This window comes from Klebsiella sp. 141251, assembly GCF_050600725.1.
Lineage (GTDB): Bacteria > Pseudomonadota > Gammaproteobacteria > Enterobacterales > Enterobacteriaceae > Klebsiella > Klebsiella aerogenes.
Window position 1 is genome coordinate 1 of record NZ_JAQIRG010000014.1, and the last position, 95,819, is coordinate 95,819.

Annotated in this window: 89 protein-coding genes, 6 tRNA genes and 1 pseudogene; 70 read left to right on the forward strand and 26 right to left on the reverse strand. The window is 55.1% G+C overall.

The window, feature by feature from the left end; all coding sequences use genetic code 11:
• Positions 1 to 12 precede the first annotated feature (12 nt).
• Positions 13 to 89, forward strand: a tRNA-Asp gene (locus PGR09_RS22890).
• A gap of 52 nt (positions 90 to 141) precedes the next feature.
• A tRNA-Trp gene (locus PGR09_RS22895) sits at positions 142 to 217 on the forward strand.
• 102 nt (positions 218 to 319) lie between these two features.
• Here PGR09_RS22895 and hdfR read toward each other — a convergent pair.
• Positions 320 to 1,141, reverse strand: a complete 822-nt coding sequence (hdfR, locus tag PGR09_RS22900) for an HTH-type transcriptional regulator HdfR (RefSeq protein ID WP_045395539.1) — start codon at positions 1,139 to 1,141, stop codon at positions 320 to 322.
• 118 nt (positions 1,142 to 1,259) lie between these two features.
• Between hdfR and PGR09_RS22905 the strand changes: the two genes are divergently transcribed.
• Positions 1,260 to 1,598: a DUF413 domain-containing protein gene (locus PGR09_RS22905; RefSeq protein WP_045362345.1), complete on the forward strand. Its 339-nt coding sequence runs from the start codon at positions 1,260 to 1,262 to the stop codon at positions 1,596 to 1,598.
• Positions 1,599 to 1,622: 24 nt separating this feature from the next.
• On the opposite strand, the gene PGR09_RS22910 is transcribed toward PGR09_RS22905, so the two are convergent.
• Complete coding sequence (locus tag PGR09_RS22910) at positions 1,623 to 3,143, reverse strand: YifB family Mg chelatase-like AAA ATPase (protein WP_047045661.1); 1,521 nt, start codon at positions 3,141 to 3,143, stop codon at positions 1,623 to 1,625.
• A gap of 354 nt (positions 3,144 to 3,497) precedes the next feature.
• On the opposite strand from PGR09_RS22910, the gene ilvL reads away from it, so the two are divergent.
• The 6 genes from ilvL to ilvA all read left to right on the forward strand — a co-directional run bounded on the left by ilvL (position 3,498) and on the right by ilvA (position 10,044).
• Complete coding sequence (gene ilvL / locus PGR09_RS22915; protein WP_001311244.1) at positions 3,498 to 3,596, forward strand: ilv operon leader peptide; 99 nt, start codon at positions 3,498 to 3,500, stop codon at positions 3,594 to 3,596.
• 140 nt (positions 3,597 to 3,736) lie between these two features.
• On the forward strand, positions 3,737 to 5,383 hold the full coding sequence (ilvG, locus tag PGR09_RS22920; protein ID WP_049056423.1) for an acetolactate synthase 2 catalytic subunit: 1,647 nt from the start codon (positions 3,737 to 3,739) through the stop codon (positions 5,381 to 5,383).
• Positions 5,380 to 5,637, forward strand: a complete 258-nt coding sequence (gene ilvM / locus PGR09_RS22925) for an acetolactate synthase 2 small subunit (protein WP_015368897.1) — start codon at positions 5,380 to 5,382, stop codon at positions 5,635 to 5,637. The genes ilvG and ilvM overlap by 4 nt, the downstream gene beginning before the upstream one ends.
• A 19-nt stretch (positions 5,638 to 5,656) precedes the next feature.
• Positions 5,657 to 6,586: a branched-chain amino acid transaminase gene (locus PGR09_RS22930; protein WP_008807980.1), complete on the forward strand. Its 930-nt coding sequence runs from the start codon at positions 5,657 to 5,659 to the stop codon at positions 6,584 to 6,586.
• A 60-nt stretch (positions 6,587 to 6,646) separates the two neighbouring features.
• The gene (gene ilvD / locus PGR09_RS22935) at positions 6,647 to 8,497 is read left to right on the forward strand and encodes a dihydroxy-acid dehydratase (RefSeq protein ID WP_015368896.1); all 1,851 of its coding nucleotides are present in this window, start codon (positions 6,647 to 6,649) and stop codon (positions 8,495 to 8,497) included.
• Between the two features lie 2 nt (positions 8,498 to 8,499).
• A complete protein-coding gene (gene ilvA, locus PGR09_RS22940) occupies positions 8,500 to 10,044 on the forward strand; it encodes a threonine ammonia-lyase, biosynthetic (protein ID WP_015368895.1) in 1,545 nt (514 codons plus the stop codon).
• Here ilvA and ilvY read toward each other — a convergent pair.
• Positions 10,041 to 10,931, reverse strand: a complete 891-nt coding sequence (gene ilvY, locus PGR09_RS22945; RefSeq protein ID WP_015703964.1) for an HTH-type transcriptional activator IlvY — start codon at positions 10,929 to 10,931, stop codon at positions 10,041 to 10,043. The two genes, ilvA and ilvY, sit on opposite strands and share 4 nt — an antisense overlap.
• 155 nt (positions 10,932 to 11,086) lie before the next feature.
• Between ilvY and ilvC the strand changes: the two genes are divergently transcribed.
• Positions 11,087 to 12,562, forward strand: coding sequence for a ketol-acid reductoisomerase (gene ilvC / locus PGR09_RS22950; RefSeq protein ID WP_015703965.1), 1,476 nt, complete (start codon positions 11,087 to 11,089; stop codon positions 12,560 to 12,562).
• Between the two features lie 98 nt (positions 12,563 to 12,660).
• On the opposite strand, the gene ppiC (PGR09_RS22955) is transcribed toward ilvC, so the two are convergent.
• Positions 12,661 to 12,942 carry a peptidylprolyl isomerase PpiC gene (ppiC, locus tag PGR09_RS22955; protein WP_002883180.1) on the reverse strand — a complete coding sequence of 94 codons (282 nt, stop codon included), beginning with the start codon at positions 12,940 to 12,942 and terminating at the stop codon, positions 12,661 to 12,663.
• Between the two features lie 51 nt (positions 12,943 to 12,993).
• A complete protein-coding gene (gene ppiC, locus PGR09_RS22960; protein ID WP_032709514.1) occupies positions 12,994 to 13,275 on the reverse strand; it encodes a peptidylprolyl isomerase PpiC in 282 nt (93 codons plus the stop codon).
• Positions 13,276 to 13,387: 112 nt separating this feature from the next.
• Between ppiC (PGR09_RS22960) and rep the strand changes: the two genes are divergently transcribed.
• On the forward strand, positions 13,388 to 15,409 hold the full coding sequence (gene rep / locus PGR09_RS22965) for a DNA helicase Rep (RefSeq protein WP_015368891.1): 2,022 nt from the start codon (positions 13,388 to 13,390) through the stop codon (positions 15,407 to 15,409).
• 4 nt (positions 15,410 to 15,413) lie between these two features.
• On the opposite strand, the gene PGR09_RS22970 is transcribed toward rep, so the two are convergent.
• The 5 genes from PGR09_RS22970 to rhlB form a co-directional block, all read right to left on the reverse strand.
• Positions 15,414 to 16,136: a DUF554 domain-containing protein gene (locus PGR09_RS22970; RefSeq protein ID WP_063414949.1), complete on the reverse strand. Its 723-nt coding sequence runs from the start codon at positions 16,134 to 16,136 to the stop codon at positions 15,414 to 15,416.
• A 61-nt stretch (positions 16,137 to 16,197) separates the two neighbouring features.
• Positions 16,198 to 17,196, reverse strand: coding sequence for an amidohydrolase family protein (locus PGR09_RS22975; protein WP_430916546.1), 999 nt, complete (start codon positions 17,194 to 17,196; stop codon positions 16,198 to 16,200).
• Positions 17,197 to 17,327: 131 nt separating this feature from the next.
• Positions 17,328 to 18,245, reverse strand: a complete 918-nt coding sequence (locus PGR09_RS22980) for a LysR family transcriptional regulator (RefSeq protein ID WP_047066620.1) — start codon at positions 18,243 to 18,245, stop codon at positions 17,328 to 17,330.
• Between the two features lie 19 nt (positions 18,246 to 18,264).
• On the reverse strand, positions 18,265 to 19,770 hold the full coding sequence (gene gppA, locus PGR09_RS22985; RefSeq protein WP_430916547.1) for a guanosine-5'-triphosphate,3'-diphosphate diphosphatase: 1,506 nt from the start codon (positions 19,768 to 19,770) through the stop codon (positions 18,265 to 18,267).
• 115 nt (positions 19,771 to 19,885) lie between these two features.
• Positions 19,886 to 21,151 carry an ATP-dependent RNA helicase RhlB gene (gene rhlB / locus PGR09_RS22990; protein ID WP_015368886.1) on the reverse strand — a complete coding sequence of 422 codons (1,266 nt, stop codon included), beginning with the start codon at positions 21,149 to 21,151 and terminating at the stop codon, positions 19,886 to 19,888.
• A 343-nt stretch (positions 21,152 to 21,494) separates the two neighbouring features.
• Here rhlB and trxA point away from each other — a divergent pair, with 343 nt between their 5' ends.
• From trxA to PGR09_RS23090, 20 genes are all read left to right on the forward strand, one after another.
• Positions 21,495 to 21,824 (forward strand): thioredoxin TrxA, encoded by a 330-nt coding sequence (gene trxA, locus PGR09_RS22995; RefSeq protein WP_002883224.1) that lies wholly within the window; start codon positions 21,495 to 21,497, stop codon positions 21,822 to 21,824.
• Between the two features lie 143 nt (positions 21,825 to 21,967).
• Entirely contained in the window at positions 21,968 to 22,069 is a 102-nt protein-coding gene (locus tag PGR09_RS23000) for a rho operon leader peptide (RefSeq protein ID WP_131631697.1), read from the forward strand.
• Positions 22,070 to 22,155: 86 nt separating this feature from the next.
• Positions 22,156 to 23,415, forward strand: a complete 1,260-nt coding sequence (rho, locus tag PGR09_RS23005) for a transcription termination factor Rho (RefSeq protein WP_002883293.1) — start codon at positions 22,156 to 22,158, stop codon at positions 23,413 to 23,415.
• A 241-nt stretch (positions 23,416 to 23,656) separates the two neighbouring features.
• On the forward strand, positions 23,657 to 24,760 hold the full coding sequence (gene wecA / locus PGR09_RS23010) for a UDP-N-acetylglucosamine--undecaprenyl-phosphate N-acetylglucosaminephosphotransferase (protein WP_015368885.1): 1,104 nt from the start codon (positions 23,657 to 23,659) through the stop codon (positions 24,758 to 24,760).
• Positions 24,761 to 24,773: 13 nt separating this feature from the next.
• Entirely contained in the window at positions 24,774 to 25,820 is a 1,047-nt protein-coding gene (gene wzzE / locus PGR09_RS23015) for an ECA polysaccharide chain length modulation protein (protein ID WP_430916548.1), read from the forward strand.
• 55 nt (positions 25,821 to 25,875) lie between these two features.
• Positions 25,876 to 27,006 carry a non-hydrolyzing UDP-N-acetylglucosamine 2-epimerase gene (gene wecB, locus PGR09_RS23020; protein WP_072048022.1) on the forward strand — a complete coding sequence of 377 codons (1,131 nt, stop codon included), beginning with the start codon at positions 25,876 to 25,878 and terminating at the stop codon, positions 27,004 to 27,006.
• Positions 27,003 to 28,265 carry a UDP-N-acetyl-D-mannosamine dehydrogenase gene (wecC, locus tag PGR09_RS23025; protein WP_045395557.1) on the forward strand — a complete coding sequence of 421 codons (1,263 nt, stop codon included), beginning with the start codon at positions 27,003 to 27,005 and terminating at the stop codon, positions 28,263 to 28,265. The genes wecB and wecC overlap by 4 nt, the downstream gene beginning before the upstream one ends.
• Positions 28,262 to 29,329, forward strand: coding sequence for a dTDP-glucose 4,6-dehydratase (rffG, locus tag PGR09_RS23030; protein ID WP_047045685.1), 1,068 nt, complete (start codon positions 28,262 to 28,264; stop codon positions 29,327 to 29,329). The genes wecC and rffG overlap by 4 nt, the downstream gene beginning before the upstream one ends.
• 18 nt (positions 29,330 to 29,347) lie before the next feature.
• Positions 29,348 to 30,229, forward strand: coding sequence for a glucose-1-phosphate thymidylyltransferase RfbA (gene rfbA, locus PGR09_RS23035; RefSeq protein WP_411326014.1), 882 nt, complete (start codon positions 29,348 to 29,350; stop codon positions 30,227 to 30,229).
• Positions 30,207 to 30,881 (forward strand): dTDP-4-amino-4,6-dideoxy-D-galactose acyltransferase, encoded by a 675-nt coding sequence (rffC, locus tag PGR09_RS23040; protein ID WP_047045688.1) that lies wholly within the window; start codon positions 30,207 to 30,209, stop codon positions 30,879 to 30,881. Before rfbA ends, rffC begins: the two co-directional genes overlap by 23 nt.
• A 4-nt stretch (positions 30,882 to 30,885) precedes the next feature.
• Positions 30,886 to 32,016: a dTDP-4-amino-4,6-dideoxygalactose transaminase gene (gene rffA / locus PGR09_RS23045; RefSeq protein WP_380378897.1), complete on the forward strand. Its 1,131-nt coding sequence runs from the start codon at positions 30,886 to 30,888 to the stop codon at positions 32,014 to 32,016.
• A gap of 1 nt (position 32,017) precedes the next feature.
• On the forward strand, positions 32,018 to 33,268 hold the full coding sequence (gene wzxE, locus PGR09_RS23050; protein WP_045378694.1) for a lipid III flippase WzxE: 1,251 nt from the start codon (positions 32,018 to 32,020) through the stop codon (positions 33,266 to 33,268).
• The gene (locus PGR09_RS23055; protein ID WP_063447513.1) at positions 33,265 to 34,341 is read left to right on the forward strand and encodes a TDP-N-acetylfucosamine:lipid II N-acetylfucosaminyltransferase; all 1,077 of its coding nucleotides are present in this window, start codon (positions 33,265 to 33,267) and stop codon (positions 34,339 to 34,341) included. The genes wzxE and PGR09_RS23055 overlap by 4 nt, the downstream gene beginning before the upstream one ends.
• Positions 34,338 to 35,684, forward strand: coding sequence for an ECA oligosaccharide polymerase (wzyE, locus tag PGR09_RS23060; protein WP_015368875.1), 1,347 nt, complete (start codon positions 34,338 to 34,340; stop codon positions 35,682 to 35,684). The genes PGR09_RS23055 and wzyE overlap by 4 nt, the downstream gene beginning before the upstream one ends.
• Positions 35,685 to 35,695: 11 nt before the next feature.
• Positions 35,696 to 36,436, forward strand: coding sequence for a lipopolysaccharide N-acetylmannosaminouronosyltransferase (wecG, locus tag PGR09_RS23065; protein ID WP_045395568.1), 741 nt, complete (start codon positions 35,696 to 35,698; stop codon positions 36,434 to 36,436).
• A gap of 205 nt (positions 36,437 to 36,641) precedes the next feature.
• Complete coding sequence (gene thrP / locus PGR09_RS23070) at positions 36,642 to 38,027, forward strand: bifunctional threonine/serine APC transporter ThrP (RefSeq protein ID WP_045395570.1); 1,386 nt, start codon at positions 36,642 to 36,644, stop codon at positions 38,025 to 38,027.
• Positions 38,028 to 38,129: 102 nt separating this feature from the next.
• Positions 38,130 to 38,206, forward strand: a tRNA-Arg gene (locus PGR09_RS23075).
• Between the two features lie 55 nt (positions 38,207 to 38,261).
• Positions 38,262 to 38,337 (forward strand) — tRNA-His (locus PGR09_RS23080).
• A 22-nt stretch (positions 38,338 to 38,359) separates the two neighbouring features.
• Positions 38,360 to 38,446: transfer RNA gene (locus PGR09_RS23085), tRNA-Leu, on the forward strand.
• A gap of 42 nt (positions 38,447 to 38,488) precedes the next feature.
• Positions 38,489 to 38,565 (forward strand) — tRNA-Pro (locus tag PGR09_RS23090).
• Positions 38,566 to 39,031: 466 nt separating this feature from the next.
• Here PGR09_RS23090 and hemY read toward each other — a convergent pair.
• From hemY to hemC, 4 genes are read right to left on the reverse strand one after another with little or no spacing between them, the layout of a single operon-like run.
• Positions 39,032 to 40,228 (reverse strand): protoheme IX biogenesis protein HemY, encoded by a 1,197-nt coding sequence (gene hemY / locus PGR09_RS23095; protein WP_042894676.1) that lies wholly within the window; start codon positions 40,226 to 40,228, stop codon positions 39,032 to 39,034.
• 3 nt (positions 40,229 to 40,231) lie between these two features.
• Complete coding sequence (gene hemX / locus PGR09_RS23100; RefSeq protein WP_045395572.1) at positions 40,232 to 41,404, reverse strand: uroporphyrinogen-III C-methyltransferase; 1,173 nt, start codon at positions 41,402 to 41,404, stop codon at positions 40,232 to 40,234.
• Between the two features lie 21 nt (positions 41,405 to 41,425).
• Positions 41,426 to 42,166: a uroporphyrinogen-III synthase gene (gene hemD, locus PGR09_RS23105; RefSeq protein WP_045395574.1), complete on the reverse strand. Its 741-nt coding sequence runs from the start codon at positions 42,164 to 42,166 to the stop codon at positions 41,426 to 41,428.
• Positions 42,163 to 43,104 carry a hydroxymethylbilane synthase gene (hemC, locus tag PGR09_RS23110; RefSeq protein ID WP_045395576.1) on the reverse strand — a complete coding sequence of 314 codons (942 nt, stop codon included), beginning with the start codon at positions 43,102 to 43,104 and terminating at the stop codon, positions 42,163 to 42,165. Before hemC ends, hemD begins: the two co-directional genes overlap by 4 nt.
• Positions 43,105 to 43,454: 350 nt before the next feature.
• On the opposite strand from hemC, the gene cyaA reads away from it, so the two are divergent.
• Positions 43,455 to 46,007, forward strand: coding sequence for a class I adenylate cyclase (cyaA, locus tag PGR09_RS23115; protein ID WP_348877221.1), 2,553 nt, complete (start codon positions 43,455 to 43,457; stop codon positions 46,005 to 46,007).
• 48 nt (positions 46,008 to 46,055) lie between these two features.
• Here cyaA and cyaY read toward each other — a convergent pair whose 3' ends face one another.
• A complete protein-coding gene (gene cyaY / locus PGR09_RS23120; protein WP_015368867.1) occupies positions 46,056 to 46,376 on the reverse strand; it encodes an iron donor protein CyaY in 321 nt (106 codons plus the stop codon).
• 139 nt (positions 46,377 to 46,515) lie between these two features.
• Here cyaY and lptM point away from each other — a divergent pair, with 139 nt between their 5' ends.
• From lptM to corA, 8 genes are all read left to right on the forward strand, one after another.
• Complete coding sequence (lptM, locus tag PGR09_RS23125; RefSeq protein ID WP_020077593.1) at positions 46,516 to 46,719, forward strand: LPS translocon maturation chaperone LptM; 204 nt, start codon at positions 46,516 to 46,518, stop codon at positions 46,717 to 46,719.
• Positions 46,720 to 46,754: 35 nt separating this feature from the next.
• The gene (dapF, locus tag PGR09_RS23130; protein WP_032713809.1) at positions 46,755 to 47,579 is read left to right on the forward strand and encodes a diaminopimelate epimerase; all 825 of its coding nucleotides are present in this window, start codon (positions 46,755 to 46,757) and stop codon (positions 47,577 to 47,579) included.
• Positions 47,576 to 48,283, forward strand: a complete 708-nt coding sequence (locus tag PGR09_RS23135; RefSeq protein ID WP_045395581.1) for a DUF484 domain-containing protein — start codon at positions 47,576 to 47,578, stop codon at positions 48,281 to 48,283. Before dapF ends, PGR09_RS23135 begins: the two co-directional genes overlap by 4 nt.
• Complete coding sequence (gene xerC, locus PGR09_RS23140; protein ID WP_045395583.1) at positions 48,280 to 49,182, forward strand: tyrosine recombinase XerC; 903 nt, start codon at positions 48,280 to 48,282, stop codon at positions 49,180 to 49,182. The genes PGR09_RS23135 and xerC overlap by 4 nt, the downstream gene beginning before the upstream one ends.
• Entirely contained in the window at positions 49,182 to 49,898 is a 717-nt protein-coding gene (yigB, locus tag PGR09_RS23145) for a 5-amino-6-(5-phospho-D-ribitylamino)uracil phosphatase YigB (protein ID WP_320483031.1), read from the forward strand. The genes xerC and yigB overlap by 1 nt, the downstream gene beginning before the upstream one ends.
• Before the next feature lie 63 nt (positions 49,899 to 49,961).
• The gene (gene uvrD, locus PGR09_RS23150; RefSeq protein WP_032709535.1) at positions 49,962 to 52,124 is read left to right on the forward strand and encodes a DNA helicase II; all 2,163 of its coding nucleotides are present in this window, start codon (positions 49,962 to 49,964) and stop codon (positions 52,122 to 52,124) included.
• A gap of 148 nt (positions 52,125 to 52,272) precedes the next feature.
• Positions 52,273 to 52,329, forward strand: a complete 57-nt coding sequence (gene ysgD, locus PGR09_RS23155; RefSeq protein ID WP_349815745.1) for a YsgD/CorL family protein — start codon at positions 52,273 to 52,275, stop codon at positions 52,327 to 52,329.
• A gap of 150 nt (positions 52,330 to 52,479) precedes the next feature.
• Complete coding sequence (corA, locus tag PGR09_RS23160; protein ID WP_045389308.1) at positions 52,480 to 53,430, forward strand: magnesium/cobalt transporter CorA; 951 nt, start codon at positions 52,480 to 52,482, stop codon at positions 53,428 to 53,430.
• Positions 53,431 to 53,518: 88 nt separating this feature from the next.
• On the opposite strand, the gene rarD is transcribed toward corA, so the two are convergent.
• Positions 53,519 to 54,412, reverse strand: a complete 894-nt coding sequence (gene rarD, locus PGR09_RS23165; RefSeq protein ID WP_045389280.1) for an EamA family transporter RarD — start codon at positions 54,410 to 54,412, stop codon at positions 53,519 to 53,521.
• A gap of 48 nt (positions 54,413 to 54,460) precedes the next feature.
• Complete coding sequence (gene yigI, locus PGR09_RS23170; RefSeq protein WP_004097567.1) at positions 54,461 to 54,925, reverse strand: acyl-CoA thioesterase YigI; 465 nt, start codon at positions 54,923 to 54,925, stop codon at positions 54,461 to 54,463.
• Between the two features lie 154 nt (positions 54,926 to 55,079).
• Here yigI and pldA point away from each other — a divergent pair, with 154 nt between their 5' ends.
• The 3 genes from pldA to rhtC all read left to right on the forward strand — a co-directional run bounded on the left by pldA (position 55,080) and on the right by rhtC (position 58,528).
• The gene (gene pldA / locus PGR09_RS23175; protein WP_045389277.1) at positions 55,080 to 55,952 is read left to right on the forward strand and encodes a phospholipase A; all 873 of its coding nucleotides are present in this window, start codon (positions 55,080 to 55,082) and stop codon (positions 55,950 to 55,952) included.
• Positions 55,953 to 56,019: 67 nt separating this feature from the next.
• Positions 56,020 to 57,846: an ATP-dependent DNA helicase RecQ gene (gene recQ, locus PGR09_RS23180; protein WP_015368858.1), complete on the forward strand. Its 1,827-nt coding sequence runs from the start codon at positions 56,020 to 56,022 to the stop codon at positions 57,844 to 57,846.
• A gap of 61 nt (positions 57,847 to 57,907) precedes the next feature.
• Positions 57,908 to 58,528 (forward strand): threonine export protein RhtC, encoded by a 621-nt coding sequence (gene rhtC / locus PGR09_RS23185; protein ID WP_045395590.1) that lies wholly within the window; start codon positions 57,908 to 57,910, stop codon positions 58,526 to 58,528.
• 47 nt (positions 58,529 to 58,575) lie between these two features.
• On the opposite strand, the pseudogene PGR09_RS23190 reads toward rhtC, so the two are convergent.
• Positions 58,576 to 58,815 (reverse strand): annotated as a pseudogene (locus tag PGR09_RS23190) (ISNCY family transposase); the annotation flags it as partial.
• A 1-nt stretch (position 58,816) separates the two neighbouring features.
• Positions 58,817 to 59,437, reverse strand: a complete 621-nt coding sequence (gene rhtB / locus PGR09_RS23195) for a homoserine/homoserine lactone efflux protein (RefSeq protein WP_015368855.1) — start codon at positions 59,435 to 59,437, stop codon at positions 58,817 to 58,819.
• Positions 59,438 to 59,546: 109 nt separating this feature from the next.
• On the opposite strand from rhtB, the gene pldB reads away from it, so the two are divergent.
• The 3 genes from pldB to PGR09_RS23210 all read left to right on the forward strand — a co-directional run bounded on the left by pldB (position 59,547) and on the right by PGR09_RS23210 (position 62,372).
• Positions 59,547 to 60,539 carry a lysophospholipase L2 gene (gene pldB / locus PGR09_RS23200; protein ID WP_045395594.1) on the forward strand — a complete coding sequence of 331 codons (993 nt, stop codon included), beginning with the start codon at positions 59,547 to 59,549 and terminating at the stop codon, positions 60,537 to 60,539.
• Positions 60,540 to 60,583: 44 nt separating this feature from the next.
• On the forward strand, positions 60,584 to 61,384 hold the full coding sequence (gene yigL / locus PGR09_RS23205; RefSeq protein ID WP_015368853.1) for a sugar/pyridoxal phosphate phosphatase YigL: 801 nt from the start codon (positions 60,584 to 60,586) through the stop codon (positions 61,382 to 61,384).
• Positions 61,385 to 61,472: 88 nt separating this feature from the next.
• Complete coding sequence (locus tag PGR09_RS23210) at positions 61,473 to 62,372, forward strand: carboxylate/amino acid/amine transporter (RefSeq protein WP_047045702.1); 900 nt, start codon at positions 61,473 to 61,475, stop codon at positions 62,370 to 62,372.
• Here PGR09_RS23210 and metR read toward each other — a convergent pair.
• Complete coding sequence (gene metR / locus PGR09_RS23215; protein ID WP_015703991.1) at positions 62,260 to 63,213, reverse strand: HTH-type transcriptional regulator MetR; 954 nt, start codon at positions 63,211 to 63,213, stop codon at positions 62,260 to 62,262. The two genes, PGR09_RS23210 and metR, sit on opposite strands and share 113 nt — an antisense overlap.
• Before the next feature lie 220 nt (positions 63,214 to 63,433).
• On the opposite strand from metR, the gene metE reads away from it, so the two are divergent.
• Complete coding sequence (metE, locus tag PGR09_RS23220) at positions 63,434 to 65,695, forward strand: 5-methyltetrahydropteroyltriglutamate--homocysteine S-methyltransferase (RefSeq protein WP_430916549.1); 2,262 nt, start codon at positions 63,434 to 63,436, stop codon at positions 65,693 to 65,695.
• Positions 65,696 to 65,736: 41 nt separating this feature from the next.
• Here metE and PGR09_RS23225 read toward each other — a convergent pair whose 3' ends face one another.
• On the reverse strand, positions 65,737 to 67,653 hold the full coding sequence (locus PGR09_RS23225; RefSeq protein ID WP_430916550.1) for an aryl-sulfate sulfotransferase: 1,917 nt from the start codon (positions 67,651 to 67,653) through the stop codon (positions 65,737 to 65,739).
• Positions 67,654 to 67,815: 162 nt separating this feature from the next.
• The gene (locus PGR09_RS23230) at positions 67,816 to 68,667 is read right to left on the reverse strand and encodes a LysR family transcriptional regulator (RefSeq protein WP_320483026.1); all 852 of its coding nucleotides are present in this window, start codon (positions 68,665 to 68,667) and stop codon (positions 67,816 to 67,818) included.
• A 505-nt stretch (positions 68,668 to 69,172) separates the two neighbouring features.
• On the opposite strand from PGR09_RS23230, the gene PGR09_RS23235 reads away from it, so the two are divergent.
• From PGR09_RS23235 to PGR09_RS23270, 8 genes are all read left to right on the forward strand, one after another.
• On the forward strand, positions 69,173 to 69,511 hold the full coding sequence (locus PGR09_RS23235; RefSeq protein ID WP_213794884.1) for a putative holin: 339 nt from the start codon (positions 69,173 to 69,175) through the stop codon (positions 69,509 to 69,511).
• Entirely contained in the window at positions 69,498 to 69,779 is a 282-nt protein-coding gene (locus PGR09_RS23240; RefSeq protein WP_413927768.1) for a phage holin family protein, read from the forward strand. The genes PGR09_RS23235 and PGR09_RS23240 overlap by 14 nt, the downstream gene beginning before the upstream one ends.
• Positions 69,780 to 69,960: 181 nt before the next feature.
• Entirely contained in the window at positions 69,961 to 71,376 is a 1,416-nt protein-coding gene (locus tag PGR09_RS23245; RefSeq protein ID WP_430916552.1) for a PTS transporter subunit EIIC, read from the forward strand.
• A gap of 13 nt (positions 71,377 to 71,389) precedes the next feature.
• Complete coding sequence (locus PGR09_RS23250) at positions 71,390 to 73,135, forward strand: sulfatase (protein ID WP_430916553.1); 1,746 nt, start codon at positions 71,390 to 71,392, stop codon at positions 73,133 to 73,135.
• A gap of 42 nt (positions 73,136 to 73,177) precedes the next feature.
• On the forward strand, positions 73,178 to 73,903 hold the full coding sequence (locus PGR09_RS23255) for a GntR family transcriptional regulator (protein WP_320483023.1): 726 nt from the start codon (positions 73,178 to 73,180) through the stop codon (positions 73,901 to 73,903).
• Entirely contained in the window at positions 73,900 to 74,244 is a 345-nt protein-coding gene (locus PGR09_RS23260) for a YidH family protein (RefSeq protein WP_063443448.1), read from the forward strand. Before PGR09_RS23255 ends, PGR09_RS23260 begins: the two co-directional genes overlap by 4 nt.
• Positions 74,241 to 74,588, forward strand: coding sequence for a DUF202 domain-containing protein (locus PGR09_RS23265; RefSeq protein ID WP_101705870.1), 348 nt, complete (start codon positions 74,241 to 74,243; stop codon positions 74,586 to 74,588). The genes PGR09_RS23260 and PGR09_RS23265 overlap by 4 nt, the downstream gene beginning before the upstream one ends.
• A complete protein-coding gene (locus PGR09_RS23270) occupies positions 74,589 to 75,881 on the forward strand; it encodes an anaerobic sulfatase maturase (RefSeq protein WP_320483022.1) in 1,293 nt (430 codons plus the stop codon). It abuts the gene before it with no gap.
• A 35-nt stretch (positions 75,882 to 75,916) separates the two neighbouring features.
• Here PGR09_RS23270 and PGR09_RS23275 read toward each other — a convergent pair whose 3' ends face one another.
• Positions 75,917 to 76,729, reverse strand: coding sequence for a dienelactone hydrolase family protein (locus PGR09_RS23275; protein WP_045395602.1), 813 nt, complete (start codon positions 76,727 to 76,729; stop codon positions 75,917 to 75,919).
• Between the two features lie 266 nt (positions 76,730 to 76,995).
• Here PGR09_RS23275 and udp point away from each other — a divergent pair, with 266 nt between their 5' ends.
• The 9 genes from udp to tatD all read left to right on the forward strand — a co-directional run bounded on the left by udp (position 76,996) and on the right by tatD (position 84,952).
• The gene (gene udp, locus PGR09_RS23280; RefSeq protein ID WP_004181652.1) at positions 76,996 to 77,757 is read left to right on the forward strand and encodes a uridine phosphorylase; all 762 of its coding nucleotides are present in this window, start codon (positions 76,996 to 76,998) and stop codon (positions 77,755 to 77,757) included.
• 137 nt (positions 77,758 to 77,894) lie between these two features.
• Positions 77,895 to 79,343: a DNA recombination protein RmuC gene (gene rmuC, locus PGR09_RS23285; RefSeq protein WP_430916554.1), complete on the forward strand. Its 1,449-nt coding sequence runs from the start codon at positions 77,895 to 77,897 to the stop codon at positions 79,341 to 79,343.
• Between the two features lie 70 nt (positions 79,344 to 79,413).
• Complete coding sequence (gene ubiE / locus PGR09_RS23290) at positions 79,414 to 80,169, forward strand: bifunctional demethylmenaquinone methyltransferase/2-methoxy-6-polyprenyl-1,4-benzoquinol methylase UbiE (RefSeq protein WP_045395605.1); 756 nt, start codon at positions 79,414 to 79,416, stop codon at positions 80,167 to 80,169.
• Positions 80,170 to 80,182: 13 nt separating this feature from the next.
• Complete coding sequence (gene ubiJ, locus PGR09_RS23295) at positions 80,183 to 80,788, forward strand: ubiquinone biosynthesis protein UbiJ (RefSeq protein WP_045395607.1); 606 nt, start codon at positions 80,183 to 80,185, stop codon at positions 80,786 to 80,788.
• Positions 80,785 to 82,425 carry a ubiquinone biosynthesis regulatory protein kinase UbiB gene (gene ubiB, locus PGR09_RS23300; RefSeq protein ID WP_200782687.1) on the forward strand — a complete coding sequence of 547 codons (1,641 nt, stop codon included), beginning with the start codon at positions 80,785 to 80,787 and terminating at the stop codon, positions 82,423 to 82,425. Before ubiJ ends, ubiB begins: the two co-directional genes overlap by 4 nt.
• Before the next feature lie 131 nt (positions 82,426 to 82,556).
• Positions 82,557 to 82,808, forward strand: a complete 252-nt coding sequence (gene tatA / locus PGR09_RS23305; protein ID WP_015368844.1) for a Sec-independent protein translocase subunit TatA — start codon at positions 82,557 to 82,559, stop codon at positions 82,806 to 82,808.
• A 3-nt stretch (positions 82,809 to 82,811) separates the two neighbouring features.
• A complete protein-coding gene (gene tatB, locus PGR09_RS23310; RefSeq protein WP_320483021.1) occupies positions 82,812 to 83,348 on the forward strand; it encodes a Sec-independent protein translocase protein TatB in 537 nt (178 codons plus the stop codon).
• Positions 83,349 to 83,351: 3 nt separating this feature from the next.
• Entirely contained in the window at positions 83,352 to 84,125 is a 774-nt protein-coding gene (gene tatC, locus PGR09_RS23315) for a Sec-independent protein translocase subunit TatC (protein ID WP_015368842.1), read from the forward strand.
• A 32-nt stretch (positions 84,126 to 84,157) separates the two neighbouring features.
• Positions 84,158 to 84,952 carry a 3'-5' ssDNA/RNA exonuclease TatD gene (gene tatD / locus PGR09_RS23320; RefSeq protein WP_320483020.1) on the forward strand — a complete coding sequence of 265 codons (795 nt, stop codon included), beginning with the start codon at positions 84,158 to 84,160 and terminating at the stop codon, positions 84,950 to 84,952.
• Positions 84,953 to 84,960: 8 nt separating this feature from the next.
• Here tatD and rfaH read toward each other — a convergent pair whose 3' ends face one another.
• Positions 84,961 to 85,449 carry a transcription/translation regulatory transformer protein RfaH gene (gene rfaH, locus PGR09_RS23325; protein WP_047045723.1) on the reverse strand — a complete coding sequence of 163 codons (489 nt, stop codon included), beginning with the start codon at positions 85,447 to 85,449 and terminating at the stop codon, positions 84,961 to 84,963.
• A 177-nt stretch (positions 85,450 to 85,626) separates the two neighbouring features.
• Here rfaH and ubiD point away from each other — a divergent pair, with 177 nt between their 5' ends.
• Together ubiD and fre are read left to right on the forward strand one after the other, a co-directional pair.
• Positions 85,627 to 87,096 carry a 4-hydroxy-3-polyprenylbenzoate decarboxylase gene (ubiD, locus tag PGR09_RS23330; protein ID WP_047066639.1) on the forward strand — a complete coding sequence of 490 codons (1,470 nt, stop codon included), beginning with the start codon at positions 85,627 to 85,629 and terminating at the stop codon, positions 87,094 to 87,096.
• A gap of 55 nt (positions 87,097 to 87,151) precedes the next feature.
• The gene (gene fre, locus PGR09_RS23335) at positions 87,152 to 87,853 is read left to right on the forward strand and encodes an NAD(P)H-flavin reductase (protein WP_008807928.1); all 702 of its coding nucleotides are present in this window, start codon (positions 87,152 to 87,154) and stop codon (positions 87,851 to 87,853) included.
• A gap of 105 nt (positions 87,854 to 87,958) precedes the next feature.
• Here fre and fadA read toward each other — a convergent pair whose 3' ends face one another.
• Positions 87,959 to 89,122: an acetyl-CoA C-acyltransferase FadA gene (fadA, locus tag PGR09_RS23340; protein WP_047078530.1), complete on the reverse strand. Its 1,164-nt coding sequence runs from the start codon at positions 89,120 to 89,122 to the stop codon at positions 87,959 to 87,961.
• A 9-nt stretch (positions 89,123 to 89,131) separates the two neighbouring features.
• The gene (fadB, locus tag PGR09_RS23345) at positions 89,132 to 91,321 is read right to left on the reverse strand and encodes a fatty acid oxidation complex subunit alpha FadB (protein WP_430916555.1); all 2,190 of its coding nucleotides are present in this window, start codon (positions 91,319 to 91,321) and stop codon (positions 89,132 to 89,134) included.
• 191 nt (positions 91,322 to 91,512) lie between these two features.
• On the opposite strand from fadB, the gene pepQ reads away from it, so the two are divergent.
• From pepQ to hemG, 4 genes are read left to right on the forward strand one after another with little or no spacing between them, the layout of a single operon-like run.
• A complete protein-coding gene (gene pepQ / locus PGR09_RS23350; RefSeq protein ID WP_289578509.1) occupies positions 91,513 to 92,844 on the forward strand; it encodes a Xaa-Pro dipeptidase in 1,332 nt (443 codons plus the stop codon).
• Positions 92,844 to 93,458, forward strand: a complete 615-nt coding sequence (locus PGR09_RS23355) for an IMPACT family protein (RefSeq protein ID WP_047078532.1) — start codon at positions 92,844 to 92,846, stop codon at positions 93,456 to 93,458. The genes pepQ and PGR09_RS23355 overlap by 1 nt, the downstream gene beginning before the upstream one ends.
• Before the next feature lie 41 nt (positions 93,459 to 93,499).
• Positions 93,500 to 94,951 carry a Trk system potassium transporter TrkH gene (gene trkH / locus PGR09_RS23360; RefSeq protein ID WP_015368834.1) on the forward strand — a complete coding sequence of 484 codons (1,452 nt, stop codon included), beginning with the start codon at positions 93,500 to 93,502 and terminating at the stop codon, positions 94,949 to 94,951.
• An 11-nt stretch (positions 94,952 to 94,962) separates the two neighbouring features.
• A complete protein-coding gene (gene hemG / locus PGR09_RS23365; protein ID WP_047066646.1) occupies positions 94,963 to 95,496 on the forward strand; it encodes a menaquinone-dependent protoporphyrinogen IX dehydrogenase in 534 nt (177 codons plus the stop codon).
• The last annotated feature ends 323 nt before the right edge of the window (positions 95,497 to 95,819 follow it).

A 95,819-nucleotide genomic window follows, 5' to 3' on the forward strand; every position in this document is an offset into this window, starting at 1 on the left:
AAAAAATTCGGTGGAGCGGTAGTTCAGTCGGTTAGAATACCTGCCTGTCACGCAGGGGGTCGCGGGTTCGAGTCCCGTCCGTTCCGCCACTTATTCATATTAAGCCTGCTATATTAGCGGGCTTAATAGCGAGAAAGATTTAGGGGCGTAGCTCAGTTGGTAGAGCACCGGTCTCCAAAACCGGGTGTCGCGAGTTCGAGTCTCTCCGCCCCTGCCATATATAATCCTTTGCTTCGGCAAAGGATTTTTTTTGTCTTTAATTTCTTCCCTCACACTGCCTTTCTTGCCTTTTGGTCACTCCATCCATGGAGTCAGATCGCTATTCCAGGATGCTGCTTTTCAGGATCTCGCGAATATGTGCCTGCTTATCGCTATTTTGTAGCCAGATGGCATACAGAGGACGTGAAAGCGTCGCGCTATCGGTCACCGTGTGCAGGCCGGTTTTCTGCTGTGCCCAACTAACGGGTAACCAGGTACAACCGTTCAGCGTACTGAGTTGCTGATAAGCCAGTTCGGCGGAGCTCGTTGTCAACAGCGGCACATCGTCGCTACCGATCAAACCCGCTTCGTTTTGCTGGAAGTCTGGTCCCCATTCCAGGCGCAGATAGTTCAAATCATTCTTATTTTTTCCCGGCGCGGCACAATAGAGCGCCAGGGTGAAATGACCCAATAACTGGCTGCTTAATTCATCCATCTTCGGTGATTCAGTGGTGATCAGGAGATCGAGCTGGCGTTCATGCAACTGCTTTACTAATGACTGGCGCTGGGCTATCCGCGCCTCAAATTGCAGGTTATAGGGATCGTTGTAGAGTGTCCCCAGCCAACCGTTCAACAGGCATTCCCACAGCGATGCGCTGGCGCCGATCGAAAATTCATTATGGCGAGAAGAGTGGGCGACCTCCTTACGCGCGGCCTGCCAGGTATTCATCAACGTTTCGGCATAGGGCAACAGTTTCTCGCCGGCTGACGTCAGGCGAATATTGTTACGATGGCGGGTAAATAGATTCACGCCCAACTGGTTCTCCAGCTGACGAATGCGGAAGCTAACCGCTGATTGTGTTAAATAAAGCGCTTCCGCTGCCCGTCCAAAGTGGCGAGTTCTGCTCACTTCAAGGAAAGTTTTGAGCAATTCCGTGTCCACACTCTTCTCCGCAAAATTATTTGTCGTGATGATTTAAATGTTTTGTTTGACGCTCTGTCAAGCGTAACTAATACTCCGCGCCATAAATAGCTCGGCCAAAGAATCAGGAGCGTGTAGGATGGCGGAAAGCTTTACGACGACTAATCGTTTTTTCGACAATAAAAATTATCCACGCGGGTTCTCCCGTCACGGTGATTTCACCATCAAAGAGGCGCAACTGCTTGAACGTCATGGTTACGCCTTTAATGAGCTGGAATTGGGTAAACGCGAGCCTGTTACCGAAGATGAAAAACAGTTCGTTGCGGTATGTCACGGCGAACGTGAGCCAGTAACCGACGCGGAACGCGTTTGGATTAAGTATATGGCGCGAATCAAACGTCCGAAGCGTTTTCATACCTTATCTGGCGGCAAGCCGCAGGTTGAAGGCGCTGAAGACTACACTGAAAGCGACGATTAAAAAAAAAGGGCGAAAGCCCTTTTTTTATGCCATCAGCGTCTGCAGGTGATTTAACATGCGGTCGATAGCCCGGTAGCTTAGCGCCTCCTGCAAATGATGACGTTCAATATCCCTATCCTCATTAAGATCGGCGATAGTACGCGCAACTTTCAGTAAACGTTGCCATGCGCGGATTGAAAGCCCTAATAGTGACAGCGTCTGTTCCAGCCATATCGCGTCGTCTTCTTTCAGCTTGCACCAGACTTTTATCTCCCCGCTATCCAGTTGCGCGTTCAGTTTATTCTGCCGTGCGAGCTGTCTGTCGCGCGCCGCTAATACCCGTAGTCGGATGGTGGCGCTTCGCTCTTCGCCGCCGCCACCCCGGCTTAATACGCCCGGCGGAGGGAGCGGAATTTCAAGCGAAAGATCGAAGCGGTCGAGAAATGGCCCTGATAATCGGCCCAGGTAGCGTAGGGTCTGTTCCGGCGTGGCCCGATTATGCTGACCCTGATAATGTCCTGTTGGGCTGGGGTTCATGGCGGCAATCAGCTGAAATCTTGCGGGATAATCAATCTTAGCCCGAGTGCGGGAAAGATGAATTTTTCCTGATTCGATGGGCTCTCGTAGTGCATCCAGAACCCGACGTTCGAATTCGGGTAGTTCATCAAGAAACAGAATACCGTTATGTGCAAGGGAGATCTCTCCAGGGGCCGGGATTGAGCCGCCGCCGACCATCGCCGCTAGCGAAGCGCTATGGTGAGGGGCGCGAAAAGGCCGCCGACGCCACTGGCGCGTGACGTAATGAGCATTGACGAGGCTGAGAATAGCCGCGCTTTCCAGCGCTTCCTGGTTGGTTAGCGGCGGTAAAAGCCCCGGTAAACGGCTGGCGAGCATCGTCTTTCCTGTCCCCGGCGGACCCATCAAGAGCAAATTGTGACCGCCAGCTGCGACTATCTCCAGCGCGCGTTTTCCCTGCTGTTGGCCAATGACATCGCCGAGATCGTCATAATCATTGTCGTCTGTCGCGATTTCGCCAGCTGGCGGCTGCAGAGTATGTTTCCCCTCCAGAAACGCGCAAACTTCCTGCAGGTGTCCGGCTATAAGGCACTCATTGCCGCCAATCAAACCGACCTCTTCGGCATTATCTCCGGCAACGATGATCTTCCTCCCGGCTTTTATTGCCTCCATAGCGCTGGATATAGCCCCTGGAACGCCGCGTAACGCGCCTGTAAGGGCTAATTCGCCAATAAACTCATACTGATTAAGTTTCGGTGCGGCAAGCTGCTGCGAAGCGACCAGGAGCGCGAGAGCAATAGGTAAATCATATCTCCCTCCTTCTTTGGGCAGATCGGCGGGTGCGAGATTGATGGTTATCTTCTTCGCTGGAAAGCTGTAGCCGCTGTTAATAATGGCGCTACGTACCCGATCGCGGGCTTCCTTTACCGTGGTTTCCGGTAGACCGACCATCGTCAAGCCGGGGAGTCCGTTGCTGATATGGACTTCGACAGTAATTAGCGGCGCGCTGACCCCGAGCGCCGCGCGGGTATAGACAATTGCGAGTGACATAACGCCTCCTGAGCGGAATGATTATGTCTATTCAAACGGTTTCATAAACCTGTGAATATTTAACTTTACGTTGCCTGTTCCAGACAATTACCTGCAAAGTTTTGCATTTTCATTGTCTTGGGAGTACGCGCGCAAATCCGTCATGAAGCCGTTTTAATGCCGTGAAACACTGCAGCAAACGCGAGAATAAGCTGAATTTTTTTCATTTTATTTTTTTCTTTTTAAAAACAACTGGTTTAATAAAAATCGTTAGCAAGATCAGAAAATGGAACATAAAAAAATCTTGTGCTTAATGTGATGTCTGTGGTAACTCTTTAGGTATTCCTTCGAACAAGAAGCCAGAAAGAACAGAAAATGACAGCCCTTCTACGAGTGATTAGCCTGGTCGTGATTAGCGTGGTGGTGATTATTATCCCACCGTGCGGGGCTGCACTTGGACGAGGAAAGGCTTAGAAATCAAGCCTTAACGAACTAAGACCCCCGCACCGAAAGGTCCGGGGGTTTTTTTATAACTTAAAAAACATAAGCGAGGAGCAGAAGATGGGTTTTAGCATAAAATTCTGTTTCTCCCGATCTATGACGGGGAAGTAACTATGAACGGGGCGCAGTGGGTGGTACATGCTTTGCGAACACAGGGTGTCGATACGGTATTTGGCTATCCGGGTGGCGCGATTATGCCGGTTTACGATGCATTGTATGACGGCGGCGTGGAACACCTGCTGTGTCGACACGAGCAGGGCGCCGCAATGGCCGCTATCGGTTATGCCCGCGCGACCGGCAAAACCGGAGTCTGCATCGCCACTTCCGGCCCTGGCGCCACCAACCTGATCACCGGTTTGGCGGATGCGTTACTTGATTCCGTGCCTGTTGTTGCGATCACCGGCCAGGTGGCGGCGCCGTTTATCGGCACCGATGCTTTTCAGGAAGTGGACGTTCTCGGTTTGTCGCTGGCCTGCACCAAACACAGTTTCCTGGTGCAGTCGTTGGAAGAGCTGCCGCGCGTGATCGCGGAGGCTTTCCAGGTGGCAAACTCAGGCCGTCCTGGCCCGGTACTGGTTGATATCCCTAAGGATATCCAGCTGGCTAAAGGCGAATTAGATCCGCATTTCTCTACCGTTCCTGACGATGTTGAGTTTCCTCACGCAGAAGTCGAGCAGGCGTTAGCGATGCTTGCGCAGTCCCATAAGCCGATGCTGTACGTGGGCGGCGGCGTCGGAATGGCGCAAGCGGTACCGGCCGTGCGCGAATTTCTGGCGGTGACGCAGATGCCTGTCACCTGCACCCTGAAAGGGTTGGGCGCCGTTGCCGCGGATTATCCGTATTACCTTGGCATGCTCGGTATGCATGGCACCAAGGCGGCAAATCTGGCGGTGCAGGAGTGCGATTTACTGATTGCCGTCGGCGCCCGTTTTGATGACCGGGTGACCGGCAAGCTGAATACCTTTGCCCCGCACGCCAAAGTAATCCATATGGATATTGACCCGGCCGAGCTGAACAAACTGCGCCAGGCGCACGTCGCCTTAACTGGAGATTTAAACGCCATGCTGCCAGCGTTGCAGCAGCCGTTGGCCATCGATGCGTGGCGCGAGCACAACGCGCAGCTGCGCGCGGAGCACGCCTGGCGCTACGATCATCCCGGCGAAGCAATCTACGCGCCGCTGTTGCTCAAGCAGCTTTCCGATCGCAAACCGGCGGATTGCGTCGTGACGACCGATGTCGGCCAGCACCAAATGTGGTCGGCCCAGCACATGACCTATACCCGTCCGGAAAATTTCATCACTTCCAGCGGCCTGGGCACCATGGGCTTCGGCCTGCCGGCAGCCGTCGGCGCGCAGGTGGCCCGCCCGGACGATACGGTTATCTGTATCTCCGGCGATGGCTCTTTCATGATGAACGTGCAGGAGCTGGGCACCGTTAAGCGCAAGCAGTTACCGTTGAAAATCGTGCTGCTGGATAACCAACGTTTAGGTATGGTTCGCCAGTGGCAGCAGCTGTTCTTCCAGGAGCGTTACAGCGAAACCACGCTTACCGATAATCCTGATTTTCTTACGCTGGCCAGCGCTTTCGGCATTCCAGGCCAGCACATCACCCGTAAAGACCAGGTTGAAGCGGCACTCGACACCATGCTTTCGAGCCAGGGGCCATACCTGCTTCATGTCTCAATCGATGAACTTGAGAATGTCTGGCCGTTGGTGCCGCCCGGCGCCAGTAATGCAGAAATGCTGGAGAAATTATCATGATGCAACATCAGGTCGCTTTACAGGCTCGCTTCAACCCCGAAACCTTAGAACGCGTGCTGCGCGTGGTGCGCCATCGCGGTTTTCAAATCTGCTCAATGAATATGGAAACCGCGTCGGATGCGCAAAACATAAATATCGAACTGACCGTTGCCAGCCAGCGGCCCGTCGAATTACTGTTTAGTCAGTTACGCAAACTGGTCGACGTCGCCTGCGTCGAGATCCAGCAACCCACATCACAACAAATCCGCGCCTGAGCGCAGAGGAATAAAAAAAATGACGACGAAGAAAGCTGATTACATTTGGTTCAATGGCGAGATGACTCCATGGGGCGAGGCGAAAGTACACGTCATGTCCCACGCGCTGCACTACGGGACTTCGGTATTCGAAGGTATCCGCTGCTACGATTCTCACAAAGGGCCAGTGGTGTTCCGCCATCGTGAACACATGCAGCGTCTGCATGATTCAGCCAAAATCTACCGTTTCCCGGTTTCTCAGAGCGTTGACGAGCTGATGGAAGCCTGCCGCGAAGTTATCCGTACCAATAAACTGACCAGCGCTTATATCCGTCCGCTGGTGTTTGTTGGCGATGTTGGCATGGGCGTTAACCCGCCGGACGGTTACAAAACCGACGTTATCATCGCGGCGTTCCCGTGGGGTGCATACCTTGGCGCAGAAGCGCTGGAGCAGGGGATCGATGCGATGGTTTCTTCCTGGAACCGCGCGGCGCCTAACACCATCCCAACCGCAGCGAAAGCGGGCGGCAACTATCTCTCCTCTCTGCTGGTCGGCAGCGAAGCGCGTCGTCACGGTTATCAGGAAGGTATCGCGCTGGACGTTAACGGCTATATCTCCGAAGGCGCAGGCGAAAACCTGTTTGAGGTGAAAGATGGCGTGCTGTTTACTCCGCCGTTTACCTCTTCCGCGCTGCCGGGTATCACCCGCGACGCCATCATCAAGCTGGCGAAAGATCTCGGTATCGAAGTCCGCGAGCAGGTGCTGTCCCGCGAATCTCTGTACCTGGCGGATGAAGTGTTCATGTCCGGTACCGCTGCGGAAATCACGCCGGTACGCAGCGTTGACGGTATCCAGGTCGGCGCAGGCCGCCGCGGTCCGGTGACCAAACGCATTCAGGAAGCCTTCTTTGGCCTCTTCACCGGTGAAACGGAAGATAAATGGGGCTGGCTGGATCCGGTAAGTAAGTGATTAAAAATGGGACGGCACGCACCGTCCCATTGCATAAACAGAGATGGGAGTAAAAAGAGCATGCCTAAGTACCGTTCCGCCACCACCACACATGGCCGCAATATGGCGGGCGCCCGCGCGCTGTGGCGCGCAACCGGGATGACCGATGCCGATTTCGGCAAACCAATCATCGCCGTTGTTAACTCCTTTACCCAGTTTGTTCCAGGGCACGTGCATCTGCGCGATCTCGGCAAACTGGTTGCCGAGCAGATTGAAGCTGCGGGCGGCGTCGCTAAAGAATTCAACACCATCGCGGTGGATGATGGGATCGCCATGGGTCACGGGGGTATGCTCTATTCACTGCCATCCCGCGAGCTCATCGCCGATTCAGTCGAGTACATGGTTAACGCCCACTGCGCCGATGCCATGGTCTGTATCTCCAACTGTGACAAAATCACCCCGGGGATGCTGATGGCCTCCCTGCGGTTGAATATTCCGGTGATCTTTGTTTCCGGCGGCCCGATGGAGGCCGGGAAAACTAAGCTGTCTGACAAAATCATCAAGTTGGATCTGGTTGATGCCATGATTCAGGGGGCAGACCCGAAAGTCTCTGACGATCAGAGCGAACAGGTGGAGCGTTCCGCCTGTCCGACCTGCGGTTCGTGCTCGGGGATGTTCACCGCGAACTCAATGAACTGCCTGACCGAAGCATTAGGTCTGTCGCAGCCGGGTAATGGTTCTCTGCTGGCGACCCATGCCGACCGTAAAGCGCTGTTTCTCAACGCCGGTAAACGTATCGTTGAACTGACCAAACGCTACTACGAGCAGGACGACGCTTCCGCGCTACCGCGCAATATCGCCAGCAAGGCGGCATTTGAAAACGCCATGACTCTCGATATCGCAATGGGCGGCTCAACCAATACCGTACTGCACCTGCTGGCGGCGGCGCAGGAAGCCGAAATCGACTTCACCATGAGTGATATCGACAAGCTGTCCCGCAAAGTGCCGCAGCTGTGTAAGGTGGCGCCGAGTACGCAAAAATACCATATGGAAGACGTGCACCGCGCCGGTGGCGTGCTGGGTATTCTCGGCGAGCTGGATCGCGCGGGGTTACTCAACCGCGATGTTAAAAACGTCCTTGGCCTGACGCTGCCGCAGACCCTGGAACAGTACGATGTGATGGTGACCCAGGACGACGCGGTGAAAAAAATGTTCCGCGCCGGTCCGGCGGGGATCCGTACTACCCAGGCGTTCTCGCAGGATTGCCGCTGGGATACGCTGGATGACGATCGCGCTGAGGGATGTATCCGTTCTCTGGAACATGCCTACAGTAAAGACGGTGGCCTGGCAGTATTGTACGGTAACTTTGCCGAAAACGGCTGTATCGTCAAAACCGCTGGCGTCGACGATAGCATCCTGAAATTTACCGGCCCGGCGAAAGTTTATGAAAGCCAGGACGAAGCGGTTGAGGCTATCCTCGGCGGCAAAGTCGTGGAAGGCGACGTCGTGGTTATTCGCTATGAAGGGCCGAAAGGCGGGCCGGGAATGCAGGAGATGCTCTATCCGACCACCTTCCTCAAGTCCATGGGTCTTGGCAAAGCGTGCGCGTTGATCACCGATGGCCGTTTCTCCGGCGGCACCTCCGGGCTTTCCATCGGCCACGTATCGCCGGAAGCCGCGAGCGGCGGCAACATCGCTATCATCGAAGATGGCGACATGATTGCTATCGATATTCCGAACCGCGGTATCCAACTGCAGCTCAGCGATGCCGAAATCGCCGCCCGTCGCGAAGCGCAAGAAGCGCGTGGCGATAAGGCGTGGACGCCGAAAGACCGCGAGCGCCAGGTCTCCTTCGCGCTGCGCGCTTACGCCAGCCTCGCGACCAGTGCCGACAAGGGCGCCGTGCGCGATAAATCAAAACTTGGGGGTTAATCATGGCCGAGTCGCAACCCCTATCCGCCGCCCCTGAGGGGGCGGAGTATCTCCGGGCGGTACTGCGCGCGCCGGTTTATGAAGCGGTGCAGAAAACCCCGCTGCAAAAAATGGACAAGCTCTCTTCGCGTCTCGATAACGTTATCCTGGTGAAACGCGAAGACCGCCAGCCGGTGCATAGCTTTAAGCTGCGCGGCGCCTACGCGATGATGTCCGGCCTGACGGCGGAACAAAAATCAAATGGTGTGATCACCGCTTCGGCGGGTAATCATGCGCAGGGCGTGGCGTTTTCTGCCTCCCGGCTGGGTGTTAAGGCGCTGATCGTGATGCCGGTAGCGACCGCCGATATCAAAGTCGATGCCGTTCGCGGCTTTGGCGGCGAAGTGCTACTGCACGGCGCCAACTTTGACGAAGCGAAAGCCCGCGCGATCGAGCTGGCGCAGCAGCAGGGTTTTACCTGGGTGCCGCCGTTCGATCACCCGATGGTTATCGCCGGTCAGGGAACGCTGGCGCTGGAGCTGCTGCAGCAGGATGCCCACATTGACCGCGTATTCGTCCCGGTTGGCGGCGGCGGTCTGGCGGCAGGCGTGGCGGTGCTGATCAAGCAGCTGATGCCGCAGATTAAAGTGATAGCGGTGGAAGCGGAAGACTCGGCGTGTCTGAAGGCGGCGCTGGATGCCGGCCACCCGGTGGATCTGCCGCGCGTCGGTTTGTTCGCTGAAGGCGTGGCGGTGAAGCGCATCGGCGATGAAACGTTCCGTGTATGCCAGGAGTATCTGGACGACATCATCACCGTTGATAGCGATGCTATCTGCGCGGCGATGAAAGATCTGTTCGAAGATGTGCGGGCGGTAGCGGAGCCCTCCGGCGCGCTGGCGCTGGCAGGGATGAAAAAGTATATCGCCCAGCATAACATCCGCGGTGAGCGTCTGGCTCACATCCTGTCCGGCGCCAACGTCAACTTCCACGGACTGCGCTACGTTTCGGAGCGTTGCGAGCTCGGGGAGCAGCGCGAAGCGCTGCTGGCGGTGACGATACCGGAAGAGAAAGGCAGCTTCCTTAAGTTCTGTCAGCTACTAGGCGGCCGTTCGGTTACCGAGTTCAACTACCGTTTTGCCGATGCCAAAGATGCCTGTATTTTCGTTGGCGTGCGGCTGAGCCGCGGGTTGGATGAGCGCAAAGAGATCCTCGATCTGCTAAGCGAAGGCGGCTACAGCGTGGTCGATCTTTCCGATGACGAAATGGCGAAACTGCACGTGCGCTATATGGTCGGCGGACGACCGTCTAAACCGCTGCAGGAGCGCCTGTTTAGCTTCGAGTTCCCGGAATCGCCTGGCGCGCTGCTCAAGTTTCTGCACACCCTGGGCACCCACTGGAATATTTCGTTGTTCCACTATCGCAGCCACGGCACCGATTTTGGCCGCGTTCTGGCGGCGTTTGAGCTTGGCGAGCATGAGCCGGACTTCGAAACCCGTCTTAATGAACTGGGCTACGAGTGTCATGACGAAACCCATAACCCGGCGTTCCGCTTTTTCCTCGCGGGCTAGTGGTTAGGCAGTATTTTCCAGAACGCATCAATAAGCGGCTCGTACAGCCGCTTTTTTTGTGCGCAGACGCCCAGCTCAAATGGCGTTTTCTCATCGCTGCGATCGAGGATCATCACGCGATTACGTACCGGCTCGGGGCTGTTTTCCAGCACCACTTCCGGCAGTAGCGCCACGCCGCAGCCGAGGGCGACCATAGATACCATGGCTTCATGGCCGCCGACGGTGGCGTAAATGGATGGATTGCTGATTTTATGGCGGCGGAACCACAGCTCGATGCGGCGGCGCACCGGCCCCTGATCGGCCATGATAAACGGCACCGTTGCCCAGTCGGGATGCTCGACCGTGACCTGATTGCGCACCGGGCAGGGTAACGCCGGGGCAATCAGCACCACCGCAAGATTTTCCAGCATCGAAAACGCCACCGAGCCCGGCAGCGTCTCCGGCTTACCAGCAATGGCCAGATCGGCTTCTCCAGTGACCACTTTTTCCATCGCATCAGCGGCGTCGCCGGTCGATAACTTTATCTCTACCGAAGGATGCGCGGCGCGAAAGCGGTCGAGAATCGGTGGCAGATGGCTGTAAGCGGCGGTCACGGAGCAGAAAATATGTAGCTCGCCGGAGAGTGACGGCCCCTGCTGGTCGATGGCGTGGCGCAGTTGCTGATACTGCAATAAAGTCTGCTGGGCAAAGGTGCGGAGTTCTTCGCCGGCCTCGGTTAGGGTCACGGTGCGATTATCGCGAACGAACAGCGGCTGGCCGAGGTCCTCTTCCAGGCGTTGAATCTGCCGCGAAAGCGTGGAGGGACTGACATGCATAGCCCGCGCGCTGCGGCCAAAATGGCGGCTTTCCGCCAGATGCAGAAAGGTTTTCAGATCGCGTAAATCCATGGCTCAATCCCCTGAGAATAACGTTGCAGTTATTGCAATGTGATGTTGTGAATATATCAATTTTCGCAACGAAATTCCTGTCATATAGTGGGTTCATTCTCGCAAAACGCGAACCGAACAATAAGCACGACAACACAACATCACGAGGTATCACCATGGCTAACTACTTCAACACACTGAATCTGCGCCAGCAGCTGGCTCAGCTGGGCAAATGCCGCTTTATGGGGCGCGATGAATTTGCCGATGGCGCAAGCTATCTTCAGGGTAAAAAAGTAGTCATCGTCGGCTGTGGCGCGCAGGGCTTGAACCAGGGTCTGAACATGCGTGACTCCGGCCTGGATATCTCCTATGCGCTGCGTAAAGAAGCGATCGCCGAGAAGCGCGCATCCTGGCGTAAAGCGACGGAAAACGGCTTCAAAGTGGGTACCTATGAAGAGCTGATCCCGCAGGCTGACCTGGTCGTCAACCTGACTCCGGACAAACAGCACTCTGACGTTGTGCGTTCCGTACAGCCGCTGATGAAAGACGGCGCGGCGCTGGGTTACTCCCACGGCTTCAACATCGTTGAAGTGGGCGAGCAGATCCGCAAAGACATCACCGTGGTGATGGTGGCGCCTAAGTGCCCGGGTACCGAAGTTCGTGAAGAGTACAAACGCGGTTTCGGCGTACCGACGCTTATCGCCGTCCACCCGGAAAACGATCCGAAAGGCGAAGGCATGGCGATTGCCAAAGCCTGGGCAGCGGCGACCGGCGGCCATCGTGCGGGCGTTCTGGAATCCTCCTTCGTGGCGGAAGTGAAATCTGACCTGATGGGCGAGCAGACCATCCTCTGCGGCATGCTGCAGGCGGGTTCTCTGCTGTGCTTCGATAAGCTGGTGGCTGAAGGTACCGATCCGGCCTACGCGGAAAAACTGATTCAGTTCGGTTGGGAAACCATCACCGAAGCGCTGAAGCAAGGCGGTATCACCCTGATGATGGATCGCCTGTCTAATCCGGCGAAACTGCGCGCTTACGCACTGTCCGAACAGCTGAAAGAGATCATGGCGCCGCTGTTCCAGAAACATATGGATGACATCATCTCCGGCGAATTCTCTTCCGGCATGATGGCTGACTGGGCGAACGACGACAAAAAACTGCTGACCTGGCGTGAAGAGACCGGTAAAACCGCGTTCGAAACCGCGCCGCAGTATGAAGGTAAAATCGGCGAGCAGGAGTACTTCGATAAAGGCGTACTGATGATTGCAATGGTGAAAGCGGGCGTTGAACTGGCCTTCGAAACCATGGTTGATTCCGGCATCATCGAAGAGTCCGCTTATTACGAATCGCTGCACGAGCTGCCGCTTATCGCCAACACAATCGCCCGTAAGCGTCTGTATGAAATGAACGTGGTTATCTCCGATACCGCAGAATACGGTAACTACCTGTTCTCTTATGCTTGCGTACCGCTGCTGAAAGAGTTCATGACCACTCTGCAGACCGGCGACCTGGGCAAAGCGATTGCCGAAGGCGCGGTAGATAATGCTCAGTTGCGCGACGTGAACGAAGCGATTCGCAGCCACGCTATCGAAGCGGTGGGTAAAAAACTGCGCGGGTATATGACCGATATGAAGCGTATCGCGGTTGCCGGCTAATAAAACAAAAGGTGCGGGCGGATGCCCTCACCCCAACCCTCTCCCACAGGGAGAGGGGGCAAACATTAAAGGCCTTCTCTTTGAGAAGGCCTTGTTGTTTATTTCCGGTACAGCACTTTGATGATGTGGTAACCGAACTGGGTATGCAGCGGGCCGGTTGGCTCCAGTTCCGGGCAGGAGAAAACCACTTTATCGAATGCCGGAACCATCTGGCCCTGGCGGAATTCGCCCAGATCGCCGCCGCGTTTTCCTGACGGGCAGATAGAGTGTTTTTTCGCCAGCTTGCCGAAGTCGGCGCCGTTTTTGAGCTGCTCAAGCAGATCGAGAGCCAGTTTCTCTTCTTTTACCAGGATATGCAGTGCTGCCGCTGTTTTAGCCATGATTGCGCCTTGATTGAGTTGGGATAAATCAGGGCGCCATAGTAACACGCGCTAGCGGCGATACAGCACCTTGATGATATGGTAGCCAAATTTGGTTTGTACCGGGCCATAGGGTTTGAGCAGCGGACAGCTGAACACGGCTTTATCAAACGGAGCGACCATCGCGCCCTGCTGGAACTCCCCCAAATCGCCGCCATGGCGTCCGGACGGACATTTTGAGTAGCGCTTCGCCAGATGATCGAAGCTGACGCCCCGTTCCAGCTTGGCGAGGATCTCGTGTGCCAGTTTTTCTTCTTTGACCAGAATATGCAGGGCCGCTGCGCTTTTTGCCATTACCGAAGCCTCAGGATGAATTGCGTGGCTGACACTTTACCATCAGCCGGTAAATCTCGGCCTCGCTTTCTGCTACAATCCACACCCCGTTCGAAGATTGAGCAATATTCCCATGCGTTTAAACCCTGGCCAACAACAAGCCGTCGAATTCGTTACCGGACCGTGCCTGGTGCTGGCGGGCGCCGGTTCCGGTAAGACCCGCGTTATTACGAATAAAATCGCCCACCTGATCCGCGGCTGCGGCTATCAGGCGCGCCATATCGCGGCCGTCACCTTTACTAACAAGGCCGCGCGCGAAATGAAAGAGCGCGTCGGGCAAACGCTGGGGCGCAAAGAGGCGCGCGGGCTGATGATTTCCACCTTCCACACCCTGGGGCTGGATATCATCAAACGCGAATACGCCGCGCTGGGAATGAAATCCAACTTTTCTTTGTTCGATGATACCGACCAGGTCGCGCTGCTGAAAGAACTCACCGAAGGGTTGATCGAAGATGACAAAGTGGTGTTGCAGCAGCTGATCTCGACGATCTCCAACTGGAAAAACGATCTGAAAACGCCGGCGCAGGCGGCGGCTGGCGCGAAAGGCGAACGGGACCGCATCTTCGCCCACTGCTATGGGCTCTATGATGCGCATATGAAGGCCTGCAACGTCCTCGATTTTGACGACCTGATCCTGCTGCCGACGCTGCTGCTGCAGCGTAATGAAGAGGTGCGCGAGCGCTGGCAGAATAAGATCCGTTACCTGCTGGTGGATGAGTATCAGGATACCAACACCAGCCAGTATGAGCTGGTGAAGCTGCTGGTGGGGCAGCGCGCGCGCTTTACCGTGGTGGGTGATGATGACCAGTCGATCTACTCATGGCGCGGCGCGCGGCCGCAGAACCTGGTGCTGCTAAGCCAGGATTTTCCGGCGCTGCAGGTGATCAAGCTTGAACAGAACTACCGTTCATCAGGGCGTATTCTGAAGGCCGCCAATATTTTGATCGCCAATAACCCACACGTCTTTGAAAAGCGGCTGTTCTCTGAACTTGGCTACGGCACCGAGCTGAAAGTGCTCTCCGCCAATAACGAAGATCATGAAGCGGAGCGCGTCGCTGGCGAACTGATAGCCCATCACTTTATTAATAAAACCAACTACAAAGATTACGCCATCCTTTATCGCGGTAATCACCAGTCGCGGGTTTTTGAAAAGATGCTGATGCAAAACCGCATCCCGTACAAAATCTCGGGCGGCACGTCGTTCTTTTCGCGCCCGGAAATTAAAGATTTGCTGGCCTATCTGCGCGTACTTACCAACCCGGATGACGACAGCGCCTTCCTGCGCATCGTCAATACGCCGAAACGCGAGATTGGCCCGGCGACCTTGCAAAAGCTGGGCGAATGGGCGATGAGCCGTAACAAAGGCTTATTCACCGCCAGCTTTGATATGGGGTTAAGCCAGACGCTGACCGGGCGCGGGTATGAATCTCTCACTCGTTTCACCCATTGGCTGCGGGAAATTCAGCAACTGGCCGAGCGTGAACCGGTCAATGCCGTGCGGGATTTAATTCGCGGGATTGATTATGAGTCCTGGCTATATGAAACCTCGCCGAGCCCGAAAGCCGCGGAAATGCGGATGAAAAACGTCAACCAGCTGTTCACCTGGATGACCGAGATGCTGGAAGGCAGTGAGATAGACGAGCCGATGACGCTGACGCAGGTGGTTACCCGCTTTACCCTGCGCGATATGATGGAACGCGGCGAATCGGATGAAGAGCTGGATCAGGTGCAGTTGATGACCCTGCATGCCTCAAAAGGGCTGGAGTTCCCGTATGTTTACCTGGTAGGAATGGAAGAGGGATTGCTGCCGCATCAGAGCAGTATTGATGAAGATAACGTCGATGAAGAACGGCGGCTGGCCTACGTCGGTATCACCCGCGCCCAGAAAGAACTGACTTTCACGTTGTGCAAAGAGCGCCGACAGTATGGCGAGCTGGTGCGCCCGGAACCGAGCCGTTTCCTGCTCGAGCTCCCGCAAGACGATCTGATTTGGGAGCAGGAGCGAAAAGTCATCTCTGCGGAAGAACGCATGCATAAAGGCCAGGCCAACGTCGCGAATATCAAGGCGATGCTGGCGAAGGCGAAAAAGGGCTAACGCTTCAGGCGACAAACTGCTGCCAGGCGGTGGAAAATGGCATCACCAGCAGCAGTGACGGTAGCATGTTGGCGGTAGGGAAATGGCGCATACCGCAAAGCCGAAAACCGGTCGCCAGCATAATAATTCCGCCGCAAGCAGTAAAATCAGCGATCATCGATGGGCTTATCAACGTCATAATAAACGTGGCGGCGAAGAACAGAATCACGAAGATGATCAGCTGGGGAATAAAAATCGCGGTGATAATGTAGCCCAGCGTCGAAGCGAAAATGGCGGCGGTGAAAAAGTCGAGTATCGACTTGGTCAGCAGAATGGTCGGGTCGCCGGTCATCCCTTCGGTTAGGGCGCCAAAAATACCGGTACCGCTGGCGCAGAACAGGATCAGCACCGCGATAAACTGGTTCATAAAATCCTCCGCTTCTACGCCTGCGTTGTTTTGGCCTGGAAAAATGCGCTCGATGGGCGTTCGCAGCTGTGTTCCCGCCCGCTCAATCCACTTCTCAATATTCAACAGGCCGCCAATAATCGTGCCGATGATAACGGCCAGCGCAATGGGTGGCAGATTGATGAGTTTGTTAAGGAAGAACACGCCCATACTGATAGAGATTAAACCGGAAATAAGCGGTAGCGTTTTTTTAAAGTGATCCGGGATAAATCGGTTGAGTGAGGCGCCTGCAATCGCGCCGACGAGTAATGAACCGCTGCAAACAAAAATACCTACCGGCATAGTATATTCTCCATGTAATAAAATCAGGGCCTGAGAACAGGCCCTGTCGATTTATTTTTTATTATTTGATATTAAATACGCGGCTGGCATTGCCCCAGGCTATTTTTTCTTTCAGCCCTTCATCCATTTCTAACGGTTCAAACCAGTCGCAGGCCTGATGAATATCTTCATAAGGGTAATCTACGGAGAACATCACGCGATCGGCACCCATTACTTCAATCGCATTATTTAGCGAGTGAGTATTAAAATGACCGCTGGTGGTGACAATAAAGTTATTTTGCAGATAGTGCATTAACGGTTTTTCCGCCTTACCCAAACCGCAGCCGAAACGCTGACGATAGAGGCGATGCTGAGTGCGCGGCAGCATGTGTACCAGCCCTTCACCGAGGTGTCCCAGCACCAGGTTAAGATTCGGATAACGGTCGAACAGGCCGCTCATCATCAGGCGAATAGCGTGAACGGCGGTTTCCTGCGCAAAGCCCCAGGCGGAACCGATCAGGCTTTCGTAACCGGTATAAATCCCGCGCGCCGGGCCTTCCAGCGGTTCACGCGGATGCAGGTACACCGGCACGTTTAGCTCGTTAACTTTATCCCAGAATACCAACATGGATTCATCATCAAGATACAGGCCATGTTCGTTATCTTTGACGTTGGTATAGCCGTTAATCAGCGCGCCTTTCATGCCCAGTTTTTTCACCGCGCGCTCCAGCTCTTCCGCCGCTGCTTCCGGGTTTTGTAACGCCAGCGTGGCGAACGCGCTAAATTTATCTGGATTCGGTTTTACATAATTATCAACAATAAAATCATTAGTGTCGCGAGCGAAAGAGACCGCTTTAGCTTTATCTAAAATAGATTGCGCGCCGGGCGAAGTCAGAGAAAGAATGACGTGGTCAATATTACGTTGCGCCATCTCTTCGAGCTGAATGCTGCGGTCAAGCAGACGGCGTTCAACGTCTTGCATATATTCGCTACCGTTACGATTAGCTTCGCCGGTCGAATCCCACAAACGATTATTTTCAGGAGTAGATACATGTTCTTCTAAAGCGATTTTTCCGCGCATGATAGGTTCCTCTATTTATTCGGTCGATATGAACTGATGCGAGGAGATTAAAATGTTTGACGTATTGACAGCAATAAACCAAATAGAATACGGCGTATCAGGAATACTAATACAGCCGATTCTTTGATGATTTAAATGTTAATAGAACCACCTGAGGCGGCAAGGGCTACAATCTGCGTGCGCAGCCAGATATGCCCGGGATCGCGGTGCAGGCGCTGGTGCCAGACCTGGCGAATCGCGATGTTAGCCAGTGAGAAAGGCAGTGGCCAGCTGCGGCAGGGGTAACGTCTGGTGATATGGCGCGCCAGCTGTTCTGGCACCACCGCCAGCATCTCGCTGCCGGCAACCAGCTCGCCCGCGCCTAAAAAGCTGGGCAGCGTCAATGCGATGCGCCGCGGCATACTGTGTTCCGCCAGTAGTTTATCAATGTCGCCGTGGGCGGTGCCGTTGACGCGAACCGCAAGGTGCTTTTCCTGACGCCAGTCTTCGGCGCTGAACCGATGACGAATGCGCGGGTGATTTTCCGCTGCCAGACACACATACGATTGATCGAACAAGTGCTGCTGATAGACGCTATCCGGCAACTGGGTAAGATATCCGATCGCCAAATCGCATTTCCCGGATTCCAGCGCGCTAAGCGTTTGATCGTCAATATTCAGCACCGTAAAAGTGATGTCGCTGGCTTCCAGCCGCTGGAGCTGGCTTTGCAGCAAAGGAAGAAGCGTCATCTGGCTGATATCGGTCATGCCGATGGTGAAGTTACGGTTGCTCTCCTGCGGAATAAATTCCGGCTTAGCCGCCAAATCGGTATCGACCATTTGCAGCAGAGTAAAAATGGTGGGGGCGATAGCGTCCGCGCGCGGCGTTGGCGCCATTCGTTGACCAACGCGCACAAACAGCGGGTCGTCAAAGTGCTCGCGTAGCTTTTTTAGCAGCAGGCTACCGGTTGGCTGGCTGATATCGAGCGCTTCCGCCGCCGGAGAGACATTCCCCAATCGGTAGAGCGCGGAGAAAAAGCGTAGTGATTTGAAATCCAGTTCTTCCCGCATGCGCCCTCCTGGCCGGAAATTACCTCGCCGCGTCGTCGTCGATCAGCAGCGCCCAGTGGACATAACTTTGCCACTGGCACTCTTGCTCGACCATTTCCCGGCCCAGCGGGTGTTCTTCCAGCCAGTCATCCGGCAGCGTCAGCGTCAGTTTTTCGTCGTCGGCGGTAAGCTGGATGGTTGGCAGGAGATCGTCGCGCCGGCGGCTGGCAAACAGAATCGCCAGTCGCAGCAGGCGACACAGATGTTCGGCAACGCGCGGCGGTACCGCGTTTTGCTGATGGAGCGAAGAAAGATCGATGGCGTTAGTCTGGTTGAGCAGCAGCGTGGCGATGAGCTTCTTTTGCGCCGGGGTAAAACCGGGCAGGTCGAGGTTATTGACCAGATAGGCAGCGTGCTGCGGCGCGCGTTTGAAATCGACGCTCAGGCCAATTTCATGCAGCGCGCAGGCGCTGACGAGTAAATCGCGGCTTAGCGGATCCAGCTCCCAGCCGCTGTCCAGTTGATCCACCAGATGGGTGGCCAGATTCGCTACCCGTTGCGCCTGCTCGGTATCGATCATAAAACGTCGCTGAATATTACGCAGCGTGCGGCTACGAATATCCTGATCGATGGAAAGGTGCAGCATGCCGTAGACCAGCCCTTCGCGTAATGCGCCGCCTGCCAGCGTCATGCACTGAATATTCAGTTCGCTAAAGATAGCAATCAGAATGGCCAGGCCGCTCGGAAAAACCAGTGCGCGTTCGAGCGTCAGCCCTTCGATTTCCAGCTCTTCAAGCCGACCGCACTGGATAGCGCGCTGCCTAAGCTGCTGCAGTTTGCTGAGGGTGATGCGTTCATCCATTCCCTGCGCCATCATGATTTCCTGCAGCGCCTGCACGGTGCCTGAGGCGCCAACGCACACTTTCCAGCCGTGGTAGCGCAGGACATCAGCGATCGGACGCAGCACATCGCGCGCCGCCGCTTCAGCGAGATCGAAGTTTTCTTTAGTCAGGCTACGGTCGGCGAAGTAGCGTTCAAGCCAGGTGACGCAACCCATCGACAGGCTGAACAGAGAAGTGGTTTGCGCGCCGGTGCCGGTCACCAGTTCGGTGCTGGCGCCGCCGATATCCACCACCAGGCGCTGATCGGCGCCGCCGGTGGTATGGGCTACACCCTGGTAGATCAGGCGGGCTTCTTCTTCACCGCTAATCACCTGGACGGGGCAACCGAGGATTTCCTGCGCTTTCGCCAGAAACTCGCCGGCGTTGACCGCCAGCCGCAGGGTGGCGGTGGCGACGACGCGAATTTGCGCTGAAGGAATATCCTGCAAACGCTCGGCAAACAGGCGTAAGCACTGCCAGCCGCGCTCCATCGCTTCCGCGGAGAGCGCATTATCGCTATTCAGGCCAGCGGCCAGACGCACCTTGCGCTTAATGCGGCTCAGCGTTTGAATACTGCCGGCCACCTCGCGCACCACCAACATATGAAAACTATTGGAGCCAAGGTCGATGGCGGCATACAGCGAGGTGGAACTCATACTCTTCATCTTTCAGGCCGCTCCTGTGTCGACTGGGCGTCGTTGCCCATTCCACTTACCTGAACGCATTGCCTGGGATTATCTCCATGGCGCATCCTGAAAGATTTCGCGTATGGCATAGATGTTAACCTGAACGACGACGATTACGTGGCGGGCCGTTACGGCGCGGGCCATTACCTGGGCGGGTGCGCGTCAAACGCAACGGCTTAGGTAAGTCGGTCATGAGCGCGTCCGGATTGTACTTGCTGACTGGGATCGAATGGCCGATATAGGTTTCGATTGCCGGCAGGTTCAGCGCGTACTCTTCGCAGGCCAGGCTAATAGAATGCCCGCTGGCGCCCGCGCGGCCGGTACGGCCGATACGGTGGACATAGTCTTCGCAGTCATCCGGCAGGTCATAGTTAAAGACATGGGTGACGGCTGGGATATGCAGGCCGCGAGCGGCTACGTCGGTTGCAACCAGAATATCGAGATCGCCGCGGGTGAACTCTTCGAGAATACGCAGGCGTTTTTTCTGCGCTACGTCGCCGGTCAGCAGGCCGACGCGATGTCCGTCTGCGGCCAGATGGCCCCAGATATCTTCGCAGCGATGCTTGGTGTTGGCGAAAACGATAGCGCGGTCGGGCCACTCTTCTTCCAGCAGCGTCTGCAGCAGGCGCATTTTTTCGTCGTTGGAAGGGTAGAACAGCTCTTCTTTAATACGGTGGCCGGTTTTCTGTTCCGGTTCGACTTCAACGTACTCGGCGTTGTTCATCTGTTCGAACGCCAGTTCGCGTACGCGATAAGACAGCGTAGCGGAGAACAGCATGTTCAGGCGCTGAGTGGCTGGCGGCATGCGGCGGAATAGCCAGCGGATATCTTTAATAAAGCCGAGATCGTACATGCGATCGGCTTCGTCCAGCACGACAACCTGAATGGCGCCGAGGTTAATATGGTTTTGTTTGGCGTAATCGATCAGGCGACCGGTGGTGCCGATCAGAATATCGACGCCGCTTTCCAGCACTTTCAGCTGTTTATCGTAGCCGTCGCCGCCATAAGCCAGGCCCAGTTTCAGGCCCGTTGCCTGCGCCAGCGGTTCGGCGTCTGCGTGAATCTGCACCGCCAGCTCGCGCGTCGGCGCCATGATCAGCGCGCGCGGTTGGTTAACCTGGCGGTCTGCGATGGCCGGGTGAGAGAGAAGATAATGAAACGTTGACGTCAGAAACGCCATCGTTTTACCGGTACCGGTTTGCGCCTGCCCGGCGACATCGCGACCTTCCAGCGTTAGCGGAAGGGCGAGAGCCTGAATGGGTGTGCAATTATGAAACCCTTTTTTTTCAAGGGCTTCGACAACTGCCGGGTGCAGGGCGAAGTCGGAAAACTTCTGTTCTGTCAAATGTGTTTTGCTCATAGTGTGGTAGAATATCAGCTAACTATTGCATTAAGAAAGCGTATCCGGTGAAATAACGTCAACCTTTCGTTGGCGATATACGAAATTATTCAAGGTGCGTCTCCGGCTACTGAACGGATCCCGGAAAGCTTAGACTACTAAGCGCAACGGGGGCGGTAAATCTGCCGCAGGTAGATTTGCAGACAGTGCGCTTAAGCATCGGCGGTGGTGGTCCATGGTGGATCCATTTCCGCAGGTAGCTTATAAAAGAGGCATCCTGAAGAATAGCGTGCATAACGTAGCATCAACACGTCGTTGATGACTGCGACACCAACACACCAGGCTTATTCCTGTGGAGTTATATATGAGCGATAAAATTATTCACCTGACTGACGACAGTTTTGACACGGACGTACTCAAGGCTGACGGGCTGACCCTCGTCGATTTCTGGGCAGAGTGGTGTGGTCCGTGCAAAATGATCGCCCCGATTCTGGATGAGATCGCTGAAGAGTATCAAGGCAAACTGACCGTGGCTAAACTGAACATCGATCAGAACCCGGGCACGGCGCCGAAGTACGGCATCCGCGGCATCCCGACGCTGCTGCTGTTCAAGAACGGCGAAGTCGCGGCGACCAAAGTCGGCGCGCTGTCCAAAGGCCAACTGAAAGAGTTCCTCGACGCCAACCTGGCGTAATCGGTTTGCCATTCCGGCGTCCGGATTCCTATTTTTTGTGGAACTCTGGACGCCCGGCCTGAGTCGTGCTAAGTTAATTCCAGACTTCGTTTTAAACATACCTATTGTTTGAATCTTGTTTTACCCAAAGCGTCCCGCAGACTATGCGCGTGAGGCTAATAATTCTGGGCTTATCACTCATTCCGTCTTGTCGTTTCAGTTCTGCGTTCTTTCCTGTGACCAGGCAACGTACAGACACGAGATGAAGCCGCTAACAGGCATGGATGTTCCTGCCATACCATTCACAACATTAAGTTCGAGATTTACCCCGAGTTTAAGAACCCACACCACTATGAATCTTACCGAATTAAAGAATACGCCGGTTTCTGAGCTGATTACTCTCGGCGAAAATATGGGGCTGGAAAACCTGGCTCGTATGCGTAAGCAGGATATTATTTTTGCCATCCTTAAGCAGCATTCAAAGAGTGGCGAAGATATCTTTGGCGATGGCGTACTGGAGATACTGCAGGATGGATTTGGATTCCTCCGCTCAGCAGACAGCTCCTACCTCGCCGGTCCAGACGACATCTACGTATCCCCCAGCCAAATCCGCCGCTTCAACCTCCGCACTGGTGACACCATTTCCGGTAAGATTCGTCCTCCTAAAGAGGGTGAACGTTACTTCGCGCTGCTGAAAGTTAACGAAGTTAACTACGACAAGCCGGAAAACGCGCGTAATAAGATTCTGTTCGAGAACTTAACGCCGCTGCACGCGAATTCGCGCCTGCGTATGGAGCGTGGTAATGGTTCTACCGAAGACTTAACCGCTCGCGTACTGGATCTGGCATCGCCGATTGGTCGCGGCCAGCGTGGCCTGATCGTCGCGCCGCCGAAAGCCGGTAAAACCATGCTGCTGCAGAACATCGCGCAGAGCATCGCGTACAACCATCCTGACTGCGTGCTGATGGTGTTGCTTATCGACGAACGCCCGGAAGAAGTAACCGAGATGCAGCGTCTGGTTAAAGGCGAAGTTGTTGCTTCTACCTTTGACGAACCCGCATCTCGCCACGTGCAGGTTGCCGAAATGGTTATCGAGAAAGCGAAACGTCTGGTTGAGCACAAAAAAGACGTTATCATCCTGCTCGACTCCATCACCCGTCTGGCCCGTGCCTACAACACCGTGGTTCCGGCTTCCGGTAAAGTACTGACCGGTGGTGTGGACGCCAACGCCCTGCATCGTCCGAAGCGCTTCTTCGGTGCGGCGCGTAACGTGGAAGAGGGCGGCAGCCTGACCATTATCGCTACCGCGCTTATCGATACCGGCTCTAAAATGGATGAAGTTATCTACGAAGAGTTCAAAGGCACCGGTAACATGGAACTGCACCTCTCCCGTAAGATTGCGGAAAAACGCGTCTTCCCGGCTATCGACTACAACCGTTCCGGTACCCGTAAAGAAGAGCTGCTGACCACCCAGGAAGAGCTGCAGAAAATGTGGATCCTGCGCAAAATCATCCATCCAATGGGTGAAATCGACGCAATGGAGTTCCTCATTAATAAGCTGGCGATGACCAAAACTAACGACGACTTCTTCGATATGATGAAGCGTTCGTAAGACGGAATACGCCGAAAAAACGCCACGCGATTGCGTGGCGTTTTGTTTTGTAGCTTTGTATGATCCAGGCGGGAAAAGCGCCGCTAGCGTTGCCGTATGATATGCGCGGCGGGTAAGGCAGAAAGGACTTTAACAGTCTAAAATATATACAATAAATTTGTAATGTTCTGCTTTTCCCCTTCAGGAGTGGAGACATCATCGTTATACTCCCCGGATTAACTATGCTGAGAGCACATGTGTTGTGAATTTACTCACTGCTATTACTGAATTAATCAGTGTTTTCTTATTCACGACCCTCTTTATATTTGTTGCCCGTAAAGCAGCGAAAAAAATTGGGTTAGTGGATAAGCCAAACTATCGGAAACGGCATCAAGGTTTGATTCCGTTAGTTGGTGGTATCTCAGTTTATGCCGGTATTTGTTTTACCTTTGCGATTGCCGATTATTATATCCCTCATGCCACGCTGTATCTGGCCTGCGCGGGCGTGCTGGTGTTGGTCGGCGCATTAGATGACCGATTTGATATCAGCGTAAAAATTCGTGCGGTTATTCAGGCCGCGATAGCCGTTATCATGATGACGGCGGGTAATCTGCATCTCAGCAGTCTCGGCTATATTTTCGGTTCGTGGGAGTTAGTCCTCGGCCCATTTGGTTTTTTCCTCACCCTTTTCGCCGTTTGGGCGGCAATCAACGCCTTCAATATGGTAGATGGCATTGACGGACTGCTCGGCGGGTTATCGTCCGTCTCCTTTGCCGCAACCGGCATCATCCTGTGGTTTGACGGCCAGTACAGCCTGGCAATGTGGTGTTTTGCGATGATTGCCGCCATTCTGCCCTATATTTTACTTAATCTCGGCGCGCTTGGACGTCGCTATAAAGTGTTTATGGGTGATGCCGGCAGCACCATGATTGGCTTCACCATTATCTGGATCCTGCTGGAAACGACGCAGGGCAAAACGCATCCCATCAGCCCGGTGACGGCGCTGTGGATTATTGCGATTCCATTGATGGATATGGTGGCGATTATGTATCGCCGCCTGAGAAAGGGGATGAGCCCATTCTCGCCAGACCGTCAGCATATTCATCATTTGATCATGCGTGCCGGGTTTACTTCCCGGCAGGCCTTTGTCCTGATTACGCTGGCTGCCGCTTTATTGGCGCTGGTCGGCGTAGTGGCGGAATACACCCGTATTGTTCCTGAATGGGTGATGTTAATACTCTTTTTGTTTGCTTTTTTACTTTATGGCTACTGCATTAAGCGCGCATGGAAAGTGGCGCGTCTGGTTAAGCGCATTAGACGCAGAATTCGGCGACACAGCGGCAATAATCCAAATTTAACCAAGTAAAACTGGGGACGTGATGACTCAACCATTACCGGGAGCACAAGCAGTGAACGTTGAGAACGAACTGGATATTCGCGGGCTGTTTCGCGCCTTATGGGCAGGAAAAGGCTGGATAGTCGGCATCGCCGTGCTATTCGCGCTGATCGTTCTTATTTATTCCTTTTTTGCTCGCCAGGAGTGGAGCGCGACGGCAATTACCGACCGGCCGACCGTCAATATGCTGGGTGGATACTATTCGCAACAGCAGTTCTTACGTAACCTGGATATCAAAGCCGATTTGGCTTCGGTAGACCAACCTTCCGCCATGGATGAGGCATACAAAGAGTTTATTATGCAACAGGCGTCATGGGATACCCGCCGTGACTTCTGGCTGCAGACCGACTACTACAAGCAGCGTCAGTCAGGCAACGCGCGCGCGGATGCCGCGATGCTTGACGATCTGATCAACGATATTCAGTTTATCCCGGGCGACCCGCTGAAAAGCGTCAATGACAGCATCAAGCTGACGGCGGAGACCGCGCCAGATGCCAATAATCTGCTGCGTCAGTACGTCGCTTTCGCCAGTCAGCGTGCCGCCGGTCATCTTAATGATGAGCTGAAGGGCGCCTGGGCGGCGCGTACCGTACAGATGAAAGCGCAGGTGAAGCGTCAGGAAGAGGTGGCAAGCGAGATCTTCAACCGCCGCGTGCAGAGCGTCGAGCAGGCGTTGAAAATCGCCCAGCAGCATAACATTTCCCGCAGCGAGACCGATGTTCCGGCGGAACAGCTGCCGGCCTCCGAACTCTTCTTACTTGGCCGGCCGATGCTGCAGGCGCGCCTCGAAAATCTGCAGGCCGTAGGGCCGGAATACGATCTCGACTATGACCAGAACCGCGCCATGCTGAACACGCTAAACGTTGGCCCGACGCTGGATCCACGTTTTCAGACTTACAGATATTTGCGTACGCCGGAAGAACCTGTAAAACGCGATAGCCCGCGGCGCGTATTTCTGATGATCATGTGGGGGATTGTGGGCGCGCTCATCGGCGCAGGCGTGGCGTTAGCACGTCGTCGTGTCCAGTGAATGGGGCCTGTGATGAAGGCTCCGCGCCATCATCACCTAATCGAAGAGAATCGATGTGAAAGTACTAACTGTATTTGGCACGAGACCAGAAGCCATCAAGATGGCGCCGCTGGTCCATGCGCTGGCAAAGGATCCTCATTTTGAGGCAAAGGTTTGCGTAACCGCGCAGCATCGGGAGATGCTCGATCAGGTGTTGAAACTGTTTTCGATTACGCCGGACTACGATCTGAACATTATGCAGCCGGGGCAGGGATTAACCGAGATTACCTGCCGTATTCTGCAAGGTTTAAAGCCGGTACTGGAGTCGTTTAAGCCGGACGTGGTGCTGGTACATGGCGATACCACGACGACGATGGCGGCCAGTCTGGCGGCGTTTTATCAGCGTATCCCGGTGGGCCACGTAGAAGCGGGCCTGCGTACCGGCGATCTGAACTCGCCGTGGCCGGAAGAGGGCAACCGCACGCTGACCGGGCGCCTGGCGATGTACCATTTTGCCCCGACCGCCACCTCGCGCGATAACCTGCTGCGGGAAAATATTGACGCAGAACGTATTACCGTCACCGGTAATACGGTGATCGATGCGCTGTTTTGGGTTCGCGATCGTGTCCTTGGCGATGAGGCGCTGCGCAATGAACTGATGCAGCGCTACCCGTTCCTCGAAGCGGATAAGAAATTAATTCTGGTGACCGGCCACCGTCGCGAGAGCTTTGGTCTCGGCTTCGAGCACATTTGCCATGCGCTGGCGGATATCGCCAGCCATCATCCTGATGTGCAGATTGTTTACCCGGTACACCTGAACCCGAATGTCAGTGAACCGGTTAACCGTATTCTCGGCCATGTCGCCAACGTGAAATTAATTGAACCGCAGGATTACCTGCCGTTTGTCTGGCTGATGAATCGCGCGTGGCTGATTCTGACCGATTCCGGCGGGATTCAGGAAGAGGCGCCGTCGCTGGGTAAACCGGTACTGGTGATGCGCGAAATGACGGAACGTCCGGAGGCGGTCGCCGCCGGCACCGTGCGGCTGGTCGGCACCGACAGACAGCGTATCGTTGATGAAGTCACCCGGCTGCTGCAGGATGATGCCGCCTGGCAGGCGATGAGCCGGGCCCATAATCCTTACGGCGATGGACAGGCATGCGATCGTATTTTATCCGCCCTTAAAAATAATCAGGTAACGCTATGAGTTTTTCTACCATTTCAGTGATTGGCCTTGGATACATTGGTCTGCCAACCGCTGCCGCATTTGCGTCCCGGCAACGGCGGGTGGTTGGCGTGGACATCAATCAACACGCCGTAGAGACCATTAACCGTGGTGAGATTCATATCGTCGAGCCGGATTTAGCGAGCGTCGTAAAAACGGCGGTTGAACAGGGATATTTAAGCGCCACCACCGTGCCGGTGGAGTCTGACGCCTACCTGATTGCCGTCCCGACGCCGTTTAAAGGCGGACATGAGCCAGATATGGCCTTTGTCGAATCCGCCGCTAAATCTATTGCGCCGACCCTGAAGAAAGGGGCATTGGTGATCCTGGAATCCACCTCGCCGGTCGGTTCGACCGAACAGATGGCCGAGTGGCTGGCGGCGATGCGCCCCGATCTCAGCTTCCCACAGCAGGTGGGCGAGGCGGCCGACGTTAATATCGCCTACTGTCCGGAGCGCGTGCTGCCGGGGCAGGTGATGGTTGAACTCATCAAAAACGACCGCGTAATTGGCGGTATGTCGCCGGTCTGTTCGGCGCGCGCCAGTGAGTTATATAAAATTTTCCTTGAAGGCGAATGCGTAGTGACTAACTCGCGCACTGCGGAAATGTGCAAGCTGACGGAAAACAGCTTCCGCGACGTCAACATCGCCTTTGCTAACGAACTATCGCTGATTTGCGCCGATCAGGGGATCAACGTCTGGGAACTGATCCGCCTGGCGAACCGCCATCCGCGCGTCAATATTCTGCAGCCGGGTCCGGGCGTCGGCGGCCACTGTATCGCCGTCGATCCGTGGTTTATCGTGGCGCAAAACCCGCAGCAGGCGCGTCTGATTCGCACCGCGCGCGAGGTAAACGACCACAAGCCGGAATGGGTTATCGAACGGGTGAAAGCACAGGTTGCCGAGTGCCTGAATGCCAGCAATAAACGCGCCAGCGAACTGACTATTGCCTGCTTCGGCCTGGCCTTTAAGCCTAACATTGATGATCTACGTGAAAGCCCGGCGATGGAAATTGCCGCGCAGATCGCCCGCTGGCACAGCGGCGCGACGCAGGTGGTTGAGCCCAACATTCACGCGCTGCCGAAGAAACTTGATGGCCTGTGTACGCTGGCGACACTTGATGACGCGCTGGCGAGCGCCGATGTGCTGGTGATGCTGGTCGATCACAACGAGTTTAAAGCCGTTAGCGGCGATAGCGTTGCTCAGGCCTATATCATCGACACCAAAGGAGTGTGGCGGTGAGAACGATTCTGGTCACCGGCGGCGCGGGCTTTATTGGCTCCGCGGTAGTGCGTGAAATCATCCAGCACACCGCCGATCGCGTCGTGGTCGTGGATAAGCTGACCTACGCCGGCAATTTGATGTCGCTGGCGCCGGTGGCGCAGGATGCGCGTTTTGCCTTTGAACAGGTGGATATCTGTAACCGGGCTGAGCTGGATCGCGTCTTTCGCCAGCATCAACCCGATACGGTGATGCATCTGGCGGCGGAAAGCCATGTCGATCGTTCCATCGATGGCCCGGCGGCGTTCATCGAAACCAATATCGTCGGTACCTATACGCTGCTGGAAGCCGCGCGCAGCTGGTGGAATACGCTGACGGCGGAGCAAAAATCGGCGTTTCGCTTCCATCATATCTCGACGGACGAAGTGTATGGCGATCTGCACGGCAGCGATGATTTCTTTACCGAGACCACGCCTTATGCGCCAAGCAGCCCCTATTCGGCCTCGAAAGCCAGTAGCGACCATCTGGTACGCGCCTGGCAGCGTACCTATGGCCTGCCGACGCTTATCACTAATTGCTCGAATAACTACGGCCCGTATCACTTCCCGGAGAAGCTGATCCCGTTGATTATTCTCAACGCGCTGGCGGGAAAACCGCTACCGGTTTACGGTAACGGCCAACAAATTCGCGACTGGCTGTATGTCGAAGACCACGCCAGAGCGCTGTATCTGGTGGCGACCCGTGGCGAACCGGGCGAAACTTACAATATCGGCGGCCATAACGAGCGCAAAAACATCGAGGTGGTGGAAACCATTTGCGAATTGCTCGAAGAGCTGGCGCCGCAAAAGCCACAGGGCGTGGCGCACTATCGCGATTTGATAACCTTCGTTGCTGACCGGCCGGGCCACGATCTGCGTTATGCGATTGATGCGGCGAAGATTGCACGCGAGCTGGGCTGGACGCCGGATGAGACCTTTACTTCCGGCATGCGCAAGACCGTCCAGTGGTATCTGGCAAATGAGGCATGGTGGCGGCAGGTTCAGGACGGTAGCTATCAGGGCGAGCGTCTTGGGCTGCACGGCTAACTGGCCCAGGAGGGCATGATGAAAGGTATTATTCTGGCAGGCGGTTCCGGTACGCGCCTGCATCCCATCACGCGCGGCGTGTCGAAACAGCTGCTGCCGATTTACGACAAGCCGATGATTTACTACCCGCTGTCGGTGTTAATGCTGGCCGGGATCCGTGAAATCCTTATCATCACCACGCCGGAAGATCAGCGCGATTTCCAACGCCTGCTCGGCGATGGTTCCGAGTTCGGTATCCAATTGCATTATGCCGTTCAGCCGACGCCTGATGGTTTAGCCCAGGCATTTATTATCGGGGAAACGTTTCTCAACGGCGAACCGGCGTGCCTGGTGTTGGGCGATAATATCTTCTTTGGCCAGAGCTTTAGCCCTAAGCTGCGTAGCGTCGCAACCCGCACCGAAGGGGCGACGGTATTTGGCTATCAGGTGATGGATCCTGAGCGCTTCGGCGTAGTGGAGTTTGATGACAACTTCCGCGCCTTGTCGCTGGAGGAAAAGCCGAAACAACCCAAGTCGAACTGGGCGGTCACCGGGCTTTATTTCTACGATGGAAAAGTGGCCGAATACGCCAAACGGGTCAAACCATCCGAGCGCGGCGAGCTGGAAATTACCTCCATCAACCAGATGTATCTTGAGGATGGCGCGTTAACCGTCGAGCTGCTTGGGCGCGGCTTTGCGTGGCTGGATACCGGCACGCACGATAGCCTGATTGAAGCCAGCATGTTTGTACAGACGGTAGAGAAGCGGCAGGGCTTTAAAATCGCCTGTCTGGAAGAAATAGCCTGGCGTAACGGCTGGCTTGATGATGACGGCGTCAAACGCGCCGCGAAGCGGCTGGAAAAAACCGGCTATGGCCAATACTTGCTGGATCTCCTCCGTGCCCGCCCGCGCCAATATTGAAGCGCTGGAGTGGGAAAACCGCTTCTTCGCCGTTAATAGCGGTATCGTTCGCTTTGACGAACGCGCGCCGCTGCTCACCGCTGAAGCCCTGGCAGGATGGTCGCGAGTGCAGGCGAAAGTCGCCGCCAGCGACACCGCCCGGCTGGATGCGCTACAGGAGATCGGTTTTCAACTGGTGGAAGGCGAGGTCGATCTGGCGTTGCCGGTAGGCGAGCCGGCTGATGCTGGCGCCGAATGGGCCGTTGAAGGCGATATTGCGCGACTGCGCGAACTGGCGGCGCAGGCCTTTGCCATGAGCCGTTTTCGCGCTCCCTGGTACGCCGCTGACGCCAGCGGCCGTTTCTACGCGCAATGGATTGAAAACGCGGTACTGGGAACCTTTGATCACCAGTGTCTGTTATTTCGCGCGTCCGATGGCGACATCCGCGCATTTGTTTCTTTGCGTCAGCTCAATGACACCGACGCGCGTATCGGCCTGTTGGCCGGGCGCGGCGCTGGCGCCGAGCTTATGCAGGCGGCGCGCCACTGGGCGGCGCAACGCGGGCTTTCTACACTGCGGGTGGCGACCCAAATGGGCAACACCGCCGCGCTTAAACGTTATATTCTCAGCGGTGCGAATGTGGAAAGCACCGCGTACTGGTTATACAGGTGACACGATGATTCCATTTAACGCACCGCCGGTGGTGGGAACCGAGCTCGATTACATGCAATCGGCGATGAACAGCGGCAAGCTTTGCGGCGACGGCGGTTTTACCCGTCGCTGCCAGCAGTGGTTTGAACAGCGCTTCGGCACCGCGAAGGCGCTGCTGACGCCATCCTGCACCGCGTCTCTGGAAATGGCGGCGCTGCTGCTGGATATTCAGCCGGGCGATGAAGTCATCATGCCCAGCTATACCTTTGTTTCCACCGCCAATGCCTTTGTGCTGCGCGGGGCGAAAATCGTCTTCGTCGATATCCGTCGCGATACGATGAATATTGATGAGTCGTTGATAGAAGCGGCGATCACCGATAAAACCCGGGCGATCGTGCCGGTGCATTATGCGGGCGTGGCCTGTGAGATGGACACCATCATGGCGCTCGCCGTCAAATATAACCTGTACGTGGTGGAAGACGCCGCGCAGGGCGTGATGTCCACCTATAAGGGCCGCGCGCTGGGCACCATCGGCCATATCGGTTGCTTTAGCTTCCATGAGACGAAAAACTACACCGCTGGTGGTGAAGGCGGCGCAACGCTTATCAACGATCCTAAATTGGTGGAACGCGCGGAGATCATTCGCGAAAAAGGCACTAACCGTAGCCAGTTCTTCCGCGGTCTGGTGGATAAGTACACCTGGCGCGATATCGGTTCCAGCTATTTGATGTCCGATCTGCAGGCCGCCTATCTCTGGGCGCAGCTTGAAGCCGCTGAGCGGATTAACCAGCAGCGCCTGATGCTGTGGCAAAATTATTATGACGCGCTGCTGCCGCTGGCGCGCGCGGGCCGTATCGATCTGCCGGCGGTGCCGGCGGATTGCGGGCAAAACGCGCATATGTTTTACATTAAGCTGCGGGATAACGATGACCGCGCGGCGCTGATTAACTGGCTGAAAGAGGCAGAAATTCTGGCGGTGTTCCATTACATTCCGCTACATAGCTGCCCGGCTGGCGAACAGTTCGGCGAGTTCTGCGGCGAAGATCGTTATACCACCCAGGAGAGCGAACGCCTGCTGCGTTTACCGCTGTTCTACAACCTGTCTGCGGTAAACCAACGGACGGTGATTAACTCGCTGCTGAGCTACTTCTCCTGATATGTCGTTGGCAAAAGCGTCACTGTGGACCGCGGCGTCCACGTTAGTCAAAATAGGCGCCGGTCTGCTGGTGGTAAAGCTGCTGGCGGTCTCATTCGGCCCGGCGGGCGTAGGCCAGGCCGGTAACTTCCGGCAACTGGTCACCGTCCTTGGCGTACTGGCTGGCGCCGGGATTTTTAATGGCGTCACTAAGCTGGTTGCCCAACATCACGACGATCCGCTACGCCTGAAGCAGGTGGTCGGGACGTCGTCATCAATGGTGCTCGGTTTTTCCACCCTGCTGGCGCTGGTCTTTTTGCTGGCGGCGGCGCCGATAAGCCAGGCGCTGTTCGGCCATTCGCACTATCAGAATCTGGTACGTCTGGTGGCGCTGGTGCAGATGGGGATCGCATGGGCCAACTATCTGCTGGCGCTGATGAAAGGTTTTCGCGATGCGGCGGGTAACGCTTTTTCGCTGATTGCCGGTAGCCTGATTGGCGTGGCGGCCTATTACGCCTGTTACTACTTCGGTGGTTATCAGGGGGCGCTGTTAGGGCTGGCGTTAGTCCCCGCGCTGGTGGTGGTTCCGGCCGCCATTATGCTATGGCGACGTGGCGCGATCCCGCTGAGCGCGCTACGTCCGCGTTGGGATAACGGCCTTGCAGGGCAGCTATCGAAATTTACCCTGATGGCGCTGATTACCTCGGTGACGCTGCCGGTGGCCTATGTGATGATGCGTAACCTGCTGGCGGCGCATTACGGCTGGGAGGCGGTCGGCATCTGGCAGGGGGTGAGCAGTATCTCGGATGCCTACCTGCAGTTTATTACCGCTTCCTTTAGCGTATATCTGCTGCCGACGTTGTCGCGGCTGAGCGCCAAAACGGACATCACGCGTGAAATAGTGAAGTCGTTGAAATTCGTCCTGCCGGCGGTGGCGGCGGCGAGCCTGACGGTCTGGCTGCTGCGCGATTTTGCCATCTGGTTACTGTTTTCCGCGCGCTTCACCGCGATGCGCGACCTGTTCGCCTGGCAGTTAGTGGGCGATGTTTTAAAAGTTGGCGCTTACGTTTACGGCTATCTGGTGATCGCCAAAGCGTCATTGCGTTTTTATATTCTGACGGAAATCAGCCAGTTCACGCTGCTGACCGCATTTTCACACTGGCTTATTCCGGCGCACGGCGCACTTGGCGCGGCGCAGGCGTATATGGCCACTTATATTGTTTATTTCGCCCTTTGTAGTGGCGTGTTTTTACTCTGGCGTAAACGGGCATGACAGCACTGATACACGTACTGGGATCGGATATCCCGCACCACAACCAGACCGTATTGCGGTTCTTTAACGACGAACTGGCCGCCGACGCGCGGGCCAGGACGTTTATGGTCGTGGGTGATGCGACAGGTATGCGCGAGGCGTATCCGGCGCTGGAAATTACCTGCTACCCGGGAAAAAAATCGCTGGCGCAGGCGGCGATCGCCAAAGCGAAAGCCGATCGCCAGCAGCGCTTTTTTTTCCACGGTCAGTTTAATACCGGTCTGTGGCTGGCGCTGTTGAGCGGCGGGATCCGCCCGTCGCAGTTTAACTGGCATATCTGGGGCGCGGATCTGTATGAAAACTCAGCCAGCCTGAAATTCCGTCTCTTTTATCCTCTGCGCCGCATGGCGCAAGGGCGGGTAGGACGCGTTTTCGCCACCCGCGGCGATCTCAGCTGGTTTGCGAACCGCCATCCGCGAGTGCCGGGCGAACTGCTGTACTTCCCGACCCGCATGGATCCATCGCTAAATTCTCTTGCCGATACCGCCCCGCGCGGTGACACCCTGACCATTCTGGTCGGAAATTCCGGCGATCGTAGTAATGAGCATATTGCAGCGTTAAAGGCGATTTATCAGCAGTTTGGCGATACGGTGAATGTCATCGTACCGATGGGCTATCCGGCCAACAATGAAGCCTACATTGATGAAGTTCGTCAGGCGGGAGCGGCGCTGTTTAGTCGCGAGCATCTGCAGATCCTCAGCGAGAAGCTTGAGTTTGATGATTATCTGGCGCTGCTGCGCCGCTGCGATCTGGGTTATTTCCTGTTTGCGCGCCAGCAGGGTATCGGCACGCTGTGCCTGCTGATTCAGGCGGGTATTCCCTGCGTGCTCAATCGCGAAAATCCGTTCTGGCAGGATATGACCGAACAACAGATCCCGGTGCTGTTTACCAGCGATACTCTGAATGTCGACGTGGTGCGCGAAGCACAGCGCCAGTTAGCGAGCGTTGATAAAACGCAAATCGCTTTCTTCCGCCCGAACTATCTGGCGGGCTGGCAGCGGGCGTTACAGCTGGCAGCGGAGGATCGGGTATGACGTTAATGCAATTTAGCGGGCTATTGGTGGTCTGGCTGCTGTCGACGCTGTTTATCGCCACCGCCACCTGGTTTGAGTTCCGCCGCGTGCGCTTTAACTTCAACGTCTTTTTCTCGTTGTTGTTCCTGCTCACCTTTTTCTTCGGCTTCCCGTTAACCAGTATCCTGGTGTTCCGCTTTGACGTCAGCGTGGCGCCGCCGGAGATTTTGCTGCAGACGCTGCTGGTTGCGGTGTGCTTCTACGCCATCTACTACGTGACCTACAAAACGCGACTGCGTCCGGCATCGCGTGATGTTCCACGTCGCCCGCTGTTCACCATGAACCGGGTTGAAACCCATCTGGCCTGGGGGATTTTGATGGGGCTGGCGCTGCTGTGCGTCGGTATCTTCTTCGCCCACAACGGTTTTCTGCTATTTAAGCTCAATTCATACAGCCAGATATTCTCTGCGGAAGTGTCCGGCGTGGCGTTGAAGCGCTTCTTCTACTTCTTTATTCCGGCGATGCTGGTGATCTATTTCCTGCGTCAGGATTACAAGGCGTGGATTTTCTTCCTGGTGAGCACCGTCGCCTTTGGCCTGCTGACCTACGCGATAGTCGGCGGCACCCGCGCCAATATCATTATCGCTTTCGCTATCTTCCTGTTTATCGGCATTATTCGCGGCTGGATCAGCCTGTGGATGCTGGCGGCGGCGGGCGTGCTGGGTATTGTCGGCATGTTCTGGTTGGCGTTGAAGCGCTACGGGATGAACGTTAGCGGCGATGAAGCGTTTTATACTTTCCTCTATCTCACGCGTGATACCTTCTCGCCGTGGGAGAACCTGGCGCTGCTGCTGCAGAACTACGACAAGATTGAGTTCCAGGGGCTGGCGCCGATGATCCGCGACTTCTACGTCTTTATCCCCAGCTGGATGTGGCACGGTCGCCCGACAATGGTGCTGAATACCGCCAATTACTTCACGTGGGAAGTATTAAACAACCATTCGGGGCTGGCGATATCGCCGACGCTGATTGGTTCGCTGGTGGTGATGGGCGGCGTATGGTTCGTACCGCTGGGCGCCGTCGCGGTAGGGCTTATCATTAAATGGTTTGACTGGTTGTACGAACTTGGCAATCGGGAGAGCAATCGCTACAAAGCGGCTATCCTGCACAGTTTCTGTTTCGGCGCTATCTTCAACATGATAGTGCTGGCACGCGAAGGGTTGGATTCGTTCGGCTCCCGCGTGGTGTTTTTCCTCGTGATCTTTGGTATCTGCTTGTTAGCGGCGAAATTGCTGTACTGGCTCCTGGACAGCGCAGGATTGATTCATAAGCGGGTGAAGCCGCTTTCGCAACCGCAGGTATGATAAGGATGAACATGACTGATAACACTTCCGCGCCGCAGTATGCGCTGCGAGGGCTGCAGCTTATTGGCTGGCGCGACATGCAGCATGCGCTCAACTATCTCTTCGCCGACGGCGAACTGCGTCAGGGAACGCTGGTCGCGATCAACGCCGAAAAAATGCTGGCGGTAGAAGATATCCCGGAAGTGCGTGCGCTGATTGAGGCCGCCGAGTTTAAATATGCCGACGGCATCAGCGTCGTGCGATCATTACGCAAAAAATATCCGCAGGCTGAGGTGTCGCGCGTTGCCGGCGCCGATCTGTGGGAAGCCTTAATGGAGCGCGCCGGGGCGCAGGGAACGCCGGTGTTTCTGATTGGCGGCAAGCCCGAGGTGCTGGCGGAGACGCAAGCGAAGCTACGTGAGCGCTGGAAGGTGAATATCGTCGGCAGCCAGGACGGCTATTTTTCCGCCGATCAGCGCCAGCAGTTGTTTGAACGGGTACGCGACAGCGGGGCGAAAATTGTCACCGTCGCGATGGGATCGCCGCGCCAGGAAATTCTGATGCGCGACTGTCGACTGGTGTATCCCGCCGCGTTGTATATGGGCGTTGGCGGCACTTATGACGTCTTTACCGGCCACGTTCACCGGGCGCCAAAATTCTGGCAGAACCTGGGGCTGGAGTGGTTCTATCGCCTGCTCCTGCAGCCGAGCCGCATCAAAAGACAGTTCCGTCTACTGCGCTATTTACGTTGGCATTATTCCGGCAAGCTCTGATATTCCACTGCAACCAGACGAGATTGCATACATATTCTGTGTAATCTCTTCACTCGCCTGATACTTTATTTGCCATTTCCGTAAAATTAATTAACCATTCGCATGCTTCAAACGCGTGGGGGAGACCTGCGCGTCGGCAAGGCTATGGTTTCAATTAATAACAATAACCGGGAGTACCCGGAGTACAGCAAACACAAGAGGCTTTATGACTGAGAAAAAAGCGGAACTCCAGCGTGGACTGGAGGCCCGGCATATTGAGCTAATCGCGCTAGGCGGGACGATTGGCGTAGGGTTATTCATGGGTGCGGCAAGTACGCTGAAGTGGGCCGGTCCATCCGTCCTGCTGGCGTATATTATCGCCGGTTTATTTGTCTTCTTTATCATGCGTTCGATGGGCGAGATGTTGTTCCTCGAACCAGTAACCGGCTCATTCGCCGTTTACGCACATCGCTACATGAGCCCGTTCTTCGGCTATCTCACGGCCTGGTCATACTGGTTTATGTGGATGGCGGTGGGGATATCTGAGATCACCGCCATCGGGGTATACGTGCAGTTCTGGTTCCCGGAGATGGCGCAGTGGATCCCGGCGCTAATTGCCGTCGGACTGGTGGCGTTGGCTAACCTGGCGGCAGTGCGTCTGTACGGCGAGATCGAGTTCTGGTTTGCGATGATTAAGGTCACCACCATTATCGTGATGATTGTCATCGGCCTGGGCGTCATCTTCTTTGGTTTCGGCAACGGCGGACAGTCGATCGGTTTTGGCAACCTGACCGAGCATGGCGGCTTCTTCGCCGGCGGCTGGAAAGGCTTCCTGACGGCGCTGTGTATTGTCGTCGCCTCTTATCAGGGCGTTGAACTTATCGGTATCACTGCCGGGGAAGCGAAAAACCCGCAGGTCACGTTGCGTAGCGCGGTAGGCAAGGTGCTGTGGCGTATCCTGATTTTCTACGTGGGGGCGATTTTCGTTATCGTGACTATCTTCCCGTGGAACCAGATTGGCTCGACCGGTAGCCCATTCGTTCTCACCTTCGCCAAAATCGGCATTACCGCGGCGGCGGGGATTATCAACTTCGTGGTGCTGACCGCCGCGCTGTCGGGCTGTAACAGCGGGATGTATAGCTGTGGACGCATGTTATATGCGCTAGCGCGTAATCGTCAGCTACCGGCGGCAATGGCCAAAGTGTCGCGTCAGGGCGTACCGGTAGCGGGCGTTGCGCTGTCGATCGTGATTCTGCTAATCGGTTCGTGCCTGAACTACATTATTCCTAACCCGCAGCGCGTGTTTGTCTATGTCTATAGCGCCAGCGTGTTGCCGGGGATGGTGCCGTGGTTTGTGATCCTGATAAGCCAGCTGCGTTTCCGCCGCGAGCATCAGCAGGCGATGGCCAGCCATCCGTTCCGTTCGCTGTTGTTCCCGTGGGCGAACTATTTGACGATGGCATTCCTCGTTTGTGTGCTGATCGGCATGGGAATCAACGATGAAACCCGGATGTCGCTCTTTGTCGGGATTATTTTCCTTGCCGCGGTGACCCTTATTTATAAGGTTTTCGGCCTCGGCAAGCGGGGAAATCTCGATAAAACGGCGGAATAAGCGCCAAAGCGCACAAACTGTGAGCAAATAGAAATTTTATTTAAAAAGGCACTAGACAGGGGGGGGGGAAGTCCGTATTATCCACCCCCGCAACGGCGCTAAGCGCCCGTAGCTCAGCTGGATAGAGCGCTGCCCTCCGGAGGCAGAGGTCTCAGGTTCGAATCCTGTCGGGCGCACCATTTACCCGGTGCTGGAGCTGCGGTGGTTTTAATACCGCGTAAAAGAATTGTTGTGGTGGCTATAGCTCAGTTGGTAGAGCCCTGGATTGTGATTCCAGTTGTCGTGGGTTCGAATCCCATTAGCCACCCCATTATTTGATAGAGTTGTGAATTGCGAAGGTGGCGGAATTGGTAGACGCGCTAGCTTCAGGTGTTAGTGTTCTTACGGACGTGGGGGTTCAAGTCCCCCCCCTCGCACCACGACTTTAAAGAATTGAACTAAAAATTCAAAAAGCAGTATTTCGGCGAGTAGCGCAGCTTGGTAGCGCAACTGGTTTGGGACCAGTGGGTCGGAGGTTCGAATCCTCTCTCGCCGACCAATTTTGAACCCCGCTTCGGCGGGGTTTTTTGTTTTCCGGTTTTCTCCAGTCGTCTTTTATCCCGCTGATCTTCCTCGTAAAAAATAGGTTCCACGTCTGCGAATTATTGTCCGGAATTGTCCCAAATGATTGCTGCGATAGATGCAATCTCGCTGGATCCTGTGCGATAATAACCGGGTAGATGCTCATTCCATCTCTTATGTTCGCCTTTGTGCCTCATAAACTCAGGAATGATGCAGAGCCGTACTTACGGTGCTTATCGTCCACTGATAGATGTCGCATTTCATATGTCTCATCAAACACCATGGACATAACGTTGAGTGAAGCACCCAATTTGTTGTCAAACAGACCTGTTTTAACGCCTGCCCTGATTTCAGCGCAGGCGTTTTTTTCTTTCAGGGGTAGGCTATCTTTTCGCGAGAGAAGGGCGCTATCGCCCCGAACGAGGCGATAGCGTTATCGTGAATTACTGCTGAGGGTTATTGTGTAGCGTCAACAGCAGGCCGTCACGGCGCATGGTCGCCGCTTCTTCCGGCTGGTGCAGGCGGTCCAGCGCATCGGCAAGCCACGCGTAATCAAAGGCATCCGGGCGCTGCTTAAGTGCGGCGCGGAAAGCGATACTGGCCTCCTGCCATTCACCGTGACGCATCAGCGACTGGCCCAGGGTGCTCCACAGCAGCGGACGGTCGCCGACGGCTTTGATCTGCTGGCGCAGCACTTTCTCCAGTTGTTCAGGATTATTGGTCTTCAGCCGCGGAATTGGCATAACCAGGCGGTCGTCGTACTGTTTCTTCAGACCATCGATAATAATCTGCTGTGCGGTGTCGTGATCGTCGCTCTCGATCAGGCGTTCGGCCATCGCCACCTGCAGCGGTATCAGGGCGCGCGTTTTACGGCTCTGGTTGCGCCACCACTCGCGTAGCCCTTCGCTACCGCCGTCGGCCAGCGCTTTGTCCATCAGGCCAATCCACGCCAGCTGTTCCAGCGCGGCGCGGTGCTCTTCATCCCCCACGTTGGCTTTCGCCATGGATGGAATGATGTCCAGCAGCGAATTCCACGCGCCGGTACGGGTATAAGCCTGCTCGGCAAGACGCAGCACCTCCGGATGACGCGGGGTCACTTCCAGTAGCTTATCGATGCCGTGACGGGCGGCGTGGTTTTCATTACGCGCCAGCTGTAGGCGCACGCGGGTGATTTCAACCGGGATCAGGTCATCGCCAGCCAGTTCGGCGGCGCGCTCAAGATGCTGATTGGCGCGAGCTTCATCACCGCGCTGTTGGGCCGCTTCCGCCGCTAACAGATAGTTCACTACCGGTTGTTCGGCGTGATCGGCATTTTTCGCCATCAGCTTTTCAACCTGTTGGTAATCGCCTTCCGCCAGTTTCAGCAGCGCTTGCTCGGTTTGCTTACGCGCGCGGCGGCGCTTACGGCCGACGAACCAGCCGCGCGTGTGCGCGCCGGTACGGAAAATGCGGCGCAACAGCCATTCAATGGCGAACAGCACCACCATTGCGAGGATCAGGATGATCACAAGGCCCGTCACGCTGGTTTCGATATTGTAGTTATCGGTCTGGATTAGAACGTAGCCCTGGTGGCCCGCGATCATCGGGCCGACGACGATCCCGGCGATCAGCAGTGCGAAAAGCAGGAGAATTTTCAGCATCGGTTATTCTCCTTGCGGCGCAGGGGCTGGCGCGGTCGGTGCTGGCGTCGGCGTCGGAGCGGCTGCCGCAGGCTGGGCCATTAAATTACGCACCCGAGTTTGCATCAGCTTTTCCAGCAGGCTCTGGCTCTGCAACGTTTCCGGTACGCTCATGGTGATACTTTGCTGACTGAGCTTATCCACCTCTTCAAGGAAAGCCTTGGTAGTGGCGTCTTCAGTATCGTAATAAGCGCGTACCCAGGTGGAGACGTTTTCCAGCGCCTGCTTATAGGTTTCTTCCTGATGACGCGGCACCGCCTGCGCGGCAACCAGCAGACGAGAGCGGATATTTTCGCGCAGATAGACATCCTGATTCGGCGCTAACAGCGGCACCGCCGTTTCGTCACGGCGACGTATGGTAATGAAGCTATCCATAAAGTTCTGCCAGCTTTTCTGCAGGTTAACGCGCCATTCGCCGATGGAGCTGGAGAGCTCGTCGCTGTCGGCATCCATCGGAGAATCATCGTCGTTATTATCAGCCAGACGCAGATTGTCGATTTGGTTCGCCAGCTGGTTAACCTTAAGGATAATGCCGTCGTAATCGACCTGACTTACCGCCGACAGCGAAGCGATGTCATCGGTGATGGCGCGGCGCGCGCCGATAAGGCTTGGGTCGTTCATGTCGGCGAGACTGGCATCGGCGCTTTTCAGCAGCGCGGCGGCGGTCGTCACATCCTGATCGCTCCACAGCTTACGTCCCGCCAGCTTAACCAGGAAATCAGCCTGCGCCAGCAGCCAGGTTTTGGCGTCGCTGCCGGAAATCACTGCAACTTTTTGCTGTAGCTCATCAAGCTGTTTCGTCAGGGTTTCCTGTTCGCGTTTGGCCTCGCTCAACCGATCGGCCTGCTGTTTGATAATGCCTTCCAGCTCGCTCTTCTGGCTATCCTGCGCTTTTTGCAGCGCTGCGATCTGGCTTGATAATTCCGAGCTGGTTTCATTTTGGCGCGTGGATTGCTGTTTATTCAAACCATACAGGCCAATACCGGCGGCGAGGGCGATGGCGATAGCTATCGCGCTGAGCGCCAGGCTGGTTTTGTTGCCGGCCTTTTTCTTCTCGTTGTTTTCTGGCTGTGGCGTGGTTTCCACGGCCTCCCTGGTCTCTTCAACCACGGCGGATTGATTTTGTTGTTCCGTCATTATGGCTTCCAATGTTGAGAGTTATTGTAATGCGCGTAGCAGCGCATCGTTGTCGGCGTTATCGGCAACCTGAATATCCTGCCAGCCCAATTCCCGGGCCTGAAGGGCCAGACGTTCGCTGACAACGACAAGGCTACAGTGCAGCAGCCACCGTTCGCGATACCACTGGGGTATTAACGACCACAGCTGCTGCAGCATCTCGCCGCTGGTGACCACCAGCGTAGTGACTCCACGAGATTGCCAGCGCATAGCCTCTTCCGCACCATCATAGTACTTCGCACAACGTTGATAACATTCACAAAATGTTACTTCGGCGCCGCGTTCACGCAGCGTGTCGCCTAATAATTCCCGCCCGCCGTTGCCGCGCAGAATCAGGGCTTTCTTGCCCGCAATGTTTTGTAATTCAGGTAATTGTAGCAAGACTTCGCTGATTTCCCGATCTAACGGGTAACGGATATTTTTACCACTGACCGTATGCAGAGCCAGCGCGGTGGTGCGGCCTATCGAGAAATAGGCCGGATCGGAGGGCCAGCGTTGGCTCTCCTGCAGCAGACGGGCATGGGCGAATTCCACCGCATGCTGCGATAGCGCAAACAACAAATCGTCCGCGCCTAATGCCGCCAGCTGGCGCGGGAGCGCTGCCAGCTCCCGCCCCGGCGTGAATTCAATCAGCGGAAAGCTCCAGGCCACGCGTCCCAGCGCGCGCAGGCGGCTGACTAACTCTTCACCTTGCGGTAGCGGACGGGTGACCAGGATGCTCATCGTGGGGCTTCTCCATCATAGACCGCCGCGAGGATGTCGCGGGCGCCGTTATCCAGTAGCTCTTCCGCCAGCGAGACGCCGAGCGCCTCTGCCTCTTCCGGCCGGCCGCGGCGTTCACCGCGCACGACCAGCGACCCATCCGGCGCGCCCACCAGCGCCCGTAGCCACAGCTCACCATCGCGCAGTTCGGCATAGCTGCCAATCGGCACCTGACAACCGCCTTCGAGACGGGTGTTCATCGCCCGCTCGGCGCGCACGCGCACGGCGGTTTCCGTATGGTTAAGCGGCGCTAACAGCGCTTTGGTCCATTCATCGTCAAGGCGGCATTCGATACCTACCGCGCCCTGGCCGACGGCCGGCAGAGATTGCTCAGGCGAGAGCGGCTGGCGAATACGCGCTTCCAGTTTCAGCCGCTTCAACCCGGCGGCGGCGAGGATAATAGCGTCATACTCGCCGTTATCGAGTTTGCCTAATCGCGTGCCAACGTTGCCGCGTAGCGAACGGATCACCAGATCGGGGCGCTCTGCCGCCAACTGGCATTGGCGACGTAAACTTGACGTGCCAACGATGCTGCCGGCCGGCAGATCGTCAATTGAGGCATAGTGATTGGAAACAAATGCGTCGCGCGGATCTTCACGCTCGCAGATGGTGACCAACCCCAGGCCTTCCGGGAATTCGACCGGGACATCTTTCATCGAATGGACGGCGATATCGGCGCGCCCTTCAATCATGGCGAGCTCTAACTCTTTCACAAATAAGCCCTTGCCGCCCACCTTTGCCAGCGGGGTATCAAGGAGCACGTCGCCGCGGGTGACCATGGGCACCAGCTCAACGGAAAGCCCCGGATGACACGACTCCAGGCGCTCTTTCACATAATGTGCCTGCCATAGCGCAAGCGGGCTTTGCCTTGTGGCAATTCTCAAAACTTTGTCTAACATGCTTGTTACCGTCATTGTCGACCACGAGCCATCCTAACATTGTTGCTTTAGGGATGTTAGTTTCACGGTTAATGTGGGATGCTGGCACGATGTCCTTTAGCGTTTCATGCGGCTGCGGTTGCCGCAAGCGTAGTGGGGAATTTACACCCGGCAAACGGTGCTACACTTGTATGTAGCGCATCTTTCTTTACGGTCAAACAGCAAGGTGTTAAATTGATCACGTTTTAAACCATTTGTCAGCCAGCAGTTCATCACAACCACACCGATGACGAATGGTGACGGTTCTTGTTGAAATACTGAAATCCTCCGTACTATTGTACGTCGGATTTTTGAACATCAGGCGATATGTCTTGTACCTCTATATTGAGACACTGAAACAGAGACTGGATGCCATCAACCAACTGCGCGTGGATCGCGCGCTTGCTGCCATGGGACCCGCTTTCCAGCAGGTTTACAGTCTTCTGCCGACATTACTACATTATCATCACCCGCTGATGCCGGGTTACCTTGACGGTAACGTTCCCCGCGGCATTTGCCTCTACACGCCTGATGAAACCCAACGCCACTACCTTGACGAACTCGAACTGCACCGTGGCCTGCTGACGCAGGAGCCGCCGAAAGGCGAACTGCCGATTACCGGCGTTTATTCGATGGGCAGTACCTCCTCCGTTGGGCAAAGCTGCTCTTCCGATCTGGATATCTGGGTATGCCATCAGGCCTGGCTGGATAACGAAGAACGCCAGCTGCTGCAGCGTAAATGCAGCCTGCTTGAAAGCTGGGCGGCGTCGCTCGGCGTCGAGGTCAGTTTCTTCCTGATCGACGAAAACCGCTTCCGCCATAACGAAAGCGGCAGCCTCGGCGGCGAAGACTGCGGTTCGACCCAGCATATTTTGTTGCTCGATGAATTTTACCGCACCGCCGTGCGTCTCGCCGGGAAACGTATTCTGTGGAATATGGTGCCGGGCGATGAAGAAGACCATTACGATGATTACGTGATGGGGCTGTATGCCAAGGGCGTGCTGACGCCAAACGAATGGCTCGATCTCGGCGGCCTCAGTTCGCTGTCGGCGGAAGAGTACTTCGGCGCCAGCCTGTGGCAGCTGTATAAGAGTATCGACTCCCCGTATAAAGCGGTGCTGAAAACGCTGCTGCTGGAAGCCTACTCCTGGGAATACCCCAACAACCGCCTGTTGGCGAAAGATATTAAACAGCGCCTGCACGATGGCGAGATTGTCTCGTTCGGTCTCGACCCCTACTGCATGATGCTGGAGCGCGTTACCGCCTATCTGCAGGCTATCGAAGACGACACCCGTCTCGATCTGGTACGCCGCTGCTTCTACCTGAAAGTCTGTGAAAAACTCAGCCGCGAGCGCGCCTGCGTGGGCTGGCGTCGTGAAGTCGTCAGCCAGCTGGTGAAAGAGTGGGGCTGGGATGAAAAGCGTCTGATGATGCTTGATAACCGCGCTAACTGGAAAATTGATGAAGTGCGCAAAGCGCACAACGAACTGCTCGATGCGATGATGCAGAGTTATCGTAATCTGATCCGTTTCGCCCGGCGCAATAATCTCAGCGTCTCCGCCAGCCCGCAGGATATCGGCGTACTGACGCGTAAGCTGTATGCGGCCTTTGAAGCCCTGCCGGGCAAGGTCACCCTGGTGAACCCGCAAATTTCACCGGACCTGTCGGAACCGAATCTGACCTTTATCCACGTGCCGCCGGGCCGCGCTAACCGTACCGGTTGGTATCTGTATAACCGCGCGCCGGATATGGAATCGATCATCAGCCATCAGCCGCTGGAATATAACCGTTACCTTAATAAGCTGGTGGCCTGGGCCTGGTTTAACGGCCTGCTGACCTCACGCACCCGTCTGTTTATTAAGGGCAACGGTATCGTCGATTTGCCGAAGCTGCAGGAGATGGTGGCCGACGTGTCGCACCACTTCCCGCTGCGCCTGCCGGCGCCGACGCCAAAAGCGCTGTACAGCCCGTGCGAAATTCGCCACCTGGCGATTATCGTCAACCTCGAATATGACCCGACGGCGGCATTCCGTAATCAGGTGGTGCATTTCGACTTCCGTAAGCTCGACGTTTTCAGCTTCGGCGAAGAGCAAAAATGCCTGATTGGCAGCGTCGACCTGCTGTATCGCAACTCGTGGAACGAAGTGCGCACGCTGCACTTTAACGGCGAGCAGGCGATGATCGAAGCGCTGAAAACTATTCTCGGCAAAATGCATCAGGACGCCGCGCCGCCGGATAGCGTGGAGGTGTTCTGCTATAGCCAGCACCTGCGCGGCCTTATCCGCACCCGCGTGCAGCAGATGGTCTCCGAGTGCATCGAACTGCGTCTCTCCAGTACCCGTCAGGATACCGGGCGCTTCAAAGCGCTGCGCGTCTCCGGCCAGACCTGGGGCCTGTTCTTCGAGCGCCTGAACGTTTCGGTGCAGAAGCTGGAAAACGCCATTGAGTTCTACGGCGCTATCTCGCACAACAAGCTCCACGGCCTGTCGGTACAGGTAGAAACCAATCACGTTAAGCTGCCGGCGGTGGTGGATGGCTTCGCCAGCGAAGGGATAATTCAATTCTTCTTTGAAGATGCGGATAACAATGACAGCGGCTTTAACATCTACATACTCGACGAAAGCAACCGCGCAGAGGTCTATCACCACTGCGAGGGCAGCAAAGAAGAGCTGGTGCGCGACGTCAGCCGCTTCTACTCGTCATCGCACGATCGCTTCACCTACGGCTCAAGCTTCATTAACTTCAACCTGCCGCAGTTCTATCAGATAGTCGAAGTTGACGGACGCACGCAGGTGATCCCGTTCCGCAGTCAGGCGATTGCCGCCGCGGTGCCGCCGGGCCAGGAAGCGGTCGCCTCACCGGTGCTGCAGCAGCGCTACTCGTAGATTTGCCCCGGATAAGGCGCAATGCGCCGCCATCCGGGAAAGACGCCATTAACGGAAGCTCACCGTCTCGCCGGCCTGATTGCTCGCCGCCTGCTCCAGCAGATCCCAGAAGCGTTCGCCGCTACGATCGCAGATCCACTCGTCGCCTTGCAGATCGAAGTGATAGCCGCCTTGCTTGGTCGCCAGCCAAACCTGATGCAGTGGCTCCTGACGGTTAATAATGATCTTACTGCCATTTTCGAAGCTGATGGTCAGCACGCCGCCGTTGATTTCGCAGTCGATATCGCTGTCGCCGTCCCAGTCGTCCAGACGTTCTTCGATGGTCATCCACAGGCTGTCGGCCAGGCGATGGAATTCACTGTCGTTCATGGTTCTATCCTGCTTTTTTGAAGATGGCCGCAGTATAGCGCGAAACAAAAGCGCGCGCAGTCAGATGCTAAACGCTTGCTTTTACGTCTTCTCCTGCGATGATAGAAAGCAGTAACGAATGAATCATGGGCAACTATCAATGAAAAACGTTTTACCCACGCTTGCCGTTCTGTTTGCAATCTTCAGCCTGACCGGCTGCGGTTTGAAAGGGCCGCTGTATTTCCCGCCGGCAGACAAAACCGCGCCGCCGCCGACCAAGCCGGTTAACCCAGGCATTCAGAGCGCGACGCCGGATCGTAACGATCGCGGCGATAATGGCGGTCCGACCCAGGTTAACTATTAACGATAACGTTCTGTTCCGCGCAATTGGAGTAGATAATGCAGTTCTCTAAAATGCATGGCCTCGGCAACGACTTCATGGTTGTTGATGCGGTAACGCAGAATGTTTTCTTCTCACCGGAGCTGATTCGTCGCCTTGCGGATCGGCATCTTGGCGTCGGTTTCGACCAGCTGTTGGTTGTCGAGCCGCCGTACGATCCCGATCTGGACTTCCACTACCGTATCTTCAATGCTGACGGTAGCGAAGTCTCGCAGTGCGGCAACGGCGCGCGCTGCTTCGCCCGCTTTGTCCGTTTAAAAGGCCTGACCAATAAACGTGATATCCGCGTGAGCACCGCTAACGGGCGTATGGTATTAAGCGTAACGGAAGATGATCTGGTGCGCGTTAACATGGGCGAGCCGAATTTCGAGCCGTCTCAGGTCCCGTTCCGCGCTAACAAAGCGGAAAAGACCTATATTATGCGCGCGGCTGAACAGACAATATTGTGCGGCGTCGTCTCAATGGGCAACCCGCACTGCGTGATTCAGGTCGATAACGTGGACACCGCCGCGGTTGAAACCCTCGGTCCGGTAATGGAAAGCCACGAACGTTTTCCGGAACGCGCCAATATCGGTTTTATGCAGGTAGTGGAACGCTCCCATATTCGTCTGCGCGTCTATGAACGCGGCGCAGGCGAAACGCAGGCCTGCGGCAGCGGCGCCTGTGCGGCGGTGGCAGTCGGTATCCAACAGGGGTTACTCGCCGAAGAGGTACGCGTGGAATTGCCAGGCGGGCGTCTCGACATCGCCTGGAAAGGTCCGGGTCAACCGTTGTATATGACTGGCCCGGCGGCACACGTCTACGACGGATTTATTCATCTATGAAACAGATCGGGGAAGAACAGCAGGAACTCGCCACAGCGCTCGACGACAGCGCGGTAGTAGAATATCTGCTGCAAAATCCTGAGTTCTTTATTCGTAATGCGGCGCAGGTTGAGCATATCCGCGTCCCGCATCCGGTGCGCGGCACCATCTCGCTGGTAGAGTGGCATATGCTGCGGGCGCGTAACCATATCAACGTGCTGGAAGAGAATATGACGCTGCTGATGGAACAGGCGACGGCCAATCAAAGCCTGTTTCAGCGCCTGTTCCATCTGCAGACGCGGCTGGCGTCCGCCGATAGCCTGGATGAAATGCTCAACCGCTTTCATCGTTGGGCGCGCGAGCTTGGCCTGGCGGGCGCAACGGTGCGCCTGTTTCCGGACAGCTGGCATCTCGGCGCGCCGTCTAAATTCACCCATCTGGCGTTGAGCCGGCAGGCGTTCGAACCCATTCGTATTCAGCGGCTGGGCCAGGCACGTCACTATCTTGGTCCGCTAAACGGGCCAGAGCTGCTGGTGGTGCTGCCGGATGCGAAAGCTATCGGCTCGGTGGCGATGTCGCTACTGGGCGATGATGACGCGCCGGGGGTGATGTTCTTCAGCAGCCGCGATCCACAACATTATCAGCAAGGCCAGGGAACACAGCTACTGCAGGAGATTGCGCGCATGCTGCCCGGCCTGCTGGAGCGCTGGATTGAACGCGCATGACCGACTCCCCGCTATTCGCCTGCGTCGACCGCTTCCTGCGCTATCTCGGCGTTGAGCGCCAGCTTAGCCCGATTACGCTCACTAACTACCAGCGTCAGCTGGAAGCGCTGATCGCGCTGGCGGATGATGCTGGCTTAAAAAGCTGGCAGCAGTGTGACGCCGCTCAGGTACGTAGCTTTGCGGTGCGTAGCCGCCGTGCGGGCTTAGGCCCGGCGAGTCTGGCGCTGCGGCTTTCCGCCCTGCGCAGCTTTTTCGACTGGATGGTCAGCCAGGGCGAGCTGGCCGCTAACCCGGCGAAAGGGATTGCGGCGCCGAAGATCCCCCGCCATTTGCCGAAAAATATCGACGTTGATGATGTGAATCGGCTACTGGATATCGACCTCAACGACCCGCTCGCGGTGCGCGACCGGGCGATGCTGGAAGTGATGTACGGCGCGGGGCTGCGTCTTTCTGAGTTAGTTAACCTTGATATTAAGCACCTTGACCTGGAGTCAGGGGAAGTGTGGGTGATGGGGAAAGGCAGCAAAGAGCGCCGCCTGCCAATTGGACGCAACGCGGTGGCGTGGATCGAACACTGGCTGGATTTGCGCGGCCTGTTCGGCGGCGATGACGATGCGCTGTTCTTGTCGAAGCTGGGTAAGCGCATTTCAGCGCGCAACGTGCAGAAGCGGTTTGCCGAGTGGGGCATAAAGCAAGGGCTCAATAGCCACGTGCATCCGCATAAGCTGCGGCACTCTTTCGCGACGCATATGCTGGAGTCGAGCGGCGATCTACGCGGCGTGCAGGAGCTGCTGGGGCATGCCAATCTCTCCACCACCCAAATCTATACCCATCTCGATTTTCAACACCTTGCCTCGGTGTACGATGCCGCGCATCCGCGCGCTAAACGGGGGAAATAATGCGTTTTTACCGACCTCTGGGCCCGATCTCCGCGCTGACGTTCGACCTGGATGACACCCTTTACGATAACCGCCCGGTGATTGACCGGACGATGCATGAATCGCTGACATTTGTGCGTAATTACCATCCGGCGCTGAGCCAGTTTGATGCAAGCGATCTCAACCGCCTGCGCCAAACGTTATTGACCTCAGAACCCGAGATTTATCACGATGTCACCGTCTGGCGCCACCGCGCGCTGGAGTTAGGGATGCGTAATGCCGGGCTCTCCGCCGCCGAGGCGAAAGCCGGCGCCGATGCGGCGATGGAAAATTTCGCCCACTGGCGCAGCCGCGTCGATGTGCCGCAGGAGACGCACGATACGCTGGCGAAGCTGGCGCAGAAATGGCCGCTGGTGGCTATCACCAACGGTAACGCTCAGCCAGAACTGTTCGGGCTGAATGACTATTTCCGTTTCGTGCTGCGCGCAGGTCCGGATGGCCGCTCCAAGCCGTTTGCCGATATGTACCATCTGGCGGCGGAGCGTCTGGATTTGCCGCTCGGGCAGATTCTGCATGTCGGCGATGATCTGACCACCGACGTGGCGGGCGCTATTCGCTGTGGAATGCAGGCCTGCTGGATCAAGCCGGAGAACGCCTCGTTGATGAAAACCGCCGATAGCCGCCTGCTGCCGCATATTGAAATTTCACGGTTGGCATCTCTGACCTCGCTGATATAATCACCAGTAACTCTGTATATATTAACAGGGGTTCGTGGAACCCCTTCTCTTCCGGCGGTGCCAATGGACGTTTCTTACCTGCTCGACAGCCTTAATGACAAACAGCGTGAAGCCGTAGCGGCCTCGCGCACCAATATGCTGGTTCTGGCAGGGGCGGGCAGTGGTAAGACGCGCGTACTGGTGCACCGTATCGCCTGGCTGCTGAGCGTGGAAAACTGCTCGCCGTATTCCATTATGGCGGTGACCTTTACCAACAAAGCGGCGGCGGAGATGCGCCACCGTATCGGCCAACTGATGGGCACCACCCAGGGCGGTATGTGGGTCGGCACCTTCCACGGCCTGGCCCATCGCCTGCTACGCGCCCATCATCTGGATGCCAACCTGCCGCAGGATTTCCAAATCCTCGATAGCGAAGATCAGCTGCGCCTGCTGAAGCGCCTGATTAAGGCGATGAATCTGGATGAGAAGCAATGGCCGCCGCGTCAGGCGATGTGGTACATCAACAGCCAAAAAGATGAAGGGCTGCGCCCGCACCATATTCAGAGCTACGGCAACCCGGTCGAACAGACCTGGCAGAAGGTGTATCAGGCCTATCAGGAAGCCTGCGATCGCGCCGGGCTGGTGGACTTCGCCGAGCTGTTGCTGCGCGCGCACGAACTGTGGCTGAACAAACCGCATATCCTGCAGCACTACCGCGAGCGCTTCACCAATATTCTCGTTGACGAATTCCAGGATACCAACAACATTCAGTATGCCTGGATCCGCCTGCTGGCGGGCGATACCGGCAAAGTTATGATTGTCGGCGATGATGACCAGTCGATTTACGGCTGGCGCGGCGCGCAGGTCGAAAACATTCAGCGCTTCCTGAATGACTTCCCGGGCGCGGAAACTATTCGTCTGGAGCAGAACTATCGTTCAACCAGCAATATTCTCAGCGCCGCCAACGCCCTGATTGAAAACAACAACGGGCGGCTGGGCAAAAAACTGTGGACCGACGGCGCCGACGGCGAGCCCATTTCGCTGTACTGCGCCTTCAACGATCTTGATGAAGCGCGTTTCGTGGTTAACCGAATTAAAACCTGGCAGGAGAACGGCGGGGCGCTGGAGCAGTGCGCCATTCTCTACCGTAGCAACGCCCAGTCGCGCGTGCTGGAAGAGGCGCTGCTGCAGGCCAGCATGCCTTACCGTATCTACGGCGGCATGCGCTTCTTCGAACGTCAGGAAATCAAAGATGCGCTCTCTTATCTGCGCCTGATTGCCAACCGCAACGACGACGCGGCGTTTGAGCGTGTGGTCAATACGCCTACCCGCGGCATCGGCGATCGGACCCTGGATGTGGTGCGCCAGACCTCGCGCGATCGTCAGCTGACGCTGTGGCAGGCCTGCCGCGAGCTGCTGAAAGAGAAAGTGCTGGCAGGCCGTGCTGCCAGCGCTCTGCAGCGCTTTATGGAGCTTATCGACGCGCTGGCGCAGGAAACCGCCGATATGCCGCTACATGTCCAGACTGACCGGGTCATTAAAGATTCCGGCCTGCGTATGATGTACGAGCAGGAAAAAGGCGAGAAGGGCCAGACCCGTATCGAAAACTTAGAGGAACTGGTGACGGCGACGCGCCAGTTCAGCTACAACGAAGAAGATGAAGATCTGATGCCGCTGCAGGCGTTCCTCTCCCACGCCGCGCTGGAAGCGGGCGAAGGGCAGGCGGATACCTGGCAGGATGCGGTACAGCTGATGACTCTGCACTCGGCGAAAGGGCTGGAGTTCCCGCAGGTGTTTATTGTCGGCGTTGAAGAAGGGATGTTCCCGAGCCAGATGGCGCTTGATGAGGGCGGTCGTCTGGAGGAAGAGCGTCGTCTGGCCTACGTCGGCGTGACGCGCGCGATGCAAAAACTGACGCTGACCTACGCCGAAACCCGCCGTTTGTACGGTAAAGAGGTTTACCATCGCCCATCGCGCTTTATCGGCGAGCTGCCGGAAGAGTGCGTGGAAGAGGTGCGGCTGCGAGCGACGGTGAGCCGCCCGGTTAACCATCAGCGTCTCGGTACCCCGGTGGCGGAGAACGATACCGGCTATAAGCTGGGCCAACGAGTGCGGCATCCGAAGTTCGGTGAAGGCACCATCGTCAACCTTGAGGGCAGCGGTGAGCATAGCCGGCTGCAGGTGGCTTTTCAGGGGCAGGGAATTAAATGGCTGGTCGCCGCCTACGCACGCCTGGAAACGGTGTAACTTTAAGAAAAATATAATTTTTTTGTAATAATCTGCTAGCCTTATATGCTAAAGGGCAGGATTTGCTCTTTAGCGTTCCCTTGCGTGTTGACGCCGTTTTGGCGCTGGCGTAACATGCGCGCACGATTACGCTAAGAGGACATTCGCCTTGGACACACCCAGTAGATGCTGGCTCAACTTCCTGTCATTCAGGAACAACTCCTAAGGCTATCCCCTTATGCCGATAGCCTTAGCGGTTGTCGGCGACCCGTCCTATTCCCGTCGCTCTGAGTCAGGCTTAATGGTCTGAAACCCAAATAGTTTCTGTGTGCCCATCGAACTGTCCGATAAATTTTTTGTATTGGGAGTCCCGGTCATGCTGAGCGCATTTCAACTGGAAAATAATCGTTTAACGCGCCTTGAGGCCGATGAGATCAAGCATCTTGCCAGCTCGGTGTGGGTCGACCTGGTCGAGCCTGACGATGATGAACGTAGCCGTGTGCAAACGGAGTTAGGCCAGAACCTGGCGACGCGCCCGGAACTGGAAGACATCGAAGCGTCAGCGCGTTTCTTTGAAGACGAAGATGGTTTACACATCCACTCCTTTTTCTTTTTCGAAGATGCTGACGATCACGCCGGTAACTCAACCGTGGCGTTTACCATCCGCGAAGGCCGCCTGTTTACCCTGCGCGAGCGTGAACTACCCGCTTTTCGCCTGTACCGCATGCGCGTGCGTAACCAGACGCTGATTGATGGCAACGCCTACGAGCTGCTGTTAGATCTGTTCGAGACCAAAATCGAACAGCTGGCGGATGAGATAGAAAACATCTACAGCGACCTGGAAAAGCTGAGCCGCGTGATTATGGAAGGCCACCAGGGCGACGAGTACGACGAAGCGCTGTCGACGCTGGCGGAACTGGAAGATATCGGCTGGAAAGTACGTCTCTGTCTGATGGATACCCAGCGCGCGCTAAACTTCCTCGTGCGCAAGGCGCGCCTGCCGGCAGGCCAGCTGGAACAGGCGCGAGAGATCCTGCGAGATATCGAATCCCTGCTGCCGCACAACGAATCGCTGTTCCAGAAGGTGAACTTCCTGATGCAGGCGGCGATGGGCTTTATCAACATCGAGCAGAACCGCATTATCAAGATCTTCTCGGTGGTTTCGGTCGTGTTCCTGCCGCCGACGCTGGTGGCGTCCAGCTATGGGATGAACTTTGAGTTTATGCCGGAACTCCACTGGAGCTTTGGTTATCCGGGAGCCATCGTGTTTATGATGTTGGCCGGCCTGGCGCCGTATCTCTACTTCAAGCGTAAAAACTGGCTGTAGTTGTTGTGCCGGATGCGCTTCGCTTATCCGGGCCTACGTGTTGTGCTTTTGTAGGCCGGATAAGGCGTAGCCGACATCGGGTAATATCCTATCCCCGACGCCCCCTTCTTTGCGTATATACCGCATCCATCACGAATATCGCCAGCGCCACCCAGATAAAGGCGAAGGTGACCATTTTATCCGTGCCCGGCACTTCACCGTAGAACGTTACCGCCAGCAGGAACATCAGCGTCGGGCCGATGTACTGGAAAAAGCCCAACGTCGACAAGCGCAGGCGGGTCGCCGCGCCGGTGAAGCAAAGCAGGGGGATGGTGGTTACCACACCCGCTGCCATTAGCAGTAAATTGAGCGACCAGGGGTTGTCTCCCATATGGCTGGTTGGGCTATCGGTAATGCCGAAAAGCCAGATCGCCGCCACTGGCAGCAGCCATAGCGTTTCCACCAGCATACCGGTCTGCGCATCGACGGCGATTTTCTTACGTACCAGTCCGTAGAAGGCAAAGCTGAAGGCTAGCCCAAGGCCGATTACCGGCAGTGAACCGAAGGTCCAAAGTTGCACCAGCACGCCGCAAAAAGCGAGGATCACCGCCAACCACTGTAGACGGCGAAAGCGTTCGCCGAGGAAAATCATTCCCAACAGAATATTCACCAGCGGGTTAATGAAGTAGCCGAGGCTAGCTTCCAGCATATGGTGGTTATTGACTGCCCAGATAAAGAGCAACCAGTTGCCGCCGACCAGCACCGCAGAGAGCGCCAGCAGGAAGATCTTGCGCGGGGTTTTTAGCAGTTTTTTTACCTGCGGCCACTGGCGGCTGACGCTGATGAGCGCCACCATGAAAAAGAAAGACCAGATCACGCGATGCGTCAGGATTTCATCGGCGGGAACGTAGTAAATAAGTTTGAAGTACGCCGGCGCGATACCCCAGATAAAGTAGGCGGCCAGCGCCAGCATAACGCCCAGCCGCGTTTGTTTTGCGTCCATTGGTATAATCCATTGCCAAAAAGAGTGATGTTACTCGATCTGCGGCAATCAACCCACCATATAGGTAGCCGTGGCGCTGGCGATATAAACCTGCTCTTCGTTATGCAACTCGACGCGGGCTACGGCGACTTTGTTTCCGGCGCGCAGCAGGCTGCTGGTGGCGGTAAAACGCTCGCCGCGGCCAGGGCGTAAGTAATCGACGCGCAAATCGATAGTTCCCATCCGCGAGAGGCGCTGGCGCAGCTCTTCTTCATTGATAGTGTCATGGCGAGTCAGGGTGCTGCCGACGCAGACCAGTCCAGCGGCGACATCCAGCGCAGAGGCGATAACGCCGCCGTGCAGAATACTCTGCGCCCAATTGCCTACCATCATCGGCTGATTATTAAAGCTGAGCTGGGCAAACTCTTTTTCATAACGTTCCAGCTCAAGCCCCAGCGCACGGTTAAAAGGCATGTGATAAACAAAAATCTCTCCCACCAGCTTTAGCGCGGCGGCGGCGGTCAGTTCAGACATAGCAGAGGTCCATTTCGTTAATGAAATGTTGATTTTATGCTTCAAAAATATTGATTTCCACTTTCGGAGGCGATAACGCAGCGGGAGGCGGATAAACAGGTAGAATGGCGGCAGGACAAAACATTAATAAGAACCCTTCTTCAGGAGAACAGTAATGCGTATCTCTTTGACCTGGCTGCTGGCGCTTAGCGCGCTGCCGGCCAGCGTTCTGGCGCAGGACGCGCCGCTTAATCAAGCCGTTCATGACAAACCCGCGGTGCGGGGCAGCATTATCGCCAACCTGCTGCAGGACCATGATAATCCGTTCCTGCTTTATCCTTATGAGAGCAACTATCTGCTCTATACGTGGACCAGCGATCTCAATAAAGAGGCCATCCGCAGTTACGACTGGGCCGATGACGCGCGTAAGGATGAGGTGAAGTTCCAGCTCAGCCTGGCATTCCCGTTATGGCGCGGCATCCTTGGCGATAATTCGCTGCTTGGCGCCTCCTATACGCAAAAATCCTGGTGGCAGCTCTCTAACAGTAAAGGCTCGGCGCCGTTTCGCGAAACCAACTACGAGCCTCAGCTCTTCCTTGGCTTCGCGACGGATTATGAGTTTGCCGGCTGGACTTTGCGCGATATCGAAGTCGGCTATAACCACGATTCCAATGGCCGTTCCGATCCAACGTCACGTAGCTGGAACCGCCTGTATACTCGCCTGATGGCGCAAAACGGTAACTGGCTGGTTGAAGTGAAGCCGTGGTATGTGGTCGGCAGTACCGATGATAACCCCGATATCACCAAATACATGGGTTACTACCGCCTGAAGATTGGCTACCAACTGGGGGAGGCTATTTTTAGCGCTCAGGGGCAATATAACTGGAATACCGGCTACGGCGGCGCGGAAATCGGGGTCAGTTACCCTATTACCAAGCACGTGCGCGCCTATACTCAGGTGTACAGCGGTTATGGCGAGTCGCTCATCGACTATAACTTCAATCAGACGCGCGTCGGCGTCGGCGTGATGCTCAACGATCTGTTTTAATCGTTGCACTCTGGCTCTCAGGCGCTGAAAATAGCGCCTGTTTTCTTTTCAGGCGAATGGGGTCAACGTGGCACAGGCGGAAGTATTAAATCAGGAATCGCTGGCTAAGCAGGTTTTACAAGAGACCTTCGGCTACCAGCAGTTCCGCCCGGGCCAGGAATCGATTATCGCCACGGCGCTGGAAGGCCGCGATTGCCTGGTGGTGATGCCGACCGGCGGCGGTAAATCGCTGTGCTACCAGGTACCTGCATTGGTCCTCGGCGGCCTGACGGTTGTCGTGTCGCCGCTGATTTCGCTGATGAAAGACCAGGTCGATCAGCTGCTGGCAAACGGCGTCGCCGCGGCCTGTCTTAACTCGACGCAGAGCCGCGAGCAGCAGCAAGAGGTGATGGCGGGCTGCCGCAGCGGGCAGATTCGTCTGCTGTATATCGCGCCGGAACGCCTGATGCTGGATAACTTTCTGGAGCATCTGAGCCACTGGAACTTAGCGATGCTGGCGGTGGATGAGGCGCACTGTATCTCGCAATGGGGCCATGATTTCCGCCCGGAATATGCCGCGTTGGGCCAGCTGCGCCAGCGGATGCCGCATATTCCGTTTATGGCGCTCACCGCCACCGCTGATGACACCACCCGTCGCGATATTGTTCGCCTGCTGGGACTTAACGATCCGCTGATTCAGGTTAGTAGCTTCGATCGCCCCAATATCCGCTATATGCTGATGGAGAAATTTAAGCCGCTCGATCAGTTGATGCGATACGTCCAGGATCAGCGCGGTAAATCAGGGATTATCTACTGCAACAGCCGTTCTAAGGTTGAAGACACCGCCGCCAGGCTGCAAAGCCGCGGCATCAGCGCTGCGGCCTACCATGCTGGTCTGGAAAATGATATTCGAGCCGATGTGCAGGAGAAATTCCAGCGCGACGATCTGCAGATCGTGGTGGCGACGGTGGCTTTCGGTATGGGCATTAACAAGCCAAACGTCCGCTTTGTGGTGCACTTTGATATCCCGCGCAATATTGAATCCTATTATCAGGAAACCGGGCGCGCCGGGCGTGACGGGCTGCCGGCGGAAGCGATGCTGTTTTACGATCCGGCGGATATGGCGTGGCTGCGCCGTTGCCTGGAGGAGAAGCCCGCCGGGCCGCTGCAGGATATTGAACGTCATAAGCTGAATGCGATGGGTGCCTTTGCCGAAGCGCAGACCTGTCGCCGTCTGGTGCTGCTGAACTATTTTGGCGAAGGGCGTCAGGAGCCGTGCGGCAACTGTGATATCTGTCTTGATCCGCCAAAGCAGTACGATGGTTTAATGGACGCGCGTAAGGCGCTTTCAACTATTTACCGGGTGAATCAACGCTTCGGGATGGGCTACGTGGTTGAAGTACTCCGCGGCGCCAACAATCAGCGTATCCGCGACCTGAACCACGATAAACTGCCGGTGTACGGCATTGGTCGCGAGCAGAGCCACGAGCACTGGGTGAGCGTAATTCGCCAGTTAATCCACCTCGGACTGGTGACGCAGAATATTGCCCAGCACTCCGCGCTGCAGCTCACCGAGGCCGCGCGTCCCGTACTGCGCGGTGAAGTCCCGCTGCAGCTCGCCGTGCCGCGTATCGTGGCGCTAAAACCGAAAGCGATGCAGAAATCCTTCGGCGGCAATTACGACCGCAAGCTGTTCGCCAAGCTGCGTAAATTACGTAAAGCGATCGCCGACGAGGAGAATATCCCGCCATATGTCGTGTTTAACGACGCGACGCTGATTGAGATGGCCGAACAGTCGCCGCTTACCGCCGGGGAGATGCTTAGCGTCAACGGCGTGGGGACCCGTAAGCTTGAGCGCTTCGGTAAAGAATTCATGGCGCTGATACGTGCTCATGTCGATGGCGATGATGAGTAGTCAGCCGCGGGAAAAGGTGCCAGAATAGTTTCCTTCTTCACTATTTCCCTGCGAGTTAAACATGTTGATGCTTTTCCTCACCGTGGCGCTGGTGCACATCATTGCGCTAATGAGCCCGGGGCCGGATTTTTTCTTCGTTTCGCAAACCGCAGTGAGCCGTTCGCGCAAAGAGGCGATGATGGGCGTGCTGGGGATCACCGGCGGCGTGATGGTTTGGGCGGGCGTCGCGCTGCTCGGCTTGCACCTGATTATCGAGAAAATGGCCTGGCTGCATACGTTGATTATGGTCGGCGGCGGTCTCTATCTGTGCTGGATGGGCTATCAAATGCTGCGCGGCGCGTTAAAGAAAACCGACGTTGTCGCGGCGGAACCGCAGGTTGAGCTGGCGCGTAGCGGGCGCAGTTTCCTGAAGGGCCTGCTGACTAACCTCGCCAACCCGAAAGCGATTATCTACTTTGGTTCGGTCTTCTCGCTGTTCGTTGGCGATAACATTGGCGCCGGCGCGCGCTGGGGGATTTTCCTGCTGATCGTTCTTGAAACGCTGGCGTGGTTCACCATCGTGGCCAGCCTGTTCGCACTGCCGCAAATGCGCCGCGGCTATCAGCGGATGGCTAAGTGGATAGACGGCATCGCGGGAACCCTGTTTGCCGGTTTCGGCATCCATCTGATTATTTCGCGTTAACGTGTTATGCGATTCCCCGCCCGGTTTGTTGCCGGGTGGGGTTGATATTAGTGACGAAGACGCTGTAGCTCATCGCTGGTCAAACCGGTCATTTCCAGGATCGCATCGTCATCAATGCCGCGATTGAGCATCGCTGCGGCGACCTGTAAAAGGGCCTGTAGTTTTCCTTCTTTGATGCCTTCTCTGATGCCTTCTTTAATGCCTTTCTCTCTGCCTTCTGCGAGCCACGTTTCTGCCAGAGTCATTAGCATTCCTCCATGCTGCGGCACACGCTGTGCCAGCTTATATTCAGGCATGACGGGCGGAAGCGAGCAGCGCTCCCACCAGCATAAACAGCGAACCAAACACTTTATTCAGCGCCTTCATCTGCTTCGGACCTTTAATCCAGGCCGCAATGCGCTGCGCCAGCGTCGCGTAACCGATCATCACAATGATATCGACCACAATGGTGGTGACGCCAAGTACCAGGTACTGCATCACCTGCGGCTGATGCGGGACGATGAACTGGGGAAACAGCGCGGCGAGGAAGACGATACTTTTGGGGTTGGTCAGATTGACGAACACCGCGCGTTTATAGAGCTTACCGCGGCTTTGAGTGCGCGCCAGCGTATTCAGATCGATTGAACCCGCCGCCCGCCATTGCTGGATCCCCAGCCAGATAAGATAAGCCGCGCCCGCCCATTTCAACACTTCAAATGCCAGTACCGAGCGTGAGAAGAGCGTGCCCAGACCGACGCCAACCAGCACGATATGAATGGCCAATCCGGTTTGCAGGCCGGCAATAGAGGCTGCCGCGCCGCGATAGCCGTGGTTGATGGATGTGGTCATGGTATTAATCGCGCCGGAACCCGGCGACAGGCTGAGAATGATTGATGTCAGCAGATAAGCGAACCACCACTCGAAGGTCATGAGAATCTCCCTGATTGTCTATTTTTATGCCACAATACGCTATTGCATCAGCATTGTGTGATGTGCGACAAAAAAACGATTTTCAGCGGTTAACAGGGGTGTAAACCCGATGTTTGGGCAGCAAAAGGACTGGGACACACGAGAAAACGCGTTTGCGGCCTTTACCATGGGGCCGCTGACGGATTTTTGGCATCAGCGGGAAGAAGCTGAATTTACGGGCGTCGATAAGGTTCCGGTACGCTTTGTGCGCTTTTGCGCCGCAAATAATGACCGGCTGGTAGTTATTTGCCCCGGCCGCATCGAAAGCTACGTGAAGTACGCCGAACTAGCCTACGATCTCTTCCACAGCGGCTTTGACGTAATGATTATCGATCACCGCGGTCAGGGGCGCTCCGGTAGGTTGCTGTCTGATACCCACCGCGGTCATGTTGTGCGCTTTAGCGATTATGTTGACGATCTGGCTGCGCTTTGGCAGCAGGAAGTGGTGCCCGGCCACTGGCGTAAACGTTTTATTCTCGCCCACTCGATGGGCGGCGCCATTGCCACGCTGTTCTTGCAGCGTCACCGGCAGCATTGCGACGCCATTGCCTTATGCGCGCCAATGTTTGGCATCATCATGCGCCTGCCGGACTGGATGGTGCGCCATATTCTCGACTGGGCTGAGGGCCATCAGCGTATTCGTGAAGAGTATGCCATCGGTACGGGCCGCTGGCGGGCGCTGCCGTTTTCGCTCAATGTATTGACTCATAGCCGTCAGCGCTATCGTCGTAATCTGCGTTTTTATGCCGACGATCCGCGGCTGCGCGTCGGCGGGCCGACCTATCACTGGGTGCGCGAAGGTATTCTGGCCGGTGAAGAGATATTGGCTGGCGTCGAGAAAGATACGACTCCGACGCTATTGATTCAGGCCGAGGATGAAAGGGTGGTCGATAACCTGATGCACGACCGCTATTGCGAACTCCGTTCCGCTGCCGGACACCCTTGTGAAGGCGATAAGCCGCTCGTTATTGAAGGGGCATATCACGAGATCCTTTTTGAAAAGGACGCTATGCGCTCAGTCGCGCTAAATGCCATCGTCGATTTTTTCAATCGACATACTTAATCCGACGATAGATCTCGTCGCCCTGCTTAGAGGTTAAATTTTTTATGTACCAGGTTGTTGCGTCTGATTTAGATGGCACGCTGCTTTCCCCCGACCATTTCCTCACTCCCTATGCCAAAGAAACGCTGAAGCTACTCACCGCGCGCGGGATAAATTTCGTTTTCGCCACTGGTCGCCACTATATCGATGTGGGACAGATCCGCGATAATCTCGGCATTAAGTCGTACATGATCACCTCTAACGGCGCCCGCGTACACGATAGCGAAGGAAAACAAATCTTCGCCCATAACCTCGACCGCGATATCGCCAGCGATCTGTTTGAGATGGTGCGTAACGATGTGAAGATTGTGACCAACGTCTATCGTGAAGATGAATGGTTTATGAATCGCCATCGCCCGGAAGAGATGCGCTTCTTCAAAGAGGCGGTGTTCAACTACAAGCTTTATGAACCGGGCGAGCTGGATGCGGATGGCATCAGCAAAGTTTTCTTCACCTGTGAAGATCATGAACATTTGCTGCCGCTTGAGCAGGCTATCAACGCGCGCTGGGGCGACCGCGTGAATGTGAGTTTCTCCACGTTGACCTGCCTTGAAGTGATGGCCGGCGGTGTATCGAAAGGGCATGCGCTGGAGGCCGTCGCGAAAATGCTTGGCTACAGCCTCAAAGAGTGTATCGCCTTTGGCGACGGCATGAACGACGCCGAGATGCTGTCGATGGCCGGTAAAGGCTGCATCATGGCGAACGCCCATCAGCGGTTGAAGGACTTGCATCCGGAGCTGGAAGTGATCGGCAGCAACGCCGATGATGCTGTACCGCATTACCTGCGCAAGCTGTACCTCGATTGATAAAGATTGACGATTGGCTAATAACTGGTCAGTCGTCAACCTCTCTCTCCGCTACAATGCCTGTTCTTTATTCAATGAGACGACCATTGTGGCGCTATTAATTATCACCACTATCCTGTGGGCCTTTTCGTTTAGCCTGATTGGCGAATACCTTGCCGGTAGCGTCGATAGCTATTTTTCCGTGCTGATGCGCGTGGGCCTGGCAGCGCTGGTGTTCCTGCCTTTCCTGCGTACGCGCGGCCAGTCTCCGCGTACCATCGTGCTCTACATGTTGGTAGGGGCGATGCAGCTTGGGATTATGTATTTGCTGGCTTTCCGCGCCTATCTCTATCTGACAGTCTCCGAATTTCTGTTGTTTACGGTCTTTACCCCGCTGTATATCACCCTGATTTACGATCTGATCAGCGGCCGTAAACTACGCTGGGGCTATCTGCTTAGCGCGGCGCTGGCGGTGTTAGGGGCGGCGATCATCCGCTATGACAAAGTCAGCGATCACTTCTGGACCGGGCTATTGCTGGTGCAGCTGTCGAATATCTGTTTCGCCATCGGTATGGTGGGCTACAAGCGTCTGATGGAAGTCCGTCCAATGCCGCAACACAATGCCTTTGCCTGGTTCTATGCCGGCGCCTTTATCGTGGCGGTAGCGGCGTGGTTTATGCTGGGCAATCCGCAGAGGTTGCCGTCCACCGGTCTGCAGTGGGGGGTTCTGGTATGGCTGGGCGTGGTCGCTTCCGGGTTGGGTTACTTCATGTGGAACTACGGCGCGACGCAGGTGGATGCCGGTACGTTGGGGATCATGAATAACGTTCACGTCCCCGCCGGGCTGTTGGTTAATCTCGCTATCTGGCAGGAGCAGCCTCACTGGCCGAGCTTTATCATTGGCGCGCTGGTAATCCTGGCTTCGCTATGGGTCCATCGCCGCTGGGTCGCTCCGCACTCCGTACAAACGGCAGATGATCGCAAGCGTGATTCCGCGCTGAGCGAATAAACGCTTCTGTTACCGGCTGGCGTTGCTCGCCATCGCGCACCGCGGCGTACAGCCGGCTCCACAGTCCTTCTCCCAGGGTTTTGGTGACAATCAAACCCTGGCGTTCAAAACTTTCTACCACCCAGTGCGGCAGGGCGGCAATACCCATTCGCGCGGCGACCATCTGAATCAGCAGCAGCGTGTTATCGACGCTTTTCAACTGCGGGCTGATCCCCGCCGGTTGCAGGAAGTGGCGCCAGATATCCAGTCGCCCGCGCTGTACCGGATAAATCAGTAACGTTTCCGCAGCCAGATCTTCCGGCGAGATGCGCGTTTTCGCCGCCAGCGGATGCTCCGGAGCTAATACCAGACGAACTTCATAATCAAACATCGGTGAATAGTGCAGGCCGCTACGCGGCAAAATATCTGAGGTCATCACCAGATCGAGTTCGCCCTGCTGCAGGGCTGGCTGCGGGTCAAAAGTGACGCCGGACTGAAAATCAACTTCCACCAGCGGCCAGCGGGCGCGGAAGCTTTCCAGCGCCGGGGTGAGCCACTGAATGCAGCTATGGCACTCGATCGCCAGCCGCAGACGGGTCTGCTGAGGTTCGTTGCAGTCCTGCAACGCGCGGGCGATCTGCGGCAGCACCTGATTGGCTAACTGTAGCAGAATTTCCCCTTGCGGCGTAAAGCGCAGCGGCTGGCTTTTACGCACAAATAAACGGAAGCCAAGGCGCTGTTCCAGATCGCTAAACTGGTGGGACAGGGCCGACTGGGTTTGGTGCAGGGCTGCCGCCGCGCCCGCCAGCGAACCGCTGTTCCGCAACGCCTGTAGCGTTTTCAGGTGTTTAATCTCGATCATGAATGTCCTTCACTTCGGCATGAATAATTTGCGCTTGAGGAATATACAGTACCTTTACATTATGGATGTGTAAACATCTGGATGGCTAAAATCCTTCGTCTTTTGAATTTATGGTGCGTTGGCTGCGTTCGCTCACCCCAGTCACTTGGGGATGAGCAAACTTGCCGCCTTCCCTGAATACAAAATCCTTTGGATTAATAATTAATTAGAGGAAGAACACATGACCATTATTAATCACACCCTCGGTTTTCCTCGCGTTGGCCTTCGCCGCGAGCTGAAAAAAGCGCAAGAGAGCTACTGGGCGGGCAACGCCACGCGTGAAGAGCTGCTGGCGGTAGGTCGCGAGCTGCGCGCTCGTCACTGGGAGCAGCAGAAACAGGCGGGCATTGATCTGCTGCCGGTGGGCGATTTTGCCTGGTACGACCATGTTCTGACCACCAGCCTGCTGCTGGGCAACGTGCCGGCTCGTCATCAGAACAAAGACGGCACCGTCGATATCGATACCCTGTTCCGCATTGGTCGCGGCCGCGCGCCGACCGGTGAACCCGCTGCCGCCGCGGAAATGACCAAGTGGTTCAACACCAACTATCACTACATGGTGCCGGAATTTGTCCAGGGCCAACAGTTCAAGCTGAGCTGGACCCAACTGCTGGATGAAGTGGACGAAGCGCTGGCGCTGGGCCACAAGATTAAGCCTGTACTGCTGGGGCCGGTAACCTATCTGTGGCTGGGCAAAGTAAAAGGCGAACAGTTTAATCGTCTAAGCCTGTTGAACGATATCCTTCCGGTTTACCAGCAGGTACTGGGCGAGCTGACGAAGCGCGGCATTGAGTGGGTGCAGATTGATGAGCCGGCGCTGGTTCTGGAGCTGCCGCAAGCATGGCTGGATGCCTTTAAACCAGCTTATGAAGCCCTGCAGGGGCAGGTAAAACTACTGCTGACTACCTATTTTGAAGGGATCACCGACAACCTTGATGTTATCACCGCGCTGCCGGTACAGGGGCTACACGTCGATCTTGTGCACGGTAAAGATGAGGTGGCTGAACTACATAAACGCCTGCCGGCCGACTGGCTGTTATCCGCCGGGCTGATCAATGGTCGTAACGTCTGGCGCGCCGATCTCACGGAAAAATATGCGCAAATAAAGTCGCTTGTCGGTCAACGTGAGCTATGGGTCGCCTCTTCCTGCTCCTTGCTGCATAGCCCGATCGATCTGAGCGTAGAGACCCGTCTTGATGCCGAAGTAAAAAGTTGGTTTGCTTTCGCCCTGCAGAAGTGTGGCGAACTGGCGCTGCTACGCGACGCGCTGAACAGCGGTGATACGACGGCGATCGAGGCGTGGAGCGCGCCAATTCAGGCTCGTCGCCATTCGACTCGCGTACACAACGCGGCAGTGGAAAAACGGCTGGCGGCAATCACTGCTCAGGACAGCCAGCGCACCAGCCCTTATGCCGAGCGCGCACAGGCGCAGCGCAAACGCTTTAACCTGCCAGCATGGCCGACGACGACGATCGGTTCATTCCCGCAGACAACCGAAATTCGTACCCTACGTCTGGACTTCAAAAAGGGCAATCTTGACGCCAGCCATTATCGGACGGGTATTGCCGAACATATTAAGCAGGCGATCGTCGAACAAGAACGTCTGGGTTTAGACGTGCTGGTGCACGGAGAAGCCGAGCGAAACGACATGGTGGAGTATTTCGGTGAGCATCTAGACGGTTTCATCTTCACGCAAAACGGTTGGGTGCAAAGCTATGGCTCTCGCTGCGTGAAGCCGCCGGTGGTTATCGGCGATGTCAGCCGTCCGCAAGCGATCACCGTCGAATGGGCGAAGTACGCGCAGTCTCTTACCGACAAGCCGGTCAAAGGCATGTTGACCGGTCCGGTAACCATTCTGTGCTGGTCCTTCCCGCGCGAGGATGTCAGCCGCGAAACCATCGCGAAGCAGATTGCGCTGGCGCTTCGCGATGAAGTGGCGGATCTGGAGGCGGCCGGTATCGGTATTATCCAGATTGATGAACCGGCACTGCGCGAAGGTCTGCCGCTGAAGCGCAGCGATTGGGATGCTTATCTACAGTGGGGCGTCGAAGCTTTCCGCATCAACGCCGCGGTTGCTAAGGATGACACCCAGATTCATACCCACATGTGTTATTGCGAGTTCAATGACATCATGGACTCTATCGCCGCGCTGGATGCCGATGTGATCACCATTGAAACCTCGCGTTCCGACATGGAACTGCTGGAATCGTTTGAAGAGTTTGAATATCCAAACGAAATCGGCCCGGGAGTTTATGATATCCACTCGCCAAACGTACCGAGCGTGGAGTGGATTGAAGGGTTGCTGGAGAAAGCCGCGCAGCGTATCCCGGCGGATCGCTTGTGGGTTAATCCGGACTGCGGCCTGAAAACCCGCGGCTGGCCGGAAACCCGCGCCGCGCTGGCGAACATGGTGCAAGCGGCGCAAAATCTGCGCCAGGCCTAAGGTCATTAAAAACGCCAGCAATTTTGCTGGCGTTTGATCGATTATGCCGGATAGAGCGGCATTTTATAGGCCCTGAAGGCGTATAGTTCCGCGCGGCGCAGCGTCTCGCCTGCTGCGGTCGTTTTGTATGACCCTGACGTTAAACGGATCTCAAAGACGGGCGAGTTGGTATTCAGGTCGATTTCCTGCAGGATAGCGCGCCCCTGGTAGTTACCATCAACTTGCTCTAATGGATCCTGGCGGTCGGATTCATCAGGTTTTAAGGTCAAAGCCAAACCGGTATCGACGCCGCTCCCGTTCTCCTGGAAAATGCTGCCGCCGAAATTAGCGAGTAGGCGCGGCTGGCTGGCATCATTATCCTGATTAAAGAATGTGGCCGTCGAAACGTAGGAGCTATAGCCGTCGGCGCCCACTTCCGTCTCGCCATATTCAAACAGTTTTCTCACTTCCCTGTTGACTAAATCGACCTGATAACGTGAACAACGGGAAGCATTTTCGGAAGCAACTACCCCAACGGCGGTATTTCGTGTGCGGTAGTTGCCATTATTGAATATGGAGAATTCAATGATGTCCGGGTTAGACTCTGATTTAATGATCTCCTGTACATTGTGTTGACCCCACGTCCAGAATGTCCGGTCGGCCTCGGCTTTCTGCAGCGGATCGCTAAGATCATACGCTTCGTCCGTTTCAGGATTAATCGGTGTTAATAATAGCGCTGACCAGTCAGTGGTCGGCTCGCCGGATTCCGTCGCCTGCCAGTCGTCATGATTACCGGAAATAAACTGCAGTGCTCCTTTTTCTCTGTCGACCCCCACAATTGCGCACTGATGTCGGCAGGAGGCGATCAGCATATTACTATCGCTATCAAGATAAATTTGGTTGATATGAACCCAATCGTAAATATCAGGAACTGACAGGTCTGTCGGTACGGGTGTTCGCCAGAAATTCATAATTTGACGGAAGTCATAATAGACTTTCTCAAAGCCGGTGGCCAAATCTAAAATAGCAATACAGTCTTCAGCTGACGGACCTTGGTTCGGGCCGTCCGGATCCGGATTTGGACCAGCATCGCTTTCACGCTGGCTGATATAATCGGAACCATAAAGCAACGCGTTTTCTCCAGGGAGTTCTAAAAGCGAGTGATGTGCACGGTCGCGAATAAAATAAATACCGAATACGCGGCCTGTTGCATCGAATCGCCACAGTTCACGTTGCCCGACGGGCTCATTTTCTCCCATATCTGCCGGGGTATAGTAATAACTGAGGTGGTCGTCAGATCCGATAAACGTACCATCGGACAATCGTGTGGTATTAAATACGGGTAGCCAGAGCACCGGATCGTCAGTTTCGCTTCCTGCCAGGACGTACCAACGGACATTAGCCTGACGGTCCCATGCAATATTTGCCCGGCGCTCGGAAAGGATCACAAAATAAAGATCGTCACCTACGACAGATTGCTCCGCTGTGGTAATGACGTCCACTTTAGGGAAGCCGTTACTCACGTTCCCCTCAGGATCGGTAAAGGGCAGTTGGGCAATATCAACCGTCGTCTGGAAGCTATTGCCATTGCTATCAGTGACGGTAACCTGGTTGAGCGTATTGATCTCTTCACGCGCCAGAAATCCCAGCACGGGCAGGGTGATGGCCTGGTCAACGTCCAGATTGGTATAGGTATGACTAATTTCTGGCGCTTCAGGTTTATCGGGGCTCATGACCGTGACAGTCACTTCGCTACTGGTATTCCAGAATCCAATCAGAGCGCTGAGCGGTGAGCGGCCAAATAAATCCTGCTGGTATTTTTCGCTACCGCTACCGAGGGTATTAGTGGCTGTGATATCAGCAATGAAATCGTTATATAATGCGTTGTCACGGGTGACTGGCGCAATATTTGTTTGTAGCCCTGGGTTATATGAACCATCACCTGGGTCGCGATATCCAATGTGGGTCGGTGTAGTCATGATTTATCTCCTGATTAAATGATTAAGTTTTGCATTGTTAATGCCTGACTATAGTGCCGGAGAAAAATAATGGCATGTTTCAATTAGCGAATAGATTAGTGCCAAAAATGATTGTTATTTTTTGTGAAGAAGAGTTGGTGCCAACTCTTCTTTGGGGAGTATTCAGATAAAGAACGACAATATTTCTTTAAATTTAATGAGTGATTTTTGCCTGGTCTTATCAATATTTGTATAGAAATAAATTCGGGGATGATATCCGGATAGCGTTTGATACTCTATACCATCGATTTTGTACAGTTGAGCCATTTTTTGACTCATTAATAATGAGCCTTTCCCTGAACGTACAGCATAGAGTAACGTAGGGATATCGAAATCATGTTCAATAAAAGATGGTAGTATTTTAGATTGACTCAAGATATGCGAGTAATGCTCTTTCATATAATCAACATTTTTATCTTTCCAGATAAACATGTTTTGTTGATTTGATTGTGGGACATATTTACTTTTAAGTACCACTAATGGGCACCCTTCCCATGAGCTATATTCTGTGTGATAGTTGCAACGCAACGGTCGAGTGGCAATCATAATATAATTACTTTGGTACTTTAGCTGTTGCTCATCATTAACGTCGATACTTTCCCGGATAAACTTAGCATCAATTTTTTCAACCTGAGCAATCATCACTAGTTGACGAAACAGGAGTTCCGGTATGCTGATGTCAAAATGAAAAGTGAGAAGGGATTGTGTTTTTTTACTGCTCCACTCAGACTCAAGAGATAGGGTTTTATAATAGAGAGGCTTGCATTTATGATAAAAGTCCCACGCTAAAGAGGTTGGCTCCAGATCGTTGTGGCGCCTGATGAATAATCTCCCGCCAAGCCAGCTTTCAATTTCAGTGATAACCTTGCTCAATGGCGAACGCGTTATACAGAGCTCGTCAGCGGCTAGACTGAAGTTTCTTCTCTCCATTGTTACCATAAAATATTTCATTTTTTTAGATAAAAAAATTCCCATGTTATCCTCATGTAATCAGTAGCGAATCACTCTGTTTGGCTCAGAAACATCCAGTATGAGAATGAAGTAAGATAGTTCTTGCGGTTGTTCAATTATTGAAACTATATTTTCATTTTAAGACCATATCGAACTGAATTAACAAATGTTTATCTGTAATATAACAAAGATCAAAAAAGCGTTTTGTGTGGTATTGCTGGAGATTAACATTACATCAGTTAAACCTTAACACGGAATATTGGTGTGCGTGTGAAAAAATGATCTGTTTCAACTGGTTGCGTAGAAAAATAGAGGTTGCGCGGTACGGGCACGGTATCTCTTTTTGAGACGGTTAACTGATTGTTTTTATTTATGCATTATTTTGTTGTTGGTTTGCGGAAATTAACAGGGAGCTAAAAATAAGTCACCCATGCTGATGCGAAAAATAGTGAAATTAATTCTTGTTGTGCAATTTGTCGCGATAAAGATCGGCTAGGTTAGTTCTTCAGTCGTTTGCTGGAGAAAGATAATGTATGAGACAGGGTGTTCACCGGGGATTATTCTTGGCGCTTTTTCCGGGAGCGTGATTTTCGTTATTTCGGCTACAGAGTACACATTGTGGGCAAAGGTAGCGCTTTTTTTCTGCTCAATCAACGTAGGAATTTTTTCCGCAAAATGTGTGGCTACAGTTATAAACCTGGGGCTAATAGCCTATGCCAACTTACATATACCGATTCCCGAAGCATTGGGTGCTGCTATTTCAGCGGCAGGGGCCGTGCGTTTTTTGATGTACCTGGCCACTTTACCTATGCAAAAAGGAGAGTTGCTAAATAAACTGAAAAGAGGGAATAAAAATGACATTGAGTGACTTACCTTCTTATATAAATAGTTTGTTATGTTGGTTAATTATTTTGCGGATAATATTCTGGAAAAGAAATGGAAGGCGTTATAAACCGGCAATTTCGTTAATTGCCTGGATTCTGGTTATTTCCTGTAGTGGTATTGCTGTTTTTCTTTTTTTTGGCCATTACCGGCTTGCGGATTGGGATGAGTTGTTTATTCATGGATTATTATGTCTCATTGTTTACCGTACCGCTGGCAATATCGCTACTTTGTTAAAGATACGTAATCGTTAAACAACCCGGTCTTCTCTGCACGCGGGGGGCAAGCGCCTGCCCGCGTTCCTCTGTGCTCATTGCATCTCTGGTTTTCAAAATCTTAGATACCGTCGTTATGTTGTACTTTTTGACAGCGTTCACAAAAATATAATATTATATTGTTATAACAAATGGAGATTACAAAAAAAGGAACCTCTGTATGAACTACAACATGGTGGGGGATGCCATCGTTAAACACTGTGGCGGACTCGCTAACCTTATGCATGTCACGAACTGTATGACTCGGGTGCGAATGACCATTTCCGATATTTCCCTGGTGGATATGACCGCATTAAAAGCGATTGAGGGGGTATTGGGCGTTGTCGAAGACGACACTTTGCAGGTGATAGTCGGCCCGGGGAAATCGACAAAAGTGGCTGGCGTTATCAATGAGCGTTTAAAAGGCCAACCGAGTAGCGGGGAGGCGTTAAGCACAGTTGAACAAAAAGCGCAAAAAGCACGTGAAAAAGCCAAAAAACAGACCCGGACCAAAGTAATACTCAAACACATTGCGAATATTTTTGTCCCGATTCTGCCCGCGTTGATTGCGGCCGGAATTCTGATGGGGCTGAACAATGTGATATTCAACTCGGCAGCATCCTGGGCCATGAGCCATCATATCGCTGCAGTAGGCGATCTCTCTCCGACCCAGGTAGTGCTCGATCAGCGCCATCTTCTGGGGGTAAGCCAATTCCTTGATATCGTCTCGAAAGCGCTGTTTGGCTTTTTGGCCATCTATGCCGGGGTAACTTCGGCGCGAGAGTTTGAAGGAAATTTGATACTGGGCGGTCTGCTCGGAGCAATTACCATTATGCCGCAGGTAACGACGCTCGGACTGATAGCAGGCCAAGGGGGGCTTATCGGCGTGATTTTCGCCGTCTGGCTAATGTGCCTGCTGGAGAAACAGGTGCGCCGATTTGTTCCTGATGTTGTCGATGTGGTCGTGACGCCAACGCTTGTTTTGTTGATCATGGCGGCAGCTCTGCTTTTCGTCATCATGCCTGCTGCGGGTATCGTGTCTAACGGGATACTCAGCGGTCTGAATGGGCTACTGGAACATGGCGGTATCGTCGCCGGCTTCGTGCTTTCGGCTTTGTTCCCCTTCCTGATTTCGTTAGGTTTGCATCATGGCCTCTTCCCGATCCATCTCGAGATGATTAATGCCACTGGTCATGCTCCCCTGTTTGCTATTCAAATTATGTCTAATGCCGGGATGGTCGGCGCGGCGACGGCGGTGCTCTTGCTGACGCGCGATCCGGTGATGAAGAAAATTGCCAGGGGGGCGATTCCAACCTCTATTCTGGCGGTTGGCGAACCGACTATTTTTGGCGTCAATATTCCTGCAGGCTTTGCGTTTATCACTGGTTCTATTGGTGCAGGTTTCGGCGGCGTGATGGTGGTACTGCTTGGCGTGTCCACAAATGGGGTCGGCGCGGCGGGGCTGTCAGCACTCCCGTTGATTGCTGACGGGAAATATCTTCAGTACATCCTCGCATGGCTGGTTGGCTGCGCAGCGGCTTTTGCGTTGACTTATGTCGTTGGCAAAGTCCGCGGTTACGATAAAGAAATGGCGTGAAAAGGAATAATGTATGAAAGCAATTATGTTGATGTTTGATTCGCTTAACAAACGTCTGTTGTCAGCTTATGGAAGCGATCGCGCCATCACACCGAATTTCCAGCGTTTAAAAGAGCGTACGGTACGCTTTGATAATTTTTATGTTGGCAGTATGCCTTGTATGCCCGCGCGAAGAGAATTACATACCGGGCGTTACAACTTTCTCCATCGGGGATGGTCGCCGCTGGAGCCGTTTGATGACTCAGTGCCTGAAATACTGAAGAAGAACGGGATTCATACCCACCTGGTGACCGATCATAAGCACTACTGGCGTGATGGCGGGGCAACCTATCACTCACGCTACAGTACCTATGAGTTTATTCGCGGGCAGGAAGGAGACGCATGGAAAGGCGTTGTTAATAAACCTGTATATCGCTATGAATCAGGTGAGCCGGAGGAGATTAAACAGCGTCGTATCACTAGCCGGGTACAGCACCAGATTAACGTACAGTTTATGCAAAATGAGGAAGATCACCATCTGACGCGGACAATCAATAAAGGTCTGGAGTTTATTGATACCAACCATGCCAGTGATAACTGGTTCCTGCAGTTAGAGTGTTTTGATCCTCACGAACCCTTTTTCGTACCGGAAAAATATCTGCGGATGTACGGTATTGAGGATCCATCGCAGTTTGACGGTTGGCCACCTTATTATTTCGTGACGGAAAGCCCGGAGCGGAAAAGCGTCATTCAGAAATATTATATGGCGCTACTCACGATGGTGGATGCCTACGTGGGTAAAGTGCTGGACTATATGGACCGATACGATCTGTGGCAGGACACGATGCTCATCGTCAATACGGATCATGGTTTCCTGCTCGGCGAGCATGAATGGTGGGGAAAAAACATCATGCCGCTGTATAACGAAGTGGCCAATACCCCCTGTTTTATCTGGCATCCACAGTATGGCTGCACGGGCGAGTCACGGCAGGCGCTGGCCCAGACGATTGATATTCCGGCGACGTTACTTGATAGCTTTGGGCTGCCCAAACCAAAAGATATGCAAGGAGTGTCTTTACTACCGGTGCTTCGTGATGACACGCCGGTCCGTAATTACGCGCTGTTTGGCTATCATGGCTGCCATATCAATATTACTGACGGCCGCTATGTCTATATGCGCGCGCCGGTACAGCAAGGGGTGAGCGGTTTGTATGAATACACCTTGATGCCTACCCGTATTAATCGACGCTTTACGCCGAGCGAATTTCAGGGCATGACGCTGCATCCGCCATTCAGTTTTACCAAGGGCTGTCAGGTGCTGAAGATTCCAGCTGAATCAGTGATGACGCGCGGGGCCGATCGATTTGGTCATCGTCTGTACGACCTGCACGACGATCCGCTGCAGCAAACGCAAAGCCGTGATACTGCCGCAGCAGAACGTCTCTGCAGCAGCATGAAAGCGATGATGGCGCAGAGCGACGCGCCATCGGAGCTATATCCACGCTATGGTCTGGAGGATGCTGGCGGACCATTGCTAGGGTTGGATCCGCATTTATTGCCTGAGCTGGCCGCCTTTTCGCCAGTTGTCCGTTACGGTCTCTTTGCGCTATTACAACATCTGGAAGGGAGTGGTCAGACAGAGCTGATGGCGCAGCTCCAGTCCGCCAGCCAGCCTGGCTGGACGACAGAAAATTTGTGGGCCTTCGTCCAGAACGAGGTTCCAAAGGAGCAGCATCAAAGCGTGTACTATAAAATGGCCTTAGAAATGCGACTTGATTGAGTAGTATCCCCGGCTCAGGCCGGGGAAAAGGAGTAGGGATCCATGAAAGAAGAACTGGACTATTCGCGCGGTGCCAAACCGCTCTATGCCCAGCTGCACGATATATTGCTGGAAAAACTGAAAACCGGGGAATACAAAAAGAACGATGTACTACCGACGGAGGCTGAATTTGAAGAGATCTTTGGCGTCAGCCGCATAACTGCCCGTCGAGCTCTCGCCGAATTAGCGGCAAAAGGGTTAGTAAAACGACAGGCGGGGATCGGTACAATGGTCATCAGCACCTCAGAGAAACAGGAGGTGAAGGCCCGGATACGTCTGGTTGATGGGCAACAGCAACATCCCATTGAACGTAACAACCTTAAGCTTGAACAGCTTGTGCCGCCGGAGGAGGTTGCTCAGGCTTTCGAGCTGCATGATAACAGCCCGCTGCCGTTGTTAACCCGTACCATCTACCGACAAAACGAGCAGCCCGCGCAGGTGAACTACATCTGGTTAACCCCACGTCTGCAAAATCTTACGCTTGATGCGTTGAAGGGCGGCCTTTACAGCATGTTTGAGGGAAATAACGAAAATATTGATAGTTTTCAGGATGTCATTACCGCGGAGATGCCGACGGAAGATGACTGCCGAATTCTGCATATTGACTCTCATGAGCCGCTACTGGTGAAAACCCGCAAGGGCTATAACGATCGCGGAGAATTGGTGGAATTCAGCATCGCGAAACATATCGCGCATTGCTATCAATATGTTGTTGAGAATAGCCGATGAGCTGGCTGACACAGGGAAAGGATCCCGACTATCGTTTCTCCCTCGCGAATGAACGAACGTTTCTGGCATGGATTCGCACCGCGCTGGCTTTTATGGCCGCAGCGATAGGCATCGATCAACTAGCGGAAAACCTGGCGCCCTCAATGGTGAAAGAGTTGCTGGTGTGCGCGTTGGGCATAACGGCGGCGATCCTCTCCGGGTATGCCTATTTACGCTGGTCCGGTAATGAACGCGCCATGCGCGATGACGCGGCGCTGACCTATCCCCGCTTATTACTTTGGCTCAGTGCGGGTTTGGCGGCGATGATGGTTATGGTTTTGGGAGTATTGCTCCTGTTATGACATTGTCCATCCGAACTCGTGACCCTGGTCTGCAACCGGAACGTACCGCGCTTGCCTGGCAGCGGACAACATTTTCTGTTTTTGTCCTCGCATTAGCCGCGGCGCGTATTGGCTTTGCTCGCGGCGACCTGATCTCCGGGTGGATTGCCAGCGCTGCCGTGGGGTTAACCGTTGTGCTGGCGATGGTTTCGCGATACCAGCAGCGCCAGGCTAGCGCAAATAAAGAGTTAACGACGTTCGCTTCCGTCATGGTAAAGCGTTTATTAAGTTTAATTCTCGGCTTAGTGGCTATGTCATTGGTGCTTTCCGCGATCCTAAGCCTGTTAAGGGAAGGAATAGTGTAGATGGCATTAACCGGTTGCCAGGTCATGGCTAAACCGACGGGTTCGGTGTGCAATATCGATTGTTCCTACTGCTTTTATCTGGAAAAAGAAGCGCTGTATCCGGAACGAAACAAAAACTGGCGGATGTCGGATGAAACGCTGGAGCGTTACATTCGCCAGCATATTGAGGCCCAGATGGGAGAGACGGTGACCTTCGCCTGGCAGGGAGGCGAACCCACCATGATGGGGTTGCCATTTTTTCGCCGGGTTGTTGAGTTAAGCCATAAATATGCACACGGTAAGAAGGTTGAACACGCGCTACAAACCAATGGTATTTTGATTGATGAAGAGTGGGCTCGTTTTTTTGCCGAGCAGCGTTTTCTCGTCGGCGTTTCCATTGATGGTCCTGCGCACCTCCATAACCAATATCGCGTTAATCGTGCTGGCAAAGGCACGCACGATAAAGTCATGGCGGCGATTACGTTGCTGAAAGCGCATGGGGTTGAGTTCAATACGTTGACCGTAGTGGGTAAACATAATGTGGGGCACCCGCGTGAAGTCTATGATTTCTTGCTTGCCACTGGTTCACGTCATATTCAGTTTATCCCTCTGGTTGAGCGCGTCAGTAGCGACGAATCATCACTCCTGCAGCTGGTTATGCCGGGAGAAAGCGCCGCCAGGCTTGCTTCCTGGACCGTGCCATCATGGCAGTTTGGCGATTTCCTGAGTCAGATTTTCGATATCTGGGTAAGACGGGATATCGATAGTGTTTTCGTGCAGATGTTTGAAGTCGCTCTGGCGGCCTGGATGGGCCAACCCCCGGTTTTGTGCGTCCATTCGGAAACGTGCGGCCACGCTTTTGCTCTGGAGTCGAATGGCGATCTTTACAACTGCGACCACTATGTTTATCCCGAGCATAAGCTGGGTAACATTCATCATTCGGACATTAAGACGCTCAATAACAGCGAGCAGGCGATAGCCTTTGGTCTGGGGAAAAGGGAGACGCTAACGGCAGAATGCCGCAGCTGCGAGTTTCGCTTTGTTTGCCACGGTGGCTGTCCCAAACATCGTTTTGCGGTTTCGCCGAGCGGTCACCCCGGGCACAACTATCTATGTGCCGGTTATAAACACTTTTTCCAGCATGTCACGCCGTATATGAATGTCTGTCAGCAGCTATTGGAAGCAGGGTATCCGCTGGCGGCAATAATGGCATGGCTTGCTGACGAAGATCGTCAGTCATCAAAGACGATTTCGCGAAACGAGCCATGTCCGTGCGGCAGTGGGAAAAAGTATAAGAAGTGCTGCGGGAAATAGGAAATAACGCCGTCTTAAGAACGGCGTTATTTCATTTACCCTTTTTTACCGCCATATTGAGCAAACCAGGCCAGCATCCGCTGCCAGCCGTCTTTGGCTGACTCTTCGTGATAGCTGGCGCGATAGTCGGCGTTAAAGGCGTGATCGGCCTCGGGATAGACCACGATCTCGGCGTTCGCATTTGCCGCCCGCAGCGCCTGGCGCATGGTCTCGACGGTATCCTGCGGAATACTGGCGTCTTTAGCGCCGTACAGGCCAAGCACCGGCGCGTTGAGATCGACCGCAATATCCACCGGGTGTTTTGGCGAATTCAGCGATTTTTCTCCCACCAGTTTGCCATACCAGGCGACGCCTGCCTTCAACTGCGGGTTATGCGCGGCATACAGCCAGGTAATGCGCCCGCCCCAGCAAAAACCGGTGATCAGCAGACGATGGGCATCGCCGCCGTGGCGCGCTGCCCAACTGGCGACGTGGTCTAGATCCGCCAGCACCTGTGCGTCCGGCACCTTAGTGACCAGTTCTTTGAACAGGGTAGGGATATCGTTGTACTCATTCGGATCGCCCTGGCGAAAGTAGAGTTCTGGCGCAATCGCCAGATAGCCTTCCTGCGCCAGGCGGCGGCACAGATCGCGAATATGTTCATGTACGCCGAAAATCTCCTGCACCACGATAACGATCGGCAGCGGGCCGTCGGCGTTTTTCGGGCGGGCGTGATAGGCTGGCATATTCTCGCCCTGCGATGGGATCGAGGTTTCTCCGGCGACAATCTGCTCATCCGACGTATGGACGGCGGTCGAGGCGTGCGGCGAGGCTGCAGGTGCGAATCCAGGTTGCTTGGTGGTGGTCATGGTATTCTCCGTACCCTTATTTATTAGCGCAACACTAACTATAGACCCTTTAGTTCGGGCGGTAATAAAGCACAGTGCCTGAAAGCGGCTATCTTTTGTTCTATGACCGTGAATATAACTTGTTAATGTGATGTAAATCACTATTTGTTGAAAAACAAATGCAATCATTGTTATGCATGGTGACCATAATCACAAAAATAAGCGAGTGGCTTCTGTAAAGTACCCTTTTGCTTCTGCTGATACTTCGACCCACAGAGGAGTTTTTTATGTCCAAGTCTGATGTTTTTCATCTCGGCCTCACTAAGAACGATTTACAAGGGGCTACGCTGGCTATCGTCCCTGGCGATCCGGAGCGTGTGGAAAAGATCGCCGCGCTGATGGATAAGCCGGTTAAGCTGGCATCACATCGTGAATTTACCTCCTGGCGCGCTGAGCTGGATGGCAAACCGGTGATTGTTTGCTCCACCGGTATCGGCGGCCCGTCGACCTCTATCGCCGTGGAAGAGTTGGCGCAGCTGGGGGTTCGTACCTTCCTGCGTATCGGCACCACCGGGGCGATTCAGCCGCACATCAACGTTGGTGATGTGCTGGTGACGACCGGTTCTGTCCGTCTGGACGGCGCCAGCCTGCACTTTGCGCCGATGGAGTTTCCGGCCGTTGCTGACTTCGCCTGCACCACCGCGCTGGTGGAAGCGGCGAAATCAATTGGTGCGACCACCCATATCGGTGTAACTGCCTCCTCTGATACCTTCTATCCAGGCCAGGAGCGTTACGACACCTTCTCCGGCCGTGTCGTGAGCCGCTTCAAAGGCTCGATGGAAGAGTGGCAGGCAATGGGCGTCATGAACTATGAAATGGAATCCGCTACGCTGCTGACCATGTGCGCCAGCCAGGGCCTGCGCGCCGGGATGGTGGCAGGGGTTATCGTCAACCGTACCCAGCAAGAGATCCCTAACGCCGAAACCATGAAGCAAACCGAAAGCCACGCGGTGAAAATCGTTGTGGAAGCGGCGCGCCGCCTGCTGTAGTTCTTCACTTTTTCTCGCAAGGCCGGACCCTCCGGCCTTTCTTTTTTGCGTAGCGCCTCGCAGGAAAATCCTTTTCAACTGGACGTTTGTACAGCACAATTCTATTTTGTGTCGTAAGTGGTTGCCGGGGAGGCGTTGTGGATATCTCTATTGTGATAAGCGCCGTGGTGGCGCTGGCGGCAGGGTTAGTCGTTGGCTGGCTGGCGACAAAAGCCCGCGCCGATCAAATCCGTGCCGATCTCATTGAAGAGCGCCGCGAGCTGGATATCGAACTTAGCGCCGCACGTCAGCAGCTGGTGCAGGAATCGCACTGGCGCGATGAGTGCGAACTTCTCAACAACGAGCTGCGCAGCCTGCGTGATATCAACACCTCGCTGGAGGCCGACCTGCGGGAAGTGACCACTCGTCTGGAATCCACGCAGCTGCACGCCGAAGATAAAATCCGCCAGATGGTCAACAGCGAGCAGCGCCTGAGCGAGCAATTTGAAAACCTGGCGAACCGCATATTCGAACACAGCAACCGCCGGGTTGATGAACAAAACCGCCAGAGCCTGCATGGCCTGCTGACGCCGCTGCGGGAACAGCTCGACGGCTTTCGTCGCCAGGTGCAGGACAGCTTCGGCCAGGAGGCGCGTGAGCGCCACACGCTGGCGCACGAAATCCGCAACCTGCAACAGCTGAACGCACAGATGGCGCAAGAGGCGTTGAACCTGACGAAAGCGCTGAAGGGCGATAACAAAACCCAGGGCAACTGGGGAGAAGTGGTGCTAACCCGCGTGCTGGAGGCCTCCGGCCTGCGCGAAGGCTATGAGTATCAAACACAGGTCAGCATCGAAACCGATAACCGCTCGCGGATGCAGCCGGACGTTATCGTGCGCCTGCCGCAGGGCAAAGACGTGGTTATCGACGCCAAAATGACTCTGGTCGCCTATGAGCGTTATTTCAACGCTGAGGATGATTACACCCGCGAAGCGGCGCTACAGGAGCATATTGCCTCGGTACGTAACCATATTCGCCTGCTGGGCCGCAAAGATTATCAACAACTGCCGGGGTTACGTTCGCTCGACTATGTATTGATGTTTATCCCCGTCGAGCCGGCGTTCCTGCTGGCTATCGACCGTCAGCCTGAGCTTATCAGCGAGGCGCTGAAGAACAATATTATGCTGGTTAGCCCAACAACCCTGCTGGTGGCGCTGCGCACTATCGCTAATTTGTGGCGCTATGAGCATCAAAGCCGTAACGCGCAGAAAATCGCCGAGCGCGCCGGGCGCCTGTACGACAAGATGCGGCTGTTTGTCGACGATATGTCGGCCATCGGCCAAAGCCTTGATAAAGCGCAGGATAACTATCGCCAGGCGATGAAAAAGCTCGCCTCGGGGCGCGGCAACCTGCTGGTACAGGCCGAGTCATTCCGTGGCCTGGGCGTCGAGGTTAAGCGCGGGATTAATCCTGATTTAGTCGAACAAGCCACAGCGCAGGATGACGAATACCGCCTTGAGGAAGATGAAAATTTACCGCAGGAAGATGTGTTTAGCGCCGATTCCGCGTCTGCAGCGAGAGCAAACGAGCACGTCAGGCCAAGCTGAAACGTATGGGAAATGGCCTGAATCTGTTACACTCGCTGAACATTTTCTTGATAAGTAAGCGGGCATAGAGATGGTTGAGGATTCACAAGAAACGACGCATTTTGGCTTTCAAACGGTAGCCAAAGAGCAGAAGGCGGACATGGTGGCGCATGTATTCCATTCTGTCGCTGCAAAATATGATGTGATGAACGACTTAATGTCGTTCGGGATTCATCGCTTGTGGAAGCGCTTCACCATCGACTGCAGCGGCGTGCGTCGTGGGCAAACCGTGCTGGACTTAGCGGGCGGTACCGGCGACCTGACGGCGAAGTTTTCCCGTCTGGTGGGCGAAACCGGTCGCGTGATGCTCGCCGATATCAACGATTCGATGCTCAAAATGGGCCGCGAAAAACTGCGTAACATCGGTATTGTCGGTAACGTCGAATACGTTCAGGCCAACGCTGAAGCGCTGCCGTTTGCGGATAACACCTTTGACTGCATCACCATCTCCTTTGGCCTGCGTAACGTTACCGATAAAGACAAAGCGCTGCGTTCAATGTACCGCGTGCTGAAACCGGGCGGACGTTTGCTGGTTCTGGAGTTCTCCAAACCGATTCTCGAACCACTGAGCAAAGCCTACGACGCTTATTCCTTCCACGTGCTGCCGAAAGTCGGCGAACTGGTGGCAAACGATGCGGAAAGCTATCGCTATCTGGCGGAATCCATCCGCATGCATCCCGATCAGGAGACCCTGAAAGGCATGATGCAGGAGGCGGGTTTTGAAAGCGTCGACTACTACAACCTGACGGCAGGTATTGTCGCGCTACACCGCGGCTATAAGTTCTGACAGGAGGGACGCTATGCCTTTCGCACCACTGGTTACCGCTGGCATCGAAACGGTTCTTAATACTTTTCTCTGGCGCGACCGCGCGCTTAAACCGGCGCGTCAACGCCTGCTGGGGAAAGTGCTGCGCGTAGAGCTCAAAGAGCTGTCGGCGCCTGTCGTGCTGGCCTATAGCGAGCAGCAAATCGACGTGCTCGGCGCATGGGAAGGCGAAGCTGACTGTACCGTAATTACCCGCCTGAGCGTGCTGCCGCAGCTGCGTAACCGCCAGCAGTTGACCGCGCTGATTCGCAGCGGCGATCTGGAAGTGCAGGGCGACCTGCAGGTTGTGCAGAACATGGTCGCGCTTTGCGATCTGGCGGAGTTCGATCCGGCAGAGCTACTGGCGCCGTATACCGGCGATATCGTCGCTGAAGGGGTTGGCAAGGTGCTTCGCGGCGGCGCTCGCTTCCTGCTGCAGGGCGCGCAAAGCCAGCAGCGCTACGTCGCTGAAGCGATTACCGAAGAGTGGCGACTGGCGCCGGGCCCGTTAGAGATGGCCTGGTTTGCTGAAGAATCCGCCGCCGTGGAACGCGCACTGGCCGCACTGGAAAAACGGCTGGAAACGCTGGAGGGCAAATGACGCCAGGAGAATTACGGCGCCTGTATTTTATCATCCGCACCTTTTTGAGTTACGGGCTTGATGAGCTCATTCCCAAAATGCGTATCACGTTGCCGCTGCGCATCTGGCGGCGAATGTTGTTCTGGATGCCGAATCGCCACAAAGATAAACCGCTGGGTCAACGCTTACGCCTGGCGCTGCAGGAGCTGGGCCCGGTGTGGATTAAGTTCGGCCAGATGCTCTCCACCCGCCGCGACCTGTTCCCGCCGCAAATCGCCGATCAGCTGGCGCTGCTGCAAGATCGCGTCGCACCTTTCGATGGCAAATTGGCAAAACAACAGATCGAACAAGCGATGGGCGGGCTGCCCATTGAAGCCTGGTTCGATGATTTCGCCATTGAGCCGCTCGCCTCCGCCTCTATCGCTCAGGTCCATACCGCGCGTCTGAAAGACAACGGCAAAGAGGTTGTCATCAAGGTCATTCGCCCGGATATCCTGCCGGTGATCAAAGCGGACATGAAATTAATCTACCGCCTGGCGCGCTGGGTGCCTCGTCTGCTGCCGGATGGCCGCCGTCTGCGTCCGCAGGAAGTCGTCCGCGAATATGAAAAAACGCTGATGGACGAGCTGAACCTTCTACGCGAGTCGGCTAATGCTATTCAGCTACGGCGCAATTTCGAAGACAGCCCAATGCTATACGTGCCGGAAGTCTATTCCGATTACTGTAGCGAAGGCATGATGGTGATGGAGCGGATCTACGGTATTCCGGTTTCCGATGTCGTCGCGCTGGAAGCCCAGGGCACCAACATGCAGTTGCTGGCGGAGCGTGGGGTGCAGGTCTTCTTTACCCAGGTGTTCCGCGACAGCTTTTTCCATGCGGATATGCATCCGGGTAATATTTTCGTTAGCTACGATCATCCGCATGACCCGCAATATATCGGTATCGACTGCGGTATCGTCGGCTCGCTGAACAAAGACGATAAGCGCTATCTGGCTGAAAACTTTATTGCTTTCTTCAACCGTGATTATCGTAAGGTTGCCGAGCTGCACGTCGATTCCGGCTGGGTGCCGCCGGATACCAACGTTGAAGAGTTTGAGTTTGCGATTCGCACCGTGTGCGAGCCCATCTTTGAAAAGCCGCTGGCGGAAATCTCCTTCGGCCACGTATTGCTGAATCTGTTTAATACCGCGCGGCGTTTCAACATGGAAGTCCAGCCGCAGCTGGTTTTGCTTCAGAAGACATTACTTTACGTAGAAGGGGTAGGTCGTCAGCTCTATCCTCAGTTAGACTTGTGGAAAACGGCGAAGCCTTTCCTCGAGTCGTGGATTAAGGATCAGGTCGGTATTCCCGCGCTGGTGCGTGCGTTTAAAGAAAAAGCGCCGTTCTGGATTGAACGAATGCCGGAAATTCCTGAGCTGGTGTACCAAAGTCTGCAGCAGAGCAAACAGCTACAGACCAGCGTCGATACCATCGTGCGCGACTTCCAGGTGCGCCACGTGCGCCAGGGGCAGTCCCGTTATCTGTTTGGTATAGGCGCCGTTTTGCTTTTAAGCGGTACGCTGTTATTTATCCACCGCCCGGAGTGGGGCATGATGCCTGGCTGGCTGATGGCCGGCGGCGTCGTAACCTGGCTTATTGGTTGGCGAAAAACGCGCTAACAGGTTTCGCGTTTATTCTGGCGCATTGATTCTTGCGCGAAGTCATGTGAGCGGCCTGACAAAGAGGCGTCTCACCGGATGACGTGTATAATGCGCTCTCATCATTCATCATCTGTCATAGGGGAACGTGTATGGGTGGTATCAGTATTTGGCAGTTGTTAATTGTTGTCGTCATCGTAGTTCTGCTTTTCGGGACGAAGAAGCTGAGCTCGCTGGGTTCGGATTTAGGCGCATCGATCAAGGGCTTTAAAAAAGCGATGAGCGATGACGAAAAATCTGATAAGTCCTCAGCCGATGCAGATTTTGCAGCGAAAACTATCGCTGATAAACAAGATGATGCGAAAAAAGACGAGACAAAACGCCACGACAAAGAGCAGGTGTAATTCGTGTTCGATATCGGTTTTAGTGAACTATTGCTGGTGTTCGTGATTGGCCTCATCGTATTGGGGCCACAGCGACTACCTGTCGCCGTCAAAACGGTGGCCAGCTGGATCCGTACGTTGCGCTCGCTGGCGACCACCGTACAAAATGAGCTTGCCCAGGAGCTAAAACTGCAGGAGTTTCAGGAGAGCCTGAAGAAGGTGGAAAAGGCCAGCCTGGATAATCTGACTCCGGAGCTCAAAGCCTCGATGGATGAACTGCGCGAAGCGGCTGAATCCATGAAGCGTTCCTATACCGCCCACGATCCTGAAAAGGCCAGCGACGAAGCGAACACCATTCATAATCCGGTCGTCAAAGGTAGCGAAGCGCAGCGCCAGGATGTCACGCCGGCGACGGCGGAACACCAGGTCAGCGCTCCGGCACATGCGCCGGAACCCGTTGTCGATGAGTTATCCGCTTCGTCGGCTGAAGCCCCGGCAACTAAGGAAAAAGCCGCCGCGGCAGTGCCAGATTCTTCCCCCGCATCGAGTGATAAAGCGTAAAAAATGGGCGTAGACGAGACTCAACCGTTAATTTCTCATCTGATTGAGCTGCGTAAGCGCCTGCTCAACAGCATTATTGCCATCCTGGTGATCTTCCTGGCGTTGGTTTACTTCGCCAATGATATCTATCAACTGGTATCCGCTCCGCTTATCAGCAAAATGCCGGTAGGCGCGACGATGATCGCCACCGATGTCGCTTCTCCTTTCTTCACGCCGATCAAACTGACCTTTATGGTCTCGGTGATCCTGTCGGTACCGGTCATTCTTTATCAGGTATGGGCGTTCGTCGCGCCAGCGTTGTATAAGCATGAACGTCGGCTGGTCATGCCGCTGCTGGTTTCCAGTACGCTGCTGTTCTATATCGGTATGGCTTTCGCTTATTTCGTCGTGTTCCCGCTGGCATTTGGCTTCCTGACCCACGCCGCGCCGGAAGGGGTATTAGTTTCGACCGATATCCGTAGCTACCTCGATTTTGTCATGGCGCTGTTTATGGCTTTCGGCGTGTCGTTTGAAGTGCCGGTCGCCATCGTCCTGCTCTGCTGGATGGGCGTCACGACGCCGGAAGATTTACGTAAAAAACGGCCCTACGTGCTGGTGGGCGCCTTCGTGGTCGGTATGCTGCTGACGCCGCCGGATGTGTTCTCGCAAACGCTGTTGGCCATCCCCATGTATTGCCTGTTTGAAGTCGGGGTGTTCTTTGCCCGTTTCTACACCGGGAAACGCCTGACGCGTGACGAAGATGCCGCCGCCGAAGAGGCGGAGAGCAAAGAAGAGTAACAACGCCAACCGCCCGTCAGGGCGGTTGTCATATGGGAGTTATGATGTTTGATATTGGCGTAAATCTGACCAGCTCGCAGTTTTCCCGCGATCACGACGAGGTGGTTGCGCGCGCGCAGGCGGCGGGTGTCCAGGGGATGTTGCTGACCGGCACCAATCTGCATGAAAGCCAGCAGGCGCAGCAGATGGCTGGCCGTTACGCCAACTGCTGGTCTACCGCGGGTGTACATCCGCACGATAGCAGCACCTGGACGGAGTCGGTGGCCGAAGAAATCCACGCGCTGGCCCGCCAGCCGCAGGTGGCGGCGATTGGCGAATGCGGTCTTGATTTCAACCGTAACTTCTCAACGCCGCAGGAGCAAGAGAAGGCGTTCAGCGCCCAACTGGCGCTGGCGGCCGAGCTCTCAATGCCGGTATTTTTACACTGCCGTGACGCCCATGAACGGTTCCTTGCGCTGCTGGATCCGTGGCTCAATAAACTGCCCGGCGCCGTGTTGCACTGCTTTACCGGTAGCCGCACGGAAGTGCTTCAGTGTCTTGATAGAGGTTTATTTATCGGTATCACCGGTTGGGTGTGCGATGAGCGGCGGGGACTGGAGCTTCGCGAACTGTTGCCGGCGATCCCGGCGGAACGTTTGCTGCTGGAGACCGACGCGCCATATCTGTTGCCGCGCGACATGAAGCCGAAGCCCTCCTCGCGGCGCAACGAGCCCGCTTATCTGCCGCATATTCTGGCAAGCGTAGCGGGCTGGCGAGGCGAGGAAGCGCAATGGCTGGAGGAGGTTACGGATGCGAACGTCAGGAAGCTGTTTGGCGTGCGCTTTTAACCGCGCCGTCAGATTTTATAGAAGTCGGTATTTTTAACGCTTTGCAGGACCTGTTTATTCAACAGATTGAGGAGCAGCATGGAGCGTGCTTCACCGTCGGGCTCGGTGAAGATAGCCTGCAGTCCTTCAAAAGCGCCGTCGGTGATTAACACGCTGTCGCCTTCATGAGGCGTTTCCGGGTCGGTAATGCCTTCCGGTTTATAGATGGAAAGCTGGTGAATCACGTCTGAAGGCACCACTGCCGGTTGGGCGCCAAAACGGACGAAACTGTTCACTCCGCGGGTGGCGCTGATGGTGGTGGTATGGATAACCTCGGGGTCGAATTCGACGAACAGATAGTTTGGGAACAGGGGCTCGCTGACCGTAGTACGTTTACCACGGATGATTTTTTCCAGCGCGATCGTCGGCATCAGGCAATTGACTGCCTGACGTTCAAGGTGTTCCTGGGCGCGCTGAAGCTGCCCACGTTTGCAATAAAGTAAGTACCAGGCTTGCATAATGACTCTTTCCGCTTTACTACCTGCAAGCATAACAAAAGCCCGGAACAATCGCGAAAACCATTATAAGCGAAAGCGTAAATAGCCTGTTCATTTACGCTTATTTAACAAAAGTACAGCATCGTTGCGGCGAAAATCGTATAATCAGCCGCTAGTATAGAGGTCAATAATAACTCCATGAAATACCACGATCTACGCGACTTTCTGACATTACTTGAGCAGCAGGGCGAGCTAAAACGGATAGCCCTGCCGGTCGACCCGCACCTGGAAATTACCGAAATTGCCGACCGCACCCTGCGTGCCGGCGGCCCGGCGCTGCTGTTTGAAAACCCGAAAGGCTACTCAATGCCGGTGCTGTGCAACCTGTTTGGCACGCCGCGCCGCGTGGCGCTGGGGATGGGCCAGGAAGACGTCAGTTCGCTACGGGAAGTCGGGAAGCTATTGGCCTTTCTGAAAGAGCCGGAGCCGCCAAAAGGCTTCCGCGATCTGTTTGATAAGCTGCCGCAGTTCAAGCAAGTGCTGAATATGCCGACCAAACGTCTGCGCGGCGCGCCTTGTCAGCAAAAAATCATCCAGGGCGATGACGTCGATCTCAACAAAATACCGATTATGACCTGCTGGCCGGAAGATGCCGCGCCGTTGATTACCTGGGGGCTGACGGTGACCCGAGGCCCGCATAAAGAGCGGCAAAATCTGGGTATTTATCGCCAGCAGCTGATCGGCAAAAATAAACTCATCATGCGGTGGTTGTCCCACCGCGGCGGCGCCCTGGATTTCCAGGAGTGGTGCGCGGCGCATCCCGGCGAGCGTTTCCCGGTATCCGTGGCGCTTGGCGCCGATCCGGCGACCATTCTGGGCGCGGTGACGCCGGTGCCCGATACCCTGTCGGAATATGCTTTCGCAGGCCTGCTGCGCGGCACCAAGACCGAAGTGGTGAAGTGCGTTTCCAATGACCTTGAAGTGCCGGCTAGCGCGGAAATTGTGCTTGAAGGCTATATTGAGGCCGGCGAGATGGCGCCGGAAGGGCCGTACGGCGATCATACCGGCTACTACAATGAAGTGGACAGCTTCCCGGTATTTACGGTGACCCATATTACCCAGCGCGAAGACGCGATTTATCATTCGACCTATACCGGTCGCCCGCCGGATGAACCCGCGGTGCTGGGCGTGGCGCTGAACGAAGTCTTTGTGCCGATTCTGCAAAAGCAGTTCCCGGAAATCGTCGACTTCTATCTGCCGCCGGAAGGATGTTCCTATCGCCTGGCGGTGGTCACCATGAAAAAACAGTACGCCGGTCATGCCAAGCGCGTGATGATGGGCGTCTGGTCGTTCCTGCGCCAGTTCATGTATACCAAGTTCGTGATTGTTTGCGACGATGACGTGAACGCGCGCGACTGGAACGACGTGATTTGGGCGATTACTACCCGTATGGACCCGGCTCGTGATACGGTACTGGTAGAAAATACGCCAATAGATTATCTGGATTTTGCCTCGCCGGTTTCCGGCCTGGGTTCAAAAATGGGGCTGGATGCCACAAATAAATGGCCTGGCGAAACCCAGCGTGAATGGGGTCGTCCAATCAAAAAAGATCCTGAGGTGACGGCGCGCATCGACGCCATCTGGGATGAACTGGCCATCTTTAAATAACAGTAAGCGGGGCTAACGCCGCTGTTTTGCTCTATAGACCCGACAGAGGGGACGCATGACAACCTTAAGCTGTAAAGTGACCTCGGTGGAGGCGATTACCGATACCGTGTATCGCGTTCGATTAGTACCGGAAGCGGCATTCTCTTTCCGCGCCGGCCAGTATCTGATGGTGGTGATGGACGAGCGCGACAAGCGTCCGTTTTCTATGGCTTCCACGCCGTCAGAGCATGAGTTTATCGAGCTGCATATCGGTGCTTCTGAACTCAATCTGTATGCGATGGCGGTGATGGATCGCATTCTGAAAGAGCGTGAAATTGAGGTTGATATTCCGCATGGCGAAGCGTGGCTGCGCGATGACGAAGATCGTCCGCTGATTCTGATCGCCGGTGGTACCGGATTCTCTTATGTGCGTTCTATTCTGTTAACCGCGCTGGCGCGTAACCCGGATCGCGATATCGCCATTTATTGGGGCGGCCGCGAGGCTAAACATCTGTACGATCTGGCCGAGCTAGAAGCGTTAAGCATCAAGCATCCGAATCTGCGCATCGAGCCGGTGGTCGAGCAGCCGGAAGAAGGATGGCGCGGCCGTTCCGGTACGGTACTGACTGCGGTGCTGCAGGATTACGGTACGCTGGCCGAGCATGATATTTACATTGCCGGTCGCTTTGAGATGGCCAAGATTGCCCGCGACCTGTTCTGTAATGAACGCGGCGCGCGCGAAGACCGCCTGTTTGGCGATGCGTTTGCCTTTATCTGAAAATAAAAAACCCGCCCCTGACAGGCGGGAAGAACGGCAACTAAACCCCCTCTAATCCATTATTGCCTGTTGGCTGGCAGGCAATAATGGCATCGAGTTTTTTACCTACATCCGCTCAAATACGGTGGCGATCCCCTGGCCTAAACCGATGCACATGGTTGCCAGACCGAACTGCGCGTCTTTACGTTCCATCTGATTGATCAAGGTGGTGCTAATACGCGCCCCGGAACAGCCCAACGGGTGGCCGAGCGCGATCGCGCCGCCGTTAAGGTTGATCTTCTCGTCAATCTGCTCCATTAACCCCAGATCTTTAATACACGGCAGGATCTGCGCGGCAAACGCTTCATTCATTTCAAAGACGTCGATATCGCTGGTGGATAATCCCGCTTTTTTCAGCGCCAGCTTTGAGGCCGGAACCGGGCCATAACCCATAATGGACGGATCGCAGCCGACCACCGCCATTGAACGGACGCGAGCGCGCGGCTTCAGCCCCAGCTCGCGGGCGCGGCTTTCGCTCATCAGCAGCATCGCCGCCGCGCCGTCGGAAAGCGCGGAAGAGGTGCCCGCCGTTACCGTGCCGGTCACCGGATCGAAAGCCGGTCTCAGCGCCGCCAGCGCTTCGACGGTGGTTTCCGGGCGGATCACTTCGTCGTAATTGAAGGATTTCAACACACCATCGGCATCGTGACCGCCGGTCGGGATGATCTCCGCTTTAAATGCTCCGGATTGCGTCGCCGCCCAGGCGCGAGCGTGAGAGCGTGCGGCGAATTGATCCTGCATTTCACGGCTAATGCCGTGCAGACGCGCCAGCATTTCCGCGGTCAGCCCCATCATACCGGCGGCTTTCGCCACATTACGGCTAAGGCCCGGATGGAAATCGACACCGTGGCTCATTGGTACATGGCCCATGTGCTCAACGCCGCCAATCAGGCAGACGCTGGCGTCGCCGGTTATGATCATACGGGCGGCATCATGCAGCGCCTGCATGGAGGAACCGCACAGGCGGTTAACCGTTGTCGCCGGTACCGAGTGCGGGATTTCCGCCAGCAGCGCGGCGTTACGGGCAATGTTGAAACCCTGCTCCAGCGTTTGTTGCACGCAGCCCCAGTAAATATCGTCAATCGCGCTCGCCTCAAGGGACGGGTTACGCGAAAGCAGGCTTCGCATCAGGTGTGCGGAGAGGTCTTCCGCGCGCACGTTGCGAAAGGCGCCGCCCTTTGAACGGCCCATCGGGGTGCGAATTGCATCGACAATGACAACCTGTTCCATTGTGACTCCTTAAGCCGTTTTCAGTTCGCCAACCGGACGGGCTGGTTCTACTGGAGGATAATACGCTTCGTTATGACGGGCCTTGTTACGCAGACCCTCCGGCACGGTATAAAGCGGGCCGAGGTGCTGGTATTGCTGCGCCATATCGAGATATTTTGCGCTGCCGATGGTGTCCAGCCAGCGGAATGCGCCGCCGTGGAACGGAGGGAAGCCCAGGCCGTATACCAGCGCCATATCCGCTTCCGCCGGGCTGGCGATAATGTCTTCTTCCAGGCAGCGAACAACTTCGTTAACCATCGGGATCATCATACGGGCGATAATCTCTTCATCGCTGAAATCGCGCTTCGGCTGGCTGACTTCGGCCAACAGACCATCGACCGCGGCATCTTCTTCTTTTTTCGGTTTGCCTTTACTGTCTTCTTTATAACGCCAGAAACCGAGGCCGTTCTTCTGGCCGAAACGGTTGGCGTCAAACAGCGCGTCGATCGCATCGCGATAATCTTTCTGCATTCGCTGTGGGAACCCCGCCGCCATTACCGCCTGGGCATGGTGCGCGGTATCGATGCCGACAACATCCAGCAGATAGGCCGGGCCCATCGGCCAGCCAAACTGTTTTTCCATTACTTTATCGACTTTGCGGAAGTCCGCGCCGTCGCGCAGCAGCTGGCTGAAGCCTGCGAAGTAGGGGAACAGGACGCGGTTGACGAAGAAGCCGGGACAATCATTCACCACGATCGGCGTTTTGCCCATTTTGCTGGCCCAGGCCACGACTTTGGCAATGGTCTTATCCGAAGTTTTCTCACCGCGGATCACTTCAACCAGCGGCATGCGATGTACCGGGTTAAAGAAATGCATACCACAGAAATTCTCCGGGCGCTGCAGAACGCTGGCCAGCTCGCTGATAGGAATCGTTGAGGTGTTGGAAGCCAGCACGGTGTCCGGACGCACTTTCTCTTCGGTTTCCGCCAGTACCGCTTTCTTCACTTTCGGGTTTTCCACCACCGCTTCAACGACGACGTCCACGCGGTCAAAACCGCTATATTCCAGCGTTGGCTGAATGGTGCTAATCACTCCGGCCAGCTTCAGGCCGTCGATTTTTCCGCGTTCCAGCTGTTTATTCAGCAGCTTCGCCGCTTCGGTCATGCCAAGGGTCAGCAATTTGTCGCTGATGTCTTTCATCACCACCGGCATGCCTTTCCAGGCTGATTGATAGGCAATACCGCCACCCATAATGCCGGCGCCTAATACGGCGGCGTGCTTCGGTGTTTCGACATCTTTTGTCAGCTTTTTCGCTTTCGCTTTGACGTACTGGTCGTTAAGGAAGATGCCGACCAGCGCGCGCGCTTCGTTGGTGTGCGCCAGTGGGACAAAACTTTGGTTTTCCAGTTTCAGCGCGTCGTCACGACCAAGACGCGCGGCGGCTTCGATGGTTTTTACCGCGGTGATCGGCGCCGGATAATGTTTTCCAGCGGTTTGCGCGACCATGCCTTTGGCAATAGTAAAGCTCATGGCGGCTTCAATTTTGCTGAGCTTCAGCGGTTCCAGTTTCGGCTGACGTTTGGCTTTCCAGTCCAAATCGCCATTAATCGCCTGACGCAGAATCGCCAGCGCGCCGTGATGCAGTTTTTCCGCGGCAACAATGCCGTCAACGAGGCCAATTTTCAGCGCTTGATCGGCGCCGACGTCTTTACCGGCGGCAATAATTTCCAGCGCGCTATCGGCGCCGAGCAGGCGCGGCAGACGTACGGAACCGCCGAAGCCAGGCATAATGCCCAACTTGGTTTCCGGCAGGCCGATGCGCAGATCCGGCGTCGCGAGGCGATAGTCGGTCGCCAGCACGCATTCGCAGCCGCCGCCCAGCGCATAGCCGTTAACCGCTGACAACGTAGGAACCGGTAAATCTTCCAGGCGATTGAAGACGCTATTGGCAAAGTGCAGCCACTGGCTCAACTGTTCTTCCGGCACCAGGAATAGCGAAAGGAATTCGGTGATATCGGCGCCGACGATAAAGGCCGCTTTTTCAGAGCGCAGCAGCAGCCCTTTGAGATCTTGTTGTTTTTCGAGTACGTCCAGCGCGTGACCGAGGCTGGCAACGGTTGCAGTATCAAGCTTGTTAACCGAGCCGGGGGCGTCGAAAACCAGTTCGGCAATGCCATCTTCCAGCCAGTCGAGGTACAGGGTGTCGCCTTTGTAGAGCATGTCAGTCTCCTGAATCCAGCAATATGATCTGGTCATACCAGATGACTCGGAGTGTGGAATTTATGTTAAGAAAATGCAAATTACTCTTTAAATAATTGCTGGTCGGATCACATCCGGTAGAAATCACCCGGCCTGGAGCCAATGTGCTAAGATGCGGAGAATCACGATCCAATAAAAGCAAAGGATAAAAGATGGAATCACTGGCCGCGCTTTATAAAAATCATATCGTTACCCTACAAGAACGTACCCGCAAAGTATTAGACCGCTTCAAGCTGGATGCTCTGCTGATCCACTCCGGCGAGCTGATTAATGTCTTCCTCGACGATCATCCGTATCCGTTTAAAGTAAACCCGCAATTTAAGGCGTGGGTGCCGGTGACCCAGGTGCCAAACTGCTGGCTGCTGGTGGATGGCGTGAATAAACCGAAGCTGTGGTTCTATCTGCCGGTCGATTACTGGCACAACGTTGAGCCGCTGCCGACCTCTTTCTGGACCGAAGAAGTGGACGTGATTGCGTTGCCGAAAGCCGACGGCATTGGCGTTCAACTGCCCGCGGCGCGTAGCAATATTGCGTATATCGGCCCGGTGCCGGAGCGTGCTATCGGTCTGGAGATCGCGGCAGACAAAATCAACCCGAAAGGCGTTATCGACTATCTGCATTATTATCGCGCTTACAAAACCGACTATGAGCTGGCTTGTATGCGTGAAGCGCAGAAATCGGCGGTCAACGGCCATCGCGCGGCCCACGAAGCTTTCCAGTCGGGGATGAGCGAGTTCGATATTAATCAGGCTTACCTGACGGCGACCGGTCATCGCGATACCGATGTTCCTTACAGCAACATCGTGGCGCTGAATGAGCATGCGGCCGTATTGCATTACACCAAGCTGGATCACCGTGCGCCAACCGAGATGCGCAGCTTCCTGTTGGATGCAGGCGCAGAGTACAACGGCTATGCCGCGGACCTGACGCGTACCTGGGCAGGTCACAGCGACAACGACTTCGCGCAGCTGATTAAAGACGTTAACGACGAACAGCTGGCGTTGATCAGCACCATGAAGGCCGGCACCAGCTACGTGGATTACCATATTCAGTTCCATCAGCGCATCGCAAAGCTGCTGCGTAAACACCAGCTAGTGACCGGCATGAGCGAAGAGGCGATGGTGGAAAACGATCTGACCGGGCCGTTTATGCCACACGGGATTGGTCATCCGCTGGGCCTGCAGGTTCATGATGTCGCCGGTTTCATGCAGGACGATACCGGTACGCATCTGGCGGCGCCGTCGAAGTATCCTTACCTGCGCTGCACCCGTATTCTTGAACCGCGTATGGTGTTGACCATCGAACCAGGCATCTACTTTATTGAGTCGCTGTTGGCGCCATGGCGTGAAGGGCAGTTCAGCAAGCACTTCAACTGGCAGAAAATTGAAGCCATGAAGCCGTTTGGCGGGATCCGTATCGAAGATAACGTGGTGGTTCACGAAAACAGTATCGAAAATATGACGCGCGACCTGAAACTGGCGTAATGGAAAGTTGGTTGGTGCCGGCCGCGCCGGTGAGCGTTGTTGAAGAGATCAAAAAGAGCCGTTTCATCACGCTGTTGGCGCATACCGACGGCGTGGCGGCGGCGAAAGCGTTTGTCGAATCGGTCAGGGCTGAGCACCCGGACGCTCGTCATCACTGCGTGGCGTGGGTTGCCGGTCCTCCGGATGATTCACAGCAGCTGGGGTTCTCTGACGATGGCGAACCGGCGGGAACGGCAGGTAAACCCATGCTGGCGCAGCTGATGGGCAGCGGCGTCGGCGAGATAACCGCGGTGGTGGTGCGCTACTACGGTGGTATTCTGCTGGGTACCGGCGGCCTGGTGAAGGCCTATGGCGGCGGCGTCCATCAGGCGCTTGCGCAGTTGAAAACGCAGCGCAAGACGCCGTTAACCGCATATACTTTGCAATGTGAATACGGACAGCTGGCCGGGGTAGAAGCGTTGCTGGCGCAGTTCTCGGGCATTATTGTGGAAAGCGAATATCAGGCGTCTGTGCAACTGCGCGTCGCGCTTCCGCAAGCTGAAGTGGCCCCTTTTTCAACAAAACTGGCTGATTTTAGTCGTGGTTCATTGCAATTACTGAAGATTGACGAATAATCCCCACCTGATTTTTTTGTAACCCAAAGGAAGCGCCAGAGATGCATTTTCGCGCGATAACCCGAATCGTTGGACTGTTGGTCATCTTATTTTCGGGGACGATGATTGTCCCGGGATTAGTGGCCCTGATATATCGCGATGGCGCGGGGCGAGCTTTCACCCAAACCTTCTTTGTTGCCCTGGCGATTGGCTCCATGCTGTGGTGGCCGAACCGCAAGCAAAAAGGCGAACTGAAATCCCGCGAAGGGTTTCTCATTGTCGTGCTGTTCTGGACCGTGTTGGGCAGCGTCGGTGCGTTACCGTTTATCTTTGCTGAACAGCCTAATCTGACGGTGACGGATGCCTTTTTTGAATCCTTCTCCGGCTTAACCACTACCGGTGCGACGACGCTGGTGGGGCTGGACTCACTGCCTCATGCCATCCTGTTCTATCGCCAGATGCTGCAGTGGTTCGGCGGTATGGGGATCATCGTGCTGGCGGTGGCGATTTTACCTATCCTCGGCGTCGGGGGGATGCAGCTCTACCGGGCGGAAATGCCGGGCCCGTTGAAAGACAATAAGATGCGCCCGCGTATCGCCGAGACGGCAAAAACGCTGTGGCTTATTTATGTCTTATTAACCGTCGCCTGCGCATTGGCGCTGTGGTTTGCCGGAATGCCGGCATTCGACGCGATTGGCCATAGCTTTGCGACCATCGCTATCGGCGGCTTCTCAACTCACGATGCCAGCGTCGGCTACTTTAATAGCCCGATGATTAACTCCATCATCGCCATCTTCCTGCTGATCTCCGGCTGTAACTATGGCCTGCACTTTTCGCTATTAAGTGGACGCAGTTTGCGGGTTTACTGGCGTGACCCGGAATTCAGAATGTTTATCGGTGTTCAGCTAACCCTGGTTATCGTCTGTACACTGGTATTGTGGCTACATAATGTCTACGGCTCGGTGTTAACGACGCTGAACCAGGCGTTCTTCCAGGTAGTGTCGATGGCGACGACCGCTGGGTTTACCACCGACAGTATTGCGCGCTGGCCGTTGTTCCTGCCTGTGCTGTTACTTTGCTCTGCGTTTATCGGCGGCTGCGCCGGGTCAACGGGCGGTGGTTTAAAGGTCATTCGTATTCTGTTGCTGTTTAAACAGGGGAATCGTGAACTTAAACGCCTGGTGCATCCAAACGCGGTCTATAGCATTAAGTTAGGTAACCGCGCGCTGCCGGAACGTATTCTGGAAGCCGTATGGGGGTTCTTCTCCGCCTATGCGCTGGTCTTTATCATTAGTATGTTGGCTATTATCGCTACCGGCGTTGATGACTTCTCTGCTTTTGCTTCAGTTGTGGCGACGTTGAACAACCTGGGGCCAGGGCTTGGGGTCGTTGCCGATAACTTTGCGACAATGAATCCGGTCGCGAAATGGATCCTGATTGCTAATATGCTGTTTGGTCGTCTGGAAGTGTTCACCTTATTGGTGCTCTTTACCCCCACTTTCTGGCGCGAATAACAGGAGTGCTCGTGAAAACTTTAATTCTTTTCTCCACCCGTGACGGGCAGACCCGTGAAATTGCCTCATACCTGGCCTCCGAACTTAAGGAGCTGGGAATTGATGCGGATACCGTGAACCTGAACCGTACCGACACGGTTGAGTGGCATCACTACGATCGCGTCGTGATTGGCGCCTCTATACGCTATGGGCACTTCCATCCTGCGCTGGACCGCTTTGTGAAAAAGCACCTGGCATCACTGCAGGCTTTGCCGGGAGCATTCTTCTCGGTAAACCTGGTGGCGCGCAAAGCGGAAAAGCGGACGCCGCAAACCAACAGCTATACGCGCAAGTTTCTCCTTAATTCGCCGTGGCAGCCGCAGAGCTGCGCGGTATTTGCCGGCGCGCTGCGTTATCCGCGCTATCGCTGGTACGATCGCTTTATGATTCGTTTAATTATGAAGATGACCGGCGGCGAAACGGACACCAGTAAAGAAGTGGTTTATACGGATTGGCCGCAGGTGGCCAGATTCGCTCAAGAAATCGCGCAAATGACGAGCAAATAGCGCGTAAAACTCGCGTTATGGTGGAAAATCGAGCGAACGAAAAGTTTTTTTGAATTTCCTCTTGTCACTTCAGAATTACCCCCTATAATGCGCCACCACTGACACGGAACAACGGCAAACAAGCCGCCGGGTCAGCGGGGTTCCGGTGAGAACCTCGCGGAGAAAAGCAAAAATAAATGCTTGACTCTGAGGCGGGAAAGCGTAATATGCACACCCCGCGCCGCAGCGAAAACGAAGCGGCACTGCTCTTTAACAATTTATCAGACAATCTGTGTGGGCACTCAAAGTGACATGGATTCTTAACGTCCTCGGACGAAAAATGA

Bases quoted from the DNA above. Each gene is read 5' to 3' on its own strand.
- PGR09_RS22905 (WP_045362345.1), top strand. From the start codon at position 1,260: ATGGCGGAAAGCTTTACGACGACTAATCGTTTTTTCGACAATAAAAAT.
- PGR09_RS22910 (WP_047045661.1), bottom strand. From the start codon at position 3,143: ATGTCACTCGCAATTGTCTATACCCGCGCGGCGCTCGGGGTCAGCGCG.
- ilvL (WP_001311244.1), top strand. From the start codon at position 3,498: ATGACAGCCCTTCTACGAGTGATTAGCCTGGTCGTGATTAGCGTGGTG.
- ilvG (WP_049056423.1), top strand. From the start codon at position 3,737: ATGAACGGGGCGCAGTGGGTGGTACATGCTTTGCGAACACAGGGTGTC.
- ilvM (WP_015368897.1), top strand. From the start codon at position 5,380: ATGATGCAACATCAGGTCGCTTTACAGGCTCGCTTCAACCCCGAAACC.
- PGR09_RS22930 (WP_008807980.1), top strand. From the start codon at position 5,657: ATGACGACGAAGAAAGCTGATTACATTTGGTTCAATGGCGAGATGACT.
- ilvD (WP_015368896.1), top strand. From the start codon at position 6,647: ATGCCTAAGTACCGTTCCGCCACCACCACACATGGCCGCAATATGGCG.
- ilvA (WP_015368895.1), top strand. From the start codon at position 8,500: ATGGCCGAGTCGCAACCCCTATCCGCCGCCCCTGAGGGGGCGGAGTAT.
- ilvY (WP_015703964.1), bottom strand. From the start codon at position 10,931: ATGGATTTACGCGATCTGAAAACCTTTCTGCATCTGGCGGAAAGCCGC.
- ilvC (WP_015703965.1), top strand. From the start codon at position 11,087: ATGGCTAACTACTTCAACACACTGAATCTGCGCCAGCAGCTGGCTCAG.
- ppiC (WP_002883180.1), bottom strand. From the start codon at position 12,942: ATGGCTAAAACAGCGGCAGCACTGCATATCCTGGTAAAAGAAGAGAAA.
- ppiC (WP_032709514.1), bottom strand. From the start codon at position 13,275: ATGGCAAAAAGCGCAGCGGCCCTGCATATTCTGGTCAAAGAAGAAAAA.
- rep (WP_015368891.1), top strand. From the start codon at position 13,388: ATGCGTTTAAACCCTGGCCAACAACAAGCCGTCGAATTCGTTACCGGA.
- PGR09_RS22970 (WP_063414949.1), bottom strand. From the start codon at position 16,136: ATGCCGGTAGGTATTTTTGTTTGCAGCGGTTCATTACTCGTCGGCGCG.
- PGR09_RS22975 (WP_430916546.1), bottom strand. From the start codon at position 17,196: ATGCGCGGAAAAATCGCTTTAGAAGAACATGTATCTACTCCTGAAAAT.
- PGR09_RS22980 (WP_047066620.1), bottom strand. From the start codon at position 18,245: ATGCGGGAAGAACTGGATTTCAAATCACTACGCTTTTTCTCCGCGCTC.
- gppA (WP_430916547.1), bottom strand. From the start codon at position 19,770: ATGAAGAGTATGAGTTCCACCTCGCTGTATGCCGCCATCGACCTTGGC.
- rhlB (WP_015368886.1), bottom strand. From the start codon at position 21,151: ATGAGCAAAACACATTTGACAGAACAGAAGTTTTCCGACTTCGCCCTG.
- trxA (WP_002883224.1), top strand. From the start codon at position 21,495: ATGAGCGATAAAATTATTCACCTGACTGACGACAGTTTTGACACGGAC.
- PGR09_RS23000 (WP_131631697.1), top strand. From the start codon at position 21,968: ATGCGCGTGAGGCTAATAATTCTGGGCTTATCACTCATTCCGTCTTGT.
- rho (WP_002883293.1), top strand. From the start codon at position 22,156: ATGAATCTTACCGAATTAAAGAATACGCCGGTTTCTGAGCTGATTACT.
- wzzE (WP_430916548.1), top strand. From the start codon at position 24,774: ATGACTCAACCATTACCGGGAGCACAAGCAGTGAACGTTGAGAACGAA.
- wecC (WP_045395557.1), top strand. From the start codon at position 27,003: ATGAGTTTTTCTACCATTTCAGTGATTGGCCTTGGATACATTGGTCTG.
- rfbA (WP_411326014.1), top strand. From the start codon at position 29,348: ATGAAAGGTATTATTCTGGCAGGCGGTTCCGGTACGCGCCTGCATCCC.
- rffA (WP_380378897.1), top strand. From the start codon at position 30,886: ATGATTCCATTTAACGCACCGCCGGTGGTGGGAACCGAGCTCGATTAC.
- wzxE (WP_045378694.1), top strand. From the start codon at position 32,018: ATGTCGTTGGCAAAAGCGTCACTGTGGACCGCGGCGTCCACGTTAGTC.
- PGR09_RS23055 (WP_063447513.1), top strand. From the start codon at position 33,265: ATGACAGCACTGATACACGTACTGGGATCGGATATCCCGCACCACAAC.
- wzyE (WP_015368875.1), top strand. From the start codon at position 34,338: ATGACGTTAATGCAATTTAGCGGGCTATTGGTGGTCTGGCTGCTGTCG.
- wecG (WP_045395568.1), top strand. From the start codon at position 35,696: ATGACTGATAACACTTCCGCGCCGCAGTATGCGCTGCGAGGGCTGCAG.
- thrP (WP_045395570.1), top strand. From the start codon at position 36,642: ATGACTGAGAAAAAAGCGGAACTCCAGCGTGGACTGGAGGCCCGGCAT.
- hemY (WP_042894676.1), bottom strand. From the start codon at position 40,228: ATGCTGAAAATTCTCCTGCTTTTCGCACTGCTGATCGCCGGGATCGTC.
- hemX (WP_045395572.1), bottom strand. From the start codon at position 41,404: ATGACGGAACAACAAAATCAATCCGCCGTGGTTGAAGAGACCAGGGAG.
- hemD (WP_045395574.1), bottom strand. From the start codon at position 42,166: ATGAGCATCCTGGTCACCCGTCCGCTACCGCAAGGTGAAGAGTTAGTC.
- hemC (WP_045395576.1), bottom strand. From the start codon at position 43,104: ATGTTAGACAAAGTTTTGAGAATTGCCACAAGGCAAAGCCCGCTTGCG.
- cyaY (WP_015368867.1), bottom strand. From the start codon at position 46,376: ATGAACGACAGTGAATTCCATCGCCTGGCCGACAGCCTGTGGATGACC.
- lptM (WP_020077593.1), top strand. From the start codon at position 46,516: ATGAAAAACGTTTTACCCACGCTTGCCGTTCTGTTTGCAATCTTCAGC.
- dapF (WP_032713809.1), top strand. From the start codon at position 46,755: ATGCAGTTCTCTAAAATGCATGGCCTCGGCAACGACTTCATGGTTGTT.
- PGR09_RS23135 (WP_045395581.1), top strand. From the start codon at position 47,576: ATGAAACAGATCGGGGAAGAACAGCAGGAACTCGCCACAGCGCTCGAC.
- xerC (WP_045395583.1), top strand. From the start codon at position 48,280: ATGACCGACTCCCCGCTATTCGCCTGCGTCGACCGCTTCCTGCGCTAT.
- yigB (WP_320483031.1), top strand. From the start codon at position 49,182: ATGCGTTTTTACCGACCTCTGGGCCCGATCTCCGCGCTGACGTTCGAC.
- uvrD (WP_032709535.1), top strand. From the start codon at position 49,962: ATGGACGTTTCTTACCTGCTCGACAGCCTTAATGACAAACAGCGTGAA.
- corA (WP_045389308.1), top strand. From the start codon at position 52,480: ATGCTGAGCGCATTTCAACTGGAAAATAATCGTTTAACGCGCCTTGAG.
- rarD (WP_045389280.1), bottom strand. From the start codon at position 54,412: ATGGACGCAAAACAAACGCGGCTGGGCGTTATGCTGGCGCTGGCCGCC.
- yigI (WP_004097567.1), bottom strand. From the start codon at position 54,925: ATGTCTGAACTGACCGCCGCCGCCGCGCTAAAGCTGGTGGGAGAGATT.
- pldA (WP_045389277.1), top strand. From the start codon at position 55,080: ATGCGTATCTCTTTGACCTGGCTGCTGGCGCTTAGCGCGCTGCCGGCC.
- rhtC (WP_045395590.1), top strand. From the start codon at position 57,908: ATGTTGATGCTTTTCCTCACCGTGGCGCTGGTGCACATCATTGCGCTA.
- rhtB (WP_015368855.1), bottom strand. From the start codon at position 59,437: ATGACCTTCGAGTGGTGGTTCGCTTATCTGCTGACATCAATCATTCTC.
- pldB (WP_045395594.1), top strand. From the start codon at position 59,547: ATGTTTGGGCAGCAAAAGGACTGGGACACACGAGAAAACGCGTTTGCG.
- yigL (WP_015368853.1), top strand. From the start codon at position 60,584: ATGTACCAGGTTGTTGCGTCTGATTTAGATGGCACGCTGCTTTCCCCC.
- metR (WP_015703991.1), bottom strand. From the start codon at position 63,213: ATGATCGAGATTAAACACCTGAAAACGCTACAGGCGTTGCGGAACAGC.
- metE (WP_430916549.1), top strand. From the start codon at position 63,434: ATGACCATTATTAATCACACCCTCGGTTTTCCTCGCGTTGGCCTTCGC.
- PGR09_RS23225 (WP_430916550.1), bottom strand. From the start codon at position 67,653: ATGACTACACCGACCCACATTGGATATCGCGACCCAGGTGATGGTTCA.
- PGR09_RS23230 (WP_320483026.1), bottom strand. From the start codon at position 68,667: ATGGGAATTTTTTTATCTAAAAAAATGAAATATTTTATGGTAACAATG.
- PGR09_RS23235 (WP_213794884.1), top strand. From the start codon at position 69,173: ATGTATGAGACAGGGTGTTCACCGGGGATTATTCTTGGCGCTTTTTCC.
- PGR09_RS23240 (WP_413927768.1), top strand. From the start codon at position 69,498: ATGACATTGAGTGACTTACCTTCTTATATAAATAGTTTGTTATGTTGG.
- PGR09_RS23245 (WP_430916552.1), top strand. From the start codon at position 69,961: ATGAACTACAACATGGTGGGGGATGCCATCGTTAAACACTGTGGCGGA.
- PGR09_RS23250 (WP_430916553.1), top strand. From the start codon at position 71,390: ATGAAAGCAATTATGTTGATGTTTGATTCGCTTAACAAACGTCTGTTG.
- PGR09_RS23255 (WP_320483023.1), top strand. From the start codon at position 73,178: ATGAAAGAAGAACTGGACTATTCGCGCGGTGCCAAACCGCTCTATGCC.
- PGR09_RS23260 (WP_063443448.1), top strand. From the start codon at position 73,900: ATGAGCTGGCTGACACAGGGAAAGGATCCCGACTATCGTTTCTCCCTC.
- PGR09_RS23265 (WP_101705870.1), top strand. From the start codon at position 74,241: ATGACATTGTCCATCCGAACTCGTGACCCTGGTCTGCAACCGGAACGT.
- PGR09_RS23270 (WP_320483022.1), top strand. From the start codon at position 74,589: ATGGCATTAACCGGTTGCCAGGTCATGGCTAAACCGACGGGTTCGGTG.
- PGR09_RS23275 (WP_045395602.1), bottom strand. From the start codon at position 76,729: ATGACCACCACCAAGCAACCTGGATTCGCACCTGCAGCCTCGCCGCAC.
- udp (WP_004181652.1), top strand. From the start codon at position 76,996: ATGTCCAAGTCTGATGTTTTTCATCTCGGCCTCACTAAGAACGATTTA.
- ubiE (WP_045395605.1), top strand. From the start codon at position 79,414: ATGGTTGAGGATTCACAAGAAACGACGCATTTTGGCTTTCAAACGGTA.
- ubiJ (WP_045395607.1), top strand. From the start codon at position 80,183: ATGCCTTTCGCACCACTGGTTACCGCTGGCATCGAAACGGTTCTTAAT.
- ubiB (WP_200782687.1), top strand. From the start codon at position 80,785: ATGACGCCAGGAGAATTACGGCGCCTGTATTTTATCATCCGCACCTTT.
- tatA (WP_015368844.1), top strand. From the start codon at position 82,557: ATGGGTGGTATCAGTATTTGGCAGTTGTTAATTGTTGTCGTCATCGTA.
- tatC (WP_015368842.1), top strand. From the start codon at position 83,352: ATGGGCGTAGACGAGACTCAACCGTTAATTTCTCATCTGATTGAGCTG.
- tatD (WP_320483020.1), top strand. From the start codon at position 84,158: ATGGGAGTTATGATGTTTGATATTGGCGTAAATCTGACCAGCTCGCAG.
- rfaH (WP_047045723.1), bottom strand. From the start codon at position 85,449: ATGCAAGCCTGGTACTTACTTTATTGCAAACGTGGGCAGCTTCAGCGC.
- ubiD (WP_047066639.1), top strand. From the start codon at position 85,627: ATGAAATACCACGATCTACGCGACTTTCTGACATTACTTGAGCAGCAG.
- fre (WP_008807928.1), top strand. From the start codon at position 87,152: ATGACAACCTTAAGCTGTAAAGTGACCTCGGTGGAGGCGATTACCGAT.
- fadA (WP_047078530.1), bottom strand. From the start codon at position 89,122: ATGGAACAGGTTGTCATTGTCGATGCAATTCGCACCCCGATGGGCCGT.
- fadB (WP_430916555.1), bottom strand. From the start codon at position 91,321: ATGCTCTACAAAGGCGACACCCTGTACCTCGACTGGCTGGAAGATGGC.
- pepQ (WP_289578509.1), top strand. From the start codon at position 91,513: ATGGAATCACTGGCCGCGCTTTATAAAAATCATATCGTTACCCTACAA.
- PGR09_RS23355 (WP_047078532.1), top strand. From the start codon at position 92,844: ATGGAAAGTTGGTTGGTGCCGGCCGCGCCGGTGAGCGTTGTTGAAGAG.
- trkH (WP_015368834.1), top strand. From the start codon at position 93,500: ATGCATTTTCGCGCGATAACCCGAATCGTTGGACTGTTGGTCATCTTA.